This is a genomic window from Bartonella refiksaydamii (genome assembly GCF_902652675.1).
GTDB lineage: Bacteria > Pseudomonadota > Alphaproteobacteria > Rhizobiales > Rhizobiaceae > Bartonella > Bartonella refiksaydamii.
The window spans coordinates 1-107,651 of sequence record NZ_LR736293.1; the positions used below are offsets into that span (position 1 = coordinate 1).

General features: G+C 38.7%; 88 protein-coding genes, 1 other RNA gene and 2 pseudogenes. 49 read left to right on the forward strand and 42 right to left on the reverse strand.

The window, feature by feature from the left end; all coding sequences use genetic code 11:
• Nucleotides 1–135 precede the first annotated feature (135 nt).
• From GQO39_RS03015 to GQO39_RS03025, 3 genes and pseudogenes are all read right to left on the reverse strand, one after another.
• A pseudogene (locus GQO39_RS03015) lies at nucleotides 136–801 on the reverse strand (transketolase); the annotation flags it as partial.
• Nucleotides 802–1,119: 318 nt separating this feature from the next.
• Nucleotides 1,120–1,677 carry a 16S rRNA (guanine(966)-N(2))-methyltransferase RsmD gene (gene rsmD, locus GQO39_RS03020; RefSeq protein ID WP_156850957.1) on the reverse strand — a complete coding sequence of 186 codons (558 nt, stop codon included), beginning with the start codon at nucleotides 1,675–1,677 and terminating at the stop codon, nucleotides 1,120–1,122.
• Nucleotides 1,658–3,064, reverse strand: coding sequence for a pseudouridine synthase (locus tag GQO39_RS03025; RefSeq protein WP_156850893.1), 1,407 nt, complete (start codon nucleotides 3,062–3,064; stop codon nucleotides 1,658–1,660). The genes rsmD and GQO39_RS03025 overlap by 20 nt, the downstream gene beginning before the upstream one ends.
• A gap of 265 nt (nucleotides 3,065–3,329) precedes the next feature.
• On the opposite strand from GQO39_RS03025, the gene GQO39_RS03030 reads away from it, so the two are divergent.
• Nucleotides 3,330–3,776, forward strand: a complete 447-nt coding sequence (locus GQO39_RS03030; protein ID WP_156850894.1) for a nucleoside deaminase — start codon at nucleotides 3,330–3,332, stop codon at nucleotides 3,774–3,776.
• Nucleotides 3,777–3,918: 142 nt separating this feature from the next.
• Here the strand turns inward: GQO39_RS03030 and GQO39_RS03035 are convergent, their stop codons facing one another.
• The 18 genes from GQO39_RS03035 to gshB form a co-directional block, all read right to left on the reverse strand.
• On the reverse strand, nucleotides 3,919–4,443 hold the full coding sequence (locus tag GQO39_RS03035) for a hypothetical protein (RefSeq protein ID WP_156850895.1): 525 nt from the start codon (nucleotides 4,441–4,443) through the stop codon (nucleotides 3,919–3,921).
• Nucleotides 4,444–4,647: 204 nt separating this feature from the next.
• Nucleotides 4,648–7,563 (reverse strand): isoleucine--tRNA ligase, encoded by a 2,916-nt coding sequence (ileS, locus tag GQO39_RS03040; protein ID WP_156850958.1) that lies wholly within the window; start codon nucleotides 7,561–7,563, stop codon nucleotides 4,648–4,650.
• Nucleotides 7,564–7,815: 252 nt separating this feature from the next.
• Nucleotides 7,816–9,309: a porin gene (locus GQO39_RS03045; protein ID WP_156850896.1), complete on the reverse strand. Its 1,494-nt coding sequence runs from the start codon at nucleotides 9,307–9,309 to the stop codon at nucleotides 7,816–7,818.
• A gap of 157 nt (nucleotides 9,310–9,466) precedes the next feature.
• Nucleotides 9,467–10,315 carry an outer membrane protein gene (locus GQO39_RS03050; RefSeq protein WP_156850897.1) on the reverse strand — a complete coding sequence of 283 codons (849 nt, stop codon included), beginning with the start codon at nucleotides 10,313–10,315 and terminating at the stop codon, nucleotides 9,467–9,469.
• A 164-nt stretch (nucleotides 10,316–10,479) separates the two neighbouring features.
• Entirely contained in the window at nucleotides 10,480–11,388 is a 909-nt protein-coding gene (locus GQO39_RS03055) for a porin (RefSeq protein WP_156850898.1), read from the reverse strand.
• A 338-nt stretch (nucleotides 11,389–11,726) separates the two neighbouring features.
• Nucleotides 11,727–12,560 (reverse strand): outer membrane protein, encoded by an 834-nt coding sequence (locus GQO39_RS03060; RefSeq protein WP_156850899.1) that lies wholly within the window; start codon nucleotides 12,558–12,560, stop codon nucleotides 11,727–11,729.
• 828 nt (nucleotides 12,561–13,388) lie between these two features.
• On the reverse strand, nucleotides 13,389–13,718 hold the full coding sequence (locus tag GQO39_RS03065) for a hypothetical protein (protein WP_246668512.1): 330 nt from the start codon (nucleotides 13,716–13,718) through the stop codon (nucleotides 13,389–13,391).
• Between the two features lie 403 nt (nucleotides 13,719–14,121).
• Nucleotides 14,122–14,742 (reverse strand): ribonuclease D, encoded by a 621-nt coding sequence (locus tag GQO39_RS03070; protein WP_156850900.1) that lies wholly within the window; start codon nucleotides 14,740–14,742, stop codon nucleotides 14,122–14,124.
• Entirely contained in the window at nucleotides 14,739–16,130 is a 1,392-nt protein-coding gene (locus GQO39_RS03075; protein ID WP_156850901.1) for a dipeptidase, read from the reverse strand. The genes GQO39_RS03070 and GQO39_RS03075 overlap by 4 nt, the downstream gene beginning before the upstream one ends.
• Nucleotides 16,131–16,207: 77 nt before the next feature.
• Entirely contained in the window at nucleotides 16,208–17,083 is an 876-nt protein-coding gene (gene mutM / locus GQO39_RS03080; protein WP_156850902.1) for a bifunctional DNA-formamidopyrimidine glycosylase/DNA-(apurinic or apyrimidinic site) lyase, read from the reverse strand.
• 57 nt (nucleotides 17,084–17,140) lie between these two features.
• A complete protein-coding gene (locus GQO39_RS03085) occupies nucleotides 17,141–18,388 on the reverse strand; it encodes an aminopeptidase (RefSeq protein ID WP_156850903.1) in 1,248 nt (415 codons plus the stop codon).
• A gap of 30 nt (nucleotides 18,389–18,418) precedes the next feature.
• Entirely contained in the window at nucleotides 18,419–19,273 is an 855-nt protein-coding gene (locus GQO39_RS03090) for a cell wall hydrolase (RefSeq protein ID WP_156850904.1), read from the reverse strand.
• A gap of 612 nt (nucleotides 19,274–19,885) precedes the next feature.
• The gene (gene phoU / locus GQO39_RS03095; RefSeq protein ID WP_007551819.1) at nucleotides 19,886–20,608 is read right to left on the reverse strand and encodes a phosphate signaling complex protein PhoU; all 723 of its coding nucleotides are present in this window, start codon (nucleotides 20,606–20,608) and stop codon (nucleotides 19,886–19,888) included.
• 21 nt (nucleotides 20,609–20,629) lie between these two features.
• Nucleotides 20,630–21,388 carry a phosphate ABC transporter ATP-binding protein PstB gene (gene pstB, locus GQO39_RS03100; RefSeq protein WP_007551820.1) on the reverse strand — a complete coding sequence of 253 codons (759 nt, stop codon included), beginning with the start codon at nucleotides 21,386–21,388 and terminating at the stop codon, nucleotides 20,630–20,632.
• 59 nt (nucleotides 21,389–21,447) lie between these two features.
• Nucleotides 21,448–22,740 (reverse strand): phosphate ABC transporter permease PstA, encoded by a 1,293-nt coding sequence (gene pstA / locus GQO39_RS03105; RefSeq protein ID WP_007551821.1) that lies wholly within the window; start codon nucleotides 22,738–22,740, stop codon nucleotides 21,448–21,450.
• Nucleotides 22,737–24,197, reverse strand: a complete 1,461-nt coding sequence (gene pstC, locus GQO39_RS03110) for a phosphate ABC transporter permease subunit PstC (RefSeq protein ID WP_156850905.1) — start codon at nucleotides 24,195–24,197, stop codon at nucleotides 22,737–22,739. Before pstC ends, pstA begins: the two co-directional genes overlap by 4 nt.
• Before the next feature lie 63 nt (nucleotides 24,198–24,260).
• Nucleotides 24,261–25,304 (reverse strand): PstS family phosphate ABC transporter substrate-binding protein, encoded by a 1,044-nt coding sequence (locus GQO39_RS03115; RefSeq protein ID WP_156850906.1) that lies wholly within the window; start codon nucleotides 25,302–25,304, stop codon nucleotides 24,261–24,263.
• A 145-nt stretch (nucleotides 25,305–25,449) separates the two neighbouring features.
• Nucleotides 25,450–26,388, reverse strand: coding sequence for a glutathione synthase (gene gshB, locus GQO39_RS03120; RefSeq protein ID WP_156850907.1), 939 nt, complete (start codon nucleotides 26,386–26,388; stop codon nucleotides 25,450–25,452).
• An 88-nt stretch (nucleotides 26,389–26,476) separates the two neighbouring features.
• On the opposite strand from gshB, the gene GQO39_RS03125 reads away from it, so the two are divergent.
• A complete protein-coding gene (locus GQO39_RS03125) occupies nucleotides 26,477–27,265 on the forward strand; it encodes a molybdopterin-synthase adenylyltransferase MoeB (protein WP_156850908.1) in 789 nt (262 codons plus the stop codon).
• Nucleotides 27,266–27,710: 445 nt separating this feature from the next.
• Here the strand turns inward: GQO39_RS03125 and GQO39_RS03130 are convergent, their stop codons facing one another.
• Nucleotides 27,711–28,280 (reverse strand): c-type cytochrome, encoded by a 570-nt coding sequence (locus GQO39_RS03130; protein ID WP_156850909.1) that lies wholly within the window; start codon nucleotides 28,278–28,280, stop codon nucleotides 27,711–27,713.
• A 106-nt stretch (nucleotides 28,281–28,386) separates the two neighbouring features.
• Between GQO39_RS03130 and GQO39_RS03135 the strand changes: the two genes are divergently transcribed.
• The 24 genes from GQO39_RS03135 (at nucleotide 28,387) to truB (ending at nucleotide 53,425) form a co-directional block, all read left to right on the forward strand.
• Nucleotides 28,387–29,118: a 3-deoxy-manno-octulosonate cytidylyltransferase gene (locus GQO39_RS03135; RefSeq protein WP_156850910.1), complete on the forward strand. Its 732-nt coding sequence runs from the start codon at nucleotides 28,387–28,389 to the stop codon at nucleotides 29,116–29,118.
• Nucleotides 29,115–29,978 carry a prephenate dehydratase gene (locus GQO39_RS03140; RefSeq protein WP_156850911.1) on the forward strand — a complete coding sequence of 288 codons (864 nt, stop codon included), beginning with the start codon at nucleotides 29,115–29,117 and terminating at the stop codon, nucleotides 29,976–29,978. The genes GQO39_RS03135 and GQO39_RS03140 overlap by 4 nt, the downstream gene beginning before the upstream one ends.
• Nucleotides 29,979–30,448: 470 nt before the next feature.
• On the forward strand, nucleotides 30,449–30,853 hold the full coding sequence (locus GQO39_RS03145; RefSeq protein WP_156850912.1) for a hypothetical protein: 405 nt from the start codon (nucleotides 30,449–30,451) through the stop codon (nucleotides 30,851–30,853).
• A gap of 910 nt (nucleotides 30,854–31,763) precedes the next feature.
• An RNA gene (gene ffs / locus GQO39_RS03150) (signal recognition particle sRNA small type) lies at nucleotides 31,764–31,861 on the forward strand.
• A 230-nt stretch (nucleotides 31,862–32,091) separates the two neighbouring features.
• The gene (locus GQO39_RS03155; RefSeq protein ID WP_156850913.1) at nucleotides 32,092–34,032 is read left to right on the forward strand and encodes a DNA polymerase III subunit gamma/tau; all 1,941 of its coding nucleotides are present in this window, start codon (nucleotides 32,092–32,094) and stop codon (nucleotides 34,030–34,032) included.
• Between the two features lie 14 nt (nucleotides 34,033–34,046).
• Nucleotides 34,047–34,370, forward strand: a complete 324-nt coding sequence (locus tag GQO39_RS03160) for a YbaB/EbfC family nucleoid-associated protein (RefSeq protein WP_007551834.1) — start codon at nucleotides 34,047–34,049, stop codon at nucleotides 34,368–34,370.
• A 36-nt stretch (nucleotides 34,371–34,406) separates the two neighbouring features.
• Nucleotides 34,407–35,012 carry a recombination mediator RecR gene (recR, locus tag GQO39_RS03165; protein WP_156850914.1) on the forward strand — a complete coding sequence of 202 codons (606 nt, stop codon included), beginning with the start codon at nucleotides 34,407–34,409 and terminating at the stop codon, nucleotides 35,010–35,012.
• Between the two features lie 60 nt (nucleotides 35,013–35,072).
• Nucleotides 35,073–36,101: a YeiH family protein gene (locus GQO39_RS03170; RefSeq protein ID WP_156850915.1), complete on the forward strand. Its 1,029-nt coding sequence runs from the start codon at nucleotides 35,073–35,075 to the stop codon at nucleotides 36,099–36,101.
• Nucleotides 36,102–36,583: 482 nt separating this feature from the next.
• Nucleotides 36,584–37,276, forward strand: a complete 693-nt coding sequence (tsaB, locus tag GQO39_RS03175; protein ID WP_156850916.1) for a tRNA (adenosine(37)-N6)-threonylcarbamoyltransferase complex dimerization subunit type 1 TsaB — start codon at nucleotides 36,584–36,586, stop codon at nucleotides 37,274–37,276.
• On the forward strand, nucleotides 37,276–37,770 hold the full coding sequence (rimI, locus tag GQO39_RS03180) for a ribosomal protein S18-alanine N-acetyltransferase (protein ID WP_156850917.1): 495 nt from the start codon (nucleotides 37,276–37,278) through the stop codon (nucleotides 37,768–37,770). The genes tsaB and rimI overlap by 1 nt, the downstream gene beginning before the upstream one ends.
• 31 nt (nucleotides 37,771–37,801) lie before the next feature.
• Nucleotides 37,802–39,178, forward strand: a complete 1,377-nt coding sequence (gene miaB, locus GQO39_RS03185) for a tRNA (N6-isopentenyl adenosine(37)-C2)-methylthiotransferase MiaB (protein WP_156850918.1) — start codon at nucleotides 37,802–37,804, stop codon at nucleotides 39,176–39,178.
• A gap of 162 nt (nucleotides 39,179–39,340) precedes the next feature.
• Nucleotides 39,341–40,450, forward strand: a complete 1,110-nt coding sequence (locus tag GQO39_RS03190; protein WP_156850919.1) for a PhoH family protein — start codon at nucleotides 39,341–39,343, stop codon at nucleotides 40,448–40,450.
• A gap of 12 nt (nucleotides 40,451–40,462) precedes the next feature.
• Complete coding sequence (ybeY, locus tag GQO39_RS03195) at nucleotides 40,463–40,939, forward strand: rRNA maturation RNase YbeY (RefSeq protein WP_007551842.1); 477 nt, start codon at nucleotides 40,463–40,465, stop codon at nucleotides 40,937–40,939.
• A gap of 101 nt (nucleotides 40,940–41,040) precedes the next feature.
• Complete coding sequence (locus tag GQO39_RS03200; RefSeq protein ID WP_156850920.1) at nucleotides 41,041–42,060, forward strand: hemolysin family protein; 1,020 nt, start codon at nucleotides 41,041–41,043, stop codon at nucleotides 42,058–42,060.
• On the forward strand, nucleotides 42,023–43,657 hold the full coding sequence (lnt, locus tag GQO39_RS03205; RefSeq protein WP_198039404.1) for an apolipoprotein N-acyltransferase: 1,635 nt from the start codon (nucleotides 42,023–42,025) through the stop codon (nucleotides 43,655–43,657). The genes GQO39_RS03200 and lnt overlap by 38 nt, the downstream gene beginning before the upstream one ends.
• 147 nt (nucleotides 43,658–43,804) lie before the next feature.
• Nucleotides 43,805–44,218, forward strand: a complete 414-nt coding sequence (locus GQO39_RS03210) for a helix-turn-helix domain-containing protein (RefSeq protein ID WP_007551845.1) — start codon at nucleotides 43,805–43,807, stop codon at nucleotides 44,216–44,218.
• A 133-nt stretch (nucleotides 44,219–44,351) separates the two neighbouring features.
• Nucleotides 44,352–45,617, forward strand: coding sequence for a methionine adenosyltransferase (gene metK / locus GQO39_RS03215; RefSeq protein ID WP_007551846.1), 1,266 nt, complete (start codon nucleotides 44,352–44,354; stop codon nucleotides 45,615–45,617).
• The gene (locus GQO39_RS03220) at nucleotides 45,614–46,315 is read left to right on the forward strand and encodes a tRNA (guanine(46)-N(7))-methyltransferase TrmB (protein WP_156850922.1); all 702 of its coding nucleotides are present in this window, start codon (nucleotides 45,614–45,616) and stop codon (nucleotides 46,313–46,315) included. Before metK ends, GQO39_RS03220 begins: the two co-directional genes overlap by 4 nt.
• Before the next feature lie 126 nt (nucleotides 46,316–46,441).
• Nucleotides 46,442–47,092 carry a ribosome maturation factor RimP gene (gene rimP, locus GQO39_RS03225; protein WP_156850923.1) on the forward strand — a complete coding sequence of 217 codons (651 nt, stop codon included), beginning with the start codon at nucleotides 46,442–46,444 and terminating at the stop codon, nucleotides 47,090–47,092.
• Between the two features lie 47 nt (nucleotides 47,093–47,139).
• Nucleotides 47,140–48,771 carry a transcription termination factor NusA gene (gene nusA / locus GQO39_RS03230; RefSeq protein WP_007551849.1) on the forward strand — a complete coding sequence of 544 codons (1,632 nt, stop codon included), beginning with the start codon at nucleotides 47,140–47,142 and terminating at the stop codon, nucleotides 48,769–48,771.
• On the forward strand, nucleotides 48,772–49,407 hold the full coding sequence (locus GQO39_RS03235) for an RNA-binding protein (RefSeq protein ID WP_007551852.1): 636 nt from the start codon (nucleotides 48,772–48,774) through the stop codon (nucleotides 49,405–49,407).
• Nucleotides 49,404–51,926: a translation initiation factor IF-2 gene (gene infB / locus GQO39_RS03240; protein ID WP_156850924.1), complete on the forward strand. Its 2,523-nt coding sequence runs from the start codon at nucleotides 49,404–49,406 to the stop codon at nucleotides 51,924–51,926. The genes GQO39_RS03235 and infB overlap by 4 nt, the downstream gene beginning before the upstream one ends.
• A 127-nt stretch (nucleotides 51,927–52,053) precedes the next feature.
• On the forward strand, nucleotides 52,054–52,461 hold the full coding sequence (gene rbfA / locus GQO39_RS03245) for a 30S ribosome-binding factor RbfA (RefSeq protein WP_156850925.1): 408 nt from the start codon (nucleotides 52,054–52,056) through the stop codon (nucleotides 52,459–52,461).
• Between the two features lie 4 nt (nucleotides 52,462–52,465).
• Nucleotides 52,466–53,425 (forward strand): tRNA pseudouridine(55) synthase TruB, encoded by a 960-nt coding sequence (gene truB, locus GQO39_RS03250; protein WP_156850926.1) that lies wholly within the window; start codon nucleotides 52,466–52,468, stop codon nucleotides 53,423–53,425.
• Nucleotides 53,426–53,893: 468 nt separating this feature from the next.
• On the opposite strand, the gene GQO39_RS03255 is transcribed toward truB, so the two are convergent.
• Nucleotides 53,894–55,522: an MFS transporter gene (locus tag GQO39_RS03255; RefSeq protein ID WP_007551856.1), complete on the reverse strand. Its 1,629-nt coding sequence runs from the start codon at nucleotides 55,520–55,522 to the stop codon at nucleotides 53,894–53,896.
• A 321-nt stretch (nucleotides 55,523–55,843) separates the two neighbouring features.
• Between GQO39_RS03255 and rpsO the strand changes: the two genes are divergently transcribed.
• The 3 genes from rpsO to GQO39_RS03270 all read left to right on the forward strand — a co-directional run bounded on the left by rpsO (nucleotide 55,844) and on the right by GQO39_RS03270 (nucleotide 59,623).
• A complete protein-coding gene (rpsO, locus tag GQO39_RS03260; RefSeq protein WP_004864305.1) occupies nucleotides 55,844–56,113 on the forward strand; it encodes a 30S ribosomal protein S15 in 270 nt (89 codons plus the stop codon).
• A gap of 241 nt (nucleotides 56,114–56,354) precedes the next feature.
• Nucleotides 56,355–58,556 carry a polyribonucleotide nucleotidyltransferase gene (gene pnp, locus GQO39_RS03265; protein ID WP_156850927.1) on the forward strand — a complete coding sequence of 734 codons (2,202 nt, stop codon included), beginning with the start codon at nucleotides 56,355–56,357 and terminating at the stop codon, nucleotides 58,554–58,556.
• Between the two features lie 71 nt (nucleotides 58,557–58,627).
• Nucleotides 58,628–59,623 (forward strand): class I SAM-dependent methyltransferase, encoded by a 996-nt coding sequence (locus GQO39_RS03270; RefSeq protein ID WP_156850928.1) that lies wholly within the window; start codon nucleotides 58,628–58,630, stop codon nucleotides 59,621–59,623.
• Between the two features lie 19 nt (nucleotides 59,624–59,642).
• On the opposite strand, the gene hslU is transcribed toward GQO39_RS03270, so the two are convergent.
• Together hslU and hslV are read right to left on the reverse strand one after the other, a co-directional pair.
• The gene (gene hslU, locus GQO39_RS03275) at nucleotides 59,643–60,953 is read right to left on the reverse strand and encodes an ATP-dependent protease ATPase subunit HslU (protein ID WP_156850929.1); all 1,311 of its coding nucleotides are present in this window, start codon (nucleotides 60,951–60,953) and stop codon (nucleotides 59,643–59,645) included.
• Nucleotides 60,954–61,535, reverse strand: a complete 582-nt coding sequence (gene hslV / locus GQO39_RS03280; protein WP_156850930.1) for an ATP-dependent protease subunit HslV — start codon at nucleotides 61,533–61,535, stop codon at nucleotides 60,954–60,956. It abuts the gene before it with no gap.
• Between the two features lie 221 nt (nucleotides 61,536–61,756).
• On the opposite strand from hslV, the gene GQO39_RS03285 reads away from it, so the two are divergent.
• The 4 genes and pseudogenes from GQO39_RS03285 to GQO39_RS03300 all read left to right on the forward strand — a co-directional run bounded on the left by GQO39_RS03285 (nucleotide 61,757) and on the right by GQO39_RS03300 (nucleotide 66,251).
• Nucleotides 61,757–62,746, forward strand: coding sequence for an asparaginase (locus GQO39_RS03285; RefSeq protein WP_156850931.1), 990 nt, complete (start codon nucleotides 61,757–61,759; stop codon nucleotides 62,744–62,746).
• A 175-nt stretch (nucleotides 62,747–62,921) separates the two neighbouring features.
• A complete protein-coding gene (gene coaA, locus GQO39_RS03290) occupies nucleotides 62,922–63,866 on the forward strand; it encodes a type I pantothenate kinase (RefSeq protein ID WP_246668513.1) in 945 nt (314 codons plus the stop codon).
• A gap of 13 nt (nucleotides 63,867–63,879) precedes the next feature.
• Nucleotides 63,880–65,253 (forward strand): leucyl aminopeptidase family protein, encoded by a 1,374-nt coding sequence (locus GQO39_RS03295; protein ID WP_156850933.1) that lies wholly within the window; start codon nucleotides 63,880–63,882, stop codon nucleotides 65,251–65,253.
• Nucleotides 65,254–65,389: 136 nt separating this feature from the next.
• Nucleotides 65,390–66,251 (forward strand): annotated as a pseudogene (locus tag GQO39_RS03300) (C40 family peptidase).
• Nucleotides 66,252–67,239: 988 nt separating this feature from the next.
• Here the strand turns inward: GQO39_RS03300 and mutT are convergent.
• The 3 genes from mutT to GQO39_RS03315 all read right to left on the reverse strand — a co-directional run bounded on the left by mutT (nucleotide 67,240) and on the right by GQO39_RS03315 (nucleotide 70,103).
• Entirely contained in the window at nucleotides 67,240–67,653 is a 414-nt protein-coding gene (mutT, locus tag GQO39_RS03305; protein WP_156850934.1) for an 8-oxo-dGTP diphosphatase MutT, read from the reverse strand.
• Between the two features lie 132 nt (nucleotides 67,654–67,785).
• Entirely contained in the window at nucleotides 67,786–69,018 is a 1,233-nt protein-coding gene (gene argJ / locus GQO39_RS03310; RefSeq protein WP_156850935.1) for a bifunctional glutamate N-acetyltransferase/amino-acid acetyltransferase ArgJ, read from the reverse strand.
• A gap of 131 nt (nucleotides 69,019–69,149) precedes the next feature.
• Nucleotides 69,150–70,103, reverse strand: coding sequence for a peptidylprolyl isomerase (locus GQO39_RS03315; RefSeq protein WP_156850936.1), 954 nt, complete (start codon nucleotides 70,101–70,103; stop codon nucleotides 69,150–69,152).
• A 418-nt stretch (nucleotides 70,104–70,521) separates the two neighbouring features.
• On the opposite strand from GQO39_RS03315, the gene secA reads away from it, so the two are divergent.
• The 4 genes from secA (at nucleotide 70,522) to prmC (ending at nucleotide 75,812) form a co-directional block, all read left to right on the forward strand.
• Nucleotides 70,522–73,239 (forward strand): preprotein translocase subunit SecA, encoded by a 2,718-nt coding sequence (secA, locus tag GQO39_RS03320; RefSeq protein ID WP_156850937.1) that lies wholly within the window; start codon nucleotides 70,522–70,524, stop codon nucleotides 73,237–73,239.
• Nucleotides 73,178–73,675, forward strand: coding sequence for a Fur family transcriptional regulator (locus GQO39_RS03325; protein ID WP_007551871.1), 498 nt, complete (start codon nucleotides 73,178–73,180; stop codon nucleotides 73,673–73,675). The genes secA and GQO39_RS03325 overlap by 62 nt, the downstream gene beginning before the upstream one ends.
• Before the next feature lie 194 nt (nucleotides 73,676–73,869).
• On the forward strand, nucleotides 73,870–74,949 hold the full coding sequence (gene prfA / locus GQO39_RS03330) for a peptide chain release factor 1 (protein WP_007551872.1): 1,080 nt from the start codon (nucleotides 73,870–73,872) through the stop codon (nucleotides 74,947–74,949).
• Nucleotides 74,946–75,812, forward strand: coding sequence for a peptide chain release factor N(5)-glutamine methyltransferase (prmC, locus tag GQO39_RS03335; RefSeq protein WP_156850938.1), 867 nt, complete (start codon nucleotides 74,946–74,948; stop codon nucleotides 75,810–75,812). The genes prfA and prmC overlap by 4 nt, the downstream gene beginning before the upstream one ends.
• Here prmC and nrdF read toward each other — a convergent pair.
• The 4 genes from nrdF to nrdH are packed head-to-tail and all read right to left on the reverse strand — an operon-like array spanning nucleotide 75,809 to nucleotide 79,549.
• Nucleotides 75,809–76,783, reverse strand: coding sequence for a class 1b ribonucleoside-diphosphate reductase subunit beta (nrdF, locus tag GQO39_RS03340; protein ID WP_007551875.1), 975 nt, complete (start codon nucleotides 76,781–76,783; stop codon nucleotides 75,809–75,811). The two genes, prmC and nrdF, sit on opposite strands and share 4 nt — an antisense overlap.
• Before the next feature lie 11 nt (nucleotides 76,784–76,794).
• Nucleotides 76,795–78,945: a class 1b ribonucleoside-diphosphate reductase subunit alpha gene (gene nrdE / locus GQO39_RS03345; RefSeq protein WP_156850939.1), complete on the reverse strand. Its 2,151-nt coding sequence runs from the start codon at nucleotides 78,943–78,945 to the stop codon at nucleotides 76,795–76,797.
• Entirely contained in the window at nucleotides 78,927–79,325 is a 399-nt protein-coding gene (nrdI, locus tag GQO39_RS03350; RefSeq protein WP_007551877.1) for a class Ib ribonucleoside-diphosphate reductase assembly flavoprotein NrdI, read from the reverse strand. The genes nrdE and nrdI overlap by 19 nt, the downstream gene beginning before the upstream one ends.
• Nucleotides 79,325–79,549 carry a glutaredoxin-like protein NrdH gene (gene nrdH, locus GQO39_RS03355; protein WP_007551878.1) on the reverse strand — a complete coding sequence of 75 codons (225 nt, stop codon included), beginning with the start codon at nucleotides 79,547–79,549 and terminating at the stop codon, nucleotides 79,325–79,327. Before nrdH ends, nrdI begins: the two co-directional genes overlap by 1 nt.
• A 702-nt stretch (nucleotides 79,550–80,251) precedes the next feature.
• Between nrdH and GQO39_RS03360 the strand changes: the two genes are divergently transcribed.
• From GQO39_RS03360 to GQO39_RS03390, 7 genes are all read left to right on the forward strand, one after another.
• Nucleotides 80,252–81,004, forward strand: coding sequence for an ABC transporter ATP-binding protein (locus GQO39_RS03360; protein WP_156850940.1), 753 nt, complete (start codon nucleotides 80,252–80,254; stop codon nucleotides 81,002–81,004).
• Between the two features lie 3 nt (nucleotides 81,005–81,007).
• Entirely contained in the window at nucleotides 81,008–81,889 is an 882-nt protein-coding gene (locus GQO39_RS03365) for a metal ABC transporter permease (protein ID WP_156850941.1), read from the forward strand.
• 2 nt (nucleotides 81,890–81,891) lie between these two features.
• Nucleotides 81,892–82,815, forward strand: coding sequence for a metal ABC transporter solute-binding protein, Zn/Mn family (locus tag GQO39_RS03370; RefSeq protein WP_156850942.1), 924 nt, complete (start codon nucleotides 81,892–81,894; stop codon nucleotides 82,813–82,815).
• 788 nt (nucleotides 82,816–83,603) lie between these two features.
• Complete coding sequence (gene ugpB, locus GQO39_RS03375) at nucleotides 83,604–84,929, forward strand: sn-glycerol-3-phosphate ABC transporter substrate-binding protein UgpB (RefSeq protein ID WP_156850943.1); 1,326 nt, start codon at nucleotides 83,604–83,606, stop codon at nucleotides 84,927–84,929.
• A gap of 86 nt (nucleotides 84,930–85,015) precedes the next feature.
• Nucleotides 85,016–85,900 (forward strand): sn-glycerol-3-phosphate ABC transporter permease UgpA, encoded by an 885-nt coding sequence (ugpA, locus tag GQO39_RS03380; RefSeq protein WP_156850944.1) that lies wholly within the window; start codon nucleotides 85,016–85,018, stop codon nucleotides 85,898–85,900.
• 11 nt (nucleotides 85,901–85,911) lie between these two features.
• Nucleotides 85,912–86,763: a sn-glycerol-3-phosphate ABC transporter permease UgpE gene (gene ugpE / locus GQO39_RS03385; RefSeq protein WP_156850945.1), complete on the forward strand. Its 852-nt coding sequence runs from the start codon at nucleotides 85,912–85,914 to the stop codon at nucleotides 86,761–86,763.
• Between the two features lie 2 nt (nucleotides 86,764–86,765).
• On the forward strand, nucleotides 86,766–87,812 hold the full coding sequence (locus GQO39_RS03390) for a sn-glycerol-3-phosphate import ATP-binding protein UgpC (protein ID WP_156850946.1): 1,047 nt from the start codon (nucleotides 86,766–86,768) through the stop codon (nucleotides 87,810–87,812).
• 112 nt (nucleotides 87,813–87,924) lie between these two features.
• Here the strand turns inward: GQO39_RS03390 and GQO39_RS03395 are convergent, their stop codons facing one another.
• From GQO39_RS03395 to GQO39_RS03405, 3 genes are all read right to left on the reverse strand, one after another.
• Nucleotides 87,925–88,647 (reverse strand): glycerophosphodiester phosphodiesterase, encoded by a 723-nt coding sequence (locus GQO39_RS03395; protein WP_156850947.1) that lies wholly within the window; start codon nucleotides 88,645–88,647, stop codon nucleotides 87,925–87,927.
• Between the two features lie 178 nt (nucleotides 88,648–88,825).
• The gene (guaA, locus tag GQO39_RS03400) at nucleotides 88,826–90,382 is read right to left on the reverse strand and encodes a glutamine-hydrolyzing GMP synthase (protein WP_156850948.1); all 1,557 of its coding nucleotides are present in this window, start codon (nucleotides 90,380–90,382) and stop codon (nucleotides 88,826–88,828) included.
• A gap of 130 nt (nucleotides 90,383–90,512) precedes the next feature.
• Nucleotides 90,513–91,799, reverse strand: a complete 1,287-nt coding sequence (locus tag GQO39_RS03405; RefSeq protein WP_156850949.1) for an RsmB/NOP family class I SAM-dependent RNA methyltransferase — start codon at nucleotides 91,797–91,799, stop codon at nucleotides 90,513–90,515.
• Nucleotides 91,800–92,323: 524 nt separating this feature from the next.
• Here GQO39_RS03405 and GQO39_RS08800 point away from each other — a divergent pair.
• Nucleotides 92,324–92,473 (forward strand): hypothetical protein, encoded by a 150-nt coding sequence (locus GQO39_RS08800; RefSeq protein ID WP_198039405.1) that lies wholly within the window; start codon nucleotides 92,324–92,326, stop codon nucleotides 92,471–92,473.
• Nucleotides 92,474–92,634: 161 nt separating this feature from the next.
• On the opposite strand, the gene guaB is transcribed toward GQO39_RS08800, so the two are convergent.
• The 3 genes from guaB to GQO39_RS03420 all read right to left on the reverse strand — a co-directional run bounded on the left by guaB (nucleotide 92,635) and on the right by GQO39_RS03420 (nucleotide 97,654).
• Entirely contained in the window at nucleotides 92,635–94,134 is a 1,500-nt protein-coding gene (gene guaB / locus GQO39_RS03410) for an IMP dehydrogenase (protein WP_156850950.1), read from the reverse strand.
• Between the two features lie 145 nt (nucleotides 94,135–94,279).
• Nucleotides 94,280–95,851 (reverse strand): phospholipase D family protein, encoded by a 1,572-nt coding sequence (locus tag GQO39_RS03415; protein WP_156850960.1) that lies wholly within the window; start codon nucleotides 95,849–95,851, stop codon nucleotides 94,280–94,282.
• 429 nt (nucleotides 95,852–96,280) lie between these two features.
• On the reverse strand, nucleotides 96,281–97,654 hold the full coding sequence (locus GQO39_RS03420) for a sigma-54-dependent transcriptional regulator (RefSeq protein WP_156850951.1): 1,374 nt from the start codon (nucleotides 97,652–97,654) through the stop codon (nucleotides 96,281–96,283).
• Between the two features lie 250 nt (nucleotides 97,655–97,904).
• On the opposite strand from GQO39_RS03420, the gene omp10 reads away from it, so the two are divergent.
• Complete coding sequence (omp10, locus tag GQO39_RS03425; protein WP_007551902.1) at nucleotides 97,905–98,264, forward strand: outer membrane lipoprotein Omp10; 360 nt, start codon at nucleotides 97,905–97,907, stop codon at nucleotides 98,262–98,264.
• 269 nt (nucleotides 98,265–98,533) lie between these two features.
• Here omp10 and GQO39_RS03430 read toward each other — a convergent pair whose 3' ends face one another.
• Nucleotides 98,534–99,526 carry a KpsF/GutQ family sugar-phosphate isomerase gene (locus GQO39_RS03430; protein WP_156850952.1) on the reverse strand — a complete coding sequence of 331 codons (993 nt, stop codon included), beginning with the start codon at nucleotides 99,524–99,526 and terminating at the stop codon, nucleotides 98,534–98,536.
• 39 nt (nucleotides 99,527–99,565) lie between these two features.
• On the reverse strand, nucleotides 99,566–100,456 hold the full coding sequence (gene galU / locus GQO39_RS03435) for a UTP--glucose-1-phosphate uridylyltransferase GalU (protein ID WP_156850953.1): 891 nt from the start codon (nucleotides 100,454–100,456) through the stop codon (nucleotides 99,566–99,568).
• A gap of 279 nt (nucleotides 100,457–100,735) precedes the next feature.
• Here galU and GQO39_RS03440 point away from each other — a divergent pair, with 279 nt between their 5' ends.
• Nucleotides 100,736–101,992, forward strand: coding sequence for a lytic murein transglycosylase (locus tag GQO39_RS03440; protein ID WP_156850954.1), 1,257 nt, complete (start codon nucleotides 100,736–100,738; stop codon nucleotides 101,990–101,992).
• A 15-nt stretch (nucleotides 101,993–102,007) separates the two neighbouring features.
• Nucleotides 102,008–103,069: an SGNH/GDSL hydrolase family protein gene (locus GQO39_RS03445; protein WP_198039406.1), complete on the forward strand. Its 1,062-nt coding sequence runs from the start codon at nucleotides 102,008–102,010 to the stop codon at nucleotides 103,067–103,069.
• Nucleotides 103,070–103,212: 143 nt separating this feature from the next.
• Here the strand turns inward: GQO39_RS03445 and GQO39_RS03450 are convergent, their stop codons facing one another.
• Nucleotides 103,213–105,237, reverse strand: a complete 2,025-nt coding sequence (locus GQO39_RS03450) for a M3 family metallopeptidase (protein ID WP_156850955.1) — start codon at nucleotides 105,235–105,237, stop codon at nucleotides 103,213–103,215.
• A 323-nt stretch (nucleotides 105,238–105,560) separates the two neighbouring features.
• On the opposite strand from GQO39_RS03450, the gene mgtE reads away from it, so the two are divergent.
• Nucleotides 105,561–106,937, forward strand: coding sequence for a magnesium transporter (gene mgtE / locus GQO39_RS03455; protein ID WP_156850956.1), 1,377 nt, complete (start codon nucleotides 105,561–105,563; stop codon nucleotides 106,935–106,937).
• Nucleotides 106,938–107,469: 532 nt separating this feature from the next.
• Here mgtE and GQO39_RS08970 read toward each other — a convergent pair.
• Nucleotides 107,470–107,651: hypothetical protein (locus GQO39_RS08970; RefSeq protein WP_210349157.1), on the reverse strand; the 182-nt coding region annotated here is incomplete at its 5' end.

Below are 107,651 nucleotides of genomic sequence, written 5' to 3' on the forward strand. Positions count from 1 at the left end.
CATCAAGGGAGACTATACCCCCCGCAAGCTTGAACCCTGCTGTCCAACCGGCAAGTTGTTCATGCGTAATTCCGTACAAGTATTCATCAATATTGCTGTTGGTTTATCCTTATGAGATGGAGGAGTGCCTAAGGATTTTTTCAGTTGTGTTATATCGTGACCATCAATTTCTACAACATGCCACCCAAAACTTGTGAATTTATCTGCTAAAGGCTCTGTTTTCATTAAGATATCAGTCGTATCAGTAATTTGGAGACGGTTTCTATAAACAACTGCGATAAAATTGCTGAGTTTATAATACGCTGAAAATAGTATAGCCTCTCAGATGGAACCCTCTGTCATTTCACCATCGCCAAGAAGTACAAAAACACGGTAGGATTGAGAATTAAGCTGTCCAGAAAGAGCTATTCCTGCACCAAGAGATAAGCCATGACCAAGAGAACCTGTGCTTTGCTCGATGCCAAGGACTTTTTTGGTCACATGGCCAATAAAATTTGAACCAAATTTTAAATACGTATCGAGAAGCTTAGGATCAAAATATCCCATCTCTGATAATACAATATACAATGCCTCAACCGCATGTCCTTTACTTTGAACATAACGATCGCAATTAGTATCATGGATAAGTGTTGGATTTATTTGAAGAATATATTTGTATAAGATATAAATGAAATCAATACAGGAAAGGCTACTCGCTATGTGACCAGATTTCGCTTTTCTAATGAGATCAAATATTTTAAGATGTAAACGGAGAGAATGAACCGCATCGTAAATATCTGCTTTATTAGTTGCATAAGCCATACTCCCCCCCTCAGAAAATTTATAAAATAATTCCCTCAAATCGTAATTTTATGCGCTACTTACTAGAAGATTATTTAAACCATTCCATATATCTTTAGATGCATTGTGCACAGAAAAAAGCACACATAACCAGCAAGTAATTATACATTGGTTATGAAAAAATAGTAGCACAAAGGCTTTCCATATCTTTCATTGGTTAAAAAAACAACCCTCTCTTCTGAAGCAATCACCCCATAAGAAAAGTACAATGTAAAAAAATGTACAGAATAACCTTTCTCCTCCTATTGGATAGGAACGAAAACTTTCACAAGTTTAAAACTATGATCGCAGTTTATAAAGACGTATTACTGTCTCACCATAAAAACGCTCATCATCTAGATAAAATATATCAGGTAAATGAATCATTGCATCCTTCTTTTCTTCAAGCACAAAGAGTGTATCAGCTTTTGCCCACCCTCCTCTCAGAGCCGCTACAAAAGCACGCTCACCTAGACAATAACCATAAGGAGGGTCTGCACAAATAATATCAAATGGAAGCATTGTCCCAACATTGCCCAGTTTTGTTGCATCACGACGCAAGATCCGCCCAATTGCCTGCAATTCAAAAGCTTCAATATTTTTTTGAAGCAGTCCACGCCCCTCAACTGAATTTTCAACAAAAACAGCCGCTTTTGCACCACGCGATAAAGCCTCTATTCCTAAAGCACCAGTACCGGCAAAAAGATCAAGAATACGTTTGTTGGTCCAAAATTGTTCTTCTCGGCTCGCAAGAATATTGAAAAGGCTTTCGCGCGTACGATCACTGGTTGGACGAATCGACTGCCCCACAGGTGCAAACAAAACACGTCCAGCAAATTTACCGCCGACGATCCGCACGTGGTCCTCTAAATCGCTTCGTTGTTTTTGCATCACCGCTATACGCTTTAGATTTTTTCATAGCAGCACCATCAAATGATTTAGCTTTTCGCTTACTCTCAAAAGAACGCTCATCGTAATTGCCTTTCACAACCTTTTTTTCTTTCCTTAAAAGATGCTCTTTCTTACCAACAACACGCGCTTCATCAAAAGATTTTTTACCACGTTTTTGATCAAAATGAATGTCCTTCTCTTTTCGTAACTGAACTTCTGGTAACTTTTCCTTACCTCTATGAAAAGATCCCTTGCCGACTAAATTGCTTTTATGATCATGGGAGGACTTCTCACTATAGAAAGACTTCTTACGTGCACTCTGTGGACGTGCACCAGGAGCCATCCAAACATTAGAACGACGCGAACGAGGCAAAAAACACTGCTTTTCTTTTCCTTCATCGCCTTCACCCTTACGCATAAATTTCTCATCAGATTTTGTGCCCAACCGTAATTGACCGTGCTTAAAAGAGCTGTTGCTCCTGCGCTGTACATCTTTTCTACCCGAAAAAACCCAGCTATCATTGGTAGTAGCAAGATCTTTATCATTTGTTTTTTCTACAACAACCGCAGAATTTGGAAATGGCTTAAGAATAGGAGCATCAAAATTTGCATTGGCTTGCATAATTAAACGCTCACCCAATTGCTCACGTAACAGCCGACCTTTTATCTCACGAACGGCTCCTTCTTCCAAATCAGAGAGCTGAAATGGACCATAAGATACACGAATTAAACGATTAACTGATAAGCCTAAAGCACCCAGAACCTTCTTTATTTCACGATTTTTTCCTTCACGCAAAGCTACAGAAAGCCACACATTTGACCCTTGTTCACGTTCAATTGATGCTTCAATTGAACCATAGAAAATACCATCAATCGCGATGCCATTTTTAAGACTATCAAGTGCACTCTGTTTAACTCTTCCATGAGCACGAACTCGATATTTTCGCACCCATCCTGTTAACGGAAGTTCTAAGACACGGGCTAAACCACCGTCATTGGTTAACAGCAAAAGCCCTTCCGTGTTAATATCAAGCCTGCCCACAGAAAGAACACGAGGCATTTCTTTCGGCAAATTGCTAAATACTGTTGGCCTACCTTCAGGATCACGGTTAGTGGTGACAAGTCCCGCGGGCTTGTGATAAAGCCATAACCGCGTTCGTTCTATAGGAGATAAAGGCTTGCCATCAACTTTAATAACATCAAAGCGGGTAACATTAAAAGCAGGCGTCGTTACAACTTCACCATTAACAACAATACGACCTGCAAAAATCATCATTTCTGCATCACGACGCGAAGCAATACCAGCACGTGCTAACCTTTTGGCAATCCGCTCACTCTCATTGTTTTCATTCATTTGCTCTTCACACCAACCTCTTCTTATACGTTCAGCAAATCGTCACCCTGCATCATACCACTTATCTTGAAAAGAGGGAGTAACATAATCATTTATCATTTTCTATCCTTATAGCAGCAATAATGTATCAGTTTACTTGCAAATTGATTTTAAACATTTAAAAAATAATGTCCCTTCGTTATAAAAAGGTCATAACTCATCCGTTTTACAGTACTCCTCCTGATGGAGAATTTTTCACCCCCTACACTTCAGTAGAAAGAACACTATGACTTTGACTCCCATGGAAATAGCCCTTTTAGAAGCGCAATGGGCAAAAAAAAAAGATGAAATCCCCGTAGGGGCAGTTATCACACACGGAAAAACAATCGTTGCACGCGCTGGTAACTATACAAAAGCTGGATATGATCCTACAGGACATGCAGAAATACGCGTAATCCGTATGGCCTGCGAAACATTCCAAAGTGAAAGACTTCCTGATTGTGATCTATATGTAACCCTTGAACCTTGTGCTATGTGTGCGGCAGCCATTTCCTTTGCACGCATACGGCGTCTCTACTATGCAACCAGCGATCCCAAAGGAGGTGCTATTGAACACGGTCCACGCTTTTACCAGCAGCAAACTTGCCATCACAAACCTGAGATCTATTCTGGTTTTAAGGAAAAAGAAGCTGCTCAACTGCTTAAAGATTTTTTTGCACAAAAGCGATATTAAAAAAATAGCTCTTCTTACCTACAACATTTATCTTTGAACAGCTTTAGAACTCTTAAAGAAGGCTCACAGCTCTTCTTTTCTACCAAAATTCATTCTCAGGGCACTTTTCCTCTCACTCTCTTTTAATATTTCACCCTTACTCTTACTTACCAACAGGTGCAGTTTTTGCTGGTTGGCGATAACTCAAAGGTGGCTCCGTGAGATAGCGACGATATTTCGCGCTTCCAACTTGCGCTCTCTGACGACGTAAATATTCCTGTCGTTGCTTCGTATTCAACCGTGAAATACTTTCTGAACCAGCGGTACTAGCGTGCTCATTAACTGATGATACTTTTTGGGGAAAAACGGGAGCTTTGCTACCACTAGAATGTTGCTTTAGTGTTGCTGTTTTACCACGTGAGCTACTCTGTGCTATATCTTGCTGCGGTAATGGTAACGCTGTGAGCGAGCTTGACTTTGGTATCACAAGCTTTGGATGGTTTTCCATAACAAGCTTGCTATTATTGTTTGTCGATGCTAGCGAAGCAAGGTTGGCAACATCTTCAAAAAACTGTAACGAAACCGCCTTATCTGTACCATAAGTAGGAGCGGATAAACCGCACCCTGTTAAAACAAAGCACATGCCCAAAATGCTTATTGGCAATATTTCTACTTTATGTTTTTTCACTGCTTATCCCATTTTCCTAAGTATATGGCAAATTGATCTTCCCGCGACTTATTGGAGATCTTGTCCACACACAAACTACCCCCCCACGGAAAAACAAAGAACTTCACTACTACCATAAAAGGCTATACTCATCAATGATAGAATTCAAATCATAACAACGCTCTTTACAACCCTGCATTTCCTCCCCTCCCCTTGATCTAAACTTTAAATCCTGCCGAGCATCTGCAATTCCCGCAAAGCAGCCGCGTCGCGAGCAGATACATCAGGATAAGCTGGATCGCTACCAACATCTTGTGTATAACGCCATGACCTCGCACATTTTTTCCCTAACGCCTTTCTTGGATAAACACCAACGCCTTCAACATCACTCAGAGTAAAAGCATCCTTAGGTGGTCTATCCTGCTTAATTGTTAGAGCACTGGTGATACAAATTTCCGCCATATCTAGATTTTCTAACGCCTCCAGCAAAGTTAGATTAGAAATAAAAACAATAGGTGCAGCTTCTAAAGATGATCCAATACGCTTGTCTGCTCGTTCAAGTTCTAAAGCACCCGTCACAACTTTGCGGACCTGACGAACTTTTTTCCAACGTTCAGCCAAAGATTCGTTCTGCCATTCCTCTCGCATAGGACGAAACTGTTCCAAATGCACCGATTGACTTTTGGGGTAACGCTCCAACCAAGCTTCTTCCATCGTAAAAGGCAACATTGGAGCAAGCCACGTCACCATATGCTCAAAAACCTCTCGGACAACCTGCAAAGAAGCTTTACGCTTTTTTGATGAAGGTGCATCACAATAAAGAGAATCTTTGCGGATATCAAAATAAAATGCCGATAACTCAATAATCGAAAAATCCAACAATGCACGCATAATCTTTTTAAAATCAAACTCATTATAGGCGCGATTAATCAAATGATCGAGTTCAAAAAGTCGATGCAATATAAATTTTTCAAGATCTGGCAATGCACAATAAGAGATTTCTTCTCCTTCATCATGCGCTAAAGTTCCAAGCATCCAACGAATTGCATTACGTAATTTACGATATGAATCTACATTTGTTTGAAGAATTGTTTTGCCTAAACGCTGATCTTCCCAATAATCCGTTGTCATCACCCAAAGACGAAAAATATCGGCGCCAGATGTTTTAATAATTTCTTGTGGAACAACCGTGTTTCCCAAAGATTTAGACATTTTCTTGCCATTTTCATCCAAAGTAAAACCGTGCGTGATCACTGCCTTATAAGGAGAACAAGCACGCGTACCACAACTTTCCAAAAGAGAAGACTGGAACCATCCACGATGTTGATCAGAGCCTTCAAAATAAATATCGGCAGGCCATTTCAAATCAGCTCGATCTTCTAATACAAAACTATGGCTCGTTCCAGAATCAAACCAAACATCAAGAATATCACGAACCTGCTTCCAAGACTCATGCGCACGCTCACCTAAAAAACGTTCACGTGCTCCTTCAGTAAACCAAGCATCCGCCCCTTCTTCTTCAAAAGCTTGCAAAATACGCTCATTCACTCGCTCATCTTTTAGAATGACACCATCCTCATTGGCAAAAATACAAATTGGAACACCCCAAGCGCGCTGACGAGAAAGAACCCAATCAGGACGATCTGCTACCATGGAAGCCAAACGGTTTTGACCAGAAGAAGGAACAAAATGCGTCATCGAAATAGCTTCTAAAGCACGACTGCGTAAAGTTGAACCATCTCCAAGATCTTTATCCATTGAAATAAACCATTGCGGCGTATTACGGAAAATAACTGGCTTTTTTGAACGCCAACTGTGAGGATAAGAATGTTTTAAACGGCCGCGTGCAAACAATCGATCCGCTTTAATTAAAGCATTAATCACTTCTTTATTAGCATCACCCATTTTTCCATTATCATCAATAACACGTACGGGACCCTCTTTACGGTCCGGTCCAAAACCAGGGACATCCTTCGTATAAAAACCAGCATCATCAACAGGAAATGGTATAGACGAATCAATACCAGCCTGCTCCAATAAAGGCTTATAAGCATTCCAAATTTCAAAATCCTCACGCCCATGGCTAGGTGCCGTATGGACAAAACCAGTACCAGCACTCTCTGTTACGTGCGAACCATCAAGCAGCGCAATCTTATAATTATAACCTCCAGCCAAACCTTTGAGTGGATGAGAAAGAAAAAGCGTTTTAAGCTCATCATTAGAAACAACACGTACACGCTTTAAAACAAGTTTTGCTTTTTCTGCACAGCTCATGGCTAATGCATCAGCAAAGAGAAGTTTTTCTCCAGCTTGAGGACCAAAATCATTTTCCGCGTTTTCAACCTCATAAACACCATAAGAAATCTGCGAAGAATAACTAACCGCACGGTTACCAGGAATCGTCCACGGGGTCGTGGTCCAAATCACAACATAAGCACCATACAAATCATTAGAATCTGTTTCAAAAACAGGAAACTTAACCCATATGACCTCTGATTCATGATCATGATATTCAATCTCCGCCTCTGCCAAAGCCGTACGCTCCACAACAGACCACATCACAGGCTTTGAACCACGATAAATCTGATCTGACATAGCAAATTTTATCAATTCACCAGCAATGCGCGCTTCTGCATGAAAAGCCATTGTGGTATAGGGCGTATTAAAATCTCCAATAACGCCAAGACGTTTAAATTCTTCACTTTGAACAGTTATCCAATGTTGTGCAAATTCACGGCATTCTTGACGAAATTCGTTAAGGGGTACATCATCCTTATTTTTCCCTTGCGCACGGTATTTTTCTTCAATCTTCCATTCAATTGGAAGCCCATGGCAGTCCCAGCCAGGTACATAATTTGCGTTAAAACCACGCATTTGGAATGAACGAACAATCACATCCTTTAAAACTTTGTTTAAAGCATGCCCAATATGGATATGTCCATTTGCGTAAGGTGGTCCATCATGAAGAATATAAAACGGGCGATCTTTTGCTTGTTGACGCAATTGCGTATAAAGCTCCATATCTTCCCACCGTACCATCAATTCAAGCTCTTTTTGCGGCAACCCCGCACGCATAGGAAAATTTGTTTGTGGTAAATAAAGAGTTTTCGAATAATCTATTGTTTCATTTTTCACAGCCATTGTGAAATATTCCTGTCCACTTTTACGATTCCATTTTTGCATAACTTCCCTGAACCCTGCAACTCTGGTTTTTTTTGATCTATAGGGAAAGCCGAGCTTATCATTCGTATTAAGCAGCGATCAAGAAGATACATCATCACATCCTATAGGCTCTATCATGAAACTATCAAGAAAGGAAACCCAAAAATGATCTTCTTAAAAAAATAAAGGCTCCACTATAAGCGGAGCCTCTTAGCAACTTACTCTTAAAAACTAGAATTTATAAGCTACACCAACACGGAAATCATTGGTTTTATATCTAATTTCAAGTCTTTCATTTGCAAATTTCTTCTTACCAAAATCGGAGTAACGATATTCCGCACGCACAATAACATTATCCAGCATTGCAAAATCAACTCCACCACCAATGGTATACCCAATCATCGTTTTTGTTTCATCGGCTAAGTCTTTAGAAGAAACGACTTTTCCATCCCCTTTCTTGAATGATATGGATATAGTGTCTTGGAGCTGTGTATAAGCAACACCGCCAGCAATATAAGGCATAAAGCGATCAGCAGCGAAACCGATACGCACCCGTGTGGCACCAGCCCAATTTTGCTTTAAAGTATGGCTCAAAGTTTCAACTTCACTGCCTTGTTCAAGACCAAGTGCAGCGTTACCAAGTGCAGCGATCTCGTTCTTCACTTGCTCTATACCATACACATTGGTAGCGCTTTCATCCGCTGCTTGCGCACTTTGTGCACCGTGTCCAGCCACCTTCTGTTCTCCATGGGGCTTGGAAGAGTGTGGATTAGAACTATGCGAACTAGCACCATGTGGATTAGCAGCACTACCATGTGGATTACCACTACCATGGGAATTTTTACCAGCACCGTATCCAGCTCCATGATGTGCACTACTCTGACCGTGAGCCCCCACACCTGCCCCATTAATAGAGGATGCTTGTGCTGCTACTGTCTTGGTTGGTGCTGATGACTGCACTGGCGCTTCTGATCTCGCTGAAGATGTTTGCGTTGAACTTACTCCTTGTGCAGATCTTTCCGATGAGGTGTTTCTTCTTGTCTCTGATGACGATGCTCGTACCGATGCTGCTGGCTTCTCTGCTGCTGGCTTCGATGTTGCTGATGTTCCCGTTGTTGATAATGCTGGTGATCTTTGTGTCGCCTCTGTTGCAGGTGCTGTTTGTGTTGTTGATGAGCCTCCTGATGGCGCTGATGGAGTTTTTACAGTTGAAATCGTTGATGTTTGTGTACTTTTTGCTGCTGGAGTTGAATTCGTTGATACTGGTGTTGTTGGTGGTGTTGTTGGTGGTGTTGTTGATGCTGATCTGCGAGATCTTGCTATTAAATTGTCTACTACCGCATTACCAGAGGCGCCGATAGTGATGGTCTTTGTCTGCTTTTGCCCAGACCAAATTAAATCCGTATCGATACCAAAAACAAAGCTATCACCAAGATCAATATTAGAACCTGCGTAAAAACCTCCTTCAAAACCTGAAAGTTTAAACGATAAATCTTTATGTAGCGGTATAATTTTATCCTTATCAATACCACTCATATCAGGTTTACTTAAAAAACCACCAACTTGTCCACCCAAGTAAAAACCTGACCATGTAAAAGTAGGGGCTACAAAAGCTGTTGAGGTAGCTGTTGTAGGTTGATGAGGAACCATTACATCAGCTGCCTTCGTTGCAGAAGCTGAAATCAAAGCAAAAATAGATGCCGTTATTAAACATTTCGTATTCATAAAATATCTCCAAATATCCAAAACGGGTTATATGTAGTGCATCTCTTTCAAAATATCTGTAGCAAAAATGATACATTCACAAAAAAAATAGAGGCCTCGCCAAAAACGAAGCCTCTTAGAAATTTAATTTTGAATTAACAATTTCGTTTTTACAAAATTAGAATTTGTAAGCTACACCAACACGGAAATCATTGGTCTTATAGTTGAATTCAGCGTCATCATTTTTGAATTTCTTTTTACCATAATCTGAATAACGATACTCTGCACGCAATAGAACATTATCAGCCATCGCGAAATCAACACCACCACCAAGGGTGTAACCAACCATTGTCGTTGTCATATCCTTAGAACCAGAGATTATTTTACCGGGTTTATTATATTCTCCCTTTTTCTTTCCCGTAACCGTAGAGGTACCCTGCATCTGCGCATAAGCAATACCACCAGCAAAGTAAGGCATAATGCGATCAACGGCTGCAAAACCAATACGTATGCGTGTAGCACCGGCCCATTTTTCTTTATAAGCAAACTCATAAGATCCCGTATCACCCTTTACAAATCTATCCTCATCAGCCAGCGTAATGCCAACATCCTTAAACGATTCATTAAAATACTCAAGGTCATCATCTTCAAGGGCTTTTGCAGAGGTCGTTTTTTTGTCTTCTCTATCAGCCCAAACGGCGTCTGTTTCAACACCTAAAATGAAACCATTTCCAAGACCTACATTGGAACCTGCAAAAATTCCTCCCATGAAACCAGAAGGCTTAGGTGTACTGTCTCCATTGAAAACTTTCTCTTTTGTATCCGAGTCAGTTATTTCAACCTTACTTGAAAAATTACCAACTTGGGCACCAAGATAAAGGCCTGTCCAAGAAAATGCAGGCGTAGTAACGGTGGGTATTACCTGATGGGATGTCATCTCATGGGGAACCATTACATCTGCAGCTTGTGCCGCAGGAGCTGAAATCAAAGCGATAACAGAAGTTGCTATTAAGCATTTTATATTCATATTTTCTCTCCATAGCCGAATACTTGAACACGTGATCTCATATAGAGTGCTAATTGCATATATCTGTAGCAAAAATGATACATTCACAAAAAAAATAGAGGCTCCGCCAAAAACGGAGCCTCTTAGCAATTTAATTTTAGGTTAACAATTTCGTTTTTACAAAATTAGAATTTGTAAGCTACACCAACACGGAAATCATTAGTCTTATAGTTGAATTCAGCGTCATCCTTTTCGAATTTCTTTTTACCATAATCGGAGTAACGATATTCTGCACGCAATAAAACATTATCAGTCATTGCAAAATCAACACCACCACCAATGGTGAAACCAACCATTGTCATGGTTTTATCAGCTTCTTTAGTAGAAACTTTTTTACCGGATGCATCTGTTCCTGAAACTGTAGAAATACCTTGCATCTGTGCATAAGCAACACCACCAGCAATATAAGGCATAATGCGGTCAGCAGCAGCAAAACCAATACGTACCCGCGTAGCACCGGACCATTTTTCCTTAAATGTAAAACTCCCCTTGGTTGTAGCACTTGCTAAAACTGCTGCATCGCGAATTCTGAGAGCCTGCCCAACTCCATTACCGTCTACGTTAGGTTTCTGAACTCCATTACCTTCTACGTTAGGTTTCTGAACTTCATTACCTTCTACGTTAGGCTTCTGAACTCCATTACCTCCTACGTTAGGTTTTTCAACTTCATGATCGTGAAGAACAGAGATCGTTTTTGTTTCTCCTCGGTCAGCCCAAACTGCATCGGTTTCAACACCTAAAATCAGACCACTTCCAAGGTCTATATTAGAACCTGCATAAATACCACCTATGAAACCGGAAGGCTTAGGTGTATCATCTTTGCTGAAAAGTTTATTTTTTGTAGCCGGATCAGTTATCTCAACCTTACTCGAAAAACCACCGATCTGCGCACCAAGATAAAAACCTGTCCAAGAAAAAGCAGGTGCTGTAATAACTGGTGCACTTTCACGAGGAATGATAACATCAGCAGCCTGTACCGCAGAAGCTGAAATCAAAGCGATAACAGAAGTTGTCATTAAAGATTTTATATTCATAATATTTTGCTCCTAAATTTATTTATGACGCAATGCTATACGACTGTTCAAAGAAAATCTGTAGTAAAAATGACACAATGATAAAAATAGAGGCTCCTTCAAAGATGGAGCCTCTGAGTAATTTCGTTCTATATGAAATCTTGCAAATTATATATATAAATAACCCATTGATATTACAGTTAAATTCCCGCTTTTTGTTTACACATTTCTTTTTACCAAAATCAATGCATAGCAACATTCCACATATGTAACAATCTGTATTGTGTAACAATATAGTCACAGAAAATACCAAAAATGCCGCTAAAAACAAACTTTTTAGTAATTTAGCTCACCATACGTTAAAATTTGTAAGCTACACCAACGCGAAAATCATTGGTTTTGTAAGAAGTTTCATATTTATCGTTTGAATATTTCTTTTTACCAAAATCGGAGTAACGATATTCTGCACGGACAATAACATTATTGCTCATTGCTAAATCAACACCAGCACCAAGGGTGTAACCAACAAACGTCTTTGTTTCATCAGATAAATTACCAGAAGCTATTACTTTACCTGTATCTTTTTCTGTTATTGATACTGACTCGATATCTTGAAGTTGTGTATAGGCAATACCACCAGCAATATAGGGCATAATACGTTCAGCAGCAAAACCAATCCGTACCCGCGTAGCACCAGCCCACTTTTCTTTAAAAGTAAAACTGTGCGTTCGTTTATCACCTGCTTTGAGTACATCGTCACCAATCTTAATTCCAGCATTTTTCAGCATCCTATTAACATATCCCACATGATCTGAATTAATCAGATATACTTCGCTCGTTTTCGTGTCATCTTTACTAGACCACATGATATCTGTATCAACACCTAAAATAAGGCCATTCCCCAGATCAATATTGGAACCAGCATAAAGCCCCCCCATAAAACCTGATAATTTAGGCAAAAAATCATTACTCATCGGAATGGTTTTTCCATTACTGAGAATATCCATCTTTGTTTTACTTGAAAAACCACCAATCTGGCCACCAACATAAAAACCTGTCCAAGAAAAAGTAGGAGCAACAATAACCGGTGAAACTGGTGTAGGCTGTGGGGGAACAATAACATCTGCTGCCTGCGCTGCTGAAGCTGAAACAAACGCAAAAGCAGAGACTGCTATTAACCATTTCATATTCATAATTTTTCTCCATAGCTGATATTTAAACACATGATTTCATATAGAGCCCCCCTTACAGATATCTGTAGTAAAAATGATACACTTATAAAAAAACAAAAAGCCTACATCCTCCTTAGTCATTTGATTTGTAATAAATGGAGTTTGTAATATACCAACGTAGAAATTATGCTCTTATCAAACGAGATGCTGTACCCTATGAGTTTTTTACAAAATTTGAAAACAGTACTTTCTATCTAAAGCATGCACTGTAGGTCATTGCAAATGCAACACCACTGCTAAAATGCACATAAACACTCTCTTCAGCTTTTTGCCCATAGCGTTACGTGCAACGACTTATTAAATTTTACTCTCATACTGGAAAAAAATCTGCATCTGCAAACGCCTCTATACAACGATCTGTAAACTATCTCTTTTGTAGATTTTATTGGACAAACCGTATCACCACCTTCACCCCACTACTGAGATAAATACCGAAAGATCACTCTCCGAAAATCTTAAAACTCAATCTTGCTCAAAAAGCTATAAATCTATCTGAAAATAATAACTAATGCCTGCTCTTAGAAAAACAGGAGCTACTCTTAAACTTCTAGAGCAAAATCTTCCGTGTTACACTCCTGCACATCTACAGATTTTGTAATTGCCCATTGCTCTTATATGCTAACCCTTTATACTCCTCTCCCTCAATCAATACAAAACTTAGCCCCATAACTAAAAGCACACAAAAACCTTCTCCAAACTCAAATTCAAGCTAAAAAAGGCACGCCCCTCCTGCGTACTCCGCTACTTCCAAAAAGTAAAATATATCTCTTGATGTTGCTTCTTCGCTTACTAAAAACTCATTGGTCCTCGGAAAAATAGATTTAGCCGGTTCGGTCTATTCAGAAATCTTAGACCTCTTTTTTTAGGTGTCCATGACACAGCTGCGAACTCAGCAACCTCTTTCCTGTTGTTATCAACAATACCCAATTTTTTTTTACTAGAGTCTTTATCTGAAAAATTGCTAACTTGTTTATTCACAAAATCTCTAGAAGAAGCAGGCACACGATTAGCTCCTTGTGCCACAGAAACTGAAGAAAAGGCACATACTGAAGCAAAGGCAATAGAAGTAACAATAAAATATCTCATATTTATAGAATTTATCTCCATAGTAATATTCATAATGGATTTTATATAGAGCCCCCGTTTCCAATTTCAAAAAAAATAATAAGCCTATAGATAATAAAGTGAGAACTCTCAAAAAAACGAAGTCTTTTAGCACTGTGACTTTAAAATAAATGGAAATTTTTAAACTATATCAATATAGAAACCGCCGATTTTAAATTATAAAACATAATTCAGCCATCAGATGTGAAACAAACTGAACGAGTGTTAATGCATTTCTCCAGCAAAGATATTTTACCCTGTATTTCCCAATGCACTTTCTGCGCTAAGAATTATGTTATAATCACACTATCATCAAAATAGACGAGAAAAAACACTGCCTGTAATATACAGGCAGTGTTTTCTAATTACATCAATATTACTGCAATATTACTGCAATTTTAAAAGCAAACTTTTAAACTCAGTTATGCGCAAAAATATCAACCTCCGACCATCCTAAAAGATCGAGTCTTGCCCTCATAGGTAAAAATTGAAAACATGCCTTTGCAACATTTTCTCGCTCTTCACGTCTTAAGCGTTCTTCAAATATATCTTTTAAACGATGCAAATATAAAACATCTGATGCGGCATATTCAATTTGCGCACGTGATAAAGTTTCTGCGGCCCAATCTGAAGATTGCTGCTGTTTAGAAATATTTACATTTAGCAATTCACCACAAATTTCCTTTAATCCATGACGATCCGTGTAGGTACGCGTGAGTTTTGAAGCAATTTTTGTACAAAAAACTACATCTGGCATAACGCCAAATGTATGCGCTAAAATAGAAAGGTCAAAACGTCCAAAATGGAATATCTTAGTGATTGCCTTATCTTCAAGCAACTTGACTAAATTAGGAGCATTTTTTTGCCCTTTAGCAATCTGTATAATGTCAGCAGTACCATCTCCAGAAGAAAGCTGAACAACACATAAACGATCACGGCGTGGTTGTAATCCCAAAGTTTCTGTATCAATTGCAACAGCATTAACTTGATAATTATCCAAATTTGGTAAATCGCCTTGATAAACGCGGATTTCAGTCATTTATCCCTCTTATTTGCTAAAGCTGCAAGAATTCGTGCCCAAGACCGTTGCCCTTTATGAAATGATTTTAGATTATATTTTTCATTAGGCGAATGAATACGGTCATCAGCTAGTGCAAAACCAACCAAAACAGTTTCCATACCAAGAATTGACTGAAAGTCTGCTACAATTGGAATCGAACCACCCATACATGTCAACACAGCAGGAACCTCCCACTCTTGTGATAAAGCATCCTTTGCCGCTTTGATAAAAGATGAATCATAGGAAAGCTGTATTGCCGGAGAAGAACCGTGATTCTTAAAGGTCACTGTACAGTCAGCAGGAATAGAGCTGCGTACATAATCACGAAAGGCCTGACGTATTTTCTCTGGATCTTGCTTATGTACTAAACGACACGATATTTTTGCGCTTGCTTGAGAAGCAATAACCGTTTTAATTCCTTCTCCCTCATAGCCTCCACTAATACCATTAATTTCCATGGTAGGACGTGCCCATACGAGCTCTAAAATGCTCCGCCCTTTTTCACCAGATGGAACAGAAAGACCTATAGGACCAAGTAAATTTTCAGCAGTACAATTAAGTTCATTCCATGATTGTAAAATATGTGGAGGTGTTTCTTCTACTCCATCATAAAAGCCAAGGAGCGTTACCTTATTATTTTCGTCGTGAAGTCCTGCCAAAACTTTAGCTAAAATACGAATGGGATTGGCTGCTACTCCCCCAAAATAACCAGAATGCAAATCACGATTTGCTGCCGTGATAATAATCTCTTCCGCCATAATTCCCCGAAGAGAAAGAGCAACAGATGGTGTATCAGCATCCCACATAGATGTGTCACAAACCAGTGCACAATCTGCCTTAAGTTCCTCCTTATTTGCTTTCAAAAAAGGAATAAGTGAAGGAGAAGCACATTCTTCTTCACCTTCACATAAAACAGTAACCTTAACAGGAAGCTGCCCTGTTTCTTTCTTAAATGCACGACACGCTTCAATAAAAGTCATGAGCTGACCTTTGTCATCGGAAGCTCCACGAGCACAAATAACCTTCTCTCCCTCCCTCTCTTTTAAAGAAGGTGTAAACGGATCATCTTCCCATAAACTCAGCGGATCAACAGGTTGAACATCATAATGTCCATAAAATAACACATGTAGACAATCATCTGAAGGACCTGGATGATGCCCAACAACCATTGGATGACCTTGTGTATCGCGCCGTGAAGCCTCAAAACCTACAGTCTTCAAATCCTCTACTAACCAATCAGCTGCTTTGCGACATTCATCTTTATAAGCGGGGTCTGTAGAAATCGATTGGAAACGTAAAAGGGAAAAAAGGCGTTCAAGGCTCTTTTCTATATTTTCATCAAGATGTGTTAGTATTTTATTCAGCATAAAAAAAGACCTCCCAAGCCTTATGTAATTGTGGATATGACTTTAAGCCTCCTGTAAGATTTTGCAAGAGACCTTATTCATTTTTGACATTGTGGACAGTAAAAACTTGAACGCCCTGACTGTAGAATACGAACAATAGGCGTTCCACATTGCAAACATTCTTTGCCTTCTCGTCCATAAACTGAAAAAGCATGTTGAAAATAACCGAGAGAGCCATCTACATGCATATAATCACGTAAAGAAGACCCACCAGACAAAACTGCTTCAGCAATCACATTGCGTATATTCTGTGCTAAGGAATCAGCAAATTCACGTGCACGTACAGTTTTCAATGCCAACGTAAATGCTGCACGCTGTGGTGACAGACGACTACGCCAAAGCGCTTCGCACACATAAATATTCCCAAGACCCGCAACAATAGACTGATCAAGCAAAACTCCCTTAAGAGATATTTTTTTATTAACAAAAACCTCTTGTAAATAATTACCAGAAAACGCATTACCCATAGGCTCGAGCCCTAGTTTCTTTAAAAACGGATGTTCATAAAGCCTGTTTGTATCTACTAAAAGCATAAACCCAAAACGACGAATATCATTATAAGTAAGATGATAAACTTTGCCATCCTGCGCCTGAATATACATGACAAAATGATCATGCCTAACAAATTTCTCGCTAGTAAGAGAGTTTTTTTTTAAAAAATCATCCTCTACGCGCCATGATCCTGTCATTCCTAAATGACTCAAAATCGTTTCATTCTGTGAAAGATGAAACAACAAATATTTCGCTCGCCGACCAATTTCTATAATCTTCCTGCCTACAAGCCTCTCAGAAAACGCCTCAGGGAAAGGAAATCGCAAATCTCTGCGATTAAGTGTGACAGAAATAACCTTTGCACCAGTTACAACAGACTCTAGTCCACGACGAACTGTTTCTACTTCAGGAAGTTCAGGCATCTACTATCTTCAATAATTATGAGCATTTCAACAACACCACTGAAAAAAATAATAATATTAAGCCCACTCACCCTTACGAAACACAGGAACTCTCATACCATTTTGCGTAATGCCATCTATATCAATTTCACCTGAGCCAATCATCCAGTCAATATGAATCACACTTTTATTACCACCACGCGCTGCAATTTCTTCTACTGTCAACGATGCTCCATCTAAAAAGCATTTGGAATAACACTGCCCTAAAGCAATATGACATGCAGCATTTTCATCAAATAATGTGTTATAAAAAAGAAGACCACTCTTAGAAATCGGTGAAGAATGTGGAACAAGAGCAACTTCACCCAATCGACTTGCCCCCTCATCACTTTGCAAAACTCGTTGCAAAACTTCCTGCCCTGTTGAAGCACGTGCATCAACAATACGCCCCGCTTCAAACCGCATTTCAATATTATCAATAAGTGCTCCTTGATAAGAAAGAGGCTTCGTCGAACGCACAAAACCCTCCACCTTATATGCATGAGGCGTGGTGAATACTTCTTCTGTTGGAATATTAGGATTGCATATCACACCGTTTTGAGCCGCTGATGCACCACCATGCCATTCATGATCATCTGCCAAACCAACTGTTAAATCAGTCCTTGGTCCTGTAAAGTGCAAAGCAGAAAAACGCTGCTCATTAAGCCAAGATGACCGTTGTTTCAAACTTGCATTATGAACGGCCCATGCGCGCACTGGGTCCTCATCTGTAACACGTGAAGCAGAAAAAATTGCAGTAGCTAACTTCTTAATCGCTTCATTAAGCGGTAAAGAAGGGAACATTGTCTCAGCCCACCCTGCTGTCGGATAAGCAACTATCGACCAATTCATGGCAAAATTTGATATTTTTTTGAGAGCTGGCTGGTAAGCAATTGAAGTAGCTTTATTTAAACGTGAAACCTTATCAAAATCTTGATTGGAAAGTAGCAAAGGATTATCACCAACAATAGCTAAACGCGCAGCCCCATTTTCAAAAGCCTTCGCCATTCCCTCATATAACCAAGAAGGTGCACAATCAAAACTAGCAGTATGTGCGTTTTCAAAACGTGTAAGTGATAACATATCATCACTAAAAAGTGGAGTAATCACACCAGCCCCAACCTTATAGGCGTGATATGCAATACGCCTAACAAAAGGTAATGCCGAAACTGGAGCCGTCAAAATAAGATCCTGCCCCTCTTGTAAATTCAGTCCGACTTTTACCGTAATTTCTGCAAGACGATTAAGCATTTCGGGTGAAACGGTTTCATGAGTATCAAAGTGCATTACCAATATCCCTCTTTTGTTATGAAAAAGTTACCGGCTTCTGTACCGTTTTTCTAATACTGCAACAATTGCATTTAACTGATCTGGTGAAGGCATAACATAGGCAGCCACAATTGATTTGCTTTCCCCTTCCTTATCTATACGATGAGGTGCAAATGTAGGAATGGGGACTTTATCAAGTTGTACTGCAACAAAAGACATGGCATGCACCTTATTCTCCTGCGTTATTTCTACCAGAAGAGGGGCGTTTTTCTTTTCCTCTGCTTTCATCTCTTTACTTGCTACGCTTGTGTCCATGAAACTCGGTGTATTGCCAGAACGTTCTTGGGCAAAAGCATAAGCAACATCATAAGGACGATCATTAGTAGGAACTTGAAGCGATCCATCACGTGAACGCTTTTCATAAAAGGCATTTCCCCCTGCAACACGAACATAATGCATGTTTTTATAAGGAAAAGATAAACCTGCGGTATGAAAAAACTTAGCATTTTTAAGTTTCTGATCCTGTTCGCCGCGCAAAACAGCATCAGCTGCCTCTCTAACACGAGCAACAGATGCAGGCTCCGTCATAGGACGCGTTAAAACACCGGGAGCAAACTGTTTGTACTGACCGACAACACCACAAATTGTTTTTGGATAGGCGGTTGAATTAACACGATTCATAACAACGGTTCCAACAGCTATCATTCCTTCACGACTTGTACGATTTGACTCAAAATACATTGCACGCATAAGGCATTGGCGCTCAGTCAATGGATACATCACTGTTTTTGCCTTCTTATTATCATTTACTTTTCCAACACCAAAATGATCTGAAGCACATCCCACAATAACTAACGGCGCTAAAAAACAAGTAACAAAAACAGTCCAATAATTTTTTTTCATCTTTACAACACATTCTCACATCTTTGAAATATTCAAAATTCGAATGAGTTTTAAATGTATCTTCAAAGAAAGTACACGATTAATTGTTACCGCTTAGTAAAATTTTAATACAAGTAGTAATTAAAAAGCATTTATGCGAAATAAAAAATAAAAAATTCTTAATTTACAGATCAATATTGTTATCCTTAATGGAAAAATGTAGCCACACAACATCAACCTCTAACCAACCCTTATGCTTCAGTCGCCAAAAAAATAATATGCCTACGACAACTCTCCAACCACCCTATATACAAATAAAGATTGGAGCACTAAAACTGTTTCCATCAATATTGAGGAAACTAACACAAATACCCTTCGACACAAATTTGAAAAAAATAAGGAGAGGGAAGCTTATCTCTCCGGATAAAGTGTACGCGATCGTATCATTTTATATCCGAATGTGTCAAATTAAGAAATAAAAATCTGCAATATTACCTTGAAAAGCCTCTTCATCACTTTTTTGACACTTGCCTGTAATACATCTATGATATTCTTCCTAAAACCATACCGCAAGAAAATGCTCAATGATTTTTATCTTTAAAAACAAGCTCATTTTATACATCTGAGAAAAAATTAATCTGTTTTTTTCTCACCTACCCCAACTTTATAGGTAAGATCATCGCGAGGACGGTCAGAAGACATATGATGGCCTGTTATGATATAATGCAGCATTTCCGCAATATTGGTGACATGATCACCAATTCGTTCAATATTTTTTAAACAAAACAGTAAGTGCGTACAAACCGTAATATTACGCATATCCTCCATCATGTACGTCAAAAGCTCCCGAAAAAGAGAAGTATATAGAGCATCAATTTTACCATCGCGGTCACGTACTGCATCAACACGCTCCAATAAACGGCTCGTGTAAGCACCCAATACTTCCTTTAATTGACTGAGTGCTAAAGCTGTCATCGTTTCAAGCCCATGGTAAAAAGCAGTGGGTTGACGTGTTTCTGAAAGTGCTACCGTCCGCTTTGCAATGTTTTTAGCCATATCTCCAATCCGCTCAAGATCAGAAGAGATACGAATAGCACCAATAATTTCACGCAGATCAACAGCCATCGGTTGGCGCTTGCAAATAACGGTAATCGCTTTTTCATCAATGTCACGTTCTGCTTTATCTAAAAACAAATCATCAGCAATAACTGTCGTCGCAAGTTGAAGATCATTACATACAATCGATGCAACAGAACGTTCAATCATCCTTTCCGCATGACTCCCCATTTCTGTAATCCTTGCTTGCAAATATTTTAGTTCTACATCATAAGAACGGACAGTATGGTTCATAGACATAGCTTATACTCCTTAATTCACCTATCCAAAACGCCCCGTAATATAATCTTGTGTGCGTTGTTCTTTTGGTGAGGTGAAAATCGTTTCAGTCGCACCAACTTCTACTAAATGCCCCAAATGAAACATAGCCGTATATTGAGAAACACGTGCCGCCTGTTGCATGGAGTGTGTCACAATAACAATTGTATAATTTTGTCGTAATGCATCGATAAGCTCTTCAATACGTGCTGTCGCAATTGGATCAAGAGCCGAACAGGGTTCATCCATCAAAATAACTTCAGGACTAACTGCAATGGCACGCGCAATACACAAGCGCTGTTGCTGTCCTCCTGACAAACTTGTTCCTGCTTCATGAAGACGATCTTTCACTTCTTCAAATAAACCTGCCTGCCTTAAACTCTTTTCAACCACATTATGCAATTCGGCACGCGATTTGACTAAACCGTGAATGCGTGGTCCATAAGCAACATTCTCAAAAATAGATTTTGGAAAAGGACTTGGCTTTTGAAAAACCATCCCTACACGAGCGCGTAATTCTACAACATCAATCCTCTGGTCATAAATATTCTCCCCATCTAAGGTAATAAGACCCGTTATTTTAGCACCTTCAATCGTATCATTCATACGATTGAAACAACGCAAAAAAGTCGACTTCCCACAACCGGAAGGACCTATCAAAGCCGTAACCTGATGTTCAGGAATATCAAGCGTAATACCGTGCAACGCTTCTTTACTTCCATAAGAAACCTTTACATCTTGACCACGCATTTTAATTTTCATTACAAAAACTCACCTTATTTGAAAACACAAACCTTATCAAAATTACGGCTTTATCGAAATTATTGACGCCGCTCAAATCGACGACGTAAAAAAACCGCAGAAATATTCATGATTGCAAGAAAAATCATTAATACGATAATAGCACCTGACGTCTTTTCAACAAAAGCGCGCTCTGCCTCACCTGCCCACATGAAAATTTGAACAGGCAAAGCTGTTGCTGGATCCATCGGTGTAGCAGGAATATTCACAACAAAGGCAACCATACCAATCAAAAGCAAAGGCGCAGTTTCACCCAGAGCTTGAGCCACTCCAATAATCGTGCCAGTCAAAATACCAGGTGCTGCTAAAGGAACAACATGATGAAAAACCATTTGTGTTTTCGATGCTCCCAATCCTAAAGCTGCTGCGCGAATAGAAAGAGGAACTGCACGCAAAGCAGAACGTGTTGCAATAATGATTGTAGGAAGCGTCATAAGAGCCAAGACAAACCCACCAACGAAAGAGGCAGAACGTGGTAACCCAAAAAAATTAACAAAAACAGAAAGTCCTAAAAGACCAAAAACAATCGAAGGTACAGCTGCAAGATTATTGATATTAACCTCAATAAAATCTGTAAACTTATTTTTGCGTGCATATTCTTCCAAATAAAGAGCCGTTGCTATCCCTATAGGGAGCGAAATCACTAGAACTATGACTATCATGTAAAGAGAACCGATTATCGCAACACCTAGCCCCGCAGTCTCAGCACGACTTGAAGCACCAAATGTAAAAAAACCAAAATTAAATGTTTTATAAAGTGTACCATCGTGCACCAAGCGTCTTATCCATTCCACTTGGCGATTGGAGACTTTGCGGTTTTTTTCTGCTACGTGCAAATTAATCTGCCCTTTATAAGCAGAGTCAATATCTGCAGCTGCCAAAACTTTGATTTTTTGCGTTGTTCCAATCAGCTTTTGATCTTTCGTGATCATTTCACGTAGTTGAACACGTACACTATTTGAAAACATACGATTAACATCTCGCAGAGATGCCTTATCATTTTGATCTACATCAAGCTTTTTCGCCAAAGCATTCCGTACAAGAAGCGGATAATTGGCAGTTATGAGTATTTGTGGATTTATTTCACGCTGCCCACTTGGATCAATGACCTTCTCATCTAAATAAATCGGTAACATCATTTCACTTTGAAAAAAAGCTGTATAACCTTGGCTAATGACGGTCCATAAAAGTGCACATAAAAAAAATAAACCAATAAAAATGGCAGTTAAACCATACGCACGGAAACGACGCTCAGCCCAATATCGGCGTTTGAGAACAATGTTACGACGAGGAAAAAGAAAATCTTCATTCATTCATATTGTTCCCGATATTTACGCACGATGTAAAGAGCAAGAACATTCATCAAAAGAGTCATAATAAAGAGTGTCATCCCTAAAGCAAACGCAACAAGAGTTTGTGGAGAATTAAACTCAAAATCACCTGTCAATTGATTAACAATCTTAACCGTCATCGTAGTCATTGCTTCGAATGGATTAAGCGTTAAGTTCGCTGCAACACCTGCTGCCAAAACCACAATCATCGTCTCTCCAATTGCACGCGATGCTGTCAATAAAATGGCTCCCATAATTCCTGGAAGTGCTGCTGGTAGAACAACTTTTTTAATCGTTTCAGATTGCGTTGCTCCTAAACCATAAGAGCCTTCGCGTAAAAAACGCGGAACAGCCGTAATAACATCATCGGACAAAGAAGAAACAAAAGGAATCAACATAATTCCCATCACAACTCCAGCAGTCAAAACACTTTGAGCCATGATAAAACCAACACCGCCCGAGAGAGAAACAGAGAGATCACGTAAAAATGGTCCTACAACCTTTAAAGCAAAAAAACCATAAACAATAGTTGGAATACCAGCAAGTACTTCTAACAATGGTTTCACAATTGATCGCAATCGAGTAGAAGCATATTCGGCCATATAAAGAGCTGAAAATAATCCTATAGGAACAGCAAAAAGCATTGCTACAAATGCAATATAAAGTGTACCGGCAAGAAGTGGTAGGAGACCAAATTGTCCCACTCCATTGCCCGAACCGCTAGCTGAAAAACGTGGATCCCAAACCGTTCCAAAAAAGAAATTTGAAAAGGGCACAGATTGAAAAAAACTCATCGTTTGAAAAAACATTGAGAGTGCAATGGCTACTGTCGTCAAAACAGCGACTATAGATGCACAAATCAACCCAATAATAATCAAACACTCAACCTTATTGCGTGCACGCTGACGCGGAGCAATTTGCATAATTCCACAGATAAAACCTAAGAATGCAATGATAAAAATGATACCACGTCCAATAAATTGCAACTTTTCAGAAGAATTAACCCATGACTGTGCTAGTCTTAATATATCATCTAATGTATCATGGGGCAAAACAAAGCCTTTGGTGGATAGTTGTGCCCGCATTTCTTCATACGAAGCGGTAGCAAAATCCCCCTCAAAGTGATGAGCCATTTTTACCAAACTGCGGATAATCCCCAAAATAAGGTCATGATCCACACGCTCTGTCACATGCGCGCTATATGCCCAGACCTCTCGAGATGCGCTATATTCTAAATAAACGGCACTCCCACCATCCCAAAGAATTAAAAAAATGAGAGATGGAATAACAGTCATCGAAAATGTCCACCAGCCATGATAAGAGGCACGAGAGTGCATTTTGTATTGTGCATATTCAAAATAGCGAGCACGCATATAAGAAACACAAAAGCCAATAAAACCAAGAAGCAATAACAGAAAAATAATGAAAGAAATGCGCATATTGTCTTTACAATTTTTATAAAAAAGCAGTATAGAAAATCCCCACAGTGCAAATCTAGAAAATTATTTCAAAGTCATCACTCTACCAGCAGAAAAAGCAGAACGCTGCGCTTGGCGCTCTTTTTCGGAAGCAACAATCAAACCATATTCAGCCAATGGGCCATCTGGACCAATCATTTGGTCAGAAAGAAAAAAGTCGACATATTCCCGCAAACTGGGAACGATACCTAAATGAGCTTTCTTAACATAGAAAAAAAGTGGACGAGAAACAGGATATTTACCATGAGAGATTGTTTCAACAGTTGGCGCAAAACCGTTAATATCTGCGACCTTCAACCTATCAGCATTATTTTGATAAAAAGACAAACCAAAAATACCAATCCCTGTTTTATTAGAAGTCAGACGCGCAAATGTTTCAGAATAATCTCCATCAATATCAATAACCTTCCCATCCCTACGCACTGCAACACAAGCAGCGTGTATCGCCTTATCATTCATTCCCAAAGCTTTCATCGTCTCCACTGCTCCACTGGATTTACACCCCGCAGCTAGTAATTTTTCTTCAAAAACTTCACGCGTTCCATGCTTTTCTCCAGGAATATAAGCTGCTATTGTCCAATCAGGAAGAGCACTATTGACTGCATTCCATTTTGAAATATTATTGGGTTGTAATTTCCCATCTACAATAATTTGAGCAGCAAGCGCCCTATAAACATCTACTGGCTGCAATTTCCAATCAGGCCCATTTATATCTGTTGCAAAAACAATGCCATCATACCCGATGCGTATTTCCTCAACATCTTTCACACCAGCATCAAAACAAGACTGCAATTCACTTGGCTTCATCGCTCGTGAAGCATTAACGATATCAATTGTATTTTCTCCAACACCACGACAAAATTCCTTAATACCAACTCCTGTTCCTCCCGATTCAATAACTGGGACCTTAAAGTGAGGGTAAGTTTCTCCGAATATCTCAGCAACGATTTTTTGATAAGGTAAAACTGTAGATGAACCAGTAATCTGAATTTGATCACGCGCTTTGCCCATACTTGTCAACACAAGTGCAAAAAATAGTCCTACTCCGACTGATAACACTGTCTTCATCCCTGCGCTCCTTAAAATGTGAATCAAAGCCTCTTGCTTGCATTAATGATTTAAATGTAATTCACATTTGCAACATAACAAATATAAAAAAAGCAACATTTATAATTTTTCTGACAAAACCATATTATTTCCTTTTAAAACAAATTTAATTGGAACGTTTGAATTCAATAACATCCCAGAACAGATGAGCAATATCCGTACCTGAAAAATGTTTAATTTCACGAATCCCAGTAGGAGACGTAACATTAATTTCTGTTATATAATCTCCGATCACATCAATGCCTACAAGAAGAAGACCACGTTCCCGCAAAATTGAACCAATGCGTTTACAAATCTCATAATCACGTTTTGTTAAATCAATATTTTCCGCGCGACCTCCAACATGCATATTAGAGCGAACATCTGTTTCCGCAGCAATCCGATTAATCGCTCCAACAGGCATACCATCAAGCAAAATAATCCGTTTATCCCCTTTTCGTACTGCACCTAAATAACGTTGAACAATAAAAGGTTCGCGGTAACTTTGGGCAAACATTTCTAACAACGATGCCAAATTGCGATCATCCTGCTTCAAATGAAAAACACCTGCCCCCCCGTTTCCATAGAGTGGCTTCACAATAATGTCTCCAAATGTAGCTCTAAAGGCTGTTATTTCTTCAATATCCTTAGTAATTAATGTTTCTGGCATCAAATCAGCAAATTCAGTAACAAAAATCTTTTCTGGACTATTGCGCACCCATGCTGGATCATTCACAACAAGCGTCTTGGGATGAATACGCTCTAATAAATGAGTCGTAGTGATATAATTGAGATCAAAGGGGGGATCTTGGCGTAAAAGAACCACATCCATATCCATTAATTTGGTGCGAACAGGACTCCCCAATTGGTAATAGTGTTCAGCATCATCATACACCGTCAATGCCTCTAATCGTGCAATCACACAACCATCACGCATAGATAAACGATCTGGTGTATAATGAAAAAGAGTGTGTCCGCGTTCTTGCGCTGCTAAAGCAAGTGCAAATGTTGTATCTCCTTGAATCCGGAGTGTTGAAATATGATCCATCTGAATGGCAATTTTCATGAATAAAACCTCCTCATAACTGAAAGCGGACTAGCCTATGTGCCATAAACTTTGTAAACAATAAAGGAACTATGACAAGAGAAAGCCTATGACACAAGAAGCTGATACAAAATTAAGTAATGAAGAAATCGAACGCTATGCACGCCACATCATTTTGCCTGAAATTGGTGGCGCGGGACAACAAAAATTGAAAGCTGCACGTGTTCTTGTTGTTGGCGCAGGTGGTCTTGGTGCTCCTGTCCTCACCTATTTGGCTGCCGCAGGCGTTGGTACCCTCGGAATTGTTGATGATGATATTGTTTCGCTTTCCAATTTACAACGTCAAGTTATTCACAAAACAACTGCAGTCAACCAAAAAAAAACCGACAGCGCCAAAACCACTATAGAAGCAATTAACCCCCATGTTACTGTTGAAAAACACAATTTACGCTTAAAAGAAAGTAATGTGGATGCACTTCTCAACGATTACCACATCATTGTTGATGGCAGTGACAATTTTGCCACGCGCTATCTACTTGCTGATCACGCAGCTCTCTGTAAAAAACCTTTAATAAGCGGTGCTGTAAGACGTTTTGATGGCTCCCTAACAGTGCTCATGCCTTATAAAGACAACAATCCTCACTATCGCGATTTATTCCCCAAACCACCAGCTCTTGGAACTACTTCGTCATGTGCTGAAACTGGAATCATCGGTGCTTTACCTGGAGTCATCGGCACACTACAAGCAATGGAAGTCATTAAACTTATCACAAACATTGGTGAACCTTTAGTGGGGAAAATCCTTCTTTATGATGGATTGTCTGCGCAATTTAATATAGTTACTTATAGACGATCAGATTCCAGTGCTAATACAGCAACCATTAAGACTTGCATATAAGAATTTTGGGAATGAGAAAAATACAATCGGCAGAACCATGCTTAACTATTTCTCTTTGCGTATGATAATTACTTCACGTGCAAGTACTTTAACGACCTTCAAATTATGACTCATAAACACCCCTCCCCAAATGATATTTTTGTTGTAAATGACGTAAAAGAGCAATAATCTACGCTTGCGTACTTACATCAAGCACCGTTGTTGGCTCACAAGCATAAATTGGATGATGATAAACGTTACTGTTCAGATACCAAATAGTGTCGGTACGATTAGTAAAAAATGTCGAGGAAAAAAGTTACTATTTTTTATTTTATCTTCCAATACAATTTTATTGGGTCAATTTTAGATGATGCGTCAATAACAATTCCCTTTGTCAATCTTTGAAACCAAAACTACAAACAAAAACCAACCGCACTCCTTCTCCAGTGAACCCTTTTGGCATAATTTAGTTCGGTTCGTCGTCTTTATTTTTATGATCATTATTCGTTAAAGAAACAGGATTATCGGATAGACTGCGTAAATAAAGCAAAAGATCAGCACGATCTTGATCATTTTTGATTCCACGAAAAGACATAATTGTTCCTGGAAACGCTTTACGTGGTGATTGCAGATAACGATCCAAAGTTATAAAATCCCATTTTTGATCAGAATTCGTGCGTAAAGCCCGTGAGTAAGAAAAATTTGGTGCTGCCGCTAAAGGACGGTTCACTATGTCCCAAAGCTCCGGACCAACGCGCCCTGATTCATTACGACCAGAGGTATGGCATATAGCACATTGGCGAAAAACTTTACGCCCATTTTCAAGATTGCCTCGGTGAAGGCGGTCATTCAGTGACAAAACACTGTCAGACGCCTGTTGTTTCTCCTTAACCACATCGTGCTTTTTAACTGTATGAAACTGTTGAACTAACGTAGAATAATCATAAATTGTATTGCTGAGTATGGAAATGCCCATCAAAACAATCAGCACAAATAGACAAGCAAAAATAAAATAGGCAACTGTCGAGCGATTCATAAAAACTCAAATGTTTATATTTTGATTACTATTTTTAGTTTAAGCTTTTTCCTTGTAATAGACAACGTTATAAACGCATCACACACGGAATTTTGGAATTTTGCAAATGACTCTTGAACCAATTATTCTTATTCCCGCTCGTATGGACTCAACGCGTCTCCCCCAAAAAGCTCTCGCTGAGATCGTTGGTAAGCCGATGATTGTTCACGTTGCTGAACAAGCAAAAAAAGCTGCACTTGGACGTACTATCGTTGCAACAGATCATAACGATATCGCTAAAGCGGTTACGGCTTACGGGTATGAATGTATCATGACATGTAGCCATCATAAATCTGGATCTGATCGCATTTATGAAGCTTTAACCCATATTGATCCTGAACGACGCTACAATGCTATTTTGAATGTCCAAGGTGACTTGCCAACAATAACCCCTAGTGAAATCATCAGTGCTTTACAACCTTTAGAAAATAGCTCCACTGATATTGCAACTTTAGGCGCTAAAATCGTCGAGGAAAATGAAAAAACAGATCCCAATGTTGTCAAAATTGTTGGTACACCATTTTCTCAAAATCGCCTTCGTGCTCTTTATTTTACCCGCGCAACAGCCCCTTATGGAGATGGTCCTCTTTACCATCATATTGGGATATATGCCTATCGACGTGAAGTGCTTGAACGATTTGTAACGTTCAAACCCTCTGCGCTCGAACAACGCGAAAAACTTGAACAATTACGTGCTTTAGAGCATAATATGTGTATCGATGTAGAAATAATCAACTCTATTCCTTTAAGCGTTGATACACAACGTGATCTTGAGAGAGTACGCAAAATTTTAGCATGAAAACATTAAAAAAAACCAATAAAATCTCTTTCCAAGGAGAATATGGAGCCAATTCTCATACAGCATGCATCAATATGTTTCCCAATATGGATGCTGTACCCTCTGCTACTTTTGAAGACGCACTCAACCTTGTGGAAAGCGGAGAGGCTGATCTTGCTATGATTCCTATTGAAAATACTCTTGCTGGCCGCGTTGCGGATATTCATCACCTTTTACCACAATCATCTCTTTATATCATTGGTGAATATTTTTTGCCTATCCATTTTCAACTAATGGTTTTACCCGGTGTCACGCATGACGAAATTAAAACCGTCCACAGCCATGCACATGCCCTTGCACAATGCCGTAAAATCATACGTAACAATGGCTGGATACCTGTTACTTCCGCTGATACAGCTGGAGCCGCAAAATTTATTAAAAAAAATGCAAAGCGTTCACAAGCGGCTTTAGCTCCTTTGATTGCAGCAGATCTCTATGATCTTGATATTCTTGAAAAAAACGTTGAAGATAGCCCTCATAATATTACCCGTTTTGTTATCCTTTCACCTTCTCAACAATATGTGCCTAAACCCCAAAATGGTGAAAAGATCATCACGAGCATTCTCTTTAGAGTCCGCAATGTCCCAGCTGCCCTTTATAAAACTATGGGAGGATTTGCCACAAATGGTATCAATATGACAAAATTAGAAAGCTACCAAATTGGCGGAAACTTTAATGCAACACAGTTTTTCGTTGATATTGAGGGACATCCTGAAGATCCCATGATGCAACTCGCCTTAGAAGAGCTAGCTTTTTTTTCTGCCGAATTCCGCATTATAGGTATTTATCCAGCTAAAAACGACCGAACACTAGACGTGTGATGAACAATAAATCGCAAGGGAGTTGCACATAATGAGTATTGAAAAAGCAAAGGAGCCCCAGCTTCCCCTAATGGAATTATTCAAATTATATGGACACTCCTTTGCAAATTTATATAAAAACAGATATGAGCCCCAGCAACACGATGAAATAACGCAAACACAAACAACACAAATTGTTTTTGGGTACTATAAGAGAAATTATCATTGATAATATGAATAATTCTTTATGGTAATTTATCTTAAAAGGATAACTGTAAATCTTCGCAATAAAGTCAGAGGATAACTTGAATTATCAATAGAGCACCTAAAACTGTGCATTCAGGAATTCAGGCTTTGAGTAATTCTGCAAATAGCTTTTATAAAGATAAAATAACAGCCTAGCCATGCATTTCTAAATTAAATTTAATCTTTTATATTTATGAAAATTGTTTTACGATTAATCGTATCCTAGAATAAAACGGTATGATAAAATGGGAAAATTTTTTACTCGGATATTATTAGCTGCGAATATCCTTGCTTTCTGCAGCAATGCGTTTGCTGGATTTGGTGAAAGAAAATGGGATTTCGCACCAAATGAAAGTGTTACCATTGATTCATCTGATATAGTACATCAAGGTGTTGAGTACAGTTGTAATGAATTTATCCCCCCAAAAACATCTTTTACTTTGTCGTACTCTTCCCTTTCTGACTTAAACAAATTAAGAATTGTTGCTGACGATGAGAGTAAGATAATACACGATAAAGAAAATAAAGTATTTACACTTAAAGGTGTGAAATCTCTTGCTATCAGTTTTCCTTCGGAAGGAATCTATATTTTTAAAAACATTATTGAAAAAAGAATTATTGGGATAGATTGCGATACAGGGGATTATTAGTAACAATTCTAATTTCACTTCTATTTTCATAGCCCTGCCCAATTACTTAGGAAATTTTTTTCAAAATCAAAGCTGGATTTTACGTGAGTTTTTGCTCTATACGTAGTGGCAATATCATATGGCAAAATTAGATATTAGGGGACTGATATTGCGTGTTTTTTGCAGTAAACTCAATTATCCTGTGTTTGGTAATTAGAGCTAATTTTCTAAACAAAGATAGATTTTTTTCTTCATAGCTAGATCATCTAAAAATTACGATTTGCTCTAAACTGTACCATATATAAACTATGCTCACAGAAGAAAAATAATGCGCAAGTTCCATCTAGTCCTGCAAGCAGATTCTATATTCTGCTAAGTACAGCAAAAATATAAAACCGGTGGAGGTATTGTGGAGGTATTACAGCGTATTAACAGTAAGATTGCTGCTACAGTGCTCACTGACAATCTTATCCTCAATTTTATTCTAGCCGTGCTAGAGCTAGAAACTGAACTGTTTTTTAGGCTAGATTCATTCGGCCTTACTCAAAAAGAGATTAAACTCATCTTTTCTTTAATTATTAAAAGATTAATCAACCATTTAAAGCGATATAATACGGATTACGTTATACTATTTGGCAACAATATTTCCCCTAATCTTCCAATTTCAGCTTATTAAATTAACACGCATGCTTTATCTCCTCCTTTTTTGTTGCAAACTTCCTATAATTCGTTGAACAACTTCAGAAAAATAAGCATTTTGTTCATAGCAAATAAATATGGTAAGCCACTCTAAAAAAAATTGATGAATTCCCGTCTTATTTGTCACCTGTAGTACAAGACGTTAAGTTCAAAGGAAAAATTCCTTATTGTTCTTGTCATATTTTTTGTTTCTTAGCTTGATTTTTCATTTTAAATCGACAATATGGGCTTGGGAGGTTGGTGGTGGACGAACTGCTCGCCAACTGGGTCAGGTCTGGAAAGAAGCAGCCCTAACGAGTTTTAGTACGGGTCATCGTACCAGCCTCCTTTCTTGTTGAATAAATCGTATTTTGTTGTTTTTCAGTGGAATATCTTTAATTTTCAGAGCAGTATTGTGCATGTAGAAAATAAAGAAGTTGGACTGTCTTTAAGCAAATTGGCCAGTTCTTAAAAAAATAAATTGATTGAAAAAAAATCCTTTTATATTAGAGTACAGTGTTAATCTGTGCTTTCGTGTTATTGAAATGTACGTATAAAGAGCTTCAAAGTTGGAATCGTTGATGAAAAATATGCCGGTAGAAACGACCTATCGTGTTCTTGCTCGCAAATATCGACCTCAAAATTTCTCTGACCTCATTGGTCAAGAAGCTATGGTGCGTACTCTTACGAATGCTTTTGAAACAGGTCGCATTGCACAAGCATGGATGTTAACAGGAATTCGCGGAGTAGGTAAAACCACAACAGCGCGTATTTTGGCACGTGCACTCAACTACAAAACAAAAGATATTGATCAACCAACAACCGTATTGAATACACTTGGTGAACATTGTACACAAATCATTGAAGGACGTCATATCGATGTTATAGAAATGGATGCGGCTTCGCATACCGGTATTGATGATATTCGTGAAATTATTGAACAAATACGTTACCGTCCTGTTTCTGCACGCTATAAAGTTTATATTATTGATGAAGTGCATATGCTTTCAACACAAGCATTTAATGGCTTATTGAAAACACTTGAAGAACCACCAGCGCATGTAAAATTTATTTTTGCAACGACAGAAATCCGCAAAGTTCCTATTACGATTCTTTCGCGTTGCCAGCGTTTTGACCTACGGCGTATTGAATCGACAGTTCTGAGTGCGCATTTGCGCCAAATTGCAAAACGTGAAAACGTAGAAGTGGAAGATCAGGCACTCTCCATGATTGTCCGCGCTGCAGAAGGCTCTGTACGTGATGCACTATCTATTTTTGATCAGGCAATTGCGCATAGCTATGGCAACATCAGTGCTGTTGCAGTGCGTGCGATGTTAGGCTTAGCTGATCAAGCACGTATTATTGATCTTTTTGAGTTTATTATGAAGGGTAATGTTGTAAATGCATTATATGAATTACGCAGCCAATACGATGCAGGCGCTGACCCTCTCACTATATTGACAGAATTGGCTGATTTCAATCATCTGGTTACACGTTTACGTTTTACCCCAGAGATAGCTGAAGATCTCTCACTCACTGAAGATGAACGTTTAAGAAGCTTAGATTTTTCACAAAAACTTTCCATCCCTGTTTTATCCAGAAATTGGCAAATGTTACTCAAAGGCTTACAGGAAGTTAGCCAAACTGCACGTCCGCTTCAAGCAGCAGAAATGTTACTTATTCGTCTTGCCCACACTGCTGATTTACCAACTCTTGATGAAGCTTTAAAAAAGCTTAGTCAAGAAAAAATATCACTCACAACCGTTCAAAATTCTTCTCCTCAAGAGTCTACAAATGCTAACAATGCGGCAAGAGTAACAGCTGTATATGCCCATTCTTCCCCGAATGTTTCAAATACGTCACCAAATCAATCAAATTTAAAAGCATTCTTGGAAAACCAAGTAGACCGTTCCTTACAATCAAAAGATTCAGCCAAAATTCAAACTCTGGAAAGCACTAAAATCCCTAAAATAACAGAAACTATTGAAACTTCTCAATCTGTTGATCTTTCTGAAAATATTGCAAATTTACCGCATCCCCCCACGCAAACAGTAAAAAAAATTACTGAACCTCAAACCGTGGTTATTAATTCCTTGCATGATATTGTTGAATTAGCTGAAAAATATAATGATATTCCTTTCAAGCTTCTTATTAAAGAATTTGTTCATCCTGTTTCTTTTGAACCGGGACATATTACTTTGAGACTTGCTGAAGGTGCTCCACTTTTATTTGCGCGCGATATAGAAAAAATGCTTTCCCAATGGACTGGGCAACGTTGGACTATAACTCTCGTTAATGAAGGAGGAGGGCCAACTTTACAAGAAGAAAATGTAGCTATCCAAAAGAAGCTTTTTTCCAATGCAGAGGCAGATCCTGATATCGCAAAAATCCTCAATCATTTTCCAGAAGCAAAAATTGTCGATATCCGCCTAAATAAACAAGAAACCGATCTTGATTTATCTCCTGATACTTTTAAAAATATCGGGATTTTTGAAAATGAAAATAATATCAACGATGAATAAGGATACTCCTTTCTATGCGTGACATGATGAGCATGATGAAAAAAGCCAAAGAAATGCAAGAGAAAATGCAGAAAATTCAAGAAGAAGTAGCAAATCTACAAGTGACGGGTACTTCTGGTGGTGGTCTTGTCAACATCACCTTAAACGGCAAAAATATCATAACAGAAATTAAAATTGATTCTTCATTACTCAGTCCTGAGGAAGTTGAAATTCTTGAAGATCTGATTATGGCAGCCTACAATGAAGCTAAAACAAAAATTGAAATAGCTATAGAAGAAAAAACTAAAAACATAACAGCAGGGTTACCACTGCCATCAGGTTTCAAACTCCCGTTTTAATGAACCGGATTTTATTTAATCCCTTGGAACAATAATATGTCTAAACACATTGCAGGACCTGAAATTGAGCGTCTTATTCAGCTTTTAGCGCGGATACCAGGTCTTGGACCGCGTTCGGCACGCCGTGCTGCTCTTCACCTTATCAAAAAAAAAGAAACATTGTTGGAACCTTTAGGGGCAGCAATACAAACAGCAGTAGACAAAGTCTGCATCTGTTCTGTTTGCGGAAATGTAGATACAATTGACCCTTGTTCAATTTGTACAGATCCACGCCGCGATGATACAACAATTATTGTTGTTGAAGATATTGCTGATTTGTGGGCTCTTGAACGCGCAAAAACTTTAGCAGCACGTTATCATGTATTGGGTGGACGTCTCTCTCCCTTAGATGGAATAGGTCCTGACGAACTCAAAATCGCTCCCTTAATCCAGCGCGTTGTAGAAAACTCGATTACGGAGATTATTTTAGCGGTTAATGCTACTGTTGAAGGACAAACAACTGCTCACTACATCACTGACCAGCTCTCTAACTTCTCCGTTAAAATTACTCGGCTTGCCCATGGGGTGCCAGTGGGAGGCGAACTCGATTATCTTGATGATGGAACTTTAGCAGCAGCTTTACAAGCGAGAACAAATCTCTAAAACTTTTTTTACCTGTTCTCTCTCTTTATTTACTATCATTTTTTAGGGGGCAATATTAAAATGATACAGAAAAGTCTCTCACTTTTAAACGACTTTCGTCCTGGTATTCTAGTATGTTTACTCATATCAACCTTAGCTTATGGCTTAGAAGTTATAGAAAAACAGCTTTTCGCAGAAGCGTGGCTTGAAAGCCTTGTTTTGGCAATTCTCTTGGGATCTATTACCCGTAGCTGTTTTACTTTGCCAACATATTTTCAAAAAGGTATCACCTTTTGTGCAAAAACACTTCTCGAAATTGCTATCGTTCTTTTAGGAGCAAGCATTAGCATTAATACAGTTCTTTCAGCTGGTTGGAATTTGCTTGCTAGCATCATATTTGTTATATTTGTAACGATTATCCTCAGTTTTGCCATCGGCCGACTTTTCGGGCTTTCTACACATTTAGCAATGCTAGTCGCTTGTGGAAATGCTATTTGTGGCAATTCAGCCATTGTCGCCGTTGCACCTGTCATTAAAGCAAAACATGACGACGTGGCTGCGTCAATTGCTTTCACTGCTCTTTTAGGGATTCTTATTATTTTATTTCTACCCTTTTTACATCCGCTTCTGAATTTGTCATTTAGCCAATACGGTGTACTGGCCGGCATGGTTGTTTATGCTGTCCCACAGGTTTTAGCTGCAACAGCATCCGTCTCTTTTGTAAGTGTTCAAATTGCAACCGTTGTTAAACTGGTGCGGGTTTTAATGTTAGGTCCTCTTATTTTTGCTCTTTCAATCATCTATAATCGATCAGCACAAACACGCTTACGTCTACATACCCTCATCCCATGGTTTATTATTGGTTTTATTATCATGATGCTTGTTCGCTCAAGTGGCCTTATCCCTGAAAAAACTATCAATTCCATCAAACTGATTGCTCAGGTGTTGACTGTCATTTCAATGGCTGCATTGGGGTTAGGCGTTGATATCCACTCGTTAAAAAAAGCAGGATGTCGTGTCATTTTGGCTTCGACTTGTTCCATACTTATTCTCGGCGCTTGCAGCCTTATCATGATACAATTAAGTGGTATGAATCACATAAGTTTTTGAAATAGAACTTTAAAATACTTTTTCTTTTTTAACAGAGCTTGCAAACACCTCTAAAAGTGTTTATGAACACTGAAGCAATCTTTTTATTAAATTAGGTTAAGATTGCAAAAGGATTCCTTCATCATTTTATATAAAAGAACGAATGCGCTTTGATATTAATAGTAATAGCAACCGTTCAATTTCTGATTCAACGAGCTTTTCAGCGTGCAATTGCTTGCAAGCAAGCAGTGTGATATAAAAATGCTGGTTTTTTTATTTTCTTCTGCTTTCACAAAAATTAAACTTTTACAAAAGGCTTATGAATATGCTCTTATTGAGAAAAACAAATGCGGTTTTATAATCTTTTCCTTTGAAATTGTTTTTGTTTACTATGTGTTGTAACAGGATACAATAAGGATTAGATCAACACCCACTGTATCCAATAAAAAAGACTAGAAAACACAGCAGACCTCTTGCTTATCATATTATTCGATTAAAATATTATGCTTATACTTGCCATAGATACTGCTTCAATTTATTGTGCTGTTGCACTCATTCGTCATAAATTTGTCATTGCGCAGATTAGCGAACACATGAATAAAGGTCATGCCGAAAAACTCATTGGACACATTGCACAAATAACTGACCAAGCTAATATTACTCTTGATCAAGTTGATCGTATTGCTGTTAATATTGGACCTGGGTCGTTTACTGGTGTGCGTGTCGGTGTTTCAACAGCGAGAGCTTTGGCTTTAGCACTAGAAATACCAGCTGTTGGAGTAAGCGCACTTGAAGCATTGGCAGCACAGACAATAACCAATAAAAATACTATATCAGCAATAGCAATCACTGTTGTTATTGAAGCCGGAAGAGACATGTTCTACCATCAAAACTTCAATGAAGATCTCACACCTTTAGGGCTACCTGGATTAAAAACAATTGAAAATATTATCGAAGATTTACCCCAACCAACGAGATTAACTGGTCCAGCAGCTGATATTATTGAACTGTACATTAAAAACAATAAGGTAAATAGAAAAATCGTACGAGGCTCTATTCTCTGCAAGGCAGCTGATATTGTAAGCTATGCTTATCTTGCTGCAAACAAACAGCCACAAAATCCGCCCTGCCCACTCTATTTACGCAATGCTGATGTAAAACAACAAACCGGTTTTGCTTTACCACGAAAAAAATAATGTCCGAATTTTCATTGACAAAAAAACATTTTTGGATTGCTCCGCTACAAGCGGATGATAGTACTTCCTTTCATAAAATTCACCAGTCCTGTTTTTTCCCTGCTTGGGAAAAACAAGCCTTTGATAATTTCTTAACAGATCACTCTATCTTTGGATACAAAGCCTCCCTTATTGGTCAACCAGATCAAATCGTAGGATTTTGCCTCTGCCGCCTCATTCTTGATGAAGCAGAAATCATCACAATTGCTGTTCACCCTCATTTTCGTCGACAAGGAATTGGCACTTTGCTTATAGACAGCACATTATGCTATCTTCACCATGAATGTGCTATAAAACTTTTCCTAGAAGTAGAAGAGACGAATCTTTCTGCCTTGAATCTTTATCAGCGTTTCCAATTTCAAAAAATTGCTAAACGCCCTGCCTATTACCCATCAAAAAACAGTCGCACAAATGCAATCGTTATGCAAAAAACTTTTAAGCAAACAACAGATTGAGATTTGCATAAAAAACATTTAGACATGCGTTATGAATAAAGTAAATTCTAAAGATAAGCTCCCTGTTGCTCCTAAAAAGGTTTTTATCAAAACCTATGGGTGTCAAATGAATGTTTATGACAGCCAACGAATGACTGATAGTCTCAGTTCACAGGGTTATGTTACGACACAAACACCTGATGACGCTGACCTTATTCTTGTTAATACCTGTCATATTCGTGAAAAAGCAGCAGAAAAACTCTATTCTGATCTTGGTCGTTTGCGCGTGATACGTCAAGAACGAGCACCTGATAAGCCCCTAATGGTCGGTGTAACTGGTTGTGTTGCACAAGCTGAGGGAAGCGAAATTTTGCGTCGTGCTCCAACCGTGGATCTCATCATTGGTCCGCAAATGTATCACCGCTTACCAGACTTGTTAGAAAAAGCCAAACAAGGCAAAAAAGTTATCGAAACAGACTATGCTGTAGAAGATAAATTTGCTCATTTACCACCTCACAATAAACGTGCTGTAAGAAAACGGGGTGTTAGTGCATTTTTAACAGTGCAGGAAGGCTGTGACAAATTTTGTACTTTTTGTGTTGTTCCCTACACACGTGGTGCCGAAATATCACGACCTGTTGAGCAAATTACTGAGGAAGCACGCCAACTCATTGAAGCTGGTGTCAAAGAAATTACACTCTTAGGACAAAATGTAAACGGTTGGCATGGACAAAGTGCTCATGGAAAAACTTGGCGTCTTGGTGATCTTCTCTATCATCTCGCCAAACTGGATGGTTTAAAGCGCCTACGTTATACAACCAGCCACCCACGAGATATGGATGAGAGCCTTATTGCGGCACATCGAGATCTTGACATATTAATGCCTTACTTGCATCTTCCTGTCCAGTCAGGTTCAGATCGCATCTTAAAAGCAATGAACCGTCAACATAAAAGTATTCATTATCTTCAGCTTATCGAGAAAATTCGAACTGCACGACCTGATATTGCTTTTTCAGGCGATTTTATTGTAGGATTTCCAGGGGAAACAGATAAAGACTTTGAAGAAACCATTAAACTTATTAAACAAGTGCAATACAGTTCAGCCTATTCTTTCAAGTATTCACCTCGTCCTGGAACAGTTGGAGCAACAATGAAAAATCATGTTGATGAAGCTGTAAAGGATGCTCGTCTTCAACACTTACAAGTTCTTCTTCTTGAGCAGCAAAACGCATTTTTGCGTTCTAAAGTTGGTGAAGTAACTGATGTTCTCATTGAAAAAGCTGGGCGTTACTCGGGGCAAATGGTAGGTCGTTCACCTTGGCTTTTACCTGTTGTCGTAGATACACAAGCTTCTATGGGCACCGTCATGACAATTCATATTAAAAATGTGAGTTCAAACAGTTTTGTTGGTGAAATGGCAAGTATATAAACATATCTTTCATGCATCGTTCAAGACATTAAATTTTAAGTAGCTCTTTTATTTTTGAAGAAAATGATTACATCTAAAGCTTGCGCTCTACGAAAGATATATTATCTTTTGTAAAGTTTACTTAAGAAGTGTGCGACACTTATATGAATATGGGAGAATAGGTTGAAAGCTTCAACCGAAAGAGTAAAACATATTAAAGAAAAGGCAAATGTTTACCCTGAAAATACTGGTGTCTTGGAAAAAACAAGCGCATCAGACGTTAGTCGTGTTGTTTTGATTTTTGAAAATAATCAATATGTAAAAACAGTTTTTGGTAAACTCGACGAAAATCTTGCTTATATCGAACAAAAACTTGAACTTAGCATTCATCCACGTGGTAATGAAGTTTTAATTTGTGGAAATTTTGCTTCTATAAAACGCGCACAATACGTGTTACAGCAGCTTTATGAACGCGCCAAAACACATCAAGAGCTCACTTTATCAGATACACAAGGAGCTATTGCCATGGCAGATTTTCTACAGGAACAGCAAGGAGCCCCAACAATAACCAAACCTGCAAAAAAACGTATTCTCGCGCAATTAAGTACCCATAAAAAAACAATCCATGCCCGAACCCCAACACAAGATGCCTATATGTGTGCGATGGAGCGCAATGAACTTGTTTTTGGTGTAGGGCCAGCAGGAACGGGCAAAACATATCTTGCTGTTGCACATGCTGCAATGCTTTTAGAGCGTGGTATCATTGAACGAATTGTTCTGTCACGTCCCGCCGTTGAAGCTGGAGAGCATCTTGGCTTTCTTCCCGGTGATCTCAAAGAAAAAGTCGATCCGTATTTACGTCCACTTTATGACGCCCTTTACGACATGATCCCCGTTGAAAAAGTCGAGCGTATTTTAGCTTCTGGCGTCATAGAAATTGCCCCTCTTGCTTTCATGCGTGGGCGAACACTTGCCCATGCAGCTGTCATTCTTGATGAGGCACAAAATACTACACCCATGCAAATGAAAATGTTCCTCACACGACTTGGGGAAGGAACACGTATGATCGTAACCGGTGACGTAAGTCAAATTGATTTGCCTACAGGACAAAAATCAGGTTTAATCGAAGCGATACGTATTCTTTCCCATGTAGAAAATATTGCAATCATTCGTTTTGATGAAAAAGATGTTGTGCGCCATCCCCTTGTTGCCGCTATCGTACGTGCTTATGATCATGATTCTGCTCTACAAATGAAAAAAATGCCATCCTCAAATCTTTCATCAAAAAAATAAATTCTATTTGTCATGATTACTATTGATATAACTATTGAAAACTCTGGGTGGTATGATGAGAAAGTGCTTTATGATATCACCGAAAAAGCACTCACAACGACGATGCATCACGTTTCATTAGAAAATGTTGTAAGCGAAGTCAGTCTGCTTTTTACGGATGATAAACATATGGCGCAGATCAATGCGCAATGGCGCAATAAAAACGAACCCACCAATGTATTATCCTTTCCTGCTTTTCCACTTAAAGTTGGACAAACTCCCAGAGTTATGCTCGGTGATATCATTATTGCGCGAGAAACTGTTGCACTTGAAGCATCGGCAGAAGGAAAATTATTTCAGGATCATTTGACGCATATGATTGTTCATGGCGTCCTTCATCTTCTTGGCTATAATCATGAAACAGACGAGGAAGCTTATCAAATGGAAAAGCTTGAAAGGGAAATTCTTCAAAAGCTTTTCATAAAAGATCCCTATACTGAATTGGCTTAAAATGATAAAAATTAAATTTTTAAATCAATATCACTATTATAAAAAATTATAGCCTCTTATGCCTCTATTATATAAAGTAAAGTTTAGAAGATTTTAAAATCATGGCAAACAAAATAAATGCACAAAATAACGGTCAAGCATCTTCTAATATTGAAGAAAACCCTTCTCGGCAAGCGAATCATACGGAAAAATACTCCCTGATAAATTATTTGTTTTCGTTTTTACGTGGACGCAATTATACGTCGTTGCGTGATGACCTTACCGTTGCACTCACCGCTAATAATGAAAAAGACACAACCCTCTTCTCCCCTGAAGAACGTACTATGCTACATAATATCTTACGTCTGCGTGAAGCACGGGTTGATGATGTTATGATTCCACGCTCTGAAATAGAAGCATTGGAAATAAACACCCCTCTTGGGGAAGCACTGAAATGTTTTGCAAAAATTGGTCATTCTCGCGTACCTGTTTATGCTGAAACTTTAGATGATCCGCGAGGAATGATCCATATTCGCGATATCCTTAATTATATAACTCGTTTTATTATCAACTCACCCCACACAGAGCAAAAATCCTATTCACCCCAGTTAAACCATATGGATTTGCGTACCCCAATCGGTGAATTGGACCTGATTCGAACAGTTCTCTTTGTCCCTAGTTCCATGCTAGCAAGCAAATTACTTACACGTATGCAAACAACACGAACCCAGATGGCTTTGGTTATTGATGAACATGGTGGCACAGACGGTTTAGTTTCTATGGAAGATATCGTCGAATTAGTTGTTGGCGATATCGAAGATGAACATGATAATGTTGACAATGCTATTGTGCGCGAACCCAATAATAAATGGCTTGTTGACGCAAAAACTGAACTAGAAGATGTGGAAAAAGCTCTTGGTCCTGATTTTTCCGTAGGCGAATATGGTGATGAAGTCGATACTATTGGTGGTTTGATTGTCTCCATACTTGATCGTATTCCTGCAAAAGGTGAAATCGTTGAAGCAGTGCCTGGTTATCGATTTTGTATTTTAGAAGCAGATAAACGCCGAATTAAGCGGTTGCGCATTTTTCGCATTCCAGAAAATGAGAAGTTTGAGAACAATGCCATCCCTAAAGAATAGTCAAACATTTTTAAGCAATTTTACACTTTTTTTGTTTTCTATTACCGGCTGGAAGCGACAAATATGGATGTTTCTTTGTGGTTCTTTTACTTCTTTTGCACTTCCACCCTTTTATTTAACACCTCTCTGCTTTTTGACTTTCCCCATCTTTATTATTTTACTTGACTCAATATGTGCCATCCAAAACAATAAAAAGCGCTTTCTGACCTATGCTCTCAGTTGTGGAACCTTTGGCTTCGGTTATTTTATTTGCAGCCTTTGGTGGTTGTGCAATGCTTTGTTGACAGATCCAGCTACTTTTGGCTGGGCAGTGCCATTTGCCATTTTGGGTCCTCCTCTCTATCTTTCCTTTTATTGGTTTTTTGCTGGTTTTATTGTCGGTTTATTATGGACAAAAGGAATAGCACGTTTTTTTGTTTTGGCTTTTTCGCTGGGACTTGCAGAATGGTTGCGCGCTATCCTATTCACAGGATTTCCATGGAATGCCCTTGGTTATACAGCTATGCCAACCCCTATGCTCATGCAATTAGATGCAATTGTAGGGCTTTACGGAATGAATATTCTTGCTGTTTTAGTCTATAGTTTACCCACTGTTTTATTAACGAACGAAAAAAAGAAAAACGCGCTTTTTCTTTGCCTATCACTTATAGTAATTCACAGTGGTTTTGGATTTTATCGCCTCAATACCGCACCTAACACCACTGATTACCAGAAAAGTAATTATTGGGTACGCATTGTTCAACCTTCTATTAAGCAAGACGTCAAATTGAGCGATACGATACCGGAAACTATCTTAGCAGCTCATATGAATCTTAGTACAACACCAACTGCTGATCAAAATCCAGAACCTGACTTTATCGTATGGCCTGAAGCATCAATTCCCTATATTCTCAATGATTCACCTGCTATCGCAATGCGCATTGCCTCTCTTCTTAAACCCAAACAGTGGGCTATTATTGGTGCTATACGTGTCAATTACGATTTTCTCAATGCGAAAACACAATATTTTAATACAATTGCAGTCATTAACAATAAAGGTGATATTTTAAGCGCTTCAGATAAACTTCACCTAGTTCCTTTTGGCGAATATCTTCCCTATAAAAATTTATTGGAAAAAATTGGATTGCGTGCCCTTGCTGATACTATTGGTGGATATAGTGCTGCAGATGTGCGCAAAACTGTCATGATACCAAATGGGTTTTCTTATCTTCCATTAATTTGTTATGAAGTAATATTTCCCAATGAAATGACTTTTAAAGGCTCCCAGCCTCAGGCAATTATTAATGTTACAAATGATGCGTGGTTTGGTGTAACACCCGGCCCATATCAACATCTTCAGCAAGCACAGCTTCGTGCCGTTGAATTAGGAATCCCTCTCATACGGGCAGCTAATAATGGAATATCGGCTGTTATTGATTCTTATGGACGAATCGTTGTAGCTCTCCAGCAAAATGCTGTTGGCGTTATTGATTCACCGATCCCATCACCGATTACACCCATAGGAAGCAATGAATACAGAATATTCTCTACTTTCATCTTATTCATTATTATGCTATTGAGCGGCATTGGTTTTGGTTTTACAAAACAGCTTAAATGATCAGATACCCATATATGGTATTACGTTGCGTGTACCAATAATATTGGGAAAAAGTGTTACATATTATTTTAATTATATGATAAACCAACCTCGAATAAATCTGATGTTGGTTTAGAAGCGGAGTGCTGGAAATTAAAGAGTTGCATTATGACCGAGACTAGAAAAAAACCTGATCCTATAGATATCTATGTTGGAACCCGTATTCGTTTACGTCGTAACATTTTAGGGATGACCCAAGAAAAACTAGGTGAAAAACTAGGCGTCACTTTCCAGCAAATCCAAAAATATGAAAAAGGTACAAACCGTATTGGTGCAAGCCGTCTTCAAGCAATTGCAGAAATTATGGATGTTCCTGTTTCTTATTTTTTTGATAAAGGCATTAATACGCAACCTTTAGAAGGTTTTGCTGAAAGCGATAATGATTTTATGGACTTTTGCTCCAGCAATGAAGGAATCCAGCTTATGCGTGCTTTTACTAACATATCCGATGCTAAGGTGCGTCGAAAAATCATTGACTTGGCAAAAGCACTTTCTGAAGAAGATATGACAAATAAACTATAAAATAAATTACATCTTTCTCTCAATCATCTCATAAATCAGCATTGACGATTTGCCATGGGATTGGCAAATAGAAGCAATTTTAATAGACAATTAATATAATCAACTGTTGGTTTTCTTTTTTGAAGGGGTTCCTATGCCGCATCAAGATTATCTTTTTACAAGTGAATCGGTATCGGAAGGACATCCTGATAAAATTTGCGATCGTATTTCCGATGAAATCGTTGATATGATTTATAAAGAAGCTCAAAAAACCGGTACTGATCCATGGTTAGTACGAGTCGCTTGTGAAACCCTCGTCAGTGTAAACCGTGTCGTTATCGCTGGTGAAGTGCGTGTTCCCGACACACTCTTAAAAAGAAATAAAAATAGAGAATTTATTTACGATGAAACTGGCTTTCCGCGCATTAATCCTACTCGTTTTCGCGCAGTAGCACGTCGTGCTATTCGTGCAATTGGTTATGAACAAGTAGGTTTTCATTGGAAAACTGTTAAAATTGATGTCCTTTTACGCCCTCAATCAACTGACATTGCACGCGGAGTTGATAACGCTACGGATCGCAATGGCGAAGAAGGCGCAGGTGATCAGGGCATCATGTTCGGATATGCTTGCCGTGAAACACCTGATCTCATGCCTGCACCGATTTATTATGCCCATAAGATTTTAAAACTTCTCGCCGCAGCCCGCCATAAAAAAGAAGGGGAAATTGCTAAATTAGGGCCAGATGCCAAAAGCCAAATAACAATACGGTATAAAAATGGAAAGCCTATAGAAGTAACGTCCATTGTTCTTTCAACACAACATTTAGATGAAAGTTGGGATTCTCATAAAGTCCGTACAGTGGTTGAGCCTTATATTCGTCAAGCTTTACATGATATTACTATTTCTGATCAATGCCGTTGGTACATAAACCCAACTGGAAAATTTGTTATTGGTGGTCCTCAAAGTGATGCAGGACTAACAGGACGTAAAATTATCGTTGACACTTATGGAGGTGCAGCCCCTCATGGTGGTGGCGCTTTTTCAGGCAAAGATACGACAAAAGTTGATCGTTCCGCAGCTTATGCCGCACGCTATTTAGCTAAAAATATTGTTGCCGCTGGTTTAGCAGAAAGGTGCACCATTCAACTCTCCTATGCAATTGGCATTGCGCAACCCTTATCTATTTATCTTAACCTCCATGGAACAGGAAAAGTCGATGAAAAAATTCTTGAAGCAGCCATTCGCAAAATAATGGACCTTTCACCAACTGGCATTCGCAAACATCTTGACCTTAATAAACCGATTTATACGAAAACAGCTGCCTATGGTCATTTTGGACGCAAACCAAAATGTGATGGTTCGTTTTCATGGGAAAAAACTGATCTGATTAAAACACTTCAAACATTGATAAAACCATGATGAACCACAATACACGTACGTGTGAAGCCTTTTTTGGTCGTCGACAAGGAAAACGGCTGCGAAACAATCAACTTGCGCGTATAAAAATGCTTCTCCCAACTCTTAACATTGATTTAAATACCCTACCACCCTTAGACTTAACATGCTTATTTCCCAATAAAGTAAGAGAAGTTCGGCTTGAAATTGGTTTTGGTGGAGGTGAACATTTGCTCCATGAAATGGAACATTTTCCACAAACTGGTTTTATTGGCATCGAGCCCTTTATTAATGGCATGGCAAAAATGTTAATGTCTCTTGAACAGCACAAAAAACATCAAAGCCATATTCGGCTTTATGATAATGACGCCTCTCAACTCCTTGATTGGCTTCCAGATGCATCACTTGACGGAATAGATATCTTTTATCCTGATCCATGGCCTAAAAAGAAACATTGGAAACGACGTTTTATCAACATAAAAAATCTTAATCGTTTTGCTCGCGTTCTTAAAGCCGGTAAAAAATTCCGCTTTGCTAGCGATATAGAGAGTTATGTAAACTGGACCCTCTACTATTGTGCACTGCATAGCAGCTTTGAGTGGGAAGCAGAAAACCCTAAAGACTGGAAAATCCCTTATCCGCTATGGATAAGTACACGTTATGAAGCAAAAGCTCTACGTGAAGGACGGACACCAGCATATCTTACTTTTATCAAGAAATAGTCGATAAAATGCTTTTCTTTAAAATAACTTGAAAAATTTTGAATTTAAGAGTATCAGTAACTAAATTCTTGGTCTTATGATGAAGAGTGGGTCTTTAGCCCGCTCTTTTTTAATATCATAAAATTGATGAAAATGACTTGGATAAAATATATGAACGAAGCTGAAAAAATAAGCAATCTTGACGAACCACGCCTATTTGAAGAAAATGGCATCGAAGCGCGCGTTGCCGTTCTTATCATACCATTGCTTAAGCCTTTGGGTTTTCGTTTAGTTCGCATAAAGCTTCTTGGTTTAAATGGTTTAACACTTCAGATTATGGTTGAACGTGCTGATGGCTCTATGACTGTAGAAGATTGTGAAACTGTTAGTCGAACTGTTTCGCCCCTTCTTGATGTACAAAATGTTATTGAACGCAAATATCATTTAGAAATTTCATCTCCTGGCATTGATCGCCCATTGGTAAGAAAGTCTGACTTTTTTCAGTGGCAAGGGCATATTGCAAAAATTGAAACCAAAATAACAATTGATGGGCGCCAAAAATTTCGGGGAACGCTTACAAATATCACGCAAGATGGATTTACTTTAAACACCGATAAAGCCGCTTATGGAGAAACTATGTACACCTTTATTCCCTTTTGTGATATCACAAATGCGCATTTGGTGCTTACTGATGAACTTATTCGCGACGCGTTGAAAAAAAATAAAGATTTAAATAAACAACCCATTCCCGAAGATAATCTTAACATCTCAAAACAAACGTCAAATTATAAGAATTGATATCACTGGGAGATGCCCGTAATGTGGCACAAAGAAGGAGAAAATTGATGGCTACAAGCGCTAACAGGCTTGAAATTCTGCAAATTGCAGACGCTGTTGCACGTGAAAAATCAATTGATCGTGACATTGTCATTTCTGCAATGGCCGATGCTATTCAGAAAGCAGCACGTTCTCGGTATGGTCAAGAAACTAATATTCGCGCCGAAATCAATTCCAAAACAGGTGAAATTAAATTACAACGCCTGCTTAAAATTGTTGATGTCGTTGAAGATTATACAACTGAAATTACTCTATCGGATGCCCTTAAACGCCAAGCAGACGCAAAAATTGGTGATTTTTTTGCTGATCTTTTACCTCCTATGGACTTTGGGCGTATCGCAGCGCAATCTGCTAAACAGGTTATTGTACAAAGAGTACGCGATGCAGAACGTGACCAACAATACGAAGAATTTAAAAATAAAATTGGTGAGATTATTTCTGGTGCAGTAAAACGTGTGGAATATGGCAATGTTATCGTTGATCTAGGACGTGGTGAAGCTATCGTACGCCGTGATGAATTAATTCCACGTGAATCCTTTCGCTATGGCGACCGTATTCGTGCCTATGTCAGTGACGTGCACCGTGAATCACGTGGTCCGCAAATTTTCCTTTCACGCACACATCCTCAATTTATGGTAAAACTTTTTACCATGGAAGTACCAGAAATCTACGATGGTATTATAGAAATTAAATCCGTTGCACGTGATCCTGGTTCACGTGCTAAAATTGCTGTTGTTTCGCGCGATGGTTCCATTGATCCTGTTGGTGCATGTGTTGGAATGCGAGGAAGTCGCGTACAGGCTGTTGTTGCAGAATTACAGGGGGAAAAAATTGATATTATTCCTTGGTCTCCTGATGCTGCAACATTTATCGTCAATGCGCTACAACCCGCTGAAGTTTCTAAAGTTGTTCTCGATGAAGATGCAGAACGTATCGAAGTCATTGTCCCTGATGACCAACTCAGCCTTGCTATTGGACGGCGCGGACAAAATGTTCGTTTAGCTTCACAATTAACAGGATGGAATATTGATATTTTAACGGAACAGGAAGAATCTGAAAATCGTCAAAAAGAATTTATCGAACGCAGCAAACTATTTATGGAATCTTTAGATGTTGACGAAATGATAGGCCAAGTTATGGCATCAGAAGGTTTTTCTTCCATTGAGGAAATTGCCTATATTGATCTCGAAGAAATTGCTTCCATTGATGGTTTTGATCATGAAACTGCTGCTGAAATCCAAAACCGCGCGCGTGAATATCTCGAACATAAAGAAAAAGAGCTTGATGAAAAGCGCAAAAAACTCGGTGTTTCTGATGAATTACGAGCACTGCCTGGAATAACAAGTGCTATGTTAGTTGCTGTTGGTGAAGATGGTGTAAAAACAATAGAAGACTTTGCTGGCTATGCAGTTGATGATTTGGCGGGCTGGAAAGAACGTAAAGAAGGTCAAACACAAAATTTTTCTGGTATACTGACCCCATTTGATATTACACGTGCTGATGCAGAAGCCATGGTTTTAGCTGCACGTGTACAAGCAGGTTGGATAGACAAAATCGATCTTGTTACAGAGACTCCCGCAGAAAATGAAGACTCTGCAAAAAATGAAAAAATAGATAATTTGAATGTGGATACACTTTAAATGAATAAACGGACCTGCATTGTGACAAGAAAAAATGCTTCAGCAGAAACGCTGATCCGTTTTGTTATTGGTCCCAATAATCAAATTGTTCCTGATCTTAAAGCCACATTGCCTGGGCGTGGTGTTTGGGTCTCTGCTCACCATTCTGTCATTGAAGCAGCGATCAAACAAAAAGCTTTTAACAAAAGTTTTAAAACCGATGTTGAGGTTGTGCCAGATCTTGCACATCTTGTTGATACACTTTTGTTAAAATCTGCCCTTTCAAGCCTTTCCATGGCGAGAAAAGCAGGTGCCATTGTTATGGGAGCAACAAAAGTTGATGCAGCTATCCGCTCTGGTCAAGCTATTCTCGTACTTCATGCTAAGGAAACTACAGAAGAGGGAAAACGGAAAATTGCACAAGCCATCTATACAATGCAACAACACACAAATCGGAATATAAAAATCATATCTTTATTTACAAGTGATGAAATGCGGGTGGCTTTTGGCGCTAATCCTGTCATGCATGCGGCTTTATTAGATACAAAAGCTGCCGAAGGATTTCTCAAAACGATACACAAACTGCTCGCCTATCGTGATGGCAAGCACATCAAGCTTGGTGAGATGACGGTACAAGCCGTGAAGGAAGTACAATGAGTGAAAATAATAATGACAAAACAACAGTCAAGAGGACACTAACCCTAAAGCGGACAGTCCTAGAGACGAGCACGGTCAAACAAAATTTTAGCCATGGCCGTACAAAGGCTGTGGTTGTCGAGACCAAACGGCGCAAAATTACGCGACCTGATGAAAAGGCTGAAATACAACAACCAATTACGAAGCCGCATGTAGCTCCTCAACGCTCTAAACCACGATTCGAAGAAGTAATTCCTCATGAAACCGTTGCTAAAAGTAATCTTTCATCTGCTGAAATGGAAGCGAGACTTCGCGCGTTAGAAGAAGCACATATTCAAGAAAAAATAATGCGTGAACAAGCTGAAAAAGAAGCAAAACGTGCAAAAGAACATGAAGAAAGTTTGAGACAATCAATTCAAGAAACCGAAATACATCAAGAAAAAGAAAGCTCACCAGTACAGACTCCATCTCTTACCTCGGCTCACTCTCTTAGCGAATCGATAAATATCCCTATCACGCCTAAAAATACAACTGTGATTGAAAAACGTAGAGCAGATGACAATAAAGAAGATGAGCGCCATAACCGACGCGCCAACCCTGTTAAATCAGAAGTGCGTGCACCAAAAGTTGTAAAAGGTGCTGATGAACGACGCCGTGGAAAATTAACCCTCAATAGCGCTTTAGACGAAGACGGTAGTGCACGTGGACGTTCAATGGCTGCAATGCGTCGCAGGCAAGAGAAATTTAAACGTGCACAAAACCAAGAGCCAAGGGAAAAAATTTCTCGCGAAGTTGTTCTTCCTGAAACCATTACTATTCAAGAGCTTGCGCAGCGTATGACTGAGCGCTCCGTGGATGTGATTAAATTTCTGATGAAACAAGGACAAATGATGAAACCTGGCGATGTTATTGATGCAGATGTTGCTGAACTCATTGCCGTTGAATTCGGTCATACTGTTAAACGTGTTTTGGAATCTGACGTAGAAGAAGGCATTTTTAATATAGCTGATAATCCTCAAAAAGTGCGGCAACGCCCACCGGTCGTAACAATTATGGGCCATGTCGACCACGGAAAAACTTCTCTGCTTGATGCTATTCGAAAAGCAAATGTTGTTTCTGGTGAAGCAGGTGGTATTACACAGCATATTGGCGCTTATCAAGTGGAGCAAAATGGTCAAAAGATTACCTTTATTGATACACCTGGACATGCTGCTTTCACGGCTATGCGCGCTCGTGGAGCTCGTGTTACGGATATTGCCGTTCTGGTTGTAGCTGCTGATGATAGTGTCATGCCACAAACAATTGAATCAATTAATCATGCTAAAGCAGCTGGTGTACCGATTATTGTTGCTATCAACAAAATTGATAAACCAGCTGCTGACGCGCAAAAAGTGCGTACAGAACTTCTGCAACACGAAGTGTTTGTTGAAACCATGGGTGGGGAAACTTTAGAAGTCGAAGTTTCTGCTAAAACTGGTCAAAATCTTGATAAACTTCTCGAAGCTATTCTCCTCCAAGCTGAAATTCTTGATCTGAAAGCCGATCCTCAACGAACCGCAGAGGGCGTTGTGATTGAAGCAAAACTGGATAGAGGACGTGGATCTGTTGCAACAGTTCTTGTTCAAAAAGGAACATTGCATCCTTCTGATATTATTGTCGCCGGCAATGAATGGGGTCGTGTGCGTGCTTTGATCGACGACCATGGTCGTCACGTGAAAGAAGCAATTCCTTCTACGCCTATTGAAATTTTAGGTATGCAAGGAACACCGCAAGCTGGAGACCGTTTTGCCGTTGTCACTCATGAAGCAAAAGCACGCGAAATTGCTGAATACCGTCAGCGATTAGCACGTGATAAAGCTGTAGCACGACAAACGAGTTCTCGCGGTTCTCTTGAACAGATGATGACCAAATTACAAACCACAGGCATTAAAGAATTTCCCCTTATTATTAAAGGAGATGTGCAGGGATCAATTGAAGCAATCGCTTCAGCATTAGAAAAGCTAGGAAATGAAGAAGTACGTGCACGTATTGTACATTCTGGTGCTGGGGGTATCACTGAAAGTGATATTTCTCTCGCTGAAGCTTCTAACTCTGCTGTGATTGGCTTTAATGTTCGAGCCAATAAACAAGCGCGTGATTGTGCTAAAACACAAGGAATTGAAATTCGCTATTATAACATCATCTACGATCTTGTTGACGATATAAAAGCTGCCATGTCAGGATTACTCTCACCAGAACAGCGTGAGACTTTCCTTGGAAATGCTGAAATTCTGGAAGTCTTTAACATCACAAAAATTGGAAAAGTTGCTGGTTGTCGCGTTACAGACGGTAAAATAGAACGAGGAGCTGGTGTTCGCCTTATCCGCGATAATATTGTCATTCATGATGGAAAACTTAAAACACTCAAACGCTTCAAGGATGAAGTCAATGAAGTACAAAGTGGTCAAGAATGTGGAATAGCATTCGAAAACTATGACGACATACGTACAGGAGATATTATTGAAACTTTCCGCATCGAACATATTAATCGCACATTGTAAAATAATCCAGCGACTTTACTCCCTGTAAAATGAGAAAAGTTATTGAATTTTATGCACAATGCCTCCGTTCTTTATTATCCTTTAAGGCAATCAAAGAAAGAGGGATTGTAACAAAGGTAAGACTTCGATGAAAAATGCAGGACCATCACAACGGCAGCTAAGAGTGGGAGAACAAGTGCGCCATGCAGTATCTCATATACTACAGCGTGGTATTTTACTCGATGATGTCTTAAAAGATATGGTAATTTCTGTCTCTGAGGTGCGCATGTCACCAGATTTAAAAATTGCCGTTTGCTTTGTTTCTCCTCTCAGCATTCTTAAAAACACATCTCATGTTGATGTCGTTGATATCCTCAATAAACACAGCCGTTTTGTCCGTGGAGAAATTAGCCACGCATTGAGACAGATGAAATATATGCCTGAGCTGCGTTTTCGGCTTGATAGTAGTTTTGATAATTTTTCAAAAATTGATGCTTTGCTTCGCTCACCTGAGGTGGCACGCGATCTTCACCATAGCGATAAACTTGAGGATTAGAAATATGGCACGGCAACGCAAAAAAAAAGGCCGTTCCGTTTCTGGCTGGATCATATTTGATAAACCAAAAGGAATGAGATCAACAGAAGCCGTCTCACAAATCAAATGGCTTTTTCATGCGCAAAAAGCAGGACATGCAGGTACGCTTGATCCTCTTGCTTCTGGTCTCCTACCAATTGCATTAGGTGAAGCAACAAAAACCGTTCCCTACGTTATGCAAGGTACAAAAACCTACCGTTTTCATATTGTTTGGGGAGAAGAACGTTCAACAGACGATCTAGAAGGTGAAGTAACGAAGACATCTCTCAAACGTCCAACACGCGAAGAAATACTCGCCCTTCTTCCTCAATATACAGGTGTTATTTTGCAAACACCTCCACAGTTTTCGGCAATTAAAATTGCCGGTAACCGTGCCTATGATTTAGCACGTGAGGGTGAAGTTGTTGAAATTCCACCACGCCAAGTGGAAATAAAAACTTTTAAACTAATAGAAACTTCTACCAATGAACGTTCTATCTTTGAAATAACCTGCGGAAAAGGAACCTATGTGCGCTCCTTAGCACGCGATATGGGACGTGATCTCGGTTGTTATGGATATATTGCCGATTTAAGACGCATCGCAGTAGCACCTTTTTGTGAAAATGATCTCATCACATGGGACGAACTAAAAGCAGCAACACTGGATAAAAATGTAACAAATGAACATGGTGCTCATCCCAAAAGAGATTTTTCAACACTTGATACACTTTTAATTAAAACAGGTGCTGCGCTGGATTGCCTTTCCCATTGTATACTTAATGAAATCCAAGCACAACGAGTTATGATGGGCAATCCTGTTTCCCTCTGTGATAACAATGCATCTATTGATGAAGAAGAGATTTGCGTTATCTACAAAGGCCAACTTCTTGCTATAGGCACTCTTGATAAAAGCTTATTCAAGCCAAAGCGGATTTTCACAATTTAATCCGTTCTTTCTCATAATCATCTCTCTGAAAAAATACTTTCTCATATTAATAAGGAGAAGGAGGCTTTTTTCATTACTTTAAACTCACCCTTTTACAATAATTCAGATAAGGGTCTAAGGCAGTGGTGTGTCCGTAAAACTAACCTTCATTCGCACAATAAAACACAAGAATGTGTCTTTATCATTTAAATCGTTTCTTTAATCATTGCTAGATACACGTGCATATATTGTAGTGTCAAGAGGATTTGGTAGGATAGAAAACTTAAACTTTAGTTGAAACAAATTGCAATACTAATAATCTTAGGCTGTTCATTCAGTAAAAATCTGCCCTTAATTTACTAACTACATAAAGCGCGCATTGAACATCTTAAAATTTCTGCTGTTTCGTTCATCCTAACAAATTTATCCATAAAATAGTATTGCACATATTTAATAGTTGATAAGAAAACTGTTTTAGCCCTCTTCCCATCAAGGCAATTGATCAGCAGAGGGTTTTAAATGCATCTCACTGACATGTGGTATTGTTTGCCGCTCAATCATACGGTGTACTCTTATACCACTTGGCATACGATTTAATTGACGCAAGAGCTTATTTACCTCTGCATCTGCTTTTGTACGACGATGATTATGGCGTAAATAATCTACCCATGTTGGCATATGATAAGCTTCTGTCCAATATTCAGGCCTTTCGAGATCACGCAAAAGGACCCATTGACGAGCGCCATCACGTAAACGAATATTGCGACGACGTGTCATCACTTTGAGAAATTCTTCGAGATCATTTTCATGAATTTGGTAATCAATCATAATCATGATAGGACCACTTCGTGCTTTTAGGTCGAGTAAAAGCTCTGGTTCTCTGAAATGATCAAGCGGATCAAGATCTATCTCAGGAATTTCCTGAACCCTAAATTTGACTCCCGCAAGAGCTCCCAAAATCAAGAATAGAGAACAAACACTCAAAGCAACTGTTGGAGAATAACCATCAGCAAGAGCTCCCCAGATAGCGCTTCCGATAGCCATACCTCCATAAGATGCTGTTTGATAAAGCGCTAAAGCACGTGCAACGACCCAGCGTGGTGTAGATAATTGTACAGATGTATTAAACAACGACAACGCCAAAACCCAACACAAACCTGCAGGAAATAAAGCAATATGGCTTATAACCAGCGAACGGCTCATTGCCAAAAAAAGACAGGAAAAAGCAAAACCAATAAATGCGCTTGTAATAATCGTCTCTGAACGAAAATAATGCCGTACAGATGAATTAATAACACCGGCGGTCATCGCTCCCAAACCAAAACAACCAAGAAGTGTGCCATAAAGAAGTGCATTTCCCCCGAGAATGTTATGCACAACGATTGGCAAAAGTGCTAAAATCGAAATCGCTCCAATACCAAAAAGGAACGCTCTGATCATAATACTAAGGAGATTAGGCGACATCGCAACATAACGCAAACCATCTGAGACAGCCCCGAAAAGTCTCTCTCGTGGCAACGAATTGTTTTTATAACTCTGTTTCCACAAAAACAAAGCAGCAATTAAAGGAATGTAACTTATCGCATTGAAAAGAAAAGCTGCTGATGCACCCAGAGTAGCAATAACAGCACCACCAATAGCAGGACCTACACTACGCATTAAATTAAAGCCTACACTGTTCAGACTAACGGCAGCAGGAATATTTTCCCTGCTCACAATGTCTCCTATTGTTGCCTGCCAAGAAGGATTATAAAAGGCGGTTCCACACCCAATCAAAAATGTAAAGCATAACAAAAACCAAGGTGTTAAAAAGCCCATATAGGATAAAACAGCCAAATTAATTGAAACAACCATCATCATAATCTGCGCACACAACATAATTTTACGCCGATTAAAATTATCAGCTAATGCTCCCGCCATCAGAGAAAACATAACAAGTGGTAATGTCGTAGCACTTTGAACAAACCCAACCATAGAATGTGAAGAACTAATCAATGCCATCAACCACCCTGCCCCTACAGCCTGTATAAGCCCTCCCAAATTAGAAACGAGAGTAGTCAGCCATAAATTACGAAATATTGAATTACGAAAAAGTTCTAACGTCGAAATGCTCTGCATTTTTTGCCTCCAAATCGGCAATCTATTGCCTTCTTTAATATAAACACGTTATGCAAAGCAGCAATCTTTGTATTAAAAGAATGCATAATTCTTTAAGGACTCTCATAAAACCTTGTTAAAATCAATATTTCAAAACAAAATCCTTTATTGAAAGACGGTTTTCAAGATGCTTTTAAGGACTAGTATTTTAACCTTCGTTCCTGTATAAATGCCAAAGTAAGTAAGAGTCTTCAACTCTTCTTGTTTCTTCGCAGACCCTTGCTGAACGACATCTCGGCTGTGGGTGACTTTTGTTTCTTTGTTTTTTGAAAGGATAATATGATGTCGATTACAGCTGAACGTAAACAAGCTCTTGTCGCAGAATACGCAAATAAAGTCGGTGACACAGGATCACCAGAAGTGCAGGTTGCTGTGCTTTCTGAACGTATTTCTAATTTAACTAACCATTTTAAATCTCATAAAAAGGATAATCATTCTCGTCGTGGTCTTTTAAAAATGGTATCTCAACGCCGTCGCCTTCTTGATTACCTTAAAGGGATTGACCAAAATCGTTATCAAACACTTATCAGAAAGTTAGGTTTGCGTCGCTAAAAGAAAAATGAGATGTGGTGTTCTAAAAAAACACCTATTTTTTTAGTTAGAACTCTAAAAACTGACGAGTAATCATCATGAGGCGGGATTGCTAGTTTCTTTGTGTTTAAATTGCGATTTATTGCTCTCTTCTCACAAAAAACAGAAGTGTTTTGTTGTCCTGCCTATAGCTTTAAAATATGCCACGCAAACCCAGAATGTGAACACTCAAAGGTGTGACACTGGTCATTAAGGATAAGAAATGTTCAAAACGCACAAGATAGAAATTGAATGGGCAGGTCGACCACTGACCATAGAAACAGGTAAAATAGCACGTCAAGCTGATGGTGCAGTAATTGCTACTTACGGAGAAACCATTGTCTTAGCGACTGTTGTTTCAGCAAAAAATCCAAAACCGGATCAAGATTTTTTTCCTCTCACCGTTAATTATCAAGAGAAATTATATGCTGTTGGTAAAATACCCGGTGGTTATTTAAAGCGTGAAAATCGGCCAACCGAAAGTGAGACATTGATCTCACGTTTGATTGATCGTCCAATTCGCCCTCTCTTTGCCAATGGTTATAAAAATGATACGCAAGTCATTGTTTCCGTTATACAACATGATCTCGAAAATAATCCTGATATCCTTGCAATGATTGCATCTTCTGCCGCGTTGACTTTGTCAGGTGTTCCTTTTATGGGCCCTATTGCAGGTGCCCGTGTTGGCTACTGTAATGGACAATACGTTCTCAATCCTCATATCGATGAAATGCCCGAATCAAAACTTGATCTTGTTGTAGCCGGAACTGAAAGTGCTGTGTTGATGGTTGAATCAGAAGCTCAAGAATTACCGGAAGATATCATGTTGGGTGCTGTTATGTTTGGGCATAAAGGCTTTCAACCTGTCCTTGATGCCATCATCAAGCTTGCTGAAGTTGCCGCAAAAGATCCACGCAACTTTGTTCCCGAAGATCTCTCTGATCTCGAAAAAGCTATGCTAGAAATGGCCGAACAGAATATACGAAAGGCTTACACGATTACAGATAAACAAGAACGTTATGCCGCGATTGATGCACTAAAAACAGAAGTCATCAATAAATTTATACCTGAAACAGAAGAAAATTGTAAATTCAGTACCGACCAAATTGCAACCGTTTTCAAACAGTTGCAAGCAAAAATTGTTCGTGGAAACATTCTTGATACACAAAAGCGTATTGATGGGCGTGACCTTTCAACAGTACGCCCTATCCAATCAGAAGTTAGTATTTTGCCCCGTACACATGGCTCGGCACTCTTTACCCGTGGAGAAACACAAGCAATTGTCGTTGCAACACTAGGAACTGGTGAAGATGAACAATATGTTGATTCTTTAACAGGTATGTATAAGGAAACATTCCTCCTTCATTACAATTTTCCACCATTTTCAGTAGGTGAAACAGGACGTCTTGGTTCTCCTGGGCGCCGTGAAATTGGACATGGCAAATTGGCGTGGCGTGCACTTCATCCCATGTTACCAAGTAAGGAATCCTTTCCTTATACCATTCGTGCTGTCTCAGAGATTACTGAATCCAATGGATCATCTTCCATGGCAACTGTTTGTGGTACTTCACTTGCTCTCATGGATGCCGGTGTTCCTCTGGCACGCCCCGTTGCAGGGATTGCTATGGGTTTGATTAAAGAAGGTGAACGCTTTGCTGTTCTATCCGATATTTTAGGAGATGAAGATCATCTTGGAGATATGGATTTTAAAGTAGCTGGGACAGAAAATGGCATTACTGCCTTACAAATGGACATTAAAATTGATGGTATTACTGAAGAAATTATGAAAATCGCACTTGAACAAGCCAGAGGTGGTCGAATCCACATCCTTAACGAAATGTCCAAGGCTTTAACCAGTGCACGCGCTGAATTAAGTGAATTTTCTCCACGTATTGAAGTTATGAACATTGCTGTTGATAAAATTCGCGATGTTATTGGCTCTGGTGGTAAAGTTATTCGAGAAATCGTTGAACAAACTGGAGCGAAAATCAATATTGAAGATGATGGTACAATTAAAATTGCCTCTGCTGATGCTAAAACCATTGAGGCAGCGAAACGCTGGATCCATTCCATTGTTGATGAACCCGAAGTTGGTGCTATATACCAAGGAACAGTTGTAAAAACTGCAGAATTCGGTGCATTTGTGAATTTCTTTGGCTCACGTGATGGGCTTGTCCATATCTCTCAACTTGCATCAGAACGCGTCGCAAAAACAACAGATGTTATTAAAGAAGGTGATAAGGTTTGGGTTAAATTAATGGGCTTTGATGAGCGCGGTAAAGTTCGGTTATCGATGAAAATTGTCGACCAACAAACAGGTGCAGAAATTACAGGTGATCGGTCAATAAAAGAAGAAAAAGAAAATAGCATGGATGAAAAAAATAAATCCGCAAATAAGCGCCGTCATAAGAAAAAAGAAGAGTGATCTTCCCTCCTGTTATCAAATAAAATGCCATCCTAATATCAGAATGGCATTTTTCTTTAAAAGAGCTACATGTGTTACTGTTTTTACCTTTTAAAAACCATGCTCTTCCTCTTCCCAATCTAGACCAATCTTGGGTGAGTTTTGGTTTGACGGAAGTTCCTACTCTAGAATGGGCGCAAAACTTAAAAGTTATAACGCCTTGGCGACCAGACTTTTTGAAATTTACTAATGCTCGATTTCACTGCTCCCCTCAAATAGATAAAACTTTTACTTATGATGGTGCACTCTTACATTTAAGCAAATATCGTGGTTTTAACCAAAATTGCTTTCTTGATTTATTAGAGTGTGTTAAACCTAATGGGTGGATTGTTATCGGTGGAAATAAAACTGCTGGTGCAGCTTCCATGATGAAATGGGTCGAAACGCTTGTTCCCATCACCAGTAGATTGTCTAAAAACCATGGACTGGTATTTTGGCTTCAAGTTCCACCAGAAATAAAAAAACAGAATATTGCACAGCGGCGTTCACCACCTCTCACTTTTGAAAATAAATTTCAAACAACTTCTGGCATGTTCTCGCACGGTCGCATTGATCTGGGATCCGCCACACTTGCTTCCCATATGTGCAAAGTTATTTCTGGAAAAACTGCCGATTTTGGAGCTGGCTGGGGTTTTCTTTCTTACGCTGCACTTGGAAGTGAAAAACTAACGACTCTCGACCTCTATGAAGCCGATTATAACGCTTTGAGAGCAGCCAAACAAAACCTCGAACAAATGACGGATTCTCGTCCGATTCATTTTTATTGGCATGATCTTGTACATGAGCCAATCACAGATCTGTATGATACAATCATTTCAAATCCACCGTTTCACACACAACAGACTACAGATGTTTCATTAGGGCAGAATTTTATTATAAATGCTGCAAAATACCTAAAGCTAGGTGGCAATCTGCTTCTTGTTGCTAACCGCCACCTGCCTTATGAAACATTGTTAAAAAATATTTTCCGTTCGGTATTGATACATGAACAAGCCCATGGATTCAAAATTATCGAAGCACGCCGTTAAACGAAAACAAGCGATAACTCTAAAGAATAAAACGTGAAAGATCGACATCAGCAGCAAGCTCACCTATCGATTGTCTGACATAAGCGGCATCAACTTTAAATGATGTACCCGCTTTATCTGGCGCCGTAAAAGAAATCTCGTCTAATACGCGCTCCATCACCGTTTGCAAACGACGTGCTCCTATATTTTCAATCCTTGCGTTTAGATCCACAGCAATATCCGCTAAAGCATCAATCGCATCATCGGTAATTTCTAAATGAACCTCCTCTGTTGCCATTAAAGCAATATATTGCTTAATTAAGCTAGCTTCAGGTTCAGTTAGAATACGTCGTAAATCTTCCCTTGTTAAAGCATTTAGCTCCACGCGAATTGGCAAACGCCCTTGAAGTTCTGGCAACAAATCAGATGGCTTGGAAACATGAAATGCGCCTGATGCAATAAAAAGAATATGATCTGTTTTGACTTGACCATATTTTGTAGCAATTGTTGTTCCTTCAACCAAAGGCAAAAGATCACGTTGAACGCCCTCACGCGAAACGGCAGCACCTGCTCCACCATCTCGGGTTGCAATTTTATCAATCTCATCAATAAAAACAATTCCATCATTCTCAGTAACACGAAGCGCTTCTTGAATAATTTGATCTTGATCAAGGAGCTTTTCAGATTCATCATCAATGAGAGGCTTAAAAGCATCCTTTACTGTCGTTTTGCGGACCTTTGTACGACTCCCCATTTTACCAAAAATATCTGATAAATTCATAATTCCCATTTGGGCACCTGGTATACCAGGAATATCAAAGGTTGAAGCGCTATTGCTGTTATTATCGGCTACTTCAATTTCAATCTCTTTCTCATCCAATTCACCTTCGCGCAGCTTTTTGCGGAAACTATCGCGGGTAGCAGGGCTTGCTGTCTTACCAACAAGGGCATCTAAAACACGCTCTTCAGTATTAACATGAGCCTTCACTTTAACTTCATCACGTTTTTTTTCACGCACAAGAGAAATGGCTATCTCAACAAGGTCACGAATAATTTGCTCAACATCACGTCCTACATAACCAACTTCAGTAAATTTAGTCGCTTCTACTTTAACAAAAGGTGCTCCAGCAAGTTTTGCTAATCGACGTGCTATACCTGTTTTACCAACACCTGTTGGTCCTATCATCAAAATATTTTTTGGCATAACCTCTTCACGCATTGGACCATCAAGCTGTTGTCTACGCCACCGATTGCGCAGTGCAATAGCAACAGAACGCTTGGCATCATTTTGGCCAATAATAAAACGATCAAGTTCAGAAACAGTCTCACGAGGGGAAAATACAACACACATTCAAATAGCTTTCTCTAAAGAAGATAATTCTGCATCCAATGTTTCAATCGTAAAATGATCATTGGTATAAACACAAATTTTAGCGGCAATATTCATAGCTTTACGGGCAATGGTTTCTGCATCCAAATCTATATCCATGAGTGCTCGAGCAGCCGAAAGAGCAAAATTTCCTCCAGAGCCAATTGCCATTACTCCATCTTCCGGTTCTAAAACATCACCAAGCCCTGTTAAAGCTAAAGTTATTTTCTTATCAGCCACAAGCATCATAGCCTCGAGACGCCGCAAATAGCGGTCTGTTCGCCAATCTTTTGCAAGTTCTACGCAGGCACGCATGAGCTGATCAGGATATTGTTCAAGCTTCGTTTCTAACCTTTCTAGCAAAGTGAAAGCATCTGCTGTAGCACCTGCAAAACCAGCGACAACCGCTCCGCCCTTCCCAAGACGACGAACTTTACGTGCATTACCTTTCATAATAGTCTGCCCAAGTGAAACCTGTCCATCACCGGCCATCACGACTTTGCCACCTTTTCGCACGGTAATAATAGTTGTACCATACATTATATCTGGCTTATGTTCTGCCATAAGGAAACTCCTTAATATTGATCTCTGTTCTTAAATATTGACTTATTTCCATCAAATGTAAAATCTAATCACTATTGTCTCTATTTAAGAACATATACTGCAAAACACAATGATTCAGTGCAATTCAATTTGTTGAAATAAAAAAATGATATCATTGTTATCAATACAAATTGTTGCTAAATAGTTTTTGAAAACTATTTACGTTTTTTAAAGGATACATTATGAAAAAAATAGCAATAGGGACATTGGGAGGAACAATTGCAATGGCCGCTGACAATTTTGGCCAAATGCAACCGATATTAACCTCAGATATCCTCATAAAAAGTGTTCCTGATTTAAATAAAATTGCTAATGTACATGCGCAAACGCTCACGCAATTACCGAGTGGATCTTTATCTTTCAACATTCTTTTTGAAATAATAGAGTGGGCAACACAGCAAATAAAGGCTGGTGCAGAAGGCGTTGTTTTAACCCAAGGTACTGATACACTGGAAGAAACAGCTTTTTTTCTTTCTCTTTATTGGGATAAAGTGGAACCGCTGGTTATAACTGGTGCTATGCGTGTACCCTGTGAAGCAGGTGCTGATGGACCAGCTAATGTTTTAGCAGCAGCGCGCGTCGCTGCTCATCCACAAAGTAGAAACAGGGGTGTTTTGGTTGTAATCAATGATAGTATTCACTCACCTTATTGGGTCCAGAAAAGCCATACCGTCAAAATTGAGACATTTCAGTCAGGTTTAGCAGGTATTTTAGGTGATATTTTGGAAGGAAAATTGGTTTATTTTAATGATCGGAACTTTTTCCCAACAACATTTGATATTCCCCAAAACTATGATCATCAAGTTGCACTACTATACTCCTCTTTGTCCTCTGATACGCAACTAATGAAATTCTGCCTTGAGAGTGGGCATTATGCTGGGCTTGTTATTGCCGGTTTTGGATCAGGTCACTGTAGTTTTGAAGAAGCAGACATCGTGCGACAATATACACAAAAAATGCCAATCATTATCGCTAGCCGGACCTGCACTGGCTCAACAACTCGCTCAACTTATGGCTATAAAGGATCAGAAGTCGATCTGATTGCTGCTGGTGCCCTCATGTCTGGTTATTTATCAGCAGTAAAAGCACGTTTACTTTTATGGGCGTTTTTGGCACAAGGATACTCCTTAGCGCAAATCAATGCATACTGGAATGACTGGATTATAAGTTAACGAAAGCTTATCTATTATTTTAAAGAAAAAAACATGCAAAATAAAATTTACTTGAAGACAAAACAACTCGCCTATCTATCCTTAATCAATTACTGCAGCAAAAAGATTCTCGACCAATAAAATGATTGATACGCTCTCCTCAAAAATTGATCAGAAAGATAGCTTAGTTAAACCCATTTCTGATAGGTATTCACCCTATAGTATCTTCACTGCACAAGAGTGGTCTCAATTTCGTGCGGATACACCACTTACCTTGACTTTTGATGAAATCAAACGCCTACGCTCAATTGGTGATCCAATTGATCTTAAAGAAGTACAACGTATTTATCTTTCCTTATCGCGTCTGTTATTATGTCATGTTGAAGCAGTAAAGGAACTTTTTCATAAGCGTCAAAAATTTTTACATCAAGAAGGAACTAGAAAAACTCCTTTTATCATTGGGATTGCTGGCTCTGTTGCGGTAGGAAAATCAACTACTGCTCGTATTCTTCAAGAACTTTTAAAACGTTGGACATCTAGCTTCAAAGTTGATTTGATTACAACTGATGGTTTTCTCTACTCCAACGCTGTTTTACAGCAAAAAAATCGCATGAATCGTAAAGGATTTCCTGATTCCTATGACATTAGGAAATTATTGTGCTTTCTTTCTGCTATAAAAGCCGGTATTGGTAATGTTCGTGCACCACTTTATTCGCATATGGCCTATGATGTTCTGGAAAATCAAACAATTATCATTGATCGTCCTGATATCTTAATTGTTGAAGGAATCAATGTGTTACAGGTCAATGACCTTCCTAAAGATGGAAAAATCATCCCTTTCGTGTCAGATTTTTTTGATTTTTCCATCTATGTAGATGCTGACACAGAAGTCATTCGTCACTGGTACTTGGAACGCTTCCAACGTTTACGTAAAACAGCTTTTCAAAATCCTGAATCCTACTTTCATCGTTATGCACACCTCAATGAAAAAGAAGTCTTAAAAATAGCTGAGGACCTTTGGCAAACGATTAATTTTAAAAATTTACAAGAAAATATATTGCCAACACGGCCACGGTCTAATCTCATCCTACGAAAGGGAAAAAACCACTTGGTTGAATACGTTGCACTTCGACGACTATAAGGATTTCATAAATATGCATTTACATCATATTCATTTTTCTTCAACACGTGTCGACAAGAGTTGTCCCATCTTATTGGTCAATCCTAAAAGTCTTGCTGATTTAGCTCTTGATGAAGCAACAACAGCATGGATGAAAGTTAATGATTTCACTGGAAAAGCAGGACAAATACTTTTTATTCCTCATGAAACCGGACATTTGAAAAAAGTTTTCTTTGGACTTGGCAATGGAGACCAACCTTTTATCACGGGGCTTCTCGCTAAAAACCTTCCTACTGGACATTGGCATTTAGAAGGGACAGCCTCTAATGAAATAAATAGCTATCTTGGATTGGCGTTTGGAAGTTATCAATTCAACCGCTATCGTCAAAACTTTTCTTCCAAATCGTTATCAATCTATGTCAACGATACGGTTGATCTCGATGAACTTCAACGAATTTATAAAACTGTCTTTTTTGTCCGTGATCTCATTAATATTCCTGCCAATGATATGAATCCTGATACCCTCGAGAAAGAAACATGCCAGCTTGGAAAAACCTACGGAGCTCATGTTCAAAGCATTTGTGGAGATGATCTCTTAATACATAACTTTCCTATGATTCATGCCGTAGGACGCGCTAGTAGCACTGCGCCACGATTGATTGAATTACATTGGGGGCAAGAAAATCATCCCAAAATAACGTTGGTTGGCAAGGGTGTAACCTTCGATACTGGAGGTCTTGATATTAAATCAGCGAATAACATGTTACTCATGAAAAAAGACATGGGAGGAGGAGCTCATGTTTTGGGATTGGCTAAATTTATCATGGATGCAAAATTACCCTTTCGTCTACGGGTTTTGATTCCAGCTGTTGAAAATGCAATTTCTGCCAATGCTTATAGACCAGGTGATATTCTCCCAAGCCGTAAAGGTTTAAATGTTGAAATTGGTAATACAGATGCTGAAGGTCGGCTTGTCCTTGCCGATGCACTTGCCTATGGTGACGAAGAAAGTCCACAATTCATGCTTTGTATGGCAACTTTAACAGGGGCAGCACGTATCGCATTAGGACCAGATCTTCCCGCATTTTATTGTAATGATTCAATATGGGCGCAACAGGTTTTGCAATCTTCTCATTCTGTATCCGATCCTCTTTGGCAAATGCCACTTTGGAAACCCTATCAAGAAATGTTATCATCACCAATTGCTGATCTTAACAATATAACTGGAAATAACTATGCTGGTTCAATAGTTGCTGCTTTATTCCTTAACTCTTTTGTTGAAAAAGCCGAACATTTTGCGCATTTTGATCTTTATGGATGGATTCCAAAAGAAAAACCAGGCTATCCTATCGGTGGTTCCGCACAAGCTATTCGTGCCCTTTATAACTTCTTTAAAAATCAAATTTGACATAAAATATTCACAAAGATGAATAATGTTGGGCTTTTGCGCCTTAAATTGTACTCGGTGTTTTATTTGTGGATGAAAAGTCTTACTGATATAGCTGTCATAAATCTGTTTAAAGATAAAAATGGAAGGTAAATAGATACTCTTTAAAGATCCAAGACTATGTGCATTCAGAGATGATCTAGCAGATCAACGTCTCGAAAAAAAATTACAGCTCAGCGCTTTGTTCAAGGTGAAAAAAGCGTGTTAATGCAGCTGTTGCTGGGTTTTTTGAAGAAAAAAATAAAAAAAGCGAAAGGCAAACAGAATGCTTATTAGGAGAAGAGCTTCTCATTTTTGAACAAGGGGTATACATGTCGTGGGGACAGTCACTCAAAGATGGTTATGTTGGTTATATTGATACAACAGTTCTTTGTACGTCGGCTGTCAAACAAACACATGTCGTTTCAGCACCACGCACTTTCCAATATTTGCAAGCTGACTTACGTGGACCAATGGAGTACCCCTTATCCATGGGGAGTAAAGTAAGTGTTGTTGATGAAATTGAAGTCCGTGATACACGGTATTCTATACTTGAAAATGGAAAAGCAATCATTTCCCATCATCTTAATCCCATCGGGCACGTATACAAAGATTATGTTACTGTTGCCGAAACTTTGCTACTCACACCTTACCTTTTGGGTGGTGTCAGTGGTTTCGGAATTGATTGCTCAGGGCTGGTTCAACTTTCCATGATAATGACTGGACAAATGGTTTTACGCGATACTGACATGCAACAGAAAACTATAGGAAAACAACTTACAGACAGTGATAAACTTCAACGAGGTGATTTGATTTTTTGGAAAGGCCATGTTGCCATTATGATCGATCATGAAAATATCATTCATGCAAGTGGCTTTTCTATGGACGTTATGGTCGAGCCATTGGAAGAAGCAATTACGCGTATTGCTAAAAAACATCAATATCCCGTAGAAAAACGTCGTCCAATACCAGAAACGTAATACACACCCTACTATGAACACAACTAATAAATACTTCTATGTTATGTTTTTCTACGGATTTAAGTTTCTAGCTTTAAAAGTAGTAATACGGATCGTGCCTTATTGTATGTCTTATATGAACGAAAGGCGCTTTCACACACTTATTTATACCGAAGGGAATTTATCGCTAGCCTTTTGTTAAAGTTCATATTCAACATTCATGTGTTTTTTGGATATTATGTTAGTTTATCAACGGACTAGCTGAGTGCTATTCGTAAAATTACCCCATGTTACATGTAATGTATTGATATTAAATAATAAATTTTAATTGTGCAACTTGAATAAGACAAAACTATGCAATGATAATGGATGCGTGCATTCATTTTGAAAGAAGATGGAGTCATAAAGGTAAAAAAAACTATTGTTAGAATTCTTCATTTCTTTTTTATTAGACTTCACAGCTTGCAAAAACATTTAGAGTTATATCTTTAAAGAATGAAAATTGCACAGCATCTTTACGTTTTTGTTGCTCGTGTTCTTGAATGAGATCACACCCTCACAAAGAACAGAATGCCGTTGTACAGCTAATTCATGCATTTGTTTTAAAGAAACATCTCTTGTTGCTTCTAAGCTTATTTCATGGCTTCATCAGCGAAGAGTGTGATGTGGAATCTATTAATTTTACTATCTCTACGCTTAACAAGGTAGGAGCGAGTGTCGTCATTTTATTTGCCAGCTTCTAATGTTTCCGGCTGCTCTTGCATTAAACAATTCATAAAAGGTGTTTTTATCTTTTTTTAAACGATCTTTATCCACACGCTCATCCTAGTTGTGACGCGCAGGCGGGCGGTTTTTATTGATTCAATATAAATAAGGGAGCTTGAAGCAGGAGAATCTTATTCAATGTATAAAACAATGAAGCAGTTTGGCACACAAAAAAGGAAATTTCCCACAAAACTTTTTCTTTAAAAATCCTCTCTATCATCAATGTCTTGTTTTTATGAACCTATTAAAGAAGAAAATTTTTTAATAGTTGAACCAATGGTTTATCAGCATCAGGCATAGGATATTTATTAAGATCATCAATAAAAACCCATTTTAAATTTTGCCCCTCTCGCCCTTGCGCAATACCCTCATAATGGTAACAAAGATACAACGGCATTAAGAGATGAAATGTTTTGTAGCTATGACTTGCAAATGTCAATGGTAACAAATTACTTGCCTGAACATGAACACCAAGCTCTTCTTCTAACTCACGAACCAATGATGCTTCTGGAGTTTCACCTTTCTCAATCTTTCCACCAGGAAATTCCCATAAACCAGCCAGTGACTTCCCTTGAGGACGTTCTGTAAGCAAGACACGCCTATCTTGATCTAACAACGCACATGCAACAACAAGAAGAAGTGAACTTTTCATACGCATATCACTTTCCAACAGGAGTAAAGACAACCATCTCTTCTTATAATACCCCCCTATTCTAAGACGAAAGAATTAAAATATTTCATCCTCTTGAAAAATATATAGATATGCGATGTCAAATTTATGGTATATTGGTTAGCTTCTGTAATCGCCATTGATCATAACGTACTCCTTCGTCAAATCGCAAGACCAAACTGTCGCCTTACCACTGCCTAAACCAATATCAACGCGAATTACTATATTTTTTCCTTGCATATAAGCGCCTATTATTCCTTCATTATATTTAGGATCACGTTCACCATTGAAAGCCAAACGATGTTCACCAAACCAAATCGTCAATAGATCACGATCGACTTCAACACCTGCCTTACCAATTGCCATAACCACTCGCCCCCAGTTAGCGTCCCCACCAGCAATTGCTGTTTTTACAAGTGGTGAGTTTGCAATTGATAGAGCAATAATCTTCGCAGCATTATCTGTTGTCGCACCAATCACATTAACTTCAATTAAATGACGAGCACCTTCACCATCACAAACAATTTGTAATGCAAGCTCATGCAAAAGCGCGCTCAAGTGCTTTAAAAATACCTCATAACGCGGATCGGATTTATGGGTAATGCAGGGAAAACTTTCTTTTCCTGTCGCAAACATCATGAGTGTATCTGATGTTGAGGTATCGCTATCGACAGTAATCGAATTGAAAGAACCCTGAACCGCTTCAGATAACATGGATTGAAGTATATCCGAAGAAATTTTTGCATCACTCACGACAAAAGAAAGCATTGTTGCCATATCTGGTGCAATCATACCCGCACCTTTTGCAATCCCATTAATGGTAACAGTCTTCCCCCCACAATCAAATCTGCGCATAGCAAGTTTTGGAAACGTATCGGTCGTCATAATGGCTTTTGCAGCCTCCAACCAATTCCCTTCTTCTGCTGTCTCCGCCATACTTGGCAAAAGATTCACAATACCCGATGCATCCATTGGCTCACCAATAACACCCGTAGAGGCTATAAAAATTTCATTTTCTTTAACCTTTAAAGCGCTCGCTGCTGCACACATAATTTCATTTGTTGTGCGCCTTCCTTTGCTTCCCGTAAAAGCATTTGCATTCCCAGAATTAACAACAACACCCCTCGCAACCCCGTGAGGAAGCGAAGCACGGCAATGTTCCACAGGAGCAGACGGGCATTTTGAACGCGTAAAAACACCCGCCACACTTGCTGGCTCATCGAATATGATGAAAAGAAGGTCTGTACGATCTTTATACTTAATCCCAGCTTCAGCTGTTGCTATCCGCACACCAGATAATGGCGGAAGCTCTTGAATATTTTGAGGAGACAAAGGAGATATTTTAAAAACCACTGTATACTTTCCATAAAAACAAATAAAATGAATAATTGTGGATAAATGACCTCTCCTAAACAACTGCTAGACTTTTTGAATAAAACTAATCTAATCATCCAGCAAAGATACTGTCCGCTTCTCCTTCCTCACTATTCCGTGTCTTCTTCATCAGATGTCTCATCCGAAAGCAGCGTCCCATTTTGATTAAGTGATTGCATGAGTTTTGTAACATTAGGGTCAGGGTATTTCACATCTATCTTGCTGCGCAAATCAACAATCAGTTTTTGGTAGCGCTCTTTTATCAGCTGTGTACGCAATACCTCTTTAACATCATCAAATACAGGAGGTTGTTTCAAACGGCGATCTTCCACCTTAATAACATGCCAACCAAAAGGGCTTTCAATGGGCTTTGTAGTGTATTCTCCAATTTTCAAGCCAAACGCAGCATCTTCGAAAGGCTTAACCATTTGACCATGACTAAAATAACCAAGATCTCCCCCAACAGCGGCGGAACCATCTGTTGAACTCTTTTTTGCAATCTCTTCAAAACTTTCTCCCTTATTTAAACGCTTAATGACAGCTTCTGCTTCTTTTTTTGTTTTAACCAAAATATGACGTGCTTTAACTTCATCTTCTTTGGGTAAAGCAGCAACTTCTTTATTGTAAAGAGCTTCTAAATCAGTATCAGAAATCTGGTCAACAATCGTCTGTTTAAAATAAAGTTGCTGCAAAACATTGTCACGCATAACTGCCATACGTTTATCATAAGCTTCAGTTTTATCGATACCATTGTTTTTTGCTGCTTTAGCAAGCGCCTGCATATCTAAGTAAGCTTTTAACACCATTATACGGCGTTGTTCATCAGTAAAGCGCCCTAAATTAGGATTTATTTCAAGCGCTAATTCATCTAATTGTCCTGCGGTAATATCCTTCCCATCAATAACTGCCATAACATGAGAGGGAGCAACTGTCTTTTCAGAGGCTTTCTCCAAAATCTTTAAATCATTCGACGGTGAATTCAAACTTTCTTGAGCTATCACCCCTGAACTTATGCTCGTCACTAAGGTTGATGCCAAAAACAGCGTGATAAAGTTGAACTTCATAAATATACTCCTTAAAAATGAAGGCAGGTTTAAGATTTTTATTTTCTTTGATCGCGACATTTTAATCTCTAACCATAAATAAATTAGTAATTTTATTTTAAAAAGAATAAATTTGTCCTTTTGTCTCAGTTTATTCTATCCTATCTAATGCTCATAGGAAACATGATAATATAGAAAAATGACGTATTATATCCTAAATTACTTTGTATTGTCTCAACCAAACAGCATTACCAAAGTTGACACGGTGCGCTTAGCCTCTTATCTCTACTTTACAATTAAAATAAAAAATTGCACACCAACAAATATAACGGTACCCTTTGCGTCCAGTTATGTTAAATGCCTTGGGAGTTGCAGGAGTATGGGGATAGCATATGGGTTACCCAACAGAGGTAACAACAATTAAGAGAAAGGGCTAGGGATGGTCGGTTTAGGTGTCTTTGCGCGTAAATTTTTTGGTTCAGCTCATGAGCGACGTCTCAAAATGCTTAGCCAAAAAGTTGTACAAATTAATGCTTTAGAAGAACAATTCGTGAAATTAAGCGATGCACAACTCTGCCAAAAAACTGATGCATTTCGTAATCGTCTCATGGAAGGTGAAACCGTTGATTTGCTTCTACCAGAAGCTTTTGCAACTGTTCGTGAAGCAGCAAAACGTGTTTATGATATGCGCCCTTTTGATGTACAGCTTATTGGTGGAATGGTTCTTCATGACTGCGGTATTGCTGAAATGCGCACCGGTGAAGGTAAAACATTAATGGCAACTCTGCCAATTTATCTCAATGCATTAGAAGGAAAAGGCGTTCACGTCGTTACGGTAAACGATTATCTTGCTAGTCGTGATGCTGAAACAATGGGAAAAATCTTCAGTTTTTTGGGGTTAACAACCGGTGTGATTCTGCATGATCTTGATAATGATGCACGCCGAGCAGCCTATGCATGTGACATCACCTATGCAACAAATAATGAATTGGGCTTCGATTATCTGCGTGATAATATGGCTTTTGATCGTAGTCAAATGGTCCAGCGTGGGCATCATTACGCAATTGTTGACGAAGTTGATTCGATCCTCATTGATGAAGCACGAACTCCCCTTATTATTTCTGGTCCTCTAGAAGATCGTACCGACTTCTATAACCTTATTGATACATTTATTCCTGCCTTAACACCAGAAGATTATGAAATAGACGAAAAACAAAAAACAACAACTTTTACCGAAGTTGGTACTGAAAAAATCGAACAAATGCTCGAACAAGCTGGGCATCTTAAAGGTGAAAGTCTTTACGACATAGAAAATGTTGCTATCGTCCATCATATCAATAACGCCCTAAAAGCCCATAAGCTGTTTGTCCGTGATAAGGATTACATTGTTCGCAATGATGAAATTGTTATCATTGACGAATTTACAGGTCGTATGATGCCAGGACGGCGTTATTCTGAAGGGCTCCATCAAGCCTTAGAAGCTAAAGAGCATGTTGCTATTCAACCAGAAAATCAGACCCTTGCTTCCATCACTTTCCAAAATTATTTTCGTATGTATAGAAAGTTGTCTGGGATGACTGGAACTGCCGCAACAGAAGCCGAAGAGTTCCGTAATATTTATGGTCTTGAAGTTGTAGAAGTTCCTACAAACTTACCAGTACAGCGTTGTGATGAAGATGATGAAATCTATCGAACAGCAGAAGAGAAATATCGTGCTATTGTACATGATATTCGTCAAGCACATGAAAAAGGGCAGCCTATTCTTGTTGGAACAACTTCTATTGAAAAATCAGAACAATTAGCAGAACGTTTGCGCAAAGAAGGCATTAGTGATTTTAGAGTCTTAAATGCCCGCTATCATGAGCAAGAAGCCTACATTATTGCACAAGCAGGGGTTCCTAGAGCTTTAACCATCGCAACCAATATGGCTGGTCGCGGTACTGATATACAGCTTGGTGGTAATGTTGAAATGCGTATCCGGCAAGAATTACAAGATATGCCTGATGGAGCAGAGCGGACAGCTAAAGTTGAAGAAATTAAAAAAGATGTTCAACAACTCAAAGAAAAGGCATTAGCTGCTGGTGGTCTTTACGTCATCGCTACTGAACGTCATGAGAGCCGTCGTATTGATAACCAGCTGCGTGGACGTTCTGGTCGTCAAGGTGATCCTGGCCGTTCCAAATTTTTTCTTTCTCTTCAAGATGATCTCATGCGTATCTTCGGCTCCAATCGTATGGATGGCATGTTGCAAAAGCTTGGATTGAAGGAAGATGAAGCTATTATACATCCATGGATTAATAAAGCCCTAGAGAAAGCGCAAAAAAAAGTTGAAGCACGAAATTTTGAAATTCGTAAAAATTTGTTAAAATATGACGATGTCATGAATGACCAACGCAAAGTTATTTTTGAACAGCGTATGGAAGTTATGAATGCAGACGATTTAACAGACATGATCCTTGAAATGCGCAATGAAGTAGTCGAAGATCTCGTAGATGCCTATATCCCATCTGGAACATATTCTGAGAAATGGAATGTGAAAGCACTACAAGAGGAAATTCATCAACTCTTCAATCTTGAGCTTCCAATAGAAGAATGGGCAAAAGAAGATGGAATTGCTGAAGAACAAATTTTAGAACGCATATCAGATGCTGTTACCAAACTTGAAAATGAACGTACTGAACGCTACTCTCCAGAAGTTATGGCTTATTTTCATAAAGCTATATTACTTGAAACCATTGATATGTTATGGCGTGAACATCTGGTAAGTTTAGACCATTTGCGTTCTGTCGTTGGTTTTCGTGGTTATGCACAACGGGATCCCCTCAACGAATATAAAACAGAGTCGTTTGAACTTTTTCAGAACATGCTTAGAAATTTACGCAGAATCGTTACTTCTAAACTTATGCGTTTCGAAATCGTTCAGCAATCCACAGAACCTCTCAACCTCGAGCAAACAGATGCTGGTAACTCCGCTCCAAATGATCAAGGTGAAGAAAATGCTCCAATCTTGTGGGCACAAACACAAGAAAATAGAATTGTTAACCCAAAAGACCGTGACCCAAAAGATGTGACCACTTGGGGAAAGGTTGGACGTAATGAGCGTTGTCCTTGTGGTTCAGAGAAAAAATACAAACATTGTCATGGCGCCTTTGTTTGAAAAACAAATAATTAAGAAGATGAATAAAAAGCGAAACTATGAGCAGGAATTACGCACTGCAGGTTTAAGGGTAACACGTCAAAGACGCATTATTCTTGATATTTTGGCCGACACAAATGACCATCCAAATGCGTTTGAGATTTTTCAGCGCGCTCACAAAATAGATTCTAGCGTTTCGCTTTCAACCGTTTATAGAACTATGAAAATATTAGAAGAAAACGGGACAATTCATCGCCATACTTTTAGTGGTGGGCCATCTCGTTTTGAGCAGGCAGATGGGCAACATCATGATCATCTCATTGATATGGAAACAGGGCAAGTTATTGAATTTCATTCTGATATCATTGAAAAACTGCAAGAGGAAATTGCTAAATCTCTTGGCTATGATATCATTCACCATCGCCTTGAACTTTATGGGAAAAAACGCAATTTTTAAAGTGACGGTTTCGCACATATAATCAAAAAACCTTCCATGCAAACCCAATTTTGCACAAGTTCCCCTTAAGAACCTACAGTTTTCATTGGCAAGAAAGCTTTTCTGCTTTATTACTCCTTTTTATATGATGCTATAAAGTACTCAATCATCAATATTACAATAAAATTATTATAACAAATTAGGCCAATATTATCATGGTTTCTTTGCCACAAGATCGTATGAGACAGCTTGAAAAGCGCTTTGAAATAATTGAAAGCCAAATGGCTAAAAACCCAAATGCTGAAACTTATGTAAAATTAGCTTCTGAATATGCAGAATTACAGCCAATCGTTACCTCGATACGAACGTTAAATGCTCTCCACACGGAAATAACAGAACTCGAAACTATTATCAGTGATAAACTAACAGATACAGAGATGCGCAACCTTGCCCAAGAAGAGCTACCATTATTATATCAGAAAATGGAACAACTTGAGCAAGAACTTCAAATTCTTCTTTTGCCTAAAGATGTTGCTGATGAAAAAAGTGCCATTGTTGAAATTCGAGCAGGAACAGGGGGATCAGAAGCAGCACTTTTTGCCGGTGATCTTTTTCGCATGTATGAACGTTATGCCGCTTCTCATAACTGGAAAGTTGAAGTCGTTTCGCTTAATGAGGGAGAAGTTGGTGGATATAAAGAAATTATTGCAACCATTTCGGGCAAAGGTGTCTTTTCTAAACTGAAATTTGAATCAGGCGTTCATCGTGTACAACGCATCCCTGAAACAGAAACAGGTGGACGTATCCATACATCTGCAGCTACCGTTGCAGTGCTTCCTGAAGCTGAAGAAATTGATATTGAAATTCGTCCAGAAGATATTCGTATTGATACGATGCGTGCCTCTGGAGCAGGAGGACAGCATGTCAATACAACTGATTCCGCTGTTCGTATTACGCATATTCCAACGGGAATTATGGTTGTACAAGCAGAAAAATCCCAGCACCAAAACCGAGCACGGGCACTTCAAATTCTACGAGCGCGCCTATTCGATATCAAACGACAGAAAGCGGAAAGTGAACGTTCAGCTTCCCGTAAAAACCAAGTCGGTTCTGGTGATCGCTCAGAACGTATTCGTACTTATAATTTTCCGCAAGGACGTATTACGGATCATCGTATTAATCTCACTCTATATAAGCTTGACCGCGTATTAGAAGGAGATCTTGATGAAATTATTCATGCACTCATATCCGACCATCAGACAGCTCTCCTTATGGAAATGGACAATCATGGATGAACAAGCATTCTCTCAACAATACCATCCCAAAAACTCAAAAAAAATTACGCAGCCAAGGAGTTTCTGAAGCCAATCTTGATGCAAAAATACTCGTCGAATGGATAACAGGTACAAACACATCTGATAGAATTCTCCAACCAGATCTGTGCTTGTCTTTTGAGCAAAGGACACAATTAAAAAACGCTATACGACGACGTATTGCTGGAGAACCAGTTTACCGTATTATCGGAAAACGAGAATTTTATGGCATATCCTTCGCATTATCTCACGATACATTTGAACCACGTCCCGACACAGAAACACTGGTAGATCTTGTTTTACCTCTCCTCAAAAAACAGGGTGAAAAATCAGGAAAAACAACATTGCTTGATATGGGAACAGGAAGTGGCGCTATTGCCATTGCGATTCTCAAGCAAATTCCCCAATCTTATGCCATGGCTGTCGATATTTCTGAAGATGCTCTTAAAACCGCCACAAAAAATGCAAAGAATGCGGATGTTATACACCGTTTTACACCTCTTCTTAGCGATTGGTTTGATTCTGTTATAGGTCAATTTGATCTTATTATTTCCAATCCACCCTATATTCCGGAGACAGATATCAAAAACCTTGCAAAAGAAGTACGTCTGCATGATCCACTGCGCGCACTGATCGGTGGAAAAGATGGCCTTGATTTTTATCGAAAGCTCGCTCGTAAAGCAAAAAAACACTTAAAAAACAACGGTTATATTGCTGTTGAAATCGGCCATTCTCAAGAAAAAGAAGTCTGCGACTTATTTGAAAAGAATGACTTCCAATGTCTAGAAATGCGCAAAGACTTAAGCGGTATACCTCGTGCACTCCTTTTTATATGCAATCATTAAAATTCCCAATCATCATCTGTGGTAGCAACCGCCTTACCAATAACATAAGAAGAACCAGACCCTGAAAAGAAGTCATGATTTTCATCTGCGCTTGGTGACAAAGCTGCTAAAATAGCAGGATTAACACGACAAACCTCAGGAGGAAAAAGAGCTTCAAAACCCAGATTCATTAAGGCCTTGTTTGCATTATAATGAAGAAAAACTTTAACATCTTCTGTCAATCCAAGTGCATCATAAAGATCTTCAGTGTATTTGCACTCAATATTATAAAGGTCGAAGAGTAAGTTAAAAGCAAAATCTTTAATTTCCTGCTTTTGAACGTCATCAAGTTTTGCAAACCCCAATTGAAATTTATAGCCTATATAATAACCATGTACAGCCTCATCACGGATAATAAGCCTAATAAGATCAGCTGTATTAGTCAATTTAGCGCGGCTGGCCCAGTACATAGGCAAATAAAAACCAGAATAAAATAAAAAGCTTTCCAACAGAGTTGAAGCAATTTTTTTCTTTAGCGGATTATTCGCTTCATAACGCTCAAGCACTAATCTAGCCTTTTTTTGCAAATGATTATTTTCTTCTGACCACCTAAACGCATCATCAACTTCTACCGTCGAACATAAAGTTGAAAAAATAGAGGAATAAGATCGTGCATGAACCGCTTCCATGAACGCAATATTCGTCAATACTGCCTCCTCGTGCTCTGTTATTGCATCAGCCATCAGTGAAATGGCTCCTACGGTATTTTGAATCGTATCTAAGAGAGTTAATCCAGTAAAAACACGAATCGTCAACTTGCGTTCTTCCTCTGTCAAACTTGACCACGAAGGAATATCATTAGAAAGAGGAACTTTTTCAGGTAACCAAAAATTTCCAGTTAAACGATTCCATACTTCAAGATCTTTCTCATCATGCAATCTATTCCAATTAACAGCACACACAACAGGATTTTTGGTTGTAATCTTTGTCATATGATTATCTCCTATAGACTGCACGAAACACAGCCATCCACCTCTGTTCCACTCAACGCTACTTGCCGCAACCGTATATAATAAATACTCTTTATACCTTTTTTCCAAGCATAAATTTGTGCGCGATTAATATCACGCGTGGTAGCAGTATCAGGAAAAAACAACGTTAATGAAAGACCTTGATCAACATGCTGCGTGGCAGCAGCATAGGTATCAATAATTTTTTCAGGACCAATTTCATAAGCATCCTGGTAGAAATTTAAATTTGTATTATCCATGTAAGGAGCAGGGTAATAAACACGCCCAATCTTTCCCTCTTTGCGAATCTCAATTTTTGAAGCAATCGGATGAATAGAAGATGTTGCATGATTAATGTAGGAAATAGACCCTGTAGGAGGAACAGCCTGCAGATTGCGATTATAAAGTCCGTATTCAATGACTAAATTCTTGAGTTCCTGCCAATCCTTTTGGTCTGGTATAGCGATATTATTTCGTGCAAAAAGCTCCCGTACAAGCGCAAATTGCGGCTTCCATTCTTTCTCAATATATTTTGCAAAAAAACGACCATCTGCATAAGCTGATTTCTCAAACCCTGCAAACATTTCCTGACGTTCGCGTGCAATTAAATTGGAAGCACGTATGGTATGGTATACAACAATATAAAAATAAATATTGGTGAAATCTATCGCTTCTGGAGATCCATAATAGATCCGCTCCCGCGCTAAGAATCCATGCAAATTCATTTGTCCCAAACCAATTGCATGACTTTCGGCATTACCCTTCGCAATGGAAGGAACACAAGCAATATCACTCATATCAGAAACTGCAGTAAGAGCACGAACAGCAGCTTCCACCGTCTGCCCAAAATTACTGCTTTCCATCGCTTTTGCAATATTCATTGAACCAAGATTACAGGATATATCGCTACCAACAGTGCGATAAGTTAAATCCGTTTCCAGTTCACTTGCCTCATTCACCTGCAATATTTCTGAACATAAATTGCTCATACTTATACGCCCTGCTATCGGGTTAGCTCGGTTGGCAGTGTCCTCAAACAAAATATAGGGATAACCTGATTCAAATTGGATTTCTGCTAATGTCTGAAAAAAAACGCGTGCACTTATTTTCTTCTTACGAATCTTTGCATTATCAACAAAAGAGCGATAATGATCCGTCACAGAAATATCGCTAAAAGGTTTACCTGTAACGCGCTCAATATCATAAGGTGAAAATAGATACATATCCTCATTATTACGTGCAAGCTCAAAAGTAATGTCAGGAATAACCACACCAAGCGAAAGCGTTTTAATTCTGACTTTTTCATCAGCATTCTCGCGCTTTGTATCCAAAAACTTCATAATATCTAAATGATGTGCATGTAAATAAACAGCACCAGCCCCTTGCCGTGCACCAAGTTGATTGGCATAAGAAAAGGAATCTTCCAAAAGTTTCATGACGGGCAATACACCTGAAGATTGATTTTCTATTTGCTTAATTGGTGCCCCTGCTTCCCGCAAATTTGTCAAACAAAGCGCCACGCCCCCACCGCGTTTCGAAAGTTGTAAAGCTGAATTAACCGAACGACCTATTGATTCCATATTGTCTTCAACACGTAACAAAAAACATGATACTAATTCGCCACGTTGCTTTTTCCCCGCATTCAAGAATGTCGGCGTTGCGGGTTGAAACCGGCCTGTAATAATTTCATCCACAAAAATTTCAGCAAGTGCTTTATCTCCTTGTGCTAAATATAAAGCAACAAGACAAACACGATCCTCATAACGCTCAAGATAGCGCTTTCCATCAAAAGTTTTTAATGTATAGCTCGTATAGTACTTAAATGCGCCCAAAAAAGTGGGAAAGCGAAACTTAAATGCGTAAGCGCGTTTAAAAAGTTTTTTGATAAAAGAAAAATCATAAAGCTCAAACAAAGCCTTTTCATAATAACCTTCTTCTATCAAATAATCTATTTTTTCCTTAAGATTATGAAAAAAAACCGTGTTTTGATTAACATGTTGGAGAAAATACTGTCGTGCCGCAAGCCGATCCATATCAAATTGGATATGTCCATTTTCATCATAAAGATTAAGCATTGCATTCAGCGCATGATAATCCATGATCTGACCTGACTTCTGTGATTGTTCTATACCGATTGTTTCCAAAATCTTTCCAATCCCTTCTTCACACAAATAATATCTTCGTCAGTTCCACGTAACTCAAAACGATACAGACAAGGCACAAAACATTTTTCAGCAATAATTTTACTCGCTAAATTATAATAGCGACCAAAATTACGATTCCCACCACCAATGACACCACGAATAAATTTGCGGTTCTCTATCTCATTGAGGAAACGAACAACCGCTTTCGGCACAGCACCTCGCCCTTCACCATCTGCATATGTAGGAACAGCTAATACATAAGGCTCATCAATTAACACAGATAGAGGGGTTTTATCAATCTTGAGGATTCGTTGATCAAGTTGAGAGACAAAATGTTCAGTATTACCCGTTGCACTCGAATAATAAACAATAAGACCCATTAAACACAAAGACCACTAATCATATCCGGTCTAAAACCAGACCAATGATTTTCACCACAAACGACGACAGGAACCTGACGATAGCCCAGAGATTGAACAAAACTGTATGCTTGTTCATCACGGGAAATGTCCACAACACGATAATTAATGCCCTTAGCATCAAAGGCGCGACGCGTAGCATCACATTGAACACAAGATGGTTTGCTATAAATAGTGATTGGCATTTTCTCCAACTTTCATAATTAAAAAAAAATCATCCCTCAAAGAGTTAATTATAACAACTCTAAGATACTCAAAAATAACAAAAAACAGTAATCGTACGCAAATACGTGTAGCTAAACGTTCGTTCAAATAACACGAAGCTTCCTAGATGCAACGGCCTCATCAAATAACTGAAAAGTTAAGACAGAAATAAAAGATTATCCCATAACTTAAATGACAAAGCCCCTCAGCTATAAAACAATCCTTTGCTCGCATTACAATGCCCTCCTACTGTCTAAAAAACTATCCCCTCTAACGCTTTCAATAGCCGTTCCCCAATACTTTAGTTTTGCTTTCATACAAAAACCAACTCACAAAAACGAAAGGGAATCCCCCCGATAGAGGCATCCCAGTAGAAGAAATACTACTCTACTCTTGGTCAATAAACTCTTCGCGATTACATTATGGAAATAATTCAGACACCAAAAGAAACACACTATACCCTCACTTGTGCTTATTTAGAATCACCAATCATTCTGATACTATATATAGTATACACCCCCTCTCTTTCGTCAAGGAAAATTCAAACATTATTTTGAATTTTCCACGATCTTCCCACCGAAATGCTTAGCTCCCAAAACATATGTAATAATATAACATTTTGTTGACAAATGTTATATTATTACATATGTTACTGCGGTAAATAAGCAAAGGTAGTATAGATTATGGGGCTGCATTTTGATGATGCAACATTAGGCTATGTAAATAGAATAGCTATAAAGAATTTTTCAGCAAAATTAAAAGCTGGTTCGTTAGTTGCAATAACAGGTGATAATGGTGCTGGAAAATCTACACTGCTGAAAACTATCGCCGGTTTGATTAAACCTATCAGGGGTAAAATTACAAAACCAAAGAAAAGTCGAATTGCTTATCTCGCTCAGCAATGTGATATAGATCAAACATTTCCAATTGATGTAGAAGCACTTATAAAAACGGGACTATGGTCTTTTTGTGGATTGTGGAAAAACCAGCGCCCTTATTATTCTAAAATTCAGAATGCACTTGAAATGGTTGGGCTCACGACACTCGCCACCCGTTCACTTGACACATTATCAAGTGGCCAATTACAACGTGCACTTTTTGCACGTATTATTGTACAAGATGCCGATATTATTTTGCTTGATGAACCTTTCAATGGTATAGATTGCAATACTCAAAAAGATCTTCTTGCGTTGATAGCCCACTGGCAACAACAAGGACGAACAGTTCTTACTGCACTCCATAATCCACTCATTGTACAAGAATATTTTCCTCATATGATTCATATTAATAAACAAAACGCCTTTTATGGAGAAACGACACAGTTTTTCCATGACAATATTCATCACTTTATATCACCCATCACATCTAACTCTTTTCATATCAGCGTACTAAAACAGTATCTTCCCCTCAATGATTCTCACTCTATTAGGCTATAATACGTGTACGCATTTTTTCTTGCCCCCTTCGTTGATTTCCATTTTATGCAAAGCGCCCTTATCGGTTCGATTCTCCTGTCCATCAGTGCTTGTCCTATTGGTGTATTTTTGATGCTACGCGGGATGAGTTTAACAGGAGATGCTATATCTCACGCCATTCTTCCTGGTGTTGCTGCTGCTTTTCTGTTTTGTGGTTTTTCTCTCATATCTATGACATTTGGTGGCATCTTAGCTGGCATCGTTGTTGCTTTAGCAACCGCCTTGATTTCACGAAATAGCTTTCAGAAAGAAGATGCATCAATGACAGTCTTTTATCTCATTGCACTTGCAACAGGTGTCATCATTGTTTCACTTAAAAATTCAACGATTGATCTGCTTCATCTCTTATTTGGCTCGGTACTTGCACTTGATACACAGTCCCTTTTACTGATCACGACTATAACGTTAATAACAGTGTGCAGTCTCTGCACTTTCTGGCGTGCACTCGTAGTAGAAAGCTTTGATCCCCTTTTTTTTAAATCTCTCTCTCCATTGAGTAAATATGTTCATGTATCATTGCTTGGACTTGTTGTGCTGAATCTGGTTGGCGGTTTTCAATCACTAGGAACGTTACTTTCTGTCGGCATTATGATGATTCCAGCTATTACAGCCCGTTTTTGGCTTTCACGTCTGGGACCTATCTGCATACTTTCCACCCTTTTGGGAATCATTTCTAGTATATGTGGCCTATTGCTTTCTTTTCATCTATCACTTCCCTCTGGCCCTGCTATCATCATTGCCGCAGGATTTATTTATCTTTTTTCCTGCTTCATAAGTCCACGCGGCTTCATTGTAGCATGGTTTCCCCAACTTTTTTATACGTTCCTCCCCACCTTAAGGAAATAACTGTGCTTAAACTCATTCAACAATTTGTTCTGCTTGGCGCTCTCTACTTGCTTGCCCTTTTTCCATTTTCTGCTGCTGCACATAATAAGATTAAAGTTGTCGCGAGCTTTTCTATTCTTGCAGATTTAGTAAAAAATGTAGGAGGTGACAATATTTCTATGACTACCTTGGTCGGTCCTAATGCGAATACTCACACTTATGAACCTACCCCCAATAATGCCCAAGCTCTGAGAAATGCTCATATTATTTTCATCAACGGGCTTCATTTAGAAGGCTTCATTGACCGCCTCATCACAGCAAGCGGGACAAAAGCACTTCTTGTTGAAGTTAGTGCCAACATTCCCTTCCTCGAAATTAAAAATAAAGAACATAGTGCCCAACATCAGCACAACAGTGGTATTGATCCACATGCTTGGCAAACTATCCCTAATGTCGAAATTTATATTAAAAATATCACCACTGCCTTCTGTAAAATTGATCAACAATCCTGTGTAAACTATAGAAAAAATTCCGAAGCCTATATTCAAAAGCTTAAAGCAGCACAAAAAAAACTTAAATCAAAGATTGCGACCATTCCCAAAGATAAACGTATTATTATCACATCTCATGACGCCTTTGGTTATTTTGCCCAAGAATATGGTTTTACCATACTTGCCCCTCAAAGTGCTTCAACAGAAGCTGAAGCGACTGCAGCAGATGTCGCCAAACTTATCAAACAAATTAAAATGCATAAAGCAGCTGCGCTGTTCGTTGAAAACATCTCTAACCCTCGTCTCATAAAACAGATCTCAAAAGAAACAGGTTTAAAAATCGGTGGAACACTGTATTCCGATGCATTGTCGGACGAAAATGGACCTGCTGCAACTTATCTCGATATGATGGCACATAATGTTGAAACTATTATCGATGCAACGACAAAACACTAAGATAAATCAACAAAATCTACCATCAAGCTACAAAACGCTTTACCTATTACTTTAAAAAATATCATTCTCAAGATTACCAATAAATCTTTCGCATACAAAAACTACATTGATACTTGAACTTACTTTCTCTCTTTCTCATTTTTCAAATTTTCTAAATGCATATGCGTTCTTGAAAATGTGTTACAATGCTAAATAAAACAAGATCATTTTGGTTATAGATCAAGGATACTGCTAAACACACCGAAATATCTCGTTCACTAAGAAACAAAGTTCGTCAGGCATCTCCTAAATAATAAAACACAAGCCAAAACATGATTTGTAAGAGCACCAAAAAGTTTAAGAGAGAAATAGCGTCTGAATAAATTAAAAAAATCCGCTTTAGTAAGCATTATCATAATTGGAATGCAAGCAGTGGCCTCAAAATTATCACCTCCCAATTATTACGACAAATAATACAAAAACCAAAAACTCTCTTAAAAAAATAAATTTGAATACCGCGATAACCATAACTGAATGACATTTACTGTTTGTATCCCTGATATTCTTTTCTACTTTATTCATTTAAACCATTTCAGTTTTTTATCAGCTGTTTAAAAGGTAATCCCGTTAACATGCTATAACTCTCAAAAAGGAAAAACAGATAAGTCTAAACAAATTTGTTTGACCTTTTGGTGGTTCCTGTTTAAATGGACCAACATTTTATAAATTAAAACTGTCATGGCATGTACATATATAACACCATAAATCTAAAGGGAACCTGTATTCTATCACTTCAAAAAGGGGGAACCATGATTCGTTTTTATCTTTTTATAATGACATTTATCGTTGCTATCAGCGTAACAACAGCGGGTTTTGCGCAAACAAAAATTAGCTTTTGGCATTCCATGAGCGGCGAGCTAGGAAAACAGACTGAACACCTCATTAACGATTTTAATGCGAGTCAGTCTGATTACAAAATTATTCCTTCATTTCGTGGTGAATATGAGGAAGGTATGATCTCACTCATTTCAGCATTTCGTGGAAAGAAACAACCGGTTCTTGCCCAAATCTATGAAATTGGCACTGGAACTATGATGGCTGCAAAAGGTGCTGTTTATCCCATTTATCAACTTATGGCTGATACAAAACAAGAACTCGATTTTGCTGATTATTTACCTGCTATCAGTGGTTATTACTCTGATGTTCAGGGACGAATGCTTTCTATGCCATTCAACGCTTCAACACCGATCCTTTATTATAATAAGGATATATTCAAAAAAGCAGGGCTTGATCCAGAACAGCCACCTAGAACATGGCAAGATATTGAAAAATTCTCCAAAAAAATTCTTGAAACTAAAGCGGCAAGTTGTGGTTTTACAATGGCTTATGCAGCTCAATGGATTGGCATAGAAAATTTTTCAGCATTGCACAATGTTCCTTTTGGAACAAAAGAAAATGGTTTTGGTGGACTTGATACAGAACTCACGTTTAATGGGCCTATGCAAGTACGTATGTGGACTGATCTTAAAAAATGGTCTGATCAAGGTATTTTCCGCTATGGCGGTCCTTCCGGTGCATTAGATGCAACACCGATGTTTATGTCACAAAATTGCGCAATCTTTATGCAATCTTCAGGAGCGCGTGCAGGTATCGTTTCTGAAGCGCAATTTAATGTTGGATTTGGTATGCTGCCCTATTATGATGATATAAATGCAGCACCACAGAATTCAATTATTGGTGGAGCTTCTATTTGGGCTTTAAGAGGTCATACGTCCAGAGAATATGCAGGTGCAGCAGCTTTTCTTAAATTTCTTTCGCAAGCCGATAATCAAGCTAGGTGGCATCAGACAACAGGTTATCTGCCAACTACAAAAGCTGCTTACGAACTGAGCAAAGAACAACATTATTACGAGAAAAATGTTGGCGCTGATATTGCCATTAAACAGATTACTCTTAACACGCCAACTGTTAACTCAAAGGGTGTAAGATTTGGTAATTTACCGCAAATTCGTTCTATTCTTGATCAGGAATTAGAAGCTGTTCTTAGTGGCTCAAAAACACCTCAAAATGGTTTAGATGCAACAGTTGAACGCGGCAATAAACTCTTACGTGAATTTGAAAAAGCCAATCATTGAAGATCAAAAATTTAACCAAATAGTTAAGTTTCTTCAGTTCTTTTTGTTCATCTTTCTAAAGTACCTATATTTGAAAAGCCATACGAATGCAAGAAAAACAGGCATATTTCAAAAACAGTCTACTCCCTTACTGGCTGCTTTTGCCTCAGCTTGTTGTGACTTTTTTATTTTTCCTTTGGCCCGCTGCTCAAGCGGTAAAATCATCTTTCGAGCGTGAAGATGCTTTTGGTTTTACGACAACCTTTGTTGGCTTTGAAAATTATGTGACAATTCTTACTGATCCTTCTTATCTGCAATCACTTCTCACAACTGCAGTGTTTTCTATCTCCGTTACTCTTTCTTCAATGACGATATCGCTTCTTTTAGCTGCCTGTGTTGATCGAGTCATCCGTGCAAAAAAAGCCTACACAATGCTCTTACTCTGGCCTTATGCTGTTGCTCCAGTATTGGCGGGTATATTATGGTTATTCATTTTTCATCCAACCATTGGGATTATCCCTTTTCTTTTAGAGAAAATAGGTGTTATATGGAATTATCGTATTAATGGCACTCAAGCAATGATCCTTATTGTAATTGCAGCTAGCTGGAAACAAATTTCCTATAATTTTCTCTTTTTTCTCGCAGGACTTCAGTCTGTTCCATGTTCCCAAATAGAGGCAGCAGCAATTGATGGTGCTGGTCCTTTTAAACGGTTTTGGACTGTAGTATTCCCACAGATTTCACCGACGACCTTTTTTCTTCTTATCGTCAATATCCAATATGTTATGTTTGATACATTTGGCATTATTGATAACATGACCTCTGGAGGTCCTGCACGTGCAACAAGCACTCTCGTCTACAAAGTATATGATGATGGCTTTAAAAACCAAATGATTGGTGCATCATCAGCACAATCAACGATATTAATGTTAATGGTTATTGTCCTAACGTTTATCCAGTTCCGCTGGCTTGAACGTCGCGTACAATATTAGGGAAGCGAAGTATGGTTGAAAATCGCCCTGTTTTGAAATTTTTAACCCATCTCACCCTCATTGTTGGCATTATCATTATTTGTTTTCCAGTTTATGTCGCTATCATCGCATCAACCCATAGCTCAGCGGCGTTTAGCTCAGGAACACTTCCTCTTTTACTAGGGAAGCACGCTCTAGAAAACTATAAAACAATCTTTGGTGATGGCCTTCAAAAGCTTGGTTTGCCTAATCTCTGGCCACTTTTAATGAATTCGCTCATTATGGCTCTTGGTATTAGTATTGGAAAAATTATTATTTCACTCCTTTCTGCGTATGCAATTGTCTACATGCGCTTCCCCTTCCGTAAAACTGCTTTTGCCATCATCTTTGTCACATTGATGCTCCCTGTCGAAGTTCGTATTATTCCAACATATACTGTAGTTGCAAAATTAGGAATGATAAATACCTATGGTGGAATGATTATTCCGCTCATTGCATCTGCAACGGCTACATTTTTATTTCGTCAATTTTTTTTGACTGTTCCTGATGAACTTTTAGAAGCTGCGCGTGTTGATGGTGCAGGACCATTTAAATTCTTCAAAGATATTCTTCTTCCTCTCAGCAAAAGCAATATTGCCGCTTTATTTATTATTATGTTCATTTATGGATGGGTACAATATCTCTGGCCTCTTGTAGTTACAACTGATCAAAATCATCAAACTATTCTTATTATTTTAAAACAACTTATCGTAGAATCAATTCAACATGATCCTCAATGGAATATACTCATGGCAGTATCGGTCGTTGCCATGGTTCCACCTGTTCTTGTCGTTATTTGCATGCAGCGGCTTTTTATCAAAGGACTTATTGAAACGGAGAAATGACTGTGGCCACAATCCAGTTATCAAATATAAAAAAACAGTATGACAACAATATTATTGTCATTGAGGACTTAAATTTGACTGTTGCCGATAAGGAACTTCTTGTCCTTGTTGGTCCCTCAGGATGTGGCAAATCAACACTATTACGTATCATTGCAGGACTTGAGCGTATCACCTCGGGTGAACTTTATATCGATAATGAGCGTATCAATGAGCGTGAACCAGCTGATCGTGATATTGCTATGGTTTTTCAAAATTACGCACTTTATCCCCATATGACCGTTCGTGGAAATTTAGAATATGGGCTTAAAAATCGTAAAACACCTAAAGACGAAATAAATAGGCGTATCACGCATGCTGCAAAGCTTTTACAAATAGAGCCATTTCTTGATCGTAAACCACGACAACTATCGGGAGGACAACGACAACGTGTTGCGATGGGGCGTGTGATTGTGCGTCAACCACGTGTTTTTCTCTTTGATGAACCACTTTCAAACCTTGATGCGAAACTGCGTGCACAAATGTGTATTGAGATTAAAACACTCCAGCGTTCATTGGAAACAACAAGCCTCTATGTTACTCATGATCAACTAGAAGCGATGACACTGGCCGATAGAATAGTTGTCATGAATAAAGGAGCCATCGAGCAAATTGGAACGCCAATGGAAATTTACGACTACCCAGCAACAACATTTGTTGCTGATTTTATTGGTTCTCCCCCTATGAACTTTCTTGATCGCCAAGTCCTAGAACAACACTTAGATCATTCATTGTCTTATAGTCAAGAAACAGAGCTTTTGGCATTCAGACCAGAAGTAATCTTGTTGGGAGAATATCCAGATCAAGGACCTGTCTTTCACACACAAATCGAGCTTATCAAGCCTGTCGGGACAGGATGCCATATTTTAACGCGTTGGAACGATACCATTTTTACTGTTGAAATAAGGGAACGCCTTACAAGCGACTATGGTAAAAAACTAAGTTTCACTGTCCCTTATCAGAATTTTCATACTTTTAATAAAACTACAGGAAAACGCACAAGTAACAAGTAAATAAAATAGAGACTTTAAGCTTATAAGCACTATTAGCAAAAACTTCTCATTTTCTCCTATCGACTTCAATTTTTATGGACTGTATCATTTCTTTTGTATGGTAATAAGCTTTTTATCTTTGTGCACGTAATTGTAAAGCCAAATCAGGTTGATCTGTCGTGATATAATGTACAGGCATATCAAGCCAATGCGATAACCGAGCTTTCCCGTTGATTGTCCATACCCCCACAGTAAAGCCAGCTTCAAGCGCAGATTCAATAAAAACCTGTGAGGCAATGGAACCATTTAAACTTAGATCAGAATACCCTAACCGTTTCCATTCAGAAAAATGACGGGACATATCACCTTCAAAGCTATCAATACATGGCCCAGATGTTATTCCTGCTTCAATAAAGGGATGAAGGCTCGCAGGATCAAAACTGATGGCAGAAATCCGTTCTGCTAAATTTCGGCTTTTTATTAATGCAAGTGCTTTTTGGGATAAAATAGTCTCACGCTCAACTTCACCACATGTTTTAATTTCAAGATGAAGGGCAACGTGGGTTGGCACCAACAGATCAAGCACCTCTTCTAATAAAGGGGGCGCTTCAGTGCTTCCTTTCACGCAGAGTTTTTTGCGTGTTTCATTATCAATATCGTGAATATATCCTTTTTTCCCAACCAGTTGTTCCAGATGAAAATCGTGGAATACAACCACCTCACCACTTTTCAGAAGATGGACATCACATTCAATTTCATCGACTCCTAATGCAATTGCGTGACGAAATGCCGAAAGTGTATTTTCGGGATAAAGGTTCGCTCCACCACGGTGTGCAACAATTTTTTTCTCAGACATGCAAAATTTCACACTTCTCAATTTTAAACAATATCGGTTCATATAAATCAAATAATGACTTTTTAAAAATCATACAAAGTGTAAAACAATTTTTTCAAAATTGTTTTCTCTATCCACTCTCCCGAATATTAATTTTAAGCAATACTCTTTTGTTAAAAGGTTTTATACTTTATTTCAATCATTCCCACTCAATAGTACTAGGAGGCTTTGAAGTTACATCATACACAACACGATTAATACCTCTCACTTCATTAATAATGCGTGCTGCTGTTTTGCTTAAAAACTCCATATCATATGGATAAAAATCAGCAGTCATTCCATCTACAGATGTTACCGCACGAAGAGCACAAACAAATTCGTAAGTGCGCCCGTCGCCCATAACACCAACAGTCTGAACAGGGAGAAGAATAGCAAAAGCCTGCCAAATTTTATCATAAAGGCCGGCTTTACGAATTTCATCAAGGTAGATAGCATCCGCTTCACGTAAAATTTCTAATTTTTCACGTGTAACTGCGCCTGGACACCGAATTGCAAGACCGGGTCCCGGAAAAGGATGACGGCCAATACACTCTTCCGACAATCCTAACTCTCGCCCTAACGAGCGAACCTCATCCTTAAACAGCTCGCGTAACGGCTCTACAAGCTTCATCTTCATTCGTTCCGGTAACCCCCCTACATTATGATGGCTTTTAATTGTCACCGATTCACCAATAGCCGATACACTCTCAATAACATCCGAATAAAGCGTTCCCTGTGCTAAAAATTCCACACCTCCTATTTTTTTAGTTTCTTCTTCAAAAACTTCTATAAAAAGGCGGCCAATCGTTTTACGTTTTTTCTCTGGATCTATTTCACCTTCTAGAGCGTTGAGAAACATGTTGGCGGCATTAACATGAATAAGCTCTATGTTATAATGATCTCGAAAGAGTGTGAGAATCTCTTCAGCCTCATTCTTACGCATTAACCCATGATCTACAAAAATACATGTCAGTTGCTCTCCTATTGCTTCATGGAGAAGTACAGCAACAACTGTTGAATCAACACCACCTGAAAGACCACAGATCACACGGCTTTTCCCAACCTTTTTGCGTATATCGGCAATTACCTGCTCACGATACGAAGTCATTGACCAATTGCTTTTAAGACCAGAAATTTTATGAATAAAATTTTGCAACAGCTTTGTACCATCGGGTGTATGAACAACTTCAGGATGAAATTGCACAGCGTAAAAATGCCTTTTTTCATCAGCAATCGCAGCATAGGGAGCACCTTTTGATGTTCCTATTACACGAAAACCTTCTGGTAAAGCCGTCACACGATCACCGTGACTCATCCATACTTGATAACAAGATCCTTTTTCCCACACTCCATCAAAAAGTGCATTCTTTTCTTGTATCTCCAAAAAAGCGCGCCCAAATTCACGTTCATGTCCAGCTTCAACCTTTCCACCAAGTTGAACGCACATGACTTGTTCACCATAACAAATACCAAAAACTGGAACACCAATTTCAAAAACTTCCATCGGAGCACGTGGCGAACCGCCATCAATAACTGAATAAGGACTACCTGATAAAATAATAGCTTTAGGTTGTATTCTCTTAATACCTTCCAAAGCTAATCGACAAGGAACAATTTCACAATAGACACCCATTGCTCGCACCCGCCGTGCGATCAGTTGTGTGACTTGTGAACCAAAATCAATAATAAGAACAGTGTCTGGATGTGATACGCTCATAAAAAACCAATCAATAATTATAAAAAGAACCAATAAGATTTATGATTTAATCTTTCTCTTTTCACAAGCCTATTCGATTAAGAAAAAGATTTTTCTCGTAAAATTTAAGATAAAAATGTGAGAATATGTATCAATGTTTTTTTTGCAACACAGATAAAAAGAAGCCATCTGTTTTTGTTGCTGCTGGCGATAAAGTAAGTCCATAATTTGAAAAAATTGGTTGCACAGGCGAAAAACTAAAATGTTGCTGCCAGAGTGCACTCATACTTATTGGATAAAAATTGGAATGCTGTTGAAGAAAACGGAAAATTTGTTCCTCATTCTCATCCACAAAAAGAGAGCATGTAATATAGACTAAACGCCCATTTGGTTTAAGATAATCTATAGCCTCATTCAAAATAACCTTCTGTTCTGTTTGGCGTTGTCTTACCTGTTCTAACGTCAAGCGCCACTTCGTGTCTGGCCTCCGCCTCCATGTTCCTGTACCACTACATGGCGCATCTAGCAGCACAATATCCATCTGACCAACTAACGGCTTTAATTCTTCTACATTCCCACATGCCTGCACATTACGAACACCAGCACGTCGAAGACGATCAAAAATAGGAGCTAAGCGGGCTTTGTTTGAATCATAAGCATAAATTTGCCCCTGATTCTCCATACTGGAAGCTAAGGCTAATGTTTTTCCACCAGCTCCAGCACAATAATCCAGCACCTGCATACCTGCCTTTGCTTCTACAAGATAAGCAACAATCTGAGAGCCCAAGTCCTGTATTTCAAAGTGCCCCCTTTGAAAAGCTGGTTCTATCTGAACATTGGGATGACGTCCAAACTTTTCAATAGGTGCAATCCTTAAGGCTTGCCGAAACCATAACAACGGTTGAGCTTTGGTGTTTGCTAATTCCTTGAATAACTTTTCTGATGTTGTCTTCAAGCTATTCACGCGTAAATCTAAAGAAGGACGTGTTGCTAATGCAGCAGCTTCAATGACCCAATTATCGGAAAATAAAGGAAGAAGATGCGCTTGACACCATTGAGGAATATCACCACGAATATAGTCTGGTGCATCAATTAATTGTTGTTTTTGCCACGATTGGCGCTGTTTAGAACCTAATAGCTGTGGTGCAAATCGATCTCCTTCTAATTCACTATCAACTTGTTCAATCGTCATTTTTCCAGCGTCTAATAAGGTGCCGAAAACGATATTCCTCATGTCATCACTCTCCATACGCCATTGTAAAGAATAGCGTCGTCTTAAAACATCATAAACAATTGTACCAATTGCAGCTCGGTCGCCTGCTCCAGCAAAGCGATGAGAAAGTCCCCAATCTTTTAAAGCTTCACCTACCGGGCGATGCCGAGTTTCTATATCTTTTAGAATATCTATTGCCGCATACAAACGCCCACCTAAGCGCATTTATTTCTCCCATTTTATTTTTTACAAAACTCTATATAATTTAAGAGAAAACCAATTCATCTTCCTTAAGACCAACAGGATTTTCTCCAGCCCATGCAAGATTTACATTGGAAGCAGGTTCTGATCACGTTTTTTTATAGCATCCAAACTTTTCTTCTCATGTGCTCCTCATGCACATCTTTTAACTTTCTAAAATAAATGGAATCCTTTTTGTATCTACAAAACAAGTGGTCAGCCCTAAGGAGCCTCTTCCAGTTATACATACTTAAAAACCACCAAACTTTTAATTACTACATAAAATAAAAATTTGATAACCTTATATAACAGCACATAACATCAAGTATCTATTATCTTGAAAATGCTCTCTTTCTGAAAAGATAGAAAAAACAGCTCTACTAAGACCATGCAAATGCATCTTATTACCGATAAAATGTTAACTTTAAAAAAAACGCTTGGAACCACTATTTGGCATGACCGTTTTTACTGTACTGGCTTGAGGCCAGACAATTTAAAAGGAGAAAATAATGAATACTTACAATAATGGAAAAACAACTTCATCTAAAAGCCGTCACAATACAATACCCTCAAACAATGGAAAGAAATCCGTCCAAAGTGATCAGGTTAACACTCGCCAACGCGCGTCAAAGTCGGTACGGAAAACTACAAAAAGTTAATTCCCTTAATTTTATATAACCTACAGAAAGAATTGGGACATCAACCCCCAATTCTTTCCTTTTTGGGATCATCATACCACATCACAAAGAAAAAAAAATGGTAAACTCTTTCTCTCAAAAGATCTTTATACCATGTAATATGGCTCTAAGACCTTAATAAATCAAACTGGACCTCTGTAATTTGGACTTTCTCGTGTGATAGCAACATCATGTGTATGACTTTCATGGAGTCCGGCATTGGTAATACGAACAAACGTTGCTTTTTCACGAAACTCCGCTAGGTTCTTTGCCCCAACATACCCCATCGAAGCACGCAACCCACCAGCAAGCTGATGTAGAACCGATGCTATAGAGCCTTTATAAGCAACTTGACCCTCCACACCTTCGGGAACCAATTTAAGTTCATCACGCACTTCATCCTGAAAATAACGATCTGCCGATCCTCTCGCCATAGCACCAACTGATCCCATACCACGATAAGCTTTAAAAGACCGTCCTTGATAAAGATAAACTTCACCAGGACTTTCTTCTGTACCGGCTAAGAGAGATCCGATCATAGCAGCGCAAGCCCCACCTGCTAAAGCTTTAGCAAAATCACCCGAAGCTTTAATCCCACCATCCGCAATGATAGGAATACCCGCTTTTTCAGCAACTTCTGCAGCATTCATAATGGCAGCAAGCTGAGGCACACCAACACCTGCAACAATTCGTGTTGTACAAATAGAACCAGGACCAATACCAACCTTTACCGCATCTGCACCACGATCAATTAACGCCTGTGTTGCTTGAGAAGTCGCTACATTACCAGCAATAACAGCTGTAGAGGGCGCCATTTTTTTAATACGCTCAACGGTTTCTAGTACACGTTGAGAATGCCCATGTGCTGTATCAATCACTAGTACATCAACACCAGCATCAATAAGTCGTTCAGCCCGCTCAATTCCATCATTCCCCACACTACTAGCAGCTGCAACACGCAAACGACCTTGGGAATCTTTGGCAGCATTTGGATTTAATTGTGCTTTTTCAATATCCTTAACTGTTATCAAGCCGACACAGCAATTTTGTTCATCTACAACCAATAATTTTTCAATACGGTGATGATGTAAAAGATACTTTGCTTCACTGAGTTGAACATTTTCACGCACTGTGATCAAATTTTCATGCGTCATTAATTCATAAATTTTTTGTTTTGGATCCGATGCAAAACGCACATCCCTATTCGTCAAAATACCAACAAGACGCCCAGCAGTCTTATCTTTAGTGACAATTTCAACAACAGGAATACCCGAAATGCCATGAGAACGCATCAAGGCTTTTGCTTCTTCAAGTGTTGCATCTGGCCCAATTGTTACTGGATTAACAACCATACCAGATTCAAATTTTTTTACCTGATGCACTTCTTCAGCCTGCTCTGCAGGAGACATATTACGATGGATAACACCAAGACCACCCGCTTGAGCCATAGCAATTGCCAAACGCGATTCTGTCACAGTATCCATTGCCGCAGAAAGCAATGGTAAATTCAGCTCAATATCAGCTGCAATACGCGTCTTAAGATCTACTTGGCTGGGCATGACAAGAGAATGACTAGGCTGTAAAAGCACGTCATCAAAAGTCAGTGCCAATGCACCTGTCCCTGTTTCAACAATCTTTGCCATAGCCAACTTCCTTTTATAACAAAACACCGCAAGGTGTTTTTAAAATACAACTGCGGTTCTCATACGTCGCGGATTGGCAGAAAACTATGCCATGCTACGAGAAAAATGAAAAGAAAAATAATTTTCCGATTATAGTTTATAAAATCTACAATTGTGATTCAATGGGTAACCAACTTATTATTTTGGCAAACGCACGACGCCCCAAATTGCTTTCTGGTTCATAATTAACACTTTGCTGTTTTTCGTTTTCAATAAAATCCCAATAAATGTGGTTATTATCACCAAGACGGAGGTGATAACTCATCTCACCCGTTGTTTCTTCAGAAAAAAGCAAATCCAATCTCGCTGTAATCGGTGCACATTCAAAAAGAATACCCATTTCTGTATTCAACGCAGCTGATCTAGGATCAAAATTTAAAGAGCCAATAAAAGCGGTTTTATGATCAACTAAAAAAGCTTTAGTATGTAAGCTTGCTCTACTTGACCGAAACAATCGCAATCCATGAGTATTTCCATTCGGTTTTAACTCATAAAGCTTAACACCACTTTTTAATAATGCTTTACGATACGGCATATAACCACCATGCACCAGTGCTACATCAGTCGCCGCTAAAGAATTTGTAAGAATTTTGACATCAACACCTTTTGAAACCAAATTACCAAAACTCTGCGTACCGACCTTACCAGGAACAAAATATGGTGATGTAATCTGAACCGTTTTTTTAGCACCCCCAATAACCTCTGAGAGTACCTTCATAAGCCAATTTCCTGCTTTTTTGCGCAATGCTTTTTCCGGAGGATCAGAAAGAACTATAACTTTATCTGCTAAAAATAATTTCTTCCCTGTCTGAATAAAACAGTCAAAATTAATACGTTCCTTGACATAATCTAAATAAACTTTTGCAACCTTGGAATCACGGAACTTTCGTAATTTGTCTTTCCAATAACCAAGATCATTTGCACTTTTAGGAACAACCAAAGTGTGAATTGGTAAAACTACAGCGCTATTCCAAAAGTCATCAAAAATTGTTTCTACTTTTTTAACCGAGGGACCGATTAACATCAGATCTAAATCTCGAAAATGCGATTCTTCACCAGCGTCAAAATAAGAATCTGCAAGATTACGCCCTCCTACAAAAGCCATTCGGCCATCCACAATAAAAGCTTTATTGTGCATTCTGCGTGTTATAGTAACTGCCCGCAATATAATCTCCAAACCACGACGTAAACCACCCTTACGCGATCGCCCTGGGTTGAATATTCTCACCTCAATATGAGGATGTTTATCCAGCGCAATGTAAGCTGGGTCACGTGCTTGAGCGTTAATATCATCTAAAAGAAGGCGCACCCGCACACCACGCTCAGCTGCCTCCACTATTTCACTTAATAATAGACGACCTGTTAAATCATCATCCCAAATATAATACATCAAATCAAGACTACGCCCCGCCTGTGCTGCTCCTATCACACGAACACAAAATGCATCTAAATTGTTGATGATAAGTGAAAGGGCGTCTTTATCAATCCCTAACCCATCTGTTTTCTCTGCCAATTGGCTTACTATACGATCAAACTTGGTTTCATCTTTCTTAACATTTAACGCGTAAGAACACGCCCCCCTAGCACTTTTCATAAAACGCCCATAAGTGTAAATCGCCAACATAGACGCAACAAAAAAGAATATAATAAAACCGATCACAATCTGTAACAGAGTCAAAGAGAATAAACTTTCTATTTTCAAGCCACTGCACTACCATCGATACAAAGCACATAAAATCAATGATCCTATCTGAATCATCCAATAGTAGAATGTCACCTCTTGCTTAAGAGAATATAAATCTGATATCAATGATGCTAGAATTTTAGTTCCAACACCAAAGCGCAAAACTTATCTTTCATCTTAAATGAAAGTAAAATTGGCTAAAGCTGTAAAGACTGAACAAAGAAAAGAAAACCGAAAATGATTCCGTTAAACAAAATCAATACTTAATTGCGTTTTCAAAATTATTCTCAATACCTGAGCTCCACAATAAATAACATTTCTTTTAAAAGCTAGACACCCTCCTCTGTCTTTACCAAAAATACGACATTTTTTCTGAAAATCACTTCTTACGAATGGAGATTTATCGTGATTTTACTTCTATTTTTAGCTTTTCATTACTCTCAATTCCTCTATTTTTCGATAAAGTGTAGAGCGCCCGATATGAAGACGGCGAGCAGTCTCACTCATATGTCCCTTATAATGTTTAAGCGCTTGCTCAATAATATCATGTTCCATTTCTGCAAAAGTGCGAACATGCCCATCAGCATTTAAAAATTGTATCGTTTCTTGTTCATGATCTTCTTGAACATCACTCTCAATGATATTTGGAACACTCATTAATGAGCTTCCCATTAATTGGGGAAAATCCCGCACAGTTAACAAGGGCCCCTCGCTGAGTAAAATTGCGCGAAATAGAAAATTCTCAAGTTCACCCCGATTACCAGGCCAATCATACTGCATAAGCAATGAAAGAGCCGACCCTGCTAAACCATGTACATGTGAGCGCCCTGTTTCCGCAATAATGCGGTCAATTAAACGTTGCGTAAGCTCTGGAAAATCATCCCTCAATTCCCGCAAAGCAGGAACACTAATTGATAATTGGGAAAGCTGTTCAAACAAACTGCGCGAAAAATAACCTTCTCTAACCAGATCTGAAAGTCGCGACGCTGAAATAGCCATGATACGAAAGAGGGGAGGATTGTTTTTTGTCACCTTTGCCCTCTCCTGAAGATAACCTGCAAAACGCTTTTGTTGTATGGGTTCGAGCCGATCAACATCACAAAGGCAAAGTGTCCCCTTTTTAAGAGTAGAAACCAGCGGGAGAAATTTCTTAAACCAGTGGCGATTTTCTTCCTCTGGATCAATGATAGCTGAACATTGGAAGCGAATAAAAGCCCCATCCGATAACAAACCCTCATGATGAATAATGCGAGCTAATGTTTCGCGACCAGTTCCAACTTCACCTTCTATCAAAAGATTCTGTAAAGAAGCCGCTGCTTTTCTCGATTGTTCCAAAACTATCTGCATTGCTCTACTTTTTATGCAGAGATCAGAAAAGCGCAAATGATTCTCATTTTTTCGCCGAATATAACGAACCTCACGCTCCAATGCAGAAATAAGAGAAAGTGTATCCAAAGTGACTCTCAACCGTAGTGGTGTAACTGGATGAATCCAATAATCAATAGCTCCAGCTGTTAAAGCTTTCTGGAGTAAATCTTGATTCTCTTGTGGTGCTATCACAACAAGAGGAACAGAAACACCAGTAACTCTAATCATTTTAATCAGATCGCCAACACTCAAATCACTCATGACTACATCAAGGAGTACAAGCACAATATTTTTACGTCTGTGTAAAAGATCAATCGTACGGAGACCATTTTCTGCTTCAATGACACGGTAACCAAAACCTCGGAGCATAGCAGAAAGCTCTATACGTCTTCCATAATCTTCACTCGCAACAAGAATGGGACCAACCATAATTTCAACAATCTCCTTTGAGACTACTAAGCGGTTTAATGTAAAAATTGTTGTAAACCATCAAAATATTTCGTCTCTTGTATTTCATCTAAAAATTTTATCAAGCTGCTAATTAAATACAACATTAAGGCATTTTTTTCCATTTTTTTGCTTTTTCATTGATTTTCATCAAATTTTTCATATCTACTCATGGGGTAATTTAACAATGTTATAAAAGCTAGAGAGTAATAATATAAATAGAGTGAAACAAATGAAACATACTTACCGTATTTTATGCCTTACAATCATCGCTTTAGTATTAAGTGCCTGTGGATTTTCTCAATATTATAGCCAAAATATACCGGCTGGAATTGATGGTAAGTGGGTTGATGAAAATGGTATCATTTCTTCTTTCCATGAAGGTATTTTTGAAACACGCGCAGCAGATACAGAAGAAAAACTATCAGAAGGTACATATAATTATGTCAATGCCCAACATATAGAAATTGAAATACGCTCCATTCTCCGTGGGACAATATCTCGGGTAAGTTGTATAATGTCACGTGAGGCAACACAGCTTTTCTGCACATCACATACAGGATCACAATTTTCCCTTAATAGAAAATTTTAAATGAAAGCTACAGATTCTATTAGAAATATGGTGAGCATGTATATAACAGGAGGCGATATTTTTTCCTCCTGAGAGGAATCTTCTCCAAAATACGCAAAACATTGATATAGTCCTCTGCAAGCAGAATTTTCTATCACCATGGAATGTGTAAAATAACCATCCTTTCTAGGAAACACCAAGAAAACTTCTGCGCAACAAAATTTTGTCTTTGTTATTGTTTAACCTATTTTACTCTAAAATAAAGCTTTATCTGATATGGGCCATTTAATTTACGCAGCACCAATGCGCAAAAGATCATGAAAGTGAACAATTCCTACCGGTTTTTTATTCTCAACAACGAAAAAAGCACCGATATGGTGCTCATTAATAAAAGCCGTTGCAGCTCCAACGAGTGTATTTGGTTCCGCAATTTTAGGATTTTTCGTCATCACCTCATCAACATTAAATTCTGATAAGTTAAAGTGAATGTTGCGTGCAAGGTCACCATCGGTCACAATTCCAATTAATTCACCTTTTTTATTGACAACGCCAACACAGCCAAAATGTTTTTCAACCAAAACATTCATCGCTTCAGTCATAGTTGTCCCCTGCACAACCAAAGGAAGATGATTACCCTCATGCATAATATCACGCACATATTTCAGGCTTGCACCAAGAGAACCACCAGGATGATAAATTTTAAAATCCGTTGCAGTAAAGCCACGCATTTCTAAAAGAGCAACAGCTAATGCATCTCCCATCGCCAATTGCATAACAGTTGAAGTTGTAGGAGCAAGCCCGTGGGGACAAGCTTCTTCTATCTTTGGCAACAAAAGTACGATATCAGCCTGTCGCCCTAATACAGAGCTTTCACCCGAGGTTATAGCAATAAGGGGCGTGCGAAAACGCGCAGCATGATTAATAATGCCACTTAATTCCGAAGTTTCACCTGACCATGACAAGGCAATAATAACATCACCAGAGCCAATCATACCAAGATCACCATGATTGGCTTCCGCAGCGTGAACAAAAAAGGCAGGTGTCCCTGTCGAAGCTAAGGTTGCTGCAATTTTTGTACCTATATGACCACTCTTCCCAAGCCCCGTAATCACCACATGACCATTAGCATTTCTGATAATTTGAACAGCAGCTTCAAAAGAGGAAGAAAGACTTCCAAGAAGAGCTGCTTCAAGAGCTTCAAGTCCTTGTTTTTCACTCGCAAGCGTTTTAAGCGCTGACGTAATGGCGCCCTGCAACACCATATGAGAAGACTGTATTATCATAATCAAGTTTGATAGATGAAATTAAACGAGAGATCTATATTATTTTTCAATTTTAATAGTTTCTAGTAAATTTTTTAATGAAGCAGCAATTTGGCTATGCATATCGGCACGCGCTAAAGAAAATGCAACGTTGGCTTCAATAAAACCAGCTTTAGAACCACAATCAAAAGTGAGACCCTCTAACTGGAAACCGAAAAAATCCTGTTCCTTTGAAAGCCGTACCATCGCATCTGTCAATTGAATTTCATTTCCTGCTCCTCGTTCTTGATTTGAGAGAATATTAAAAATTTCTGGTTGCAAGATATAACGTCCATTAATGTACAGATTTGATGGTGCTGTTCCTTTTGTTGGTTTTTCTACCATCTTTGTGATTTTAAAACCGTGCGCAATCTGCTTTCCTTGTCCAACAATACCATATTTATGGACTTCTTCAGGATCACACTCCTGAACTGCGATAATATTTCCTCCTCCAGTTTCCTCATAAAGATTGATCATCTCAGAAAGGCACCCCTTTTTAGATTGTATAAGCATATCCGGTAATAACAAAGCAAAAGGCTCATCACCAACTAATTCACGCGCACACCAAAGAGCATGCCCTAGCCCCAAAGGCTGTTGTTGCCTCGTAAAAGAAGTTGACCCTGGCGGGGGCTGTAAACTATGTAAATGTTCAAGTTCCTCTATTTTACCACGTTCGGCAAGAGCTGTATATAGCTCGACTTGCGCATCAAAATAATCCTCAATGACTGCTTTATTGCGTCCAGTAACAAAAATAAAATATTCAATACCAGCTTCACGTGCCTCATCAACAACATATTGAATAATGGGCTTATCAACAACAGTCAGCATTTCTTTAGGAATTGTTTTTGTTGCAGGAAGAAAACGTGTACCAAGACCAGCAACAGGAAATACTGCTTTCCGGATTTTACGCACTCTTACCCTCCTGCTTCTTCTCATGAATTGCATAAATTTCTAACTTCATTTAACATATGTTTTTACTAAATGGTAAAAAAGATATCTTATTGTTTTAACTGCCATTATAATGGACAGGAAAGAGATGTAAGAGCATGATAAGTTATTGAAAATATTCCTTCAAAACAAATAATCTGTTTTAGCCTTTACTTATGCGCTTGATAACATCATCAATAAAACCAAATACAAAAATGAAGTCCTTGCGCACTAAAACACTTAAATATTGAAGGAGGTTAAAAAATGCAAAAAATAAAATCAAAAACTTTCTCTTCTTTAGAAAAATCAATAAGTCGGAAAACTTTTATCATAGGTTTCGCGGTTCTTTTTTCTGCATTTTTAATGTCTTTTGCATCATTTTTACATGCTGATAGTGGTTTTAAATACTGGATTAAAGAATTTAAAAAAACAGCTCTTGCTAACAATATTTCACCCTCTACGTTTGATATGGCTTTTAAGAGCGTCAATGCAATTGATCAAAAAGTTCTAGAAAGAGCTGCATACCAGCCAGAATTTGTCGATCCTTCATGGAACTATTTCGACAATCGTGTCCATGATATTGCAATTATAGAAGGACAGCGCCAAGCCAAAAAATGGAAAAAGTGGCTTCTTCAAATTGAAAAACGTTTTGGTGTTGATCATAATATTCTCTTGGCTATTTGGTCAATGGAAAGCAATTATGGAAAAATTTTAAAAAATAAAAGTGTGATGCGTGATACCATTCGCTCACTTGCAACCCTAGCCTATGCTGATCAAAGACGTGCAAAATACGCGCATGCACAGTTGATTGCTGCCATGAGAATTCTCCAAAGTGGTGAAATTACACGTGCGCAACTTACTGGCTCTTGGGCTGGGGCAATGGGACATACGCAATTTATTCCAAGCAGTTATCTCGCCTATGCTATTGACATAGATGGAGATGGACGGCGTGATATTTGGACCTCTGTTCCAGATGCTCTTGCTAGCGCTGCTAATCTTCTCCACATGAATGGCTGGCAGTCTAACCTCCCTTGGGGAGTAGAAGTTAAATTGCCACAAGGGAAAAATTTCCCTGAGGATTGGTATTCCTTCGAGAAATGGGCAAAACTAGGTGTAAAGCACGCGAATGGGCATCCTCTTCCTGCATCATCTGAACGAGCAATATTGAAATACCCTGATGGACCCAAAGGTCCTATATTCTTAGTAACAAAAAATTTCTTTGTTCTTAAACGTTATAATAATGCAGATCGCTATGCTTTCGCTGTCGCTCTTCTTGCTAACCGCATTGCTGGACAGCCTAGCTTGGTTCAAGATTGGCAACGACCATTTCAGCCTCTTACTTTCCATGAGCATAAAGAGCTGCAATCTCGTTTAACTGCACTTGGCTATTATAAAGGAAAAGTTGATGGCAAAATCGGTACAGCCTCTCGAAAAGCACTCAAAGCTTTTCAGCTGCGTCACGGCTTAAAGCCAAATGGATATCCAACCCCTGCTGTTCTTTCTATCCTGCGTAAACAATAATCTGGAGTAAAGTGTTTGTCCCATCTCCGCCCGATATACTGGATTTTTCTGCTTTTCTTTCTCTTTACCGTGAATGTCATACAACCATCTCCAAGTAAAGCAACAAACTTCTTTAAATGGTTGTTGCAACATAACAAACAAGAGCAACAACCACCACAAACTATAGAACAAAAAATATATAAACAACTAAAAAAGATTGTATTACAAAAACCCGCACAAAAGCGAAAAGAAGAAAATGCAAAACGTGTTCTCGTCATAGGGGACTTTGTCGCTTCTGCTGTTGCCGATGCACTCAAAAAGCTTTTTACTGATAATCGCTATATTATCATTATAAATAATACAATGCCATCTTCTGGCTTAATCCAAACAAATCAGACTTCTTGGAAAAACAATATTTCTAAACTCATTAATAAAAATAAACCCGACGCTATTATTATGGTGATAGGTGCAAATGATAATCAACCAATCAAAACGCCTCACGGCATATTCAGTACGATTCAGCCCGAATGGCTAGACATATACAAACAAAGAATTACCGAAATTGCTGAAAGCCTTCATACTTCGGGAAAACCATGGATATGGATGGGGCAACCTGCTTTTGGAAATGATAATTTAACACAAAAAATGAAATTTTTTAATGAGCTCTACAAACAAGCAACAGAAATAGCAGGAGGATATTTTGTCGATGTCTGGAGGGGATTTGTTAATGAACAAGGTCAATTTTCTTTTTTAGGCTACGATACAAATGGAAAAATCATTAAATTACGTACTCGTGATGGTATCAATTTTACCTCTGAAGGAAAGAGGATACTCGCTTCTTATTTAGAAAAAAAATTAGAAAACATTTTAAATTTTCAAACATTCTCCCGTGAAAATTTACTTTTGATCAATAGCAACACTCCAAAGTTTACCCAAGAATCACAGAATATTGAACGCCAATCCCCTATGACTCTCGATGGCATGACGCAACAAAATACCGGCTTACTGGACAAAATAGATCAAAGTTTCATAAAGAAATCATGGTTTTTGCCAAATGGTCATCAAAAAGACCGAGCTGATAATTTTTCTTTCCCATGATGTCTGTTAAAAACAGAAAAACTTAATTTTCTTCACAAATAAAAAAAACTCTGTCCACATGATGATGGGGGTAAAAATTCTCATAAATATCAACCGTAGAAAAGTATATAACAACGGTATAGTCTAAACCATACCGTTATAATTTACAGTCCACGTTTTTTAATCATTGCCTCCGATGAAGGTAGCCGTCCTCGGAAAGCTTTATAAAGCTCCTCTGGATCACAACTGCCTCCAGCAGAGTAAATAAAACGTTTCAACCTATTAGCAAGCTCTAAATTAAAAACGTCACCCGTTTCTTCAAAAGCTTGAAAAGCATCAGCATCAAGCACTTCCGACCACATATAAGAATAGTAACCAGCGGCATAACCATCTCCTGAAAATATATGCGTAAAATGCGGAGGACGGTGACGCATAATAATTGTGTTAGGCATTTGTAACTTTTCTAATTCTTGACGCTCAAATATTGTTGGATCAGTTATCTTTTCACCTTGATGAAAAGCCATATCTACTAGAGCTGATGAGGTGAATTCAATTGCAGAAAAGCCAGCATTAAATGTTTGTGCGGATAGAACTTTATCCATCAATGTTTGTGGCATAGGAAGTCCTGTTTTTATATGCGTAGCATAAGATTTTAAGACCTCTGGTACAGTTAACCAATGTTCGTAAAGTTGAGAAGGAAGTTCAACAAAATCTCGAGAAACCGATGTTCCCGCTACAGATGGCCATGTTACATCAGAAAGTAAACCATGCAACGCATGTCCAAATTCATGGAAAAGTGTGTGCGCATCATCAAGTGATAAAAGAGCAACCTCTCCTGCGGGTGGCTTAGCAAAATTACAAACATTATAGATAATAGGCTTTTGTCCGCCATCCAGTTTATGTTGCGACTGCAAACTACTCATCCACGCCCCAGACCGTTTTGACGAACGCGCAAAATAATCACCAATAAAATGTCCAAGCAAGCTTCCATCAGATTTTCTTACTTCCCACAAACGTGCATCAGGATGCCAAAGTGTAACAGCATTTTTTTCTTCAAATGTAATGTCAAAGAGTTTTTCTGCTACTCCAAAAGCCGCTTCAATCATGCGATCAAGCTGAAAATAATATTTAATTTCAGAGCTATCGAAAGAAAATTTTTCAGCGCGGAGTTTTTCAGCGTAATAACGCCAATCCCAGGCTTCTAAAGTTTCATTGCTTCCATGATTGTTCGCAAAGTTTTGCAATTCAATCTGTTCGCTAGAAGCCTTAACTCTTGCCCGTTCCCATACAGGTGTAAGCAAATTCATAACCGCATTAACACTTTTGGCCATGGTATTATCAAGTTTCAAATCTGCAAAAGATCTATACCCCAATAGTTTAGCCTTCTCATCTCGAAGTGCAATAATCTCTAAAATAATCGCTCGATTATCATTCTCGTTATTATTTTCACCACGCTTAGACCAAGCTTGGAATGCTATTTCACGCAAATCACGACGATGAGAGAATTTCAAAAAAGGATCAATAACTGAGCGTGCTAATGTTAAGGCATAAGCTCCTTCATTTCCTTTTTCGCGTGCCATTTCTTTCATTGAAGCAATGAGATCATCAGGCAAACCAGATAAATCTGTTTGTTCTAAAAATAAAACCCATTCTGCTTCATCTTTTAAGACGTGCTGACCAAAAGTAGCATTTAAAAAAGCAAGTTTTTCATTAATTTCAATAAGTCGTTTCTTACCTTTTTCATCAAGTTTTGCACCGTTACAAACGAACTTTTTCCACCATAATTCAAGTACACGCGTCGTTTCACTATCATACATACCTTGCTGCGACTGTTTATAAAGCACATCTATTTTTGCAAATATTCGTGTATCCATCATAATTTTTGAAGAATAATGAGAAAGTTTTACAACAAAGTCTTGCTCTAACTGCTGAATCAATGCGTTACTATGAGTACTTGAGCGCAAAAAGAATATTGAACATACACAATCAAGCGCTTTGCCACAAAGCTCAAAATGTTGCAAAAAATTCTCAAGTGTTGGTGCTTCTCGTACCGTTGCAATCATTTCTATTTCTTTTTCTGCTTCTTGAAGCGCCTGTTCAAAAGCGGGAGCAAAATCTTCATCATTTATTGACGAAAAATCAGGAAGCCCTGAAAATCCCCCCCAGTCCAACACTGCTACTTTTGTCATAATACTCTCTGTCTCCAATTATACATTTAAGTGTAACAATTACCTGTACCATACAAAATAACACACTAAAATCATTTAGTGCGCTTCAAAAGTCCCTTTCAGACCTCTATTTTGGCAGAAAAATAAGAATCCTTACATGTTTGATTCAGGAAATTGTTTATAACCTGTAATCTGTCATTAACTTTATTTCAAATATTAACAATTAGAAGTATAGTTGAAGAGTGTTTTTTTAAATCTTTCATAACTTTTGTTTTACCCTATCGTTTTATCCCTATCCATGATCTGAATTTATAATTCTCCAATCCTTCAGAAGGTACTTTATTATGACTGAAATTAAAACGACCTTCGATTTCAAAGATTTTTCTCCAGAAGCTCTCGCCGAAGAATTAAAGAATTATCATTTTGCTGACTCGATTGATATCATCAATGATCTCGATATCATGGAACGTGTAGCTATTCTTAGCCTTTTGCCTCTTGATTATGTCATTGAACTCTTTGACAAACCAGAACTTGAACAACCAGCAGCTATTCTCGAACTTCTCCCTGTGAATCGTTCCGTTGAAATTCTTGATGGTATGTCTGCTGATGCTGCTGCTGATGTCTTTCAAGAAATGGATAAAGAAACCCGCACGCAACTTTATACATTGCTTAAACCCTTAACGCGTGCTGAACTAAAAAAACTTACCAGTTACCCTGATCATACAGCAGGTGCACTGATGACAACAGAGTTTATAGCTGTTCCAGCAAACTGGACCGTAAAAAAAACTCTGGATCATATTCGTGATGTTGAACGAACACGTGAAACAGTTTATACAAGCTATGTTATCGATCCTAAAACGGGCACTCTTCTCAAAGCCGTTTCACTGCGTAACCTTATCCTTGCCTCTCCTGATGATCAAATTCTAAACGTCTCTACACATGATACCCCCATTACAATATCTCCCTTTACACACCATGAAGACATTGCTCGTCTTTTTCAGCGCCATGATCTTCTCTCTGTGCCAGTTATCGATGACTGTAACCATGTTATTGGTATTGTGACCGTTGACGACGTACTTGATACAATGGTTGATGAAATGAGTGAAGATGCCTACAAATTTGGAGGTATGGAAGCTCTCGATAAACCCTATATGCAGATCAACTTTCTAGGGATGATGAAAAAACGTGGTGGTTGGCTTGCTTTACTTTTCCTTGGCGAAATGTTGACAGCAAGCGCTATGCAACATTTCGAAACAGAACTTGAAAAAGTCATCACTCTTACCCTATTTATCCCTCTTATCATGAGCTCGGGAGGAAACTCTGGCTCGCAAGCAACATCCCTCATTATTCGTGCACTAGCATTACGTGAACTCACACTCAGAGACTGGTGGAAAATTATCCTTCGTGAAATTCCAGCAGGGATATTCCTTGGCCTTTTACTAGGAGTTATCGGAATGATGCGTATTGCTATTTGGCAAAAACTTGGTATTTACAACTATGGTGAACATTGGATTTTCATTGCCATGACAGTAGGCACGGCTTTAGTCGGAATTGTCACATTTGGCTCTTTGTCTGGTTCCATGCTTCCTTTTATTCTTAAACGCTTGGGATTTGATCCAGCAAGTGCTTCAGCTCCTCTTGTCGCAACTTTAGTGGACGTCATGGGAATTGTTATCTACTTTTCTGTAGCTTCCCTTATCTTATCTGGCACTCTGCTCTAAAATGAGAAGCAAAAACTGTTCAATGACAAGTCAAAAAAAGAGATTAGCATATCTATAACAGCAGTTTTAAAAAAATCTAATATACGCTAATGTACTGTTTAAATACGAGAACAAATACGATCTGAGAGGAGATCAATATAAACCAATCCCATCATACTACTTTCCAGCTTTCAATGTCATAACTGCTCTTACCGTTAAAACAGTTCACGAAAGGCATATTGCGTGTTTTTTTCCAATGAATTTTTTGCCACACATCAATCTCTCTTGTAACGTACAAATAAGTAATTTTTTGGTTTATAATGAAAGAGTATAAGAAAGAACGTCCTGTATTTAGCATTCTTACTCAAGATAGAAAATAATAACTATATCATAATAAACCAATGCTTTACCAACACAAAATTACATCGAATTTGGGTATTGATATAAGTAAGGTATACACTTTGATTATAAGGAACAAATTTTATTATTGGTTTTCTTCATGCATACCTTATGTAAAGTGCTCACATACTTGGAAGTTTTTAGGTAAACTTTTCTAAGCCAATGGAATATTAAAAATCTTTGCAAACACTTTTCCATAAAAATATTTCCTCCTCTTCCAAGAGTAATACTCTTTTTTATTTAAACAACTTATTGATTTTCCATATGTTTTTTTAAGTGAGGGATGCGTAGATAAAAGTTGGGGAATAGGATTTTCTAACATTTCTCTATAAAGCA

Coding starts and splice junctions, on each gene's coding strand:
- rimP (WP_156850923.1), top strand. CDS start 46,442: ATGAAAATGACTTGGATAAAATATATGAACGAAGCTGAAAAAATAAGC.
- pstC (WP_156850905.1), bottom strand. CDS start 24,197: ATGCGCATTTCTTTCATTATTTTTCTGTTATTGCTTCTTGGTTTTATT.
- recR (WP_156850914.1), top strand. CDS start 34,407: ATGTCTAAACACATTGCAGGACCTGAAATTGAGCGTCTTATTCAGCTT.
- prmC (WP_156850938.1), top strand. CDS start 74,946: ATGAACAAGCATTCTCTCAACAATACCATCCCAAAAACTCAAAAAAAA.
- nrdH (WP_007551878.1), bottom strand. CDS start 79,549: ATGCCAATCACTATTTATAGCAAACCATCTTGTGTTCAATGTGATGCT.
- GQO39_RS03145 (WP_156850912.1), top strand. CDS start 30,449: ATGGGAAAATTTTTTACTCGGATATTATTAGCTGCGAATATCCTTGCT.
- pstA (WP_007551821.1), bottom strand. CDS start 22,740: ATGAATGAAGATTTTCTTTTTCCTCGTCGTAACATTGTTCTCAAACGC.
- GQO39_RS03055 (WP_156850898.1), bottom strand. CDS start 11,388: ATGAATATAAAATCTTTAATGACAACTTCTGTTATCGCTTTGATTTCA.
- GQO39_RS08800 (WP_198039405.1), top strand. CDS start 92,324: ATGAATACTTACAATAATGGAAAAACAACTTCATCTAAAAGCCGTCAC.
- GQO39_RS03200 (WP_156850920.1), top strand. CDS start 41,041: ATGGCAAACAAAATAAATGCACAAAATAACGGTCAAGCATCTTCTAAT.
- nrdF (WP_007551875.1), bottom strand. CDS start 76,783: ATGACAAAGATTACAACCAAAAATCCTGTTGTGTGTGCTGTTAATTGG.
- GQO39_RS03405 (WP_156850949.1), bottom strand. CDS start 91,799: ATGCGCTTAGGTGGGCGTTTGTATGCGGCAATAGATATTCTAAAAGAT.
- pnp (WP_156850927.1), top strand. CDS start 56,355: ATGTTCAAAACGCACAAGATAGAAATTGAATGGGCAGGTCGACCACTG.
- GQO39_RS03160 (WP_007551834.1), top strand. CDS start 34,047: ATGCGTGACATGATGAGCATGATGAAAAAAGCCAAAGAAATGCAAGAG.
- rbfA (WP_156850925.1), top strand. CDS start 52,054: ATGAAAAATGCAGGACCATCACAACGGCAGCTAAGAGTGGGAGAACAA.
- GQO39_RS03090 (WP_156850904.1), bottom strand. CDS start 19,273: ATGAAAAAAAATTATTGGACTGTTTTTGTTACTTGTTTTTTAGCGCCG.
- GQO39_RS03295 (WP_156850933.1), top strand. CDS start 63,880: ATGCATTTACATCATATTCATTTTTCTTCAACACGTGTCGACAAGAGT.
- GQO39_RS03060 (WP_156850899.1), bottom strand. CDS start 12,560: ATGAATATGAAATGGTTAATAGCAGTCTCTGCTTTTGCGTTTGTTTCA.
- GQO39_RS03050 (WP_156850897.1), bottom strand. CDS start 10,315: ATGAATATAAAATGCTTAATAGCAACTTCTGTTATCGCTTTGATTTCA.
- GQO39_RS03045 (WP_156850896.1), bottom strand. CDS start 9,309: ATGAATACGAAATGTTTAATAACGGCATCTATTTTTGCTTTGATTTCA.
- GQO39_RS03325 (WP_007551871.1), top strand. CDS start 73,178: ATGAGCGTTGTCCTTGTGGTTCAGAGAAAAAATACAAACATTGTCATG.
- GQO39_RS03065 (WP_246668512.1), bottom strand. CDS start 13,718: ATGAATATTACTATGGAGATAAATTCTATAAATATGAGATATTTTATT.
- secA (WP_156850937.1), top strand. CDS start 70,522: ATGGTCGGTTTAGGTGTCTTTGCGCGTAAATTTTTTGGTTCAGCTCAT.
- GQO39_RS03025 (WP_156850893.1), bottom strand. CDS start 3,064: ATGAATGAAAACAATGAGAGTGAGCGGATTGCCAAAAGGTTAGCACGT.
- pstB (WP_007551820.1), bottom strand. CDS start 21,388: ATGAAAATTAAAATGCGTGGTCAAGATGTAAAGGTTTCTTATGGAAGT.
- guaB (WP_156850950.1), bottom strand. CDS start 94,134: ATGGCAAAGATTGTTGAAACAGGGACAGGTGCATTGGCACTGACTTTT.
- tsaB (WP_156850916.1), top strand. CDS start 36,584: ATGCTTATACTTGCCATAGATACTGCTTCAATTTATTGTGCTGTTGCA.
- GQO39_RS03210 (WP_007551845.1), top strand. CDS start 43,805: ATGACCGAGACTAGAAAAAAACCTGATCCTATAGATATCTATGTTGGA.
- nusA (WP_007551849.1), top strand. CDS start 47,140: ATGGCTACAAGCGCTAACAGGCTTGAAATTCTGCAAATTGCAGACGCT.
- GQO39_RS03030 (WP_156850894.1), top strand. CDS start 3,330: ATGACTTTGACTCCCATGGAAATAGCCCTTTTAGAAGCGCAATGGGCA.
- GQO39_RS03235 (WP_007551852.1), top strand. CDS start 48,772: ATGAATAAACGGACCTGCATTGTGACAAGAAAAAATGCTTCAGCAGAA.
- truB (WP_156850926.1), top strand. CDS start 52,466: ATGGCACGGCAACGCAAAAAAAAAGGCCGTTCCGTTTCTGGCTGGATC.
- GQO39_RS03450 (WP_156850955.1), bottom strand. CDS start 105,237: ATGACAAAAGTAGCAGTGTTGGACTGGGGGGGATTTTCAGGGCTTCCT.
- GQO39_RS03170 (WP_156850915.1), top strand. CDS start 35,073: ATGATACAGAAAAGTCTCTCACTTTTAAACGACTTTCGTCCTGGTATT.
- GQO39_RS03130 (WP_156850909.1), bottom strand. CDS start 28,280: ATGAATCGCTCGACAGTTGCCTATTTTATTTTTGCTTGTCTATTTGTG.
- GQO39_RS03220 (WP_156850922.1), top strand. CDS start 45,614: ATGATGAACCACAATACACGTACGTGTGAAGCCTTTTTTGGTCGTCGA.
- GQO39_RS03135 (WP_156850910.1), top strand. CDS start 28,387: ATGACTCTTGAACCAATTATTCTTATTCCCGCTCGTATGGACTCAACG.
- mgtE (WP_156850956.1), top strand. CDS start 105,561: ATGACTGAAATTAAAACGACCTTCGATTTCAAAGATTTTTCTCCAGAA.
- lnt (WP_198039404.1), top strand. CDS start 42,023: ATGAGAAGTTTGAGAACAATGCCATCCCTAAAGAATAGTCAAACATTT.
- GQO39_RS03255 (WP_007551856.1), bottom strand. CDS start 55,522: ATGCAGAGCATTTCGACGTTAGAACTTTTTCGTAATTCAATATTTCGT.
- omp10 (WP_007551902.1), top strand. CDS start 97,905: ATGAAACATACTTACCGTATTTTATGCCTTACAATCATCGCTTTAGTA.
- hslU (WP_156850929.1), bottom strand. CDS start 60,953: ATGTGTGTTGTATTTTCCCCTCGTGAGACTGTTTCTGAACTTGATCGT.
- ugpE (WP_156850945.1), top strand. CDS start 85,912: ATGGTTGAAAATCGCCCTGTTTTGAAATTTTTAACCCATCTCACCCTC.
- prfA (WP_007551872.1), top strand. CDS start 73,870: ATGGTTTCTTTGCCACAAGATCGTATGAGACAGCTTGAAAAGCGCTTT.
- GQO39_RS03315 (WP_156850936.1), bottom strand. CDS start 70,103: ATGAAGTTCAACTTTATCACGCTGTTTTTGGCATCAACCTTAGTGACG.
- rimI (WP_156850917.1), top strand. CDS start 37,276: ATGTCCGAATTTTCATTGACAAAAAAACATTTTTGGATTGCTCCGCTA.
- GQO39_RS03075 (WP_156850901.1), bottom strand. CDS start 16,130: ATGCTGAATAAAATACTAACACATCTTGATGAAAATATAGAAAAGAGC.
- gshB (WP_156850907.1), bottom strand. CDS start 26,388: ATGAAAATTGCCATTCAGATGGATCATATTTCAACACTCCGGATTCAA.
- guaA (WP_156850948.1), bottom strand. CDS start 90,382: ATGAGCGTATCACATCCAGACACTGTTCTTATTATTGATTTTGGTTCA.
- ugpA (WP_156850944.1), top strand. CDS start 85,016: ATGCAAGAAAAACAGGCATATTTCAAAAACAGTCTACTCCCTTACTGG.
- GQO39_RS03125 (WP_156850908.1), top strand. CDS start 26,477: ATGACACAAGAAGCTGATACAAAATTAAGTAATGAAGAAATCGAACGC.
- GQO39_RS03285 (WP_156850931.1), top strand. CDS start 61,757: ATGAAAAAAATAGCAATAGGGACATTGGGAGGAACAATTGCAATGGCC.
- miaB (WP_156850918.1), top strand. CDS start 37,802: ATGAATAAAGTAAATTCTAAAGATAAGCTCCCTGTTGCTCCTAAAAAG.
- GQO39_RS03085 (WP_156850903.1), bottom strand. CDS start 18,388: ATGCACTTTGATACTCATGAAACCGTTTCACCCGAAATGCTTAATCGT.
- GQO39_RS03420 (WP_156850951.1), bottom strand. CDS start 97,654: ATGGTTGGTCCCATTCTTGTTGCGAGTGAAGATTATGGAAGACGTATA.
- GQO39_RS03395 (WP_156850947.1), bottom strand. CDS start 88,647: ATGTCTGAGAAAAAAATTGTTGCACACCGTGGTGGAGCGAACCTTTAT.
- ugpB (WP_156850943.1), top strand. CDS start 83,604: ATGATTCGTTTTTATCTTTTTATAATGACATTTATCGTTGCTATCAGC.
- GQO39_RS03140 (WP_156850911.1), top strand. CDS start 29,115: ATGAAAACATTAAAAAAAACCAATAAAATCTCTTTCCAAGGAGAATAT.
- phoU (WP_007551819.1), bottom strand. CDS start 20,608: ATGTCTATGAACCATACTGTCCGTTCTTATGATGTAGAACTAAAATAT.
- infB (WP_156850924.1), top strand. CDS start 49,404: ATGAGTGAAAATAATAATGACAAAACAACAGTCAAGAGGACACTAACC.
- GQO39_RS03070 (WP_156850900.1), bottom strand. CDS start 14,742: ATGACTGAAATCCGCGTTTATCAAGGCGATTTACCAAATTTGGATAAT.
- mutM (WP_156850902.1), bottom strand. CDS start 17,083: ATGCCTGAACTTCCTGAAGTAGAAACAGTTCGTCGTGGACTAGAGTCT.
- GQO39_RS03155 (WP_156850913.1), top strand. CDS start 32,092: ATGAAAAATATGCCGGTAGAAACGACCTATCGTGTTCTTGCTCGCAAA.
- ileS (WP_156850958.1), bottom strand. CDS start 7,563: ATGGCTGTGAAAAATGAAACAATAGATTATTCGAAAACTCTTTATTTA.
- rpsO (WP_004864305.1), top strand. CDS start 55,844: ATGTCGATTACAGCTGAACGTAAACAAGCTCTTGTCGCAGAATACGCA.
- nrdI (WP_007551877.1), bottom strand. CDS start 79,325: ATGGGTCTTATTGTTTATTATTCGAGTGCAACGGGTAATACTGAACAT.
- hslV (WP_156850930.1), bottom strand. CDS start 61,535: ATGGCAGAACATAAGCCAGATATAATGTATGGTACAACTATTATTACC.
- ybeY (WP_007551842.1), top strand. CDS start 40,463: ATGATTACTATTGATATAACTATTGAAAACTCTGGGTGGTATGATGAG.
- GQO39_RS03440 (WP_156850954.1), top strand. CDS start 100,736: ATGCAAAAAATAAAATCAAAAACTTTCTCTTCTTTAGAAAAATCAATA.
- mutT (WP_156850934.1), bottom strand. CDS start 67,653: ATGCGTATGAAAAGTTCACTTCTTCTTGTTGTTGCATGTGCGTTGTTA.
- metK (WP_007551846.1), top strand. CDS start 44,352: ATGCCGCATCAAGATTATCTTTTTACAAGTGAATCGGTATCGGAAGGA.
- GQO39_RS03115 (WP_156850906.1), bottom strand. CDS start 25,304: ATGAAGACAGTGTTATCAGTCGGAGTAGGACTATTTTTTGCACTTGTG.
- GQO39_RS03430 (WP_156850952.1), bottom strand. CDS start 99,526: ATGATAATACAGTCTTCTCATATGGTGTTGCAGGGCGCCATTACGTCA.
- GQO39_RS03360 (WP_156850940.1), top strand. CDS start 80,252: ATGGGGCTGCATTTTGATGATGCAACATTAGGCTATGTAAATAGAATA.